This is a genomic window from Streptomyces sp. NPDC025784 (assembly GCF_055558435.1).
Genome location: NZ_JBVHMN010000014.1, coordinates 22,893 through 125,702, shown reverse-complemented (window position 1 = coordinate 125,702; position 102,810 = coordinate 22,893). Strand labels below are relative to the sequence as shown.

Annotated in this window: 89 protein-coding genes; 56 read left to right on the top strand and 33 right to left on the bottom strand. The window is 71.2% G+C overall.

All coding sequences use genetic code 11. From position 1 onward, the window contains the following. Nucleotides 1-276: 276 nt before the first annotated feature. The 4 genes from ACZ4IF_RS28840 (at nucleotide 277) to ACZ4IF_RS28825 (ending at nucleotide 6,890) form a co-directional block, all read left to right on the top strand. Nucleotides 277-1,749, top strand: coding sequence for an ABC transporter permease (locus ACZ4IF_RS28840; protein ID WP_467567941.1), 1,473 nt, complete (start codon nucleotides 277-279; stop codon nucleotides 1,747-1,749). Nucleotides 1,750-1,788: 39 nt separating this feature from the next. Then, nucleotides 1,789-2,472 (top strand): ABC transporter ATP-binding protein, encoded by a 684-nt coding sequence (locus ACZ4IF_RS28835; protein ID WP_467567939.1) that lies wholly within the window; start codon nucleotides 1,789-1,791, stop codon nucleotides 2,470-2,472. A gap of 230 nt (nucleotides 2,473-2,702) precedes the next feature. Continuing rightward, nucleotides 2,703-6,002: a S8 family peptidase gene (locus ACZ4IF_RS28830; protein ID WP_467567936.1), complete on the top strand. Its 3,300-nt coding sequence runs from the start codon at nucleotides 2,703-2,705 to the stop codon at nucleotides 6,000-6,002. A 117-nt stretch (nucleotides 6,003-6,119) separates the two neighbouring features. After that, the gene (locus tag ACZ4IF_RS28825; protein WP_467567934.1) at nucleotides 6,120-6,890 is read left to right on the top strand and encodes a globin domain-containing protein; all 771 of its coding nucleotides are present in this window, start codon (nucleotides 6,120-6,122) and stop codon (nucleotides 6,888-6,890) included. Nucleotides 6,891-7,006: 116 nt separating this feature from the next. Here the strand turns inward: ACZ4IF_RS28825 and ACZ4IF_RS28820 are convergent, their stop codons facing one another. Continuing rightward, nucleotides 7,007-7,921: a helix-turn-helix domain-containing protein gene (locus ACZ4IF_RS28820; protein ID WP_467567932.1), complete on the bottom strand. Its 915-nt coding sequence runs from the start codon at nucleotides 7,919-7,921 to the stop codon at nucleotides 7,007-7,009. Nucleotides 7,922-8,095: 174 nt separating this feature from the next. Between ACZ4IF_RS28820 and ACZ4IF_RS28815 the strand changes: the two genes are divergently transcribed. Next, nucleotides 8,096-9,139 (top strand): NAD(P)-dependent alcohol dehydrogenase, encoded by a 1,044-nt coding sequence (locus ACZ4IF_RS28815; protein WP_467567930.1) that lies wholly within the window; start codon nucleotides 8,096-8,098, stop codon nucleotides 9,137-9,139. A 278-nt stretch (nucleotides 9,140-9,417) separates the two neighbouring features. Here the strand turns inward: ACZ4IF_RS28815 and ACZ4IF_RS28810 are convergent, their stop codons facing one another. From ACZ4IF_RS28810 to ACZ4IF_RS28790, 5 genes are all read right to left on the bottom strand, one after another. Beyond that, entirely contained in the window at nucleotides 9,418-10,593 is a 1,176-nt protein-coding gene (locus ACZ4IF_RS28810) for an RNA polymerase sigma factor (RefSeq protein ID WP_467567928.1), read from the bottom strand. Continuing rightward, complete coding sequence (locus tag ACZ4IF_RS28805; protein ID WP_467568141.1) at nucleotides 10,590-11,009, bottom strand: YciI family protein; 420 nt, start codon at nucleotides 11,007-11,009, stop codon at nucleotides 10,590-10,592. The genes ACZ4IF_RS28810 and ACZ4IF_RS28805 overlap by 4 nt, the downstream gene beginning before the upstream one ends. Nucleotides 11,010-11,159: 150 nt before the next feature. Next, a complete protein-coding gene (locus ACZ4IF_RS28800; RefSeq protein WP_467567926.1) occupies nucleotides 11,160-12,263 on the bottom strand; it encodes an NUDIX hydrolase in 1,104 nt (367 codons plus the stop codon). Nucleotides 12,264-12,406: 143 nt separating this feature from the next. Then, nucleotides 12,407-12,763: a carboxymuconolactone decarboxylase family protein gene (locus ACZ4IF_RS28795; RefSeq protein ID WP_467567924.1), complete on the bottom strand. Its 357-nt coding sequence runs from the start codon at nucleotides 12,761-12,763 to the stop codon at nucleotides 12,407-12,409. A gap of 356 nt (nucleotides 12,764-13,119) precedes the next feature. Continuing rightward, nucleotides 13,120-14,238 carry a hypothetical protein gene (locus ACZ4IF_RS28790; RefSeq protein ID WP_467567922.1) on the bottom strand — a complete coding sequence of 373 codons (1,119 nt, stop codon included), beginning with the start codon at nucleotides 14,236-14,238 and terminating at the stop codon, nucleotides 13,120-13,122. 308 nt (nucleotides 14,239-14,546) lie between these two features. On the opposite strand from ACZ4IF_RS28790, the gene ACZ4IF_RS28785 reads away from it, so the two are divergent. After that, nucleotides 14,547-15,704, top strand: coding sequence for a cystathionine gamma-synthase (locus ACZ4IF_RS28785; protein ID WP_467567920.1), 1,158 nt, complete (start codon nucleotides 14,547-14,549; stop codon nucleotides 15,702-15,704). Nucleotides 15,705-15,708: 4 nt separating this feature from the next. Here the strand turns inward: ACZ4IF_RS28785 and ACZ4IF_RS28780 are convergent, their stop codons facing one another. The 3 genes from ACZ4IF_RS28780 to ACZ4IF_RS28770 all read right to left on the bottom strand — a co-directional run bounded on the left by ACZ4IF_RS28780 (nucleotide 15,709) and on the right by ACZ4IF_RS28770 (nucleotide 17,220). Beyond that, nucleotides 15,709-15,957, bottom strand: coding sequence for a hypothetical protein (locus ACZ4IF_RS28780; RefSeq protein WP_467567918.1), 249 nt, complete (start codon nucleotides 15,955-15,957; stop codon nucleotides 15,709-15,711). After that, a complete protein-coding gene (locus ACZ4IF_RS28775) occupies nucleotides 15,954-16,451 on the bottom strand; it encodes a sigma factor-like helix-turn-helix DNA-binding protein (protein WP_345656411.1) in 498 nt (165 codons plus the stop codon). Before ACZ4IF_RS28775 ends, ACZ4IF_RS28780 begins: the two co-directional genes overlap by 4 nt. A gap of 262 nt (nucleotides 16,452-16,713) precedes the next feature. Next, nucleotides 16,714-17,220 carry a MarR family winged helix-turn-helix transcriptional regulator gene (locus tag ACZ4IF_RS28770; RefSeq protein ID WP_179332545.1) on the bottom strand — a complete coding sequence of 169 codons (507 nt, stop codon included), beginning with the start codon at nucleotides 17,218-17,220 and terminating at the stop codon, nucleotides 16,714-16,716. 164 nt (nucleotides 17,221-17,384) lie between these two features. On the opposite strand from ACZ4IF_RS28770, the gene ilvA reads away from it, so the two are divergent. The 3 genes from ilvA to ACZ4IF_RS28755 all read left to right on the top strand — a co-directional run bounded on the left by ilvA (nucleotide 17,385) and on the right by ACZ4IF_RS28755 (nucleotide 20,689). Next, nucleotides 17,385-18,614, top strand: a complete 1,230-nt coding sequence (gene ilvA / locus ACZ4IF_RS28765) for a threonine ammonia-lyase (protein ID WP_095936331.1) — start codon at nucleotides 17,385-17,387, stop codon at nucleotides 18,612-18,614. 213 nt (nucleotides 18,615-18,827) lie between these two features. Next, nucleotides 18,828-19,835 carry an ATP-binding cassette domain-containing protein gene (locus ACZ4IF_RS28760; protein ID WP_345656413.1) on the top strand — a complete coding sequence of 336 codons (1,008 nt, stop codon included), beginning with the start codon at nucleotides 18,828-18,830 and terminating at the stop codon, nucleotides 19,833-19,835. Then, nucleotides 19,832-20,689, top strand: a complete 858-nt coding sequence (locus ACZ4IF_RS28755) for an ABC transporter permease (RefSeq protein ID WP_345656414.1) — start codon at nucleotides 19,832-19,834, stop codon at nucleotides 20,687-20,689. The genes ACZ4IF_RS28760 and ACZ4IF_RS28755 overlap by 4 nt, the downstream gene beginning before the upstream one ends. Nucleotides 20,690-20,752: 63 nt before the next feature. Here ACZ4IF_RS28755 and greA read toward each other — a convergent pair whose 3' ends face one another. After that, nucleotides 20,753-21,250, bottom strand: a complete 498-nt coding sequence (gene greA, locus ACZ4IF_RS28750; RefSeq protein WP_028803024.1) for a transcription elongation factor GreA — start codon at nucleotides 21,248-21,250, stop codon at nucleotides 20,753-20,755. Nucleotides 21,251-21,462: 212 nt separating this feature from the next. Continuing rightward, entirely contained in the window at nucleotides 21,463-21,864 is a 402-nt protein-coding gene (locus tag ACZ4IF_RS28745; protein ID WP_467567915.1) for a DUF4307 domain-containing protein, read from the bottom strand. Between the two features lie 199 nt (nucleotides 21,865-22,063). Here ACZ4IF_RS28745 and mca point away from each other — a divergent pair, with 199 nt between their 5' ends. Beyond that, nucleotides 22,064-22,924 (top strand): mycothiol conjugate amidase Mca, encoded by an 861-nt coding sequence (mca, locus tag ACZ4IF_RS28740; RefSeq protein WP_359494031.1) that lies wholly within the window; start codon nucleotides 22,064-22,066, stop codon nucleotides 22,922-22,924. Then, entirely contained in the window at nucleotides 22,917-23,174 is a 258-nt protein-coding gene (locus ACZ4IF_RS28735) for a hypothetical protein (protein WP_359493843.1), read from the top strand. The genes mca and ACZ4IF_RS28735 overlap by 8 nt, the downstream gene beginning before the upstream one ends. Nucleotides 23,175-23,315: 141 nt before the next feature. Here the strand turns inward: ACZ4IF_RS28735 and ACZ4IF_RS28730 are convergent, their stop codons facing one another. Next, nucleotides 23,316-26,516 carry a tetratricopeptide repeat protein gene (locus tag ACZ4IF_RS28730; RefSeq protein WP_467567913.1) on the bottom strand — a complete coding sequence of 1,067 codons (3,201 nt, stop codon included), beginning with the start codon at nucleotides 26,514-26,516 and terminating at the stop codon, nucleotides 23,316-23,318. Nucleotides 26,517-26,730: 214 nt separating this feature from the next. Between ACZ4IF_RS28730 and ACZ4IF_RS28725 the strand changes: the two genes are divergently transcribed. The 5 genes from ACZ4IF_RS28725 to ACZ4IF_RS28705 all read left to right on the top strand — a co-directional run bounded on the left by ACZ4IF_RS28725 (nucleotide 26,731) and on the right by ACZ4IF_RS28705 (nucleotide 35,484). Then, on the top strand, nucleotides 26,731-28,764 hold the full coding sequence (locus tag ACZ4IF_RS28725; RefSeq protein ID WP_467567911.1) for a thioredoxin domain-containing protein: 2,034 nt from the start codon (nucleotides 26,731-26,733) through the stop codon (nucleotides 28,762-28,764). A 183-nt stretch (nucleotides 28,765-28,947) separates the two neighbouring features. Next, a complete protein-coding gene (locus tag ACZ4IF_RS28720; protein WP_467567909.1) occupies nucleotides 28,948-30,210 on the top strand; it encodes a glycosyltransferase in 1,263 nt (420 codons plus the stop codon). Further along, nucleotides 30,207-31,865 (top strand): ArnT family glycosyltransferase, encoded by a 1,659-nt coding sequence (locus tag ACZ4IF_RS28715; RefSeq protein WP_467567907.1) that lies wholly within the window; start codon nucleotides 30,207-30,209, stop codon nucleotides 31,863-31,865. The genes ACZ4IF_RS28720 and ACZ4IF_RS28715 overlap by 4 nt, the downstream gene beginning before the upstream one ends. Further along, nucleotides 31,862-33,067 carry a glycosyltransferase gene (locus tag ACZ4IF_RS28710; RefSeq protein ID WP_467567905.1) on the top strand — a complete coding sequence of 402 codons (1,206 nt, stop codon included), beginning with the start codon at nucleotides 31,862-31,864 and terminating at the stop codon, nucleotides 33,065-33,067. The genes ACZ4IF_RS28715 and ACZ4IF_RS28710 overlap by 4 nt, the downstream gene beginning before the upstream one ends. A gap of 17 nt (nucleotides 33,068-33,084) precedes the next feature. Beyond that, nucleotides 33,085-35,484, top strand: a complete 2,400-nt coding sequence (locus ACZ4IF_RS28705; RefSeq protein WP_467568139.1) for a galactose oxidase-like domain-containing protein — start codon at nucleotides 33,085-33,087, stop codon at nucleotides 35,482-35,484. 20 nt (nucleotides 35,485-35,504) lie between these two features. On the opposite strand, the gene ACZ4IF_RS28700 is transcribed toward ACZ4IF_RS28705, so the two are convergent. The 4 genes from ACZ4IF_RS28700 to trhA form a co-directional block, all read right to left on the bottom strand. Continuing rightward, nucleotides 35,505-36,233 (bottom strand): Mut7-C RNAse domain-containing protein, encoded by a 729-nt coding sequence (locus tag ACZ4IF_RS28700; protein ID WP_467567903.1) that lies wholly within the window; start codon nucleotides 36,231-36,233, stop codon nucleotides 35,505-35,507. 12 nt (nucleotides 36,234-36,245) lie between these two features. Then, the gene (locus ACZ4IF_RS28695; RefSeq protein ID WP_467567901.1) at nucleotides 36,246-36,932 is read right to left on the bottom strand and encodes a TetR/AcrR family transcriptional regulator; all 687 of its coding nucleotides are present in this window, start codon (nucleotides 36,930-36,932) and stop codon (nucleotides 36,246-36,248) included. Beyond that, the gene (locus tag ACZ4IF_RS28690; protein ID WP_467567899.1) at nucleotides 36,929-38,497 is read right to left on the bottom strand and encodes an MFS transporter; all 1,569 of its coding nucleotides are present in this window, start codon (nucleotides 38,495-38,497) and stop codon (nucleotides 36,929-36,931) included. Before ACZ4IF_RS28690 ends, ACZ4IF_RS28695 begins: the two co-directional genes overlap by 4 nt. Nucleotides 38,498-38,646: 149 nt before the next feature. Next, on the bottom strand, nucleotides 38,647-39,360 hold the full coding sequence (gene trhA, locus ACZ4IF_RS28685; protein ID WP_467567897.1) for a PAQR family membrane homeostasis protein TrhA: 714 nt from the start codon (nucleotides 39,358-39,360) through the stop codon (nucleotides 38,647-38,649). Nucleotides 39,361-39,818: 458 nt separating this feature from the next. Between trhA and ACZ4IF_RS28680 the strand changes: the two genes are divergently transcribed. From ACZ4IF_RS28680 to ACZ4IF_RS28650, 7 genes are all read left to right on the top strand, one after another. Then, nucleotides 39,819-41,654: a phosphoenolpyruvate carboxykinase (GTP) gene (locus ACZ4IF_RS28680; protein WP_467567895.1), complete on the top strand. Its 1,836-nt coding sequence runs from the start codon at nucleotides 39,819-39,821 to the stop codon at nucleotides 41,652-41,654. Between the two features lie 265 nt (nucleotides 41,655-41,919). Continuing rightward, entirely contained in the window at nucleotides 41,920-42,906 is a 987-nt protein-coding gene (locus tag ACZ4IF_RS28675; protein WP_359493873.1) for a serine/threonine-protein kinase, read from the top strand. Continuing rightward, complete coding sequence (locus ACZ4IF_RS28670; RefSeq protein WP_467567893.1) at nucleotides 42,893-43,357, top strand: hypothetical protein; 465 nt, start codon at nucleotides 42,893-42,895, stop codon at nucleotides 43,355-43,357. The genes ACZ4IF_RS28675 and ACZ4IF_RS28670 overlap by 14 nt, the downstream gene beginning before the upstream one ends. 117 nt (nucleotides 43,358-43,474) lie before the next feature. Next, the gene (locus ACZ4IF_RS28665) at nucleotides 43,475-44,662 is read left to right on the top strand and encodes a hypothetical protein (RefSeq protein ID WP_467567891.1); all 1,188 of its coding nucleotides are present in this window, start codon (nucleotides 43,475-43,477) and stop codon (nucleotides 44,660-44,662) included. A gap of 15 nt (nucleotides 44,663-44,677) precedes the next feature. Then, a complete protein-coding gene (locus ACZ4IF_RS28660; protein ID WP_467567889.1) occupies nucleotides 44,678-45,439 on the top strand; it encodes a vWA domain-containing protein in 762 nt (253 codons plus the stop codon). Between the two features lie 3 nt (nucleotides 45,440-45,442). After that, the gene (locus tag ACZ4IF_RS28655; protein ID WP_467567887.1) at nucleotides 45,443-46,249 is read left to right on the top strand and encodes a PP2C family serine/threonine-protein phosphatase; all 807 of its coding nucleotides are present in this window, start codon (nucleotides 45,443-45,445) and stop codon (nucleotides 46,247-46,249) included. Then, complete coding sequence (locus tag ACZ4IF_RS28650) at nucleotides 46,246-47,418, top strand: hypothetical protein (RefSeq protein ID WP_359493883.1); 1,173 nt, start codon at nucleotides 46,246-46,248, stop codon at nucleotides 47,416-47,418. The genes ACZ4IF_RS28655 and ACZ4IF_RS28650 overlap by 4 nt, the downstream gene beginning before the upstream one ends. Before the next feature lie 91 nt (nucleotides 47,419-47,509). On the opposite strand, the gene ACZ4IF_RS28645 is transcribed toward ACZ4IF_RS28650, so the two are convergent. From ACZ4IF_RS28645 to ACZ4IF_RS28620, 6 genes are all read right to left on the bottom strand, one after another. Next, nucleotides 47,510-48,118 (bottom strand): hypothetical protein, encoded by a 609-nt coding sequence (locus tag ACZ4IF_RS28645; protein WP_467567885.1) that lies wholly within the window; start codon nucleotides 48,116-48,118, stop codon nucleotides 47,510-47,512. After that, nucleotides 48,105-49,640, bottom strand: coding sequence for a substrate-binding and vWA domain-containing protein (locus ACZ4IF_RS28640; protein WP_467567883.1), 1,536 nt, complete (start codon nucleotides 49,638-49,640; stop codon nucleotides 48,105-48,107). Before ACZ4IF_RS28640 ends, ACZ4IF_RS28645 begins: the two co-directional genes overlap by 14 nt. After that, nucleotides 49,637-50,812, bottom strand: a complete 1,176-nt coding sequence (locus ACZ4IF_RS28635; RefSeq protein WP_467567881.1) for a toxic anion resistance protein — start codon at nucleotides 50,810-50,812, stop codon at nucleotides 49,637-49,639. Before ACZ4IF_RS28635 ends, ACZ4IF_RS28640 begins: the two co-directional genes overlap by 4 nt. A 13-nt stretch (nucleotides 50,813-50,825) precedes the next feature. Next, a complete protein-coding gene (locus tag ACZ4IF_RS28630) occupies nucleotides 50,826-51,905 on the bottom strand; it encodes a hypothetical protein (protein WP_467567879.1) in 1,080 nt (359 codons plus the stop codon). A 248-nt stretch (nucleotides 51,906-52,153) separates the two neighbouring features. Continuing rightward, nucleotides 52,154-52,576 carry an SCO4983 family protein gene (locus ACZ4IF_RS28625; RefSeq protein WP_359493896.1) on the bottom strand — a complete coding sequence of 141 codons (423 nt, stop codon included), beginning with the start codon at nucleotides 52,574-52,576 and terminating at the stop codon, nucleotides 52,154-52,156. Nucleotides 52,577-52,679: 103 nt separating this feature from the next. Continuing rightward, a complete protein-coding gene (locus tag ACZ4IF_RS28620; protein WP_467567877.1) occupies nucleotides 52,680-53,891 on the bottom strand; it encodes a pyridoxal phosphate-dependent aminotransferase in 1,212 nt (403 codons plus the stop codon). A gap of 126 nt (nucleotides 53,892-54,017) precedes the next feature. On the opposite strand from ACZ4IF_RS28620, the gene ACZ4IF_RS28615 reads away from it, so the two are divergent. Both ACZ4IF_RS28615 and ACZ4IF_RS28610 read left to right on the top strand, forming a co-directional pair. After that, entirely contained in the window at nucleotides 54,018-54,752 is a 735-nt protein-coding gene (locus ACZ4IF_RS28615; protein WP_467567875.1) for a hypothetical protein, read from the top strand. Nucleotides 54,753-54,909: 157 nt separating this feature from the next. Beyond that, nucleotides 54,910-55,803 carry a S1 family peptidase gene (locus tag ACZ4IF_RS28610; RefSeq protein WP_467567873.1) on the top strand — a complete coding sequence of 298 codons (894 nt, stop codon included), beginning with the start codon at nucleotides 54,910-54,912 and terminating at the stop codon, nucleotides 55,801-55,803. Between the two features lie 18 nt (nucleotides 55,804-55,821). On the opposite strand, the gene ACZ4IF_RS28605 is transcribed toward ACZ4IF_RS28610, so the two are convergent. Together ACZ4IF_RS28605 and ACZ4IF_RS28600 are read right to left on the bottom strand one after the other, a co-directional pair. Then, entirely contained in the window at nucleotides 55,822-57,450 is a 1,629-nt protein-coding gene (locus tag ACZ4IF_RS28605) for an N-acyl-D-amino-acid deacylase family protein (RefSeq protein ID WP_467567871.1), read from the bottom strand. A 9-nt stretch (nucleotides 57,451-57,459) separates the two neighbouring features. Beyond that, nucleotides 57,460-58,737 carry an amino acid deaminase gene (locus tag ACZ4IF_RS28600; RefSeq protein ID WP_467567869.1) on the bottom strand — a complete coding sequence of 426 codons (1,278 nt, stop codon included), beginning with the start codon at nucleotides 58,735-58,737 and terminating at the stop codon, nucleotides 57,460-57,462. Nucleotides 58,738-59,061: 324 nt separating this feature from the next. Here ACZ4IF_RS28600 and ACZ4IF_RS28595 point away from each other — a divergent pair, with 324 nt between their 5' ends. The 5 genes from ACZ4IF_RS28595 to ACZ4IF_RS28575 all read left to right on the top strand — a co-directional run bounded on the left by ACZ4IF_RS28595 (nucleotide 59,062) and on the right by ACZ4IF_RS28575 (nucleotide 63,846). After that, on the top strand, nucleotides 59,062-60,252 hold the full coding sequence (locus ACZ4IF_RS28595; RefSeq protein ID WP_467568137.1) for a sugar kinase: 1,191 nt from the start codon (nucleotides 59,062-59,064) through the stop codon (nucleotides 60,250-60,252). Next, nucleotides 60,249-61,028: an IclR family transcriptional regulator gene (locus tag ACZ4IF_RS28590; protein WP_359493910.1), complete on the top strand. Its 780-nt coding sequence runs from the start codon at nucleotides 60,249-60,251 to the stop codon at nucleotides 61,026-61,028. The genes ACZ4IF_RS28595 and ACZ4IF_RS28590 overlap by 4 nt, the downstream gene beginning before the upstream one ends. After that, entirely contained in the window at nucleotides 61,025-61,435 is a 411-nt protein-coding gene (locus ACZ4IF_RS28585) for a RidA family protein (RefSeq protein WP_345656442.1), read from the top strand. The genes ACZ4IF_RS28590 and ACZ4IF_RS28585 overlap by 4 nt, the downstream gene beginning before the upstream one ends. Nucleotides 61,436-61,559: 124 nt before the next feature. Then, nucleotides 61,560-63,077: a GntP family permease gene (locus tag ACZ4IF_RS28580; RefSeq protein ID WP_467567866.1), complete on the top strand. Its 1,518-nt coding sequence runs from the start codon at nucleotides 61,560-61,562 to the stop codon at nucleotides 63,075-63,077. Nucleotides 63,078-63,141: 64 nt separating this feature from the next. Beyond that, nucleotides 63,142-63,846, top strand: a complete 705-nt coding sequence (locus ACZ4IF_RS28575) for a hypothetical protein (RefSeq protein WP_467567864.1) — start codon at nucleotides 63,142-63,144, stop codon at nucleotides 63,844-63,846. Nucleotides 63,847-63,870: 24 nt separating this feature from the next. On the opposite strand, the gene ACZ4IF_RS28570 is transcribed toward ACZ4IF_RS28575, so the two are convergent. After that, nucleotides 63,871-65,235, bottom strand: coding sequence for a M14 family metallopeptidase (locus tag ACZ4IF_RS28570; protein ID WP_467567862.1), 1,365 nt, complete (start codon nucleotides 65,233-65,235; stop codon nucleotides 63,871-63,873). A gap of 361 nt (nucleotides 65,236-65,596) precedes the next feature. Between ACZ4IF_RS28570 and ACZ4IF_RS28565 the strand changes: the two genes are divergently transcribed. Continuing rightward, on the top strand, nucleotides 65,597-66,928 hold the full coding sequence (locus ACZ4IF_RS28565; RefSeq protein ID WP_467567860.1) for an Nramp family divalent metal transporter: 1,332 nt from the start codon (nucleotides 65,597-65,599) through the stop codon (nucleotides 66,926-66,928). Between the two features lie 13 nt (nucleotides 66,929-66,941). Here ACZ4IF_RS28565 and ACZ4IF_RS28560 read toward each other — a convergent pair whose 3' ends face one another. Together ACZ4IF_RS28560 and ACZ4IF_RS28555 are read right to left on the bottom strand one after the other, a co-directional pair. Then, the gene (locus ACZ4IF_RS28560) at nucleotides 66,942-68,204 is read right to left on the bottom strand and encodes a hypothetical protein (RefSeq protein WP_467567858.1); all 1,263 of its coding nucleotides are present in this window, start codon (nucleotides 68,202-68,204) and stop codon (nucleotides 66,942-66,944) included. A gap of 57 nt (nucleotides 68,205-68,261) precedes the next feature. Beyond that, the gene (locus tag ACZ4IF_RS28555) at nucleotides 68,262-68,777 is read right to left on the bottom strand and encodes a SigE family RNA polymerase sigma factor (protein WP_467567856.1); all 516 of its coding nucleotides are present in this window, start codon (nucleotides 68,775-68,777) and stop codon (nucleotides 68,262-68,264) included. A 193-nt stretch (nucleotides 68,778-68,970) separates the two neighbouring features. Between ACZ4IF_RS28555 and ACZ4IF_RS28550 the strand changes: the two genes are divergently transcribed. Further along, nucleotides 68,971-73,551, top strand: coding sequence for an RHS repeat-associated core domain-containing protein (locus tag ACZ4IF_RS28550; RefSeq protein ID WP_467567854.1), 4,581 nt, complete (start codon nucleotides 68,971-68,973; stop codon nucleotides 73,549-73,551). An 18-nt stretch (nucleotides 73,552-73,569) separates the two neighbouring features. Beyond that, the gene (locus tag ACZ4IF_RS28545) at nucleotides 73,570-73,917 is read left to right on the top strand and encodes a hypothetical protein (RefSeq protein WP_345658841.1); all 348 of its coding nucleotides are present in this window, start codon (nucleotides 73,570-73,572) and stop codon (nucleotides 73,915-73,917) included. Nucleotides 73,918-74,056: 139 nt separating this feature from the next. On the opposite strand, the gene ACZ4IF_RS28540 is transcribed toward ACZ4IF_RS28545, so the two are convergent. Continuing rightward, nucleotides 74,057-75,754, bottom strand: coding sequence for a chitinase (locus ACZ4IF_RS28540; protein WP_467567851.1), 1,698 nt, complete (start codon nucleotides 75,752-75,754; stop codon nucleotides 74,057-74,059). Between the two features lie 393 nt (nucleotides 75,755-76,147). Here ACZ4IF_RS28540 and ACZ4IF_RS28535 point away from each other — a divergent pair, with 393 nt between their 5' ends. From ACZ4IF_RS28535 to ACZ4IF_RS28460, 16 genes are all read left to right on the top strand, one after another. Next, complete coding sequence (locus ACZ4IF_RS28535; protein WP_467567849.1) at nucleotides 76,148-77,029, top strand: hypothetical protein; 882 nt, start codon at nucleotides 76,148-76,150, stop codon at nucleotides 77,027-77,029. Nucleotides 77,030-77,119: 90 nt separating this feature from the next. Next, a complete protein-coding gene (cpaB, locus tag ACZ4IF_RS28530; RefSeq protein ID WP_095936355.1) occupies nucleotides 77,120-77,833 on the top strand; it encodes a Flp pilus assembly protein CpaB in 714 nt (237 codons plus the stop codon). Nucleotides 77,834-77,871: 38 nt separating this feature from the next. Further along, nucleotides 77,872-79,488 carry an AAA family ATPase gene (locus ACZ4IF_RS28525; RefSeq protein ID WP_467567847.1) on the top strand — a complete coding sequence of 539 codons (1,617 nt, stop codon included), beginning with the start codon at nucleotides 77,872-77,874 and terminating at the stop codon, nucleotides 79,486-79,488. Beyond that, nucleotides 79,485-79,850, top strand: a complete 366-nt coding sequence (locus ACZ4IF_RS28520) for a TadE family protein (protein WP_467567845.1) — start codon at nucleotides 79,485-79,487, stop codon at nucleotides 79,848-79,850. Before ACZ4IF_RS28525 ends, ACZ4IF_RS28520 begins: the two co-directional genes overlap by 4 nt. A gap of 18 nt (nucleotides 79,851-79,868) precedes the next feature. Next, the gene (locus tag ACZ4IF_RS28515; protein WP_028803068.1) at nucleotides 79,869-81,209 is read left to right on the top strand and encodes a CpaF family protein; all 1,341 of its coding nucleotides are present in this window, start codon (nucleotides 79,869-79,871) and stop codon (nucleotides 81,207-81,209) included. A 142-nt stretch (nucleotides 81,210-81,351) separates the two neighbouring features. Continuing rightward, entirely contained in the window at nucleotides 81,352-82,293 is a 942-nt protein-coding gene (locus ACZ4IF_RS28510) for a type II secretion system F family protein (RefSeq protein ID WP_467567843.1), read from the top strand. A gap of 13 nt (nucleotides 82,294-82,306) precedes the next feature. Then, complete coding sequence (locus ACZ4IF_RS28505; RefSeq protein WP_467567841.1) at nucleotides 82,307-83,197, top strand: DUF5936 domain-containing protein; 891 nt, start codon at nucleotides 82,307-82,309, stop codon at nucleotides 83,195-83,197. After that, nucleotides 83,197-84,633, top strand: coding sequence for a sensor histidine kinase (locus tag ACZ4IF_RS28500; RefSeq protein ID WP_467567839.1), 1,437 nt, complete (start codon nucleotides 83,197-83,199; stop codon nucleotides 84,631-84,633). The genes ACZ4IF_RS28505 and ACZ4IF_RS28500 overlap by 1 nt, the downstream gene beginning before the upstream one ends. Next, nucleotides 84,626-85,357 (top strand): response regulator, encoded by a 732-nt coding sequence (locus tag ACZ4IF_RS28495; RefSeq protein ID WP_467567837.1) that lies wholly within the window; start codon nucleotides 84,626-84,628, stop codon nucleotides 85,355-85,357. Before ACZ4IF_RS28500 ends, ACZ4IF_RS28495 begins: the two co-directional genes overlap by 8 nt. Nucleotides 85,358-85,474: 117 nt before the next feature. Next, the gene (locus ACZ4IF_RS28490; RefSeq protein ID WP_467568163.1) at nucleotides 85,475-85,705 is read left to right on the top strand and encodes a hypothetical protein; all 231 of its coding nucleotides are present in this window, start codon (nucleotides 85,475-85,477) and stop codon (nucleotides 85,703-85,705) included. Beyond that, on the top strand, nucleotides 85,702-86,310 hold the full coding sequence (locus tag ACZ4IF_RS28485) for a pilus assembly protein TadG-related protein (protein WP_467568135.1): 609 nt from the start codon (nucleotides 85,702-85,704) through the stop codon (nucleotides 86,308-86,310). The genes ACZ4IF_RS28490 and ACZ4IF_RS28485 overlap by 4 nt, the downstream gene beginning before the upstream one ends. 15 nt (nucleotides 86,311-86,325) lie before the next feature. Beyond that, nucleotides 86,326-86,919 (top strand): hypothetical protein, encoded by a 594-nt coding sequence (locus ACZ4IF_RS28480; protein WP_467567835.1) that lies wholly within the window; start codon nucleotides 86,326-86,328, stop codon nucleotides 86,917-86,919. Between the two features lie 2 nt (nucleotides 86,920-86,921). After that, a complete protein-coding gene (locus tag ACZ4IF_RS28475; RefSeq protein ID WP_467567833.1) occupies nucleotides 86,922-87,545 on the top strand; it encodes an OmpA family protein in 624 nt (207 codons plus the stop codon). A 119-nt stretch (nucleotides 87,546-87,664) separates the two neighbouring features. After that, on the top strand, nucleotides 87,665-88,303 hold the full coding sequence (locus tag ACZ4IF_RS28470) for a dihydrofolate reductase family protein (protein ID WP_467567831.1): 639 nt from the start codon (nucleotides 87,665-87,667) through the stop codon (nucleotides 88,301-88,303). A 40-nt stretch (nucleotides 88,304-88,343) separates the two neighbouring features. Next, on the top strand, nucleotides 88,344-89,216 hold the full coding sequence (locus ACZ4IF_RS28465) for an LLM class flavin-dependent oxidoreductase (protein ID WP_467567829.1): 873 nt from the start codon (nucleotides 88,344-88,346) through the stop codon (nucleotides 89,214-89,216). A 60-nt stretch (nucleotides 89,217-89,276) separates the two neighbouring features. Beyond that, nucleotides 89,277-90,047, top strand: coding sequence for a class I SAM-dependent methyltransferase (locus ACZ4IF_RS28460; protein WP_467567827.1), 771 nt, complete (start codon nucleotides 89,277-89,279; stop codon nucleotides 90,045-90,047). A 3-nt stretch (nucleotides 90,048-90,050) separates the two neighbouring features. Here ACZ4IF_RS28460 and ACZ4IF_RS28455 read toward each other — a convergent pair whose 3' ends face one another. After that, on the bottom strand, nucleotides 90,051-91,220 hold the full coding sequence (locus tag ACZ4IF_RS28455; RefSeq protein WP_467567825.1) for a winged helix DNA-binding domain-containing protein: 1,170 nt from the start codon (nucleotides 91,218-91,220) through the stop codon (nucleotides 90,051-90,053). 78 nt (nucleotides 91,221-91,298) lie between these two features. Between ACZ4IF_RS28455 and ACZ4IF_RS28450 the strand changes: the two genes are divergently transcribed. Next, nucleotides 91,299-91,649, top strand: coding sequence for a winged helix-turn-helix transcriptional regulator (locus ACZ4IF_RS28450; RefSeq protein WP_467567823.1), 351 nt, complete (start codon nucleotides 91,299-91,301; stop codon nucleotides 91,647-91,649). Nucleotides 91,650-91,849: 200 nt separating this feature from the next. On the opposite strand, the gene ACZ4IF_RS28445 is transcribed toward ACZ4IF_RS28450, so the two are convergent. Further along, entirely contained in the window at nucleotides 91,850-92,185 is a 336-nt protein-coding gene (locus ACZ4IF_RS28445) for a DUF192 domain-containing protein (protein ID WP_467567821.1), read from the bottom strand. Between the two features lie 388 nt (nucleotides 92,186-92,573). After that, nucleotides 92,574-93,611, bottom strand: coding sequence for an L-glyceraldehyde 3-phosphate reductase (gene mgrA / locus ACZ4IF_RS28440; protein ID WP_467567819.1), 1,038 nt, complete (start codon nucleotides 93,609-93,611; stop codon nucleotides 92,574-92,576). A 177-nt stretch (nucleotides 93,612-93,788) separates the two neighbouring features. Here mgrA and ACZ4IF_RS28435 point away from each other — a divergent pair, with 177 nt between their 5' ends. The 4 genes from ACZ4IF_RS28435 (at nucleotide 93,789) to ACZ4IF_RS28420 (ending at nucleotide 98,935) form a co-directional block, all read left to right on the top strand. Next, nucleotides 93,789-94,562 (top strand): isoprenyl transferase, encoded by a 774-nt coding sequence (locus ACZ4IF_RS28435; RefSeq protein WP_095936373.1) that lies wholly within the window; start codon nucleotides 93,789-93,791, stop codon nucleotides 94,560-94,562. Nucleotides 94,563-94,892: 330 nt separating this feature from the next. Further along, nucleotides 94,893-96,218: a PhoH family protein gene (locus ACZ4IF_RS28430; RefSeq protein ID WP_095936374.1), complete on the top strand. Its 1,326-nt coding sequence runs from the start codon at nucleotides 94,893-94,895 to the stop codon at nucleotides 96,216-96,218. A 398-nt stretch (nucleotides 96,219-96,616) separates the two neighbouring features. Continuing rightward, nucleotides 96,617-97,342 carry an aggregation-promoting factor C-terminal-like domain-containing protein gene (locus tag ACZ4IF_RS28425; protein ID WP_467567817.1) on the top strand — a complete coding sequence of 242 codons (726 nt, stop codon included), beginning with the start codon at nucleotides 96,617-96,619 and terminating at the stop codon, nucleotides 97,340-97,342. 144 nt (nucleotides 97,343-97,486) lie between these two features. Continuing rightward, nucleotides 97,487-98,935, top strand: a complete 1,449-nt coding sequence (locus ACZ4IF_RS28420; RefSeq protein ID WP_467567815.1) for an AI-2E family transporter — start codon at nucleotides 97,487-97,489, stop codon at nucleotides 98,933-98,935. Between the two features lie 200 nt (nucleotides 98,936-99,135). Here ACZ4IF_RS28420 and ACZ4IF_RS28415 read toward each other — a convergent pair whose 3' ends face one another. Next, on the bottom strand, nucleotides 99,136-99,669 hold the full coding sequence (locus ACZ4IF_RS28415) for an alkyl hydroperoxide reductase (RefSeq protein WP_095936377.1): 534 nt from the start codon (nucleotides 99,667-99,669) through the stop codon (nucleotides 99,136-99,138). A gap of 6 nt (nucleotides 99,670-99,675) precedes the next feature. Next, nucleotides 99,676-100,230, bottom strand: a complete 555-nt coding sequence (locus ACZ4IF_RS28410) for a peroxiredoxin (RefSeq protein WP_467567813.1) — start codon at nucleotides 100,228-100,230, stop codon at nucleotides 99,676-99,678. 159 nt (nucleotides 100,231-100,389) lie between these two features. Between ACZ4IF_RS28410 and ACZ4IF_RS28405 the strand changes: the two genes are divergently transcribed. Then, on the top strand, nucleotides 100,390-101,364 hold the full coding sequence (locus tag ACZ4IF_RS28405; RefSeq protein WP_359493980.1) for a LysR substrate-binding domain-containing protein: 975 nt from the start codon (nucleotides 100,390-100,392) through the stop codon (nucleotides 101,362-101,364). A 285-nt stretch (nucleotides 101,365-101,649) separates the two neighbouring features. Continuing rightward, a partial coding sequence (locus ACZ4IF_RS28400) for an ICP22 family protein (RefSeq protein WP_467567811.1) occupies nucleotides 101,650-102,810 on the top strand: 1,161 nt, incomplete at its 3' end.

The window sequence follows — 102,810 nt, the reverse complement described above, 5'->3', positions numbered from 1 at the left end:
CACAACCCCGCCGCCCCGCACACGGCCCTCACCGCGTGCAACCTCACCGGGGCGGGGTGGACGGCCGGCTCGGCGTTGTGCGCGCGCCCCCCCCCCCGGGGGGGGGGCCCCCCCCCGGGGGCCCCCGCCGCCTTCGCGTTCCCCGGGCCGCGCGCCCACCGTCCGCACAGGCTTCCGGGCCGGCGCACAGCTCTTCTCACGGCCCGGCACAGCCTTCTCATCGTTCTCTTATTTCGGCCTTATCCCTTCATCACGCGCCGTACCTACCTTGCGGCCATGTTCTTCACCTACCTGAGGCGCGAACTGCGCCGCCGCAGAAAGGCGGCCCTCGTCGTCGCCTCCGGACTCGCCCTGGGCATCGCCCTGGTCATCGTGGTCAGCTCCGTGTCCTCCGGCATGGAGAAGGCGCAGGGCAAGGTCCTCCAGTCGCTGTACGGACTGGGCACGGACATGACGGTCACCAAGGCGGCGGCGCCCGCGACCGGCTCCAGCCAGCGCCCGCGGTTCAACTTCGACGCCCGGGACAGCGACTCGGACGAGGAGCAGAGCAGCGACCGCGTCATGGTGCAGGGCTTCCAGACCCTGTCCGCCTCGACGGTCTCCAAGGTCGACGCGCAGAAGGGCGTCGCGGACTCCGTCGGCGGCCTGAGCCTGCAAGTCATCCGCATCGACGGACAGTTCACGCGAGGTCAGTTCAAGCAGGACCCGAACTCCGGCGGCAACCGGCAGGGCGGCGGGCCCGGCGCCCAGCAGTCCCCGCAGGGCCGCGTCGAGGGCGGCGGCGCCGACTTCGACGTCAACAACTACTCGGTCTACGGCACCGACGTCACCAAGCCCGCCCTCGGCCCGCTGACCTCCTCGAAGATCACCAGCGGACGCACCTTCAAGACCTCGGAGACCGACGCCAAGGTCGCCGTCGCCGACAAGTCGTACGCCAAGGAGAAGAAGCTCAAGGTCGGCGACACCGTCACCATCAAGAAGGTGAAGTACGAGGTCATCGGCATCGCGACGCCCGACAGCGGTGACGCGGCGGCCAACCTCTACATCCCGCTCGAGCAGGCGCAGACGCTCAGCGACTCCAAGAACAAGGTCACCACGATCTACGTCAAGGCGTCCGACTCGCAGCAGATCGACAGCGTCAAGAGCACCATCCAGAAGAACATCTCCGGCACCACGGTCACCACTTCGGCCGACCTCGCCGACACCGTCTCCGGCTCCCTGTCCACCGCCTCCGACCTGGCCTCGAACGTAGGCAAGTGGCTGTCGATCGCGGTGCTCGTCGCCGCCTTCCTGGTGGCCGGCCTGCTCACCTCCTCGGCCGTCTCCCGCCGCGTGCGCGAGTTCGGCACCCTCAAGGCGCTCGGCTGGAAGTCGGGCCGGGTGACCCGCCAGGTCGTCGGCGAGGCCATCGTCAACGGCCTGGTCGGCGGAGCCCTCGGCATCGCGATCGGCCTCGCCGGCGCGTACGTCGTCACGGAGATCAGCCCCACCCTCCAGGCGGAGCTGGGCGGTTCGAACGGCGGATCCGGCGGCCCCGGTGGCGGCGGTCCGGGCGGCGGCGTGTTCGGCGGCCCCGGCCGGCAGACCGCGAGCAAGGCCCTCGACGTCGCGCTCACCGCGCCCGTCAGCCTGAACACCATCGTCGTCGCGGTCGCCCTCGCCGTCACCGGCGGACTCGTCGCCGGCGCCTTCGGCGGCTGGCGTGCCTCCCGGCTGCGCCCCGCCGACGCCCTGCGCCGCGTCGAATAGCCCGGCCCCCACGTACTCACGTATCCCAGGAGTTGCACCATGTACGAACTCAGAGGCGTCACCAAGCGCTATACGCGGGGCAAGGGAGTCGTCGACGCGCTCGACGGTGTCGATTTGACCATCGGGTCCGGGGACCGGCTCGTCATCCAGGGCCCCACCGGCGGCGGGAAGTCCACCCTCCTCCAGATGCTGGGCGGACTCGACCGTCCCACCTCCGGCAGCGTCGAGCTCGACGGCACGGACATGGCGAAACTGTCCGAGGCCAGGCTCACCCGAGTGCGCAGCGAGAACATCGGTTTCGTCTTCCAGAGTTTCAACCTGATTCCCACGCTCACCGCCCAGGAGAACGTCGAGACCGCTCTCGTCCCTCTCGGCGTGAAGACGAAGGAGCGGCGCGAACGGGCCGCCGCGGCACTGGAGTCGGTGGGCCTCGCCGAGCGCCTCGGCCATCTGCCCGCCGAACTCTCCGGCGGTCAGCAGCAGCGCGTCGCGATCGCCCGCGCCCTGGTCAAGCAGCCCAAGGTACTGCTCGCCGACGAACCCACGGGAAACCTCGACGAGTCCATGCGCGACGAGATCATGGACGTACTGGAAGCCATGTGGAAGGAGTACGGGCTCACTTTCATCATGGTCACCCACGACTCGTCGATCGCGAGGAAGGCCCCGCGACTCGCGACGATCCGCAAGGGCCGGATCACCGTCAAGGAGAACGCGGGGGCATGAAGGAGCACAGGAATCGCGAGGGTATGAAGACGTACAGAAGGGGGAGCGCGGGGGCGTAGCGGAACAACCCCGTCAACTCTTCACCCTCGCCACTGTATTGGCGGACGATCACCCCCCGGGCATACTGCGTGTTCCGGGGGGTGCACGCGCATGTGTACGGGACCTCCCCCGGCCGGATGAACGAGTTCCTCGTCCGGATCACATCTCCAGGGGGAGACTTGCGCAGACAAGTGAAAAGAACGTGCGTCGCGAGCGTCGCCACGGCGGCCGCCGTGGCCCTGACGGCGGGCATGACCAGCCCGGCGTCGGCCGAGGCCGCGCACGCGAGCAGCGCCTCCGCGGCCGCAGGGACCTCCGGGCTCACCGCCCGGCACCACATCACGCTGATCACCGGCGACCGGGTGGCCGTCGACACCGGGGGTCGGGTCGTCGGCTTCGAACGCGCCGAAGGACGCGCCCACATACCCGTGTTCGTCCGCAAGACGGCCGGCCACACCTTCGTCGTGCCGGCCGACGCCCAGCGGCTGATCGCCTCCGGGCGGCTCGACAAGCGACTCTTCGACGTCACCGAACTGAACCGGGCGGCCACCCGCAAGGCCCAGAAGCAGGGCCTGAAGCTGATCGTCGGCTACCGGGGCGCCGCGGCCGCCGCCAGGGCCGACGTCCGGGACGCGGGCACGGTCCGCAGGACCCTCAGGTCACTGAACGCGGACGCGGTCCTCACCCCGCGGCAGGACGCGGCCGAGCTGTGGAACGCGGTCACGGACGACGGCGCGGCCGCCGCGGGCGTCGCGCACGTCTGGCTGGACGGCGTCCGCAAGGCGAGCCTCGACAAGTCCGTGCCCCAGATCGGCGCCCCCAAGGCGTGGGCGGCCGGCTACGACGGCAAGGGCGTCAAGATCGCCGTCCTGGACACCGGAGTCGACGCGGCCCACCCGGACCTCAAGGACCAGGTGATCGCCGCCAAGAACTTCTCCACCTCCGCCGACGCCACCGACCGCTTCGGGCACGGCACGCACGTCGCGTCCATCGCGGCGGGCACCGGCGCGAAGTCGAACGGCAAGTACAAGGGCGTCGCGCCCGGCGCGAAGATCCTCAACGGCAAGGTCCTCAGCGACGACGGCTACGGCGACGACTCCGGCATCCTCGCGGGCATGGAGTGGGCCGCCGACCAGGGCGCGGACATCGTCAACCTCAGCCTGGGCGGAGGTGACACGCCGGAGATCGACCCGCTGGAAGCGGAGGTCAACAAGCTCTCCGAGGAGAAGGGCATCCTCTTCGCCATCGCCGCGGGCAACGACGGCGACTTCGGTGAGCAGACCATCGGCTCCCCGGGCAGCGCGGCCGACGCGCTCACCGTCGGCGCCGTCGACGACAAGGACAAGCTGGCGTCCTTCTCCAGCCGCGGCCCCGGCCTCGACGGCGCGATCAAGCCCGACGTGACCGCACCGGGCGTGGACATCACGGCCGCGGCGGCCCCGGGCAGCGTCATCGCCAAGGAGGTCGGCGAGAGGCCGCCGGGCTATCTGACGATCTCCGGTACGTCGATGGCGACCCCGCACGTCGCGGGCGCCGCCGCGATCCTCAAGCAGGAGCACCCGGACTGGACGTTCGCCGAGCTCAAGGGCGCGCTCACGGGCTCCGCGAAGGGCGGCGCGTACACGCCGTTCCAGCAGGGAACCGGCCGTATCGCCGTCGACCGGGCGATCAAGCAGACCGTCATCGCCGACCCCGGCTCGGTCGCCTTCCCCGTCGCGCAGTGGCCGCACACCGACGACAAGCCGGTGACCCGCAGCATCACCTACCGCAACGTGGGCAGGACCGACGTCACCCTGACCCTCGCGGTGACCGCCACCGGCCCCAAGGGCCGGCCGGCCCCCGCGGGCTTCTTCACGCTCGGCGCGAAGACGGTGAAGGTCCCGGCGGGCGGCAGGGCCTCCGTCGGCATCACGGCCGACACGAAGCTGGGCGGCACCGCCGACGGCGCGTACGGGGCGTACGTGACCGCCACGGGCGGCGGCCAGTCCGTGCGCACCGCCGCCGCCGTGCAGCGCGAGGTGGAGTCCTACGACGTCAAGCTGAAGTACGTGGCGCGGGACGGGGAGAAGCCCACCCACTTCACCGGTCTGACCCCGTACACCGGCGCTGACCGCGACTACGTCACGCAGGGCACCGGTGCCACCGAGACCGTCCGGGTCCCCAAGGGCACCTACACCCTGAACTCCCAGCTGGTGAAGGACCCCGAGAAGCTGGAAGGCGGCCTCGACTGGCTCGTCCAGCCCCGGCTGAGCGTCACCCGGAACGTCTCGGTGACCGTCGACCAGCGGACGGCCACATCCGCCGACATCACCGTGCCGGACGCCGGGGCCGAGCCCGTCTCCGCGGTCGTCTCGTACATGTACGCGCCCTCCGACTTCGGCTTCGGCGTCGGCATGGAGTCCTTCGCGGACCTGCGGGTCGCGCACATCGGCCCGGCGCTCTCCTCGGGCCTGACGCAGAGCTGGTCGGGCGTCTGGACCAAGGGCGACGACACCGAGTACGACATCTTCACCGGCGGCAAGGTGACCAAGCTCCAGGGCGCGCACGTCAAGCACTACAAGGCGGGCGACCTGGCCACCGTGAAGACCGGCATGGGCGCCGCGGCCTCCGGCAAGACGGGTGCCGTCACCGCGTACGGCTATCTGACCGACGACTTCGCCTTCGGCGTCGGGGTCGAGCAGAAGCTGCCCGGCACCCGCACACTGCACGTGTCCACCGGCGACCGCGTGCAGTGGAGCCTCGACTTCGAGCAGTACGGCGGCAAGGACGCCGACGGCTTCCCGCTCGACGAGGCCTTCTACACGCTCGGTGACGCACAGACCTTCGCGGCGGGCAGGAGCTACACGAAGACCTTCAACACCGGCGTCTTCGGCCCGAAGCTCAGCAGTGCGTACGGCGTCTTCCGCGACGGCCGCTACATCAGCGGCTACCTGCCGATGCTCGCCGACGGGCAGTCGCACGCCGGGGCCTCCCTCGTGACCTCGGTCAGGACGACCCTGTACCGCAACGGCACGAAGATCGCCGAGAACGACGACCCGCTCGACGGCAGCGGCCGCTTCAAGGTGCCGGACGCCGACGCGTCCTACCGGCTGACCACCTCCGTCAAGCGCTCCGTGAAGGTGGCCGCGGCCTCCACGCGGATCGACGCCTCCTGGACGTTCCGCTCCAAGAAGGCCGACGGGGTGAAGCTGCCGGTGTCCACGGCCCGCTTCGGCGCGCCCCTCGGCCTGGACAGCCGGGGACCCGCCGGCCGCGAGGTCACCGTCCCGGTCACCGTCCAGGGCGCCGCCGCGGGGTCCAACCTCCGCTCGCTGTCCGTGTACGTCAGCTACGACTACGGCCAGACCTGGACCAAGGTCGACGTCAGGAACGGCAGGATCACCTACAAGAACCCGGCGAAGGGCAAGGGCGTCTCGTTCCACGCCAAGATCGCCGACAAGAAGGGCAACAAGTCCACGATCTCGATCTACAACGCCTACTACGGCAAGTGACCGTGGCGGCGGGTCCCGGGTTCGCCGAGCGCTGACTCGTTTCGCCCAACGCTGACACGCGGCGGCGGCCCGTCGGAAGCAGAGCTTCCGACGGGCCGTCCGTGTTTGTGTGAGGGCATGACCGCTACGACCGTCGAATACATCCGCTACCGCATCCCCGAGGAACAGTCGGCCGAGTTCCTGGCCGCCTACACGCGGGCCGCCGTCCGGCTCGCCGCCGCCCCGCAGTGCGTCGACTACGAACTCGCCCGCTGTGAGGAGGACTTCGAGCACTTCATCCTGAGGATCACCTGGACGTCGACCGAGGACCACATCGAGGGCTTCCGCAATTCGGAGCTCTTCCCCGGCTTCCTCGCCGAGATCCGCCCCTTCATCGGCGACATCGAGGAGATGCGCCACTACAAACCGACGACGGTGCGGGGCGCCGGCGCGTCGGTCCCCACGCTCTACTCCTGGGCGGGCGGCGCCGAAGCCTTCACCCGGCTCACCGAGTCCTTCTACGGCAAGGTGCTCAAGGACGACCTCCTGGCACCCCTGTTCGCGGACCTGGCCCCCGAGCACGCCGTCCACGTGGCGCTCTGGCTCGGCGAGGTCTTCGGCGGCCCGCCGGCGTACTCCGAGACGCAGGGCGGCCACGGGCACATGGTCGCCAAGCACTTCGGCAAGAACATCACGGAGGTGCAGCGCCGCCGCTGGGTGAACCTCCTCCAGGACGCCGCCGACGACGCCGGACTGCCCACCGACGCCGAGTTCCGCTCGGCCTTCCTCGCCTACGTGGAGTGGGGTACACGTCTCGCCGTCTACTTCTCCGGCCCCGACGCGACCCCTCCGGGAGAGCAGCCGGTGCCGAAGTGGACCTGGGGCGCCGCACCGCCGTACCAGCCGTGACGGGGCCGCCGTGCCGGGCGTGACGGTTCCGCCGTGCCGGGCGCGGTGCCCGTCGTGGCGGCCCGCGACGCACGGCACGACGGCGTGACCCGGTGCGCGGGGCGTGCCGGTGGGTCCTACTGCGGTGCGGCCGCCCCCGCACGGGTCGCGTCCGTGCCCCAGGACGCCAGCAGACGCAACGCCTCAGCCGAGGACGAGTCCGGCTCCGCGTGATACGTGATCAGGGCCAGCTCGCCGTCGTCCAGCAGCCGGAAGGACTCGAAGCGCAGCGAGAGCTCGCCCACCAGAGGGTGCCGCAGATGCTTCAGCCCGTGGCTCTTCTCCTTCACGTCGTGCGTCGCCCACAGCCGGCGGAAGTCCTCGCTCTTCACGGAGAGCTCCCCGACCAGCGTGGACAGTCGCTGATCGTCCGGGTGGCAGCCCGCGTCCATGCGCAGCATGCAGACGATGTCGATCGCCTTCTGCTCCCAGTCCACGAACAGGTCCCGGTACTCGGGCTTCAGGAACACCAGACGCGCCCAGTTGCGCTCCTGGGGCGGCATCTCGGACCAGTCGCCGAAGATCGCCGCGGCCATCCGGTTCCAGGCGAGGATGTCGGAGCGCCGCCCGGTGAGATACGCCGGGACGCCGTCCATCGAGTCGAGCAGCTGCCGCAGCGCCGGGCGCACCTGCTGCGGCCGGGCCGCGTGCTTCTTCTTGTGCTGCTTGGGCTTCGCCAGGTGGGTGAGATGCGCGTGCTCGGCAGCCGTCAGCCGCAGCGCCCGCGCGATCGCGTCGAGGACCTCCGCCGACACGTTCCGGCCGTTGCCCTGCTCCAGCCGCGTGTAGTACGCCACGGACACCCCGGCCAGCTGCGCCAGCTCCTCGCGGCGCAGCCCGGGTACGCGGCGGTGCCGTCCGAAGTCCGGCAACCCCACGTCCTCGGGCTTCAGCCGGGCCCGGCGACTGCGCAGGAACTCGCTCAGCTCCGCACGCCGGTCCAGCGACCGGCCCACTTCCCCGGTGGGCTCCTGAGAGGGCTGTTCGCTCATACGTCCAGTATTCACGGTCGTACGCAGAGGATCCTGACCCCGCCAGTAGTAGGACCGCTGGACGTACGCAAAGCCGTGGCCTGGGTGAAGCCCCGCGCCGGAGGCAGTCTGGGATCCGTGCCCGGCCGGAGCCGGCCGGGCACGGACAGACCACTCCTGAGGAGAACTCCCGGCATGACCACTGTTGCTGCCTACGCCGCTCCCGCCGCCAAGGCTCCGCTGGAGCGCACCACCATCGAGCGCCGCGAGGTCGGCGCGTCCGATGTCCTGATCGACATCAAGTTCGCCGGCATCTGCCACTCCGACATCCACCAGGCCCGCGAGGGCTGGGGCGAGGCCATCTTCCCGATGGTGCCCGGTCACGAGATCGCCGGCATCGTCTCCGAGGTCGGCTCCGGCGTCACCAAGTACAAGGTCGGCGACCGTGTGGGCGTCGGCTGCATGGTCGACTCCTGCCGCGAGTGCGACAACTGCAGGGCGGGCCTGGAGCAGTACTGCACCGGCGGCGGAATGACCGGCACGTACAACGCGGTCGGCAAGGACGGAGAGCCCACCTACGGCGGCTACTCCGAGAAGATCGTCGTCGACGAGAACTACGTCGTCCGTATCCCCGACGGCCTGTCGCTGGACGTCGCCGCACCCCTTCTCTGCGCCGGCATCACCACGTACTCCCCGCTCAAGCACTGGAACGCCGGCCCCGGCAAGAAGGTCGCCGTCCTCGGCATGGGCGGCCTCGGCCACATGGGCGTCAAGATCGCCCACGCGCTGGGCGCCGAGGTCACCGTCCTGTCGCAGTCGCTGCGCAAGAAGGACGACGGCCTGAAGCTGGGTGCCGACCACTACTACGCCACCAGCGACCCGAAGACCTTCGAGGAGCTGCGCGGCACGTTCGACGTCATCCTGTCCACGGTCTCGGCTCCGCTGGACCTGGACGCCTACCTGTCCCTCCTCAGGACCGACGGCGCGTTCGTGAACGTCGGTGCTCCCGAGGAGCCGGTCAGGCTCAACCTCTTCTCGGTGATCGGCGGCCGCAAGACCCTCGCGGGCTCCGGCATCGGCGGCATCCGCGAGACCCAGGAGATGCTCGACTTCTGCGCCGAGCACGGCTTCGGCGCCGAGATCGAGCTGATCAGCGCGTCCGAGATCAACGACGCGTACGAGCGGGTGCTGGCGAGCGACGTCCGCTACCGCTTCGTGATCGACACCGCGACGATCTAGTGTCGGCCGGCCTGCGTGCCGGTGAGGGGCGCCCGGGGCCGCACGGCCCGCGGGCGCCCTTCCGCGTCGGAGCCCACGCCGCCCGCGTGCGCCCTTCCGCGTCGGAGCCCACGCCGCCCGCGTGCGCCCTTCCGCGTCGGAGCCCACGCCGCCCGCGTGCGCCCTTCCGCGTCGGTGCCCACGCCGCCCGCGTGGGCACCGACGCACTGCCCGGTGGTGCCGACCGGATCGGCCCGAGGCTGCCGGAGCGGGCGCCGCGGGAGCCTGCGCGTGAGCCGTCAGCGGCTCCGGCGGGAGTTGAGCCGGGCCGCCTGGCGGGTCAGATGGTCGCGCTCGGCGAGATTCGGCGCTTTCCGGGCCGCCTCCGCGTACAGCCGTGCCGCCGTCACCAGGTCGCCGTCGCGCTCGTGGAGGTAGGCCGCCACCGCGGTGCGGCGTGGCATGGGGTTCTTGCCGCTCGAAGAGTTCGGGGTGGAGTCGTCCAGCGCCGCGAGCGCCGCCAGCCCGGCGCGCGGACCGTCGGCCTCGCCGACGGCGACCACGCGGTTGAGCCGGACGACCGGGCTGTCGGTCAGGCGCACGAGCTCGTCGTACCACTCGACGATCTGCACCCAGTCGGTCTCCTCGACGGTGGGCGCGTCGGCGTGCAGCGCGGCGATGGCGGCCTGGGCCTGGAACTCGCCCAGCCGGTCGCGGGCGAGGGCCGCCTGAAGGATCTCGACGCCCTCGGCGATCATCCCGGTGTCCCACCGGCCGCGGTCCTGCTCGGCGAGCGGCACCAGCCCGCCGTCGGCCGCGGTCCGGGCGGCGCGCCGGGCGTGGTGGAGCAGCATCAGGGCGAGCAGCCCCGCCACCTCCGGGTGGTCGATCGACGCCGCGAGCTGCCGGGTGAGCCGGATGGCCTCGGCGGCGAGGTCGACGTCGCCGGAGTAGCCCTCGTTGAAGACCAGGTAGAGGACGCGCAGCACGGTGGAGACGTCCCCGGGCCGGTCGAACCGCACACCGGAGACGGTGCGTTTGGCCCGGCTGATGCGCTGCGCCATGGTCGCCTCGGGCACCAGATAGGCCTGGGCGATCTGGCGGGTGGTCAGCCCGCCGACCGCGCGCAGCGTGAGCGCGACCGCGGACGACGGTGTCAGCGACGGGTGGGCGCACAGGAAGTAGAGCTGGAGCGTGTCGTCCGCCGCGGGCGCGGGACCCGGCGCGGGCTCCTCGTCGACGCGGTCCTCACGCCGGCGCCGGGCCGTGTCGGCGCGGGTGGCGTCGAGGAACTTGCGCCAGGCCACGGTGACCAGCCAGCCCTTCGGATCGCGCGGCGGATCGGAAGGCCAGACGCGGAGCGCCTCGACGAGCGCGTCCTGCACGGCGTCCTCGGCCGCCGCGAAGTCGGCTCCGCGGCGGACGAGGACGGCGAGCACGCTCGGCGTGAGGCTCCGGAGCAGGGCCTCGTTCATCGATGCGGGCACTCCGTGACGGAGGGCTCCGCGGCCAGGAACGGGCGCAGTTCGAGCCACTCGTGGATCGGCTTGCCGCCCGCCCCGGGGGCCGCCGACAGCTCCCCGGCCAGTTCGACGGCCCGCTCGTGGCTGTCGACGTCGATCACCATCCAGCCGGCGATCAGGTCCTTGGTCTCGGCGAACGGTCCGTCGGTGACCGGCGGACGCCCCTCACCGTCGTACCGGACCCACTCTCCCTCGGGGGCGAGCGCCTGACCGCCGACGAACTCGCCGGTCTTCTCGAGCCGGGCCGCGAAGTCGTTCATGTACTGCAGGTGCGCCGAGATCTCCTCCGGCGTCCACTGCTCCATCGGCACGTCGTTGATCGAGGCCGGGGCGCCGCGGTAGTGCTTGAGCAGCAGGTACTTGGCCATGGTGGTCTCCTCGGTGTTCGTGCGGCCCATTGTGGTCGCGTTCACCTCGGGGACGGAGCCGGTCACGCGTTCTCGACATCACCGCCCGACATCCTCTCGGGCCGTTCCGGCGAGACCGGCGGGCGAGCCGCACACGACGTGGCCGGTCCGCTACAGGCGGCGCAGGGCCTGTGCCTCCGCCCGCTCGACGTGCGTACGGCTGTAGGCGTGCACCAGGGAGAGGTGGAAGAGCGCCGGGGCCAGGGGCGCCCAGCGGTGGATGCGGTCGGGCCGCAGCATGTACTTGACCACCGTCGTCGGACGGAAGGGCACGTAGTCGATGGCCTGGTGTTCCCACCGGTCGGCGACGCCCCGGCTCATCCGCGTCCGCAGGTTCTCGCCGGAGAGCTCCCTCAGCTTGGCGTGGAAGTGGGCGCTCCAGTGCCGCTTGTCCGTGTCCAGGACGAAGGCCAGAAGATCGAGCGTGTACTCGTGGGGCTCCAGGGACAGTTCCTCCCGCATGCCGCGACGGGCCGCCGCGTGCAGGTCCGGGGCACTCCTGCCCGAGGAGTCGATGTGCCGTGAAAGGCCCTCGTTGACCGAGGAGTTCCAGACGCCCGGCGCCATGCGGACCCGGTCGCTGCGCCGGCTCACCACCAGCATGTCGTCGGCGGTGACCACCGCGACGTTGACGGCGAAGCTGCACTGGAGGAAGGCCGGGGCCGTCAGCGGCGCGTCGGGATCGAGATGGCGGGAGCGGGGGGTCGTGCCGTCGGGGAGCCGGCGGTCCAGCTGCTGGGCGGCGAGGAAGGTGTAGTAGTCGGTCGGGCGCAGCCTCAGGTGGACCTCGGGCCGCTCGTCCAGGGCGGTACGGGATATGTCGAACGACTCGACGGCGTACCGCGGGCCGTTCCACAGCGGAGTGCGCCCCTCCGTACGCAGCCGCTCGCTCTCCTCGGCGATCTCGTCCCGCCAGCCGGTCATGTCCGGGGGCAGCCGGACCTCGTCCTCCAGCACCTGGACGTAGATCGTCTCGGGTGGCACCGGCGACTCCCCGTCCCCTTCGACGATCAGCGCGGACGTCTGCAGGGGGCCGAGGGAGAACGTCCGCCAGGCCGCTTCCGACTCCTCCCGCCGCCGCATCGTGCGGATCGCGCTCCTCGAGCGCCGGCGCAGCCGGTACCAGGCATCCTGCAACGGCTGCTGGAACAGCACCGCGAACACCATGCCGAGCACGGCACCCACGACGCCGTTGGCAACATCGATTCCGTCCATGCCGCAGACACTATGGATCTTGACGTTGCCAGGAGGCGTCGTGCTCCTTCCGTTATCCCTGCCTTGTCCCTGCCGGTCTTCTTGCCGGTCGTCTCCGCTCTGCCGGTCGTCCGTGCCGGCAGTCCCGGGCGGCCGGCCGTCGTTCAGGAATGGCCGCGGCTCTGGGCCTCGGCCCTGGCGATGGCCTCGGCCTCGCTGTCGGCGAGCGCGATGGCGACGCCGAACGCCTCGGCGATGTGACCCGCGGCCGACATGACGCGTGCCGTGCCCACGACGGGGGCGATGGCTATGAGCACGTCCTGCAACTGCTCGATGGTCAGATCGGCCTTGAGCGCGGGATCGACATGGGCCAGGTACGAGATCGGCGGGGCGTCCATGGCCACCAGCGCGGCGATACGGGTGAGGATCAGGGTCCTCTCGTCCATGCCGCAGCGCTCGATGGAATCGATGGTCATCGCGGCGATCGTGTCGAGAACGGGAGCGTCAGACGCAGTGGCCATGACGGGACCACCTTCCGGTGCCGTGAGGAGCCGCACGCGCCACCCGCGGAACGCGGGATTCCCCTGCGCGTCGGCGGTTAGTCCTCTCAGCGTAAGTGCGCCCCGTGCCGCGCGCGCGTCGGTCCTGCATCGCCTCGCGTCCCGCGCGAAACGGCGGTCTCCGCCGCGGTGCCCGACGCCCCGGCCGTCCGCCGAGCGCCGGATCGACGGCGCCCCGCGCCACGGGCCCGCCGGGCCCCCACGGATCCGCAGGAGGTGCCCCGGCTCCCGGGCCGCGGTGCCATGAGGATCGAACGCGCCCACGGGGGCGACTCGTTCGTCAATGGCTCGGCGTCGGCCAGGCAGGGAGCCGGACGTCAGTGCGGGAGTGTCGCCGGGCTGCCGCCGTTCGCCTCGTAGCCCGCCACCGCGAGAGCGCGGTATATCGCGTAGTCCGAGGCCGGGTCGGCGGTGAGGGTCCAGGGCAGCGCGCCCACGTGGCCGTCCACGTGCAGGAGCTGGTCCATGGCCTCGGCCCAGCGCTCGCTGCGGACCAGGAAGAAGACCAGAAGGTGGCGGACGTGGGCCAGCATCGGGTCGTCGGGGCGGGCGGCGTGCACCGCGAACAGCGCGCCGTGCACCGCCTTGGTCACGACCTCGCTCTGGTAGAAGCTGCGGACCAGGTTCACCTCGGGGAGGTGCTCGAAGACCGCGAAGAGCGGCATCGCGGCGAGGAGCGAGCCCTGCGGGGCGCGCGCCGCGGCGGCCTCCGCGAACGAGTAGGCCACGTCCCGCGAGCCGTGCCACTTCTCGCACCAGTAGTGCAGGGCCGCCAGATGCGCCCCCATGTGGGAGGGCGCGCGGTCCAGGATCTTCAGCCAGAGCTGCTCGAACTCGGGCTGGGGGTAGGACAGTCCGCGGGCCACGGACAGCTCGACGATGTACGGCACCGGGTCGCCGGGGGCGAGCAGCGCGGCCTCGGCGCAGGCGGACCTCGCCTCCTCCATGATGATCCGGAACTCGTCGGTCCCGGGCGTCGACGTGCGCCACGCCTGCTGCACCAGGAACTCCGCGTGCACCGCGGCGCCGCCCGCGTCCTTCGGGGCCTCGGCCCGCCACACGCGCAGCCACTGCCCGCCGGGCGTCTCGCTCACCCCGCCGGGGCGCTGCTGGAGCTCCAGGGACGCGGCGCCCGCGAAGGCCTGCACCCGCTGCCACCGGCGCTCCCCGTCGCTCTCGGTGCCCGCGAGGAGCTGCGAGGCGGCGCGGTAGTCCTGGGTGCGCTGCACGAGGTCGAGCACGTCCAGCAGGTCGTGGTCCGGGCCGGGCATGCGGATGTCCAGCTCCTCCTGCCGCAGGAATCCGTAGTCCGCCGGGTCCGCGGCGTCCGGGTCGCCGGGCGCGACCTGCTGAATTCCGGCGCGCCTGCGCATCAGCACCGGCAGCAGGACCAGGCTGAACATGGCCAGCGCCATCAGGACCCAGAGAATCTCCATGTCACAAGCGAACCAGACCGGTCCGGCAATTGGCCAACCCGGTCCGGTATCGGTCCGGCCGACAGGCTCCGGGCGGTCCGCCGACAGGCTCCGGCCGGTCGGCAGGCAGGCTCCGGGCGGTCGGCAGGCAGGCTCCGGGCGCGATGCGGCCGACCGGTCCGCCCCCGGCCACCCGGTCCGCCCCCGGCGGCTCCGCTCCCGCCCGGACCGACCCCGGTCCCGGATTGGATCCACCCCGACCGCCCCGTGCCGTCGCGTCAGGGGCGTGCGACATCATCGGGCGCCCGGGCGCACTACGCTCGGGACCCATGAGCGACAGGCACATCAGTCAGCATTTCGAGACCCTCGCGATCCACGCGGGCAACACCGCCGATCCCCTCACCGGCGCGGTCGTCCCGCCGATCTACCAGGTCTCGACCTACAAGCAGGACGGCGTCGGCGGGCTGCGCGGCGGTTACGAGTACAGCCGCAGCGCCAACCCCACCAGGACCGCACTGGAAGAGAACCTCGCTGCCCTGGAGGGCGGCCGTCGCGGCCTCGCGTTCGCGTCCGGACTGGCGGCCGAGGACTGCCTGTTGCGTACGCTGCTCAGCCCCGGCGACCACGTGGTCATCCCGAACGACGCGTACGGCGGCACCTTCCGCCTCTTCGCGAAGGTCGTCTCGCGGTGGGGCGTCGAGTGGTCCGTGGCCGACACGAGCGACCCCGACTCGGTGCGCGCCGCCCTCACCCCGAAGACGAAGGCCGTCTGGGTCGAGACGCCCTCCAACCCGCTGCTCGGCATCACCGACATCGCTACGGTCGCGCAGATCGCGCGCGAGGCGGGCGCCCGGCTCGTCGTCGACAACACCTTCGCCACCCCCTACCTCCAGCAGCCGCTGACGCTGGGCGCGGACGTCGTCGTGCACTCCCTGACCAAGTACATGGGCGGTCACTCGGACGTCGTCGGCGGCGCCCTGATCACGAGTGACCAGGAGCTCGGCGAGGAGCTGGCGTACCACCAGAACGCGATGGGCGCGGTGGCCGGCCCCTTCGACTCCTGGCTCGTGCTGCGCGGCACCAAGACGCTGTCCGTGCGCATGGACCGGCACAGCGAGAACGCGGGCAAGATCGCCGAGATGCTCACCCGGCACCCGCGCGTGACCCGCGTCCTGTACCCGGGCCTGCCGGAGCACCCCGGTCACGAGATCGCCGCCAAGCAGATGAAGGCGTTCGGCGGCATGGTGTCCTTTCAGGTCGACGGCGGCGAGGAGGCGGCCGTCGAGGTCTGCAACCGCGCCAGGGTGTTCACGCTGGGCGAGTCCCTCGGCGGCGTCGAGTCCCTGATCGAGCACCCGGGACGCATGACGCACGCGTCGGCGGCCGGTTCGGCGCTGGAGGTCCCCGCCGACCTCGTACGCCTCTCCGTGGGCATCGAGAACGTCGACGACCTGCTCCAGGACCTTCAGCAGGCCCTCGGGCAGTAGCCGTTCACCAGCCGGTCAGCGGTGGGGTCGTCTGCGACGGCGGCTCCACCCACGGGCGGGCCGTCGCCGCCCAGACGGTGAAGGCGACGGCCGCGGCCAACAGCACCAGCCACATCAGGCGCCGGGCCGCCGTCCTGCGGCGGAGCATGCGGCCTCCGCGGCGGACGACGTCGGCGTGCAGGTCGGGCGGAACCGTGGGCGGCGCCTGCTCCAGCATCCGCCGTACGGCCGCCTCCCGCTCGTGCCGGTTCACGACGGCGCCACCTCCACGACGGCCGGTGCCGGGCCTCGCGGCGGGTGCAGCAGCGTCGCCATCGAGCGGGCGCAGATCGTCCGCACCCGTTCCGCCGGCAGCCCGAGCAGGGCCGCCGTCTGTTCCTCGGCGACCCCCTCGTACAGCCGGAGCACCAGGATCAGGCGCTGCTGGGGCGTGAGCCGGGCCAGCACGTGGTCGGGGGAGGGGCGGGGCCGGCCGAAGCTGCCGTACTGGTGCCAGGCCGAACGCGCGAAGCGGACGGCAAGCTGCTGGCGGGCGCAGTCGTACGGGTCCTCGCCGCGCAGCCGGTCCCAGGAGGCGTACGTGTGGGCGAGGGCCTGCACCAGCAGGCGCCGCGCGCGCGGGTTGGCGTTGCGGGGTTCGGCCGTGAGCAGCGTGGCGGCATGCAGCAGCCGCCCTGCCGCGCCCGCGACGAACGCCTCGAACTCGCGGGCCCGGCGGGCGCCTTGGGACGCCTGCCGTTCTCGCACCACGCCTCCCGCCTGAGAGCGCCCCCGGGGGGACGGGGTCCCGGCCGCGTACGGCATGCCGCACCGCGTACGAGGAGGACCCGGTCTCATATGAGGCCAGGCGCCGCCTTCCGGTCAAGAGTCCGGGGCGCACCCACGCGCGCGCGGGCACACCTCGCCCGCGCCGGGCGCCCCCTCCCGGAGGCCGTCCTCCGGCGCGCCGCCACGCGGGTGCGGCGGCGGCGCTCGGGGCCTTTGACACGGCGAAGTGCGCCCGCGGAGGTCAGGAAGTCGGCTGGGACTCCGCGACGGGCCCGCCCTGGGCCGCCTGACGTGCGGAGAGGGCGCCATTGAAGCGCGTGAGGAGCGTGCAGAAGGCCTCGCGCTCCTCCGGCGCCCAGTCGTGGGTCAGTTCGGCCATCAACTGACGCCGGGAGGAGCGCACTTCGTCGAGCCGGGCCTGCCCGCGCGGCGACAGCTGGAGCACCACCGCGCGCCCGTCCTCGGGGTGCGAGGTCCGCTTCACGAGCCCGGTGTCGACGAGCGGGGCCACCTGCCGGGTGACCGTCGAGGAGTCGATGCCCATGCTCGCGGCGAGCGCCTTGACGCCCATCGGGCCTTCCTTGTCCAGGCGGTTGAGCAGCAGGTACGCGGCGCGGTCCATGGAGTTGCGCACCTGCCCCACCCCGCCGAGCCGGGTCTGTTCGGCACGGCGCGCGAACACCGCGACCTCGTGCTGCAGCGTGTCGAGAAGACCGGTGTCACCGACGGTCGTCATGTCCATCGACATTTCAGGTGTTGTGGGCATGGCCGGGGGCTCAATTCATGCGTGGGAGGCTGGGTTGGGGGACAGGGTACGCGGCCGGGGGGCGGGTCGTACCGGCGCTGCGCAAACCAGTCTCGCAGCGTGGTCAAGCAGGGAGCCGACCCGCGTGAACTGCGAGACTGGGGGTCATGAGCTACAGCACGGCTGACTCCTTTCCCAGCGTGACTCTCGACGACGTCCGTGGCGCGCAGAAGATGCTCACGGGCGTGGCGCGGATGACCGCCATGGAGGGCAGCAGGTACCTCACCCAGCTGGTCGGCGCTCCGGTCCACTTCAAGTGCGAGAACCTCCAGCGGACCGGTTCGTTCAAGCTGCGCGGCGCCTACGTGCGGATCGCCGGGCTGCTGCCTGAGGAGCGCGCGGCGGGCGTGGTCGCGGCGAGTGCCGGCAACCACGCGCAGGGCGTCGCACTGGCCTCCTCGCTGCTCGGCGTGCGCGCCACGGTGTTCATGCCCACGGGCGCCCCGCTGCCGAAGGTCGCGGCCACCCGCGACTACGGGGCCGACGTGCGGCTGCACGGCCAGGTGGTGGACGAGACGCTCGCCGCCGCTCAGACGTACGCGGCGGAGACGGGTGCCGTCTTCATCCACCCCTTCGACCACCCGGACGTCATCGCCGGCCAGGGCACGGTCGGGCTGGAGATCCTGGAGCAGTGCCCCGAGGTGCGCACGATCGTCGTCGGCATGGGCGGCGGCGGGCTGGCCGCGGGCGTCGCGCTCGCCGTGAAGACGATCCGCCCGGACGTGCGGATCGTGGGCGTGCAGGCCGAGGGGGCCGCCGCGTACCCGCCGTCGCTGGCGGCGGGGCGCCCGCTGTCGATCGACAACCCGGCGACGATGGCCGACGGCATCAAGGTCGGCCGGCCCGGCGACGTGCCGTTCCGGATCGTCGACGAACTGGTGGACGAGGTCCGCACGGTCTCCGAGAACAACCTGTCGAGCGCGCTCCTGCTGTGCCTGGAGCGAGCCAAGCTGGTCGTGGAGCCGGCCGGCGCGAGCCCGGTCGCCGCGCTGCTGCGGGATCCGCGCAGCTTCGAGGGCCCGGTGGTGGCCCTGCTGTCGGGCGGGAACGTGGACCCGCTGCTGATCCAGCGCATCCTGCGGCACGGCATGGCGGCGAGCGGCCGCTACCTCGCGGTGACGCTGCGGCTGACCGACCGTCCCGGGGCTCTCGCCACACTTCTCGGGGTGTTGTCAGTGGCGGACGCTAACGTCCTCGATGTGAGCCACGTACGGACCGACCCACGGCTCGGGCTCACGGAGGTGGAGGTCGAGCTGCACCTGGAGACGAAGGGGCCCGAGCACTGCGCCGAGGTGAATCTGGCGCTGCGCGAGGCGGGGTACACCGTCATCGACTGAGCCCGGCGAGGCATCGGCCGAGGTCAGGGCCACTGTTCGTCCCACTGTCGGTCCCGGATGGAAAAATCTGTTGAGTGACGCGATACATCGCGTTACGGTGTGCCCCTTGTCGCACGCTCGGCCCGCGGACGAAGACCCCACCGGCCGGGCTTGCCGTACAGGGCAAAAGCAAGACATTTCCGTGAAAATCCCCAACGACGTGGAGAAACTCACATGCCAGGCGCCATCTATGCCGAAGGCCTGGTGAAGACCTTCGGTGACGTAAGGGCTCTGGACGGCGTCGACCTCGATGTCCCGGAGGGCACCGTCCTGGGCCTGCTCGGTCCGAACGGCGCGGGCAAGACCACCGCGGTCCGCTGCCTGACGACCCTGCTGCGCCCCGACAGCGGCAAGGCGGTCGTCGCGGGCGTGGACGTGCTCAAGAACCCCGACGCGGTCCGCCGCAGGGTCGGCCTCTCCGGACAGTTCGCCGCGGTCGACGAATATCTGACCGGCCGCGAGAACCTCCAGATGGTCGGCCAGCTCTACCAGATGAAGGCGAAGGCGGCGAAGGTCCGCGCCGAGGAACTGCTGGAGCAGTTCAACCTCAGCGAGGCCGCCGACCGCACCGCCAAGACGTACTCGGGCGGCATGCGCCGCCGGCTCGACCTGGCGGCCGCCCTCGTCGTCTCCCCGCCGGTGATGTTCATGGACGAGCCGACGACCGGCCTCGACCCGCGCAACCGCCAGCAGCTGTGGGACGTCATCAAGCAGCTGGTCTCCGGGGGCACGACGCTGCTGCTCACCACCCAGTACCTCGAAGAGGCCGACCACCTCGCGCACGACATCTGCGTGGTCGACCATGGCCGTGTCATCGCCCGCGGCACCGCCGACCAGCTCAAGGCGCAGACCGGCGGAGAGCGGGTCGAGGTCGTCGTGCACGACCGCGAGCACATGGCGACCGCCTCCGAGGTGCTGCGGGGCTTCGGCAAGGGCGAGACCACGGTCGAGGAGCACACCCGCAAGCTCACCGTGCCCGTCACCGGCGGCGCGAAGCTCCTCGCGGAGGTCATCCGCGAGCTGGACACCCGCGGCATCGAGATCGACGACATCGGCCTGCGCCGCCCCACCCTCGACGACGTCTTCCTCTCGCTCACGGGCCATGTGGCCGAGGCGAAGGACGAGGACACCCCAGCGGCGGACGGCACGGGCCGTCAGCGCAAGAAGGAGGCCGGCAAGTGAGTGCCGCCAGTGACGCCGTGCAGCTCACGGCACCCTCGAACCCGGTCAGCCAGTCCGTGCGCGACTCGCTGGTCGTCGCCAAGCGCAACCTGATCAGGATGTCCCGGATCCCGGAGATGGTGATCTTCGGGCTGATCCAGCCGATCATGTTCGTGGTGCTGTTCAGCTACGTCTTCGGCGGCTCCATGCAGATCGGCGGCAGCACCAGCCCCACCGACTACCGCAACTTCCTGATGGCGGGCATCTTCGCGCAGACCGTCACCTTCGCCACCGCGGGTGCCGGCGCGGGCATCGCCGACGACATGCACAAGGGCCTGATCGACCGCTTCCGCTCGCTGCCCATGGCGCGCGGCGCGGTGCTGACCGGGCGCACGCTCGCCGACCTCGTCCAGACCGCGCTGACCCTGCTGGTCCTCGCGGTGGTCGCCCTCCTGGTCGGCTGGCGCGTCGGCTCCGACGGCGACACCAACGTCTTCAAGGTGCTGGGCGCCTTCGGCCTCCTGCTCCTGCTGGGGTACGCGTTCACCTGGATCGGCGCGCTCATCGGCCTGTCCGTGCGCACCCCCGAGGCGGCCACCTCCGGCGGACTGATCTGGCTCTTCCCGGTCACCTTCATCTCGAACGCGTTCGTGGACTCCAGCAACATGACGCCCTGGCTGCGCCACATCGCCGACTGGAACCCGTTCAGCGCCACCGTCCAGGCCTGCCGGGTGCTCTTCGCCAACCCGGGGCAGTCCACGTCGGAGGCCTGGCCGATGCAGCACTCGGTCTGGGCCTCGGTGATCTATTCGGTGCTGATCATCGTGCTCTTCCGGACCCTGGCGGTGCGCAAGTACCGGTCCGCCACCGCGTGACACGACATGACGATGCCCCCGGCCGCACGGCCGGGGGCATCGTCGTAGTCGTCGGTCCCGGGCTCAGCCCTGGTACGGCTCGGCCTTGAGGATCTTCACCGAGGCGAGCTTGCCGTTCGGCAGCTCGTACTGGGCGTCCTCGCCGACCTTCTTGCCGTTCACACCGGAGCCCAGCGGGGACTGCGGGGAGTAGGTCTCGATGTCGGAGCTCGCGTACTCGCGCGAGGCCAGCAGGAAGACCAGGGTGTCGTCCTCGTCGCCGTCGAAGGCGATGGTGACGACCATGCCCGGTGCGACCACACCGTCCGCCGCGGGAGCCTCGCCGACCTTGGCGTTCTCCAGGAGCTGGGTCAGCTGGCGCACACGGAGCTCCTGCTTGCCCTGCTCCTCCTTGGCCGCGTGGTACCCGCCGTTCTCGCGCAGGTCGCCCTCCTCGCGCGCGGCCGCGATCTTGGCGGCGATCTCCGTGCGCGCAGGACCAGACAGGTACTCCAGCTCGGCCTTGAGCTGGTTGTACGCCTCCTGGGTCAGCCAGGTGACGTTCTCGCTGGTCTGGGTCACAGGTGCTCCTCGTAGGTACTGGGAATACAAAGCATCGCCCTACCCAGAAGAATGTTCCTTCACGGGTGGGCGAAACCACGAGCCTAACAATTCAGTGGCTCGAAAGGGAGGACATAACGCATCAGAATTACGTCAGTGCAGGTCAGCGGGTATGTGCTGATAGGGGCCGCAGGTGATGTCCGCCCGTGTGGTCCCGCCGCCTGCCGGTCCGCTCAGTCCGCGTGACAGCCGAGCAGCTCCGCCGTGGTGCCACGGGCCGTCGTACGCAGGGTAACCACCTTGTCGACGCGTGACGAGCTCTGGTCGAAGCGGAAGTCCGCCCGGCCCACCTCCCCGCCGTCCTCGGACTGCGAGCGCACCGTGCAGTAGCCGTGGGCGCCCGCGTCCTTGCGCACTTCCAGGTGTACTTCGACGGCGCTGTCCGAGACCGCCTTGAAGGTGATCACTTCCGCGCTGATCTTGCTGCCGCCGACGTAGTAGTACGCGAACCAGCCGATCAGGGCGAGCAGGGCGACGCCCAGAACACCGCCGATGATCTTGAGTTTCCGGTCGGCGCGCTCGTCCGCGGAGCGGCCGTAGCGGCCCTCGGGCAGCTGGGTGCTCGCCGTACTCATGATCGTCCTCTCGGCAGGGCCGGGACCGGGGTCCTGGAAGGGGGCCCGTGGACAGGGCCCTGGAATTATTGGCCCCCCGATTCCGTCACTATAGAAGCCGCCCGAGGCGCTCTCTCACGCCGGGCGCCGACCGCTGAACCACCACTGAGGCGACAGCCGAGCGACTGAGGATTGAGTCTTGACTGACCAGCTGCGACTGATGGCCGTGCACGCCCACCCCGACGACGAGTCGAGCAAGGGCGCGGCGACCATGGCGAAGTACGTGTCCGAGGGGGTGGACGTGCTGGTCGTGACCTGCACGGGCGGCGAGCGCGGCTCCATCCTCAATCCGAAGCTCCAGGGCGACAAGTACATCGAGGAGCACATCCACGAGGTACGCAAGAAGGAGATGGACGAGGCCCGCGAGATCCTCGGCATCAAGCAGGAATGGCTCGGCTTCGTCGACTCGGGCCTTCCCGAGGGCGACCCGCTGCCGCCCCTTCCCGAGGGCTGTTTCGCCCTGGAGGACGTGGACAAGGCGGCCGGTGAGCTGGTCAAGCAGATCCGCTCCTTCCGCCCGCAGGTGATCACCACCTACGACGAGAACGGCGGCTACCCGCACCCCGACCACATCATGACCCACAAGATCTCGATGGTGGCGTTCGAGGGTGCGGCGGACACCGAGAAGTACCCGGAGTCCGAGTACGGCCCGGGTTTCCAGCCGCAGAAGCTGTACTACAACCAGGGCTTCAACCGCCCGCGCACCGAGGCGCTGCACCACGCCATGCTGGACCGCGGCCTGGACTCCCCGTACGGGGAGTGGCTGAAGCGCTGGAGCGAGTTCGAGCGCACGGAGCGCACGCTCACCACGCACATCCCGTGCGCCGAGTTCTTCGAGATCCGTGACAAGGCGCTCATCGCGCACGCCACGCAGATCGACCCCGACGGCGGCTGGTTCAAGGTCCCGATGGAGCTCCAGAAGGAGGTCTGGCCGACCGAGGAGTACGAGCTCGCCAAGTCTCTCGTCGACACCTCCCTCCCCGAGGACGACCTCTTCGCGGGCATCCGCGACAATGCCTGACATGAGCGCAAGCCAGGCACTGACGCACCTCGTCCCCCTCGCCAAGGAGGTCGACGAGAACAAGGTCACCCCCGGCGTCCTCGGCTTCATCGTCTTCGCGGTGATGGCCCTGGCCGTATGGGGGCTGATGAAGTCCATGAACCGTCACATGGGCAAGGTCACCTTCGAGGAGGACCCGGACAAGGACACGGCGGCCCCGGGCAAGGGCGCGGTCGGCTCAGGCGGGAAGGCCTCCCCCGCGAAGGGCTGAGCCGGCCCTCGCGCCGAGCCGGGCTCAGCGCGAACGGTCCGCCAGGGACAGCAGCAGGTGCGCGGACTCCGGCCGCAGATGGTCGGAGTGCGCACCCGCCGGGCCGCTCCCCCGGGTGAACCCACGAACGTCACGACCGCCCTACCGGGCCGACGGCACCGCCACACCCATCACGTCCCGGGCGTGGCGGCCCGGGACCAGGCCCAGGCGCCAGGCCTGCCAGCCGGCGTCCAGGTCGACCCCGCGTTCCAGCAGCAGTCGGTACGCCTCGATGCAGTCGTCCAGCTTTCCGTCGCGGGAGGTGTGGCCGGCTCGGGAGAGCTGGGCGAGTTCCTCCTCGGCGACGGCGGCACCCACCTCGTAGCCCCCGGGGGCCGCGTACGGGAGCAGGGTGCAGCGCAGGAAGCGGGCCCAGTCCCCGCCCCGCCGGTCCCCGTACGAGGTGAAGAGGTCCACCGCCTCGTCGCACAGGGTCAGGGCCTGCTGGGTGCGCGCGTTCCCCGCGTCGACGACCGCGAGCTCCAGGCAGGTCCACGCCTCGCCGTGGGCGACCCCGATGCGCTGGAAGTCGGCGCGCGCGTCGACGAGGAGCTGGCGGGCGAAGCCGGAGTTGCGCAGGGAGCCGGTCTGGGCGGCGCGCTGGTCGCGGGTGACCCGCGCCGAGTGGTGCCGGGCGCACGCGAGCCCGTACACGTCCCGCATACGGGAGAACATCGTCCGGGAGCGCTCCAGCTCGCGGACCGCCTGGTTCAGGTTGCCGGTCTCCTCCAGGGCCTGGCCGAGGTAGTAGACGGTCCAGGCCTCGCCGCGCGCGTCCTCGTTCTCGCGGTGGCGGGACGCGGCCTGGCGCAGACCGTCGACCGCGGAGGACGGGTCGCCCTCGACGAGCCGGGCGCGGGCCAGCTGGGTGAGGGCCCAGGCCTCGCCGCGCGGGTCGCGGGTGCGGCCGTACAGGTCCAGCGCCTCGCGCAGCTCGCGGTCGGCGCGCGGCACGTCGCCCATGCGCAGGCCCAGCTGGCCGAGGTGGAAGTGGGTCCATGCCTCGCCGTGCACGGATTCGCTCTCGCGGTGCAGGACGAGGGCCTGGGTCAGCAGGTCGAGCGCCTGGGCGAGCCGGGAGCGGTCCCGTTCCACCGCGGCGAGCGCGTGCATCGTCCAGGCCCGGTCGGCCGCCAGGTCGGGGGAGGCCTGCAGGTCCATGGCCTCCTGCAGCTTGGCCGCCGCCTCGGTGAGGTTGCCCTGGTGGTGCAGGGTGATGCCGAGGGAGCACAGTGCCCGGGCCGCGCCCGCGTCGTGGTGCGCCTCGAAGTAGAGGTCCACGACGGAGGCCAGCGTCGTGCGCGCCTTGTCCAGTTCGCCCAGCTGGCGGGCGGCGATGCCGGTGCGCCACTGGACCGAACGGACCAGCAGTCCCTGGTCGACGGCCTGGGTCAGCTCGCTGATCTCGCCCAGGCGGTAGAGGTCGCCGCGCAGCAGGCAGTAGTCGCACAGGGCGCCGAGCAGATTGAGCACCGCCGCCTGGTTGACGCCCTCCGCGTGCCGCAGCGCCGCCGTGATGAAGCTCGACTCGTCGTCCAGCCAGCGCAGCGCCGCGTCGAGCGAGGTGAAGCCGTGCGGGCCGAACTGGTCCGCACGGGTGGACGTCTTGCCGTCGACGAGGCGGATCACCGAGTCGGCGAGTTCCGCGTAGTTCACGATCAGGCGTTCCTGGGCCGCCGTGCGCTCGGAGGGCTCCTCCTCGTCCATCAACCGCGCCGCGGCGAAGGAGCGGACCAGGTCGTGCAGGCGGTAGCGGCTGCCGCGCACGTGGTCGATCAGCCCCGCCTGCGAGAGCGCGGTGAGATGGCGGGTCGCCTCCGGTTCGTCCGTCGCCAGCAGGGAGGCCGCCGCGGCGGCGCCCAGGGAGGCGCGGCCCGCCAGGGCCAGCCGGCGCAGCAGCCGGCGGGCCATGTCCGACTGGTCGGTGTAGCGCAGCCACAGCACCCGCTCGACGGGTTCCACCGGGCCGTACGCCTCCAGGTCGGTGGCCAGTCGGCGTGGGGTGCGCGGGCCGAGGCAGGAGCCCGCGATGCGCAGGGCGAGCGGCAGCCCGCCGCACAACTCCCGCACCCGGTCACTGGATTCGGCGTCGTACGGGCCCGAGGTGTCCTGGGCCGCCGCGTTCAGCAGTTCCTCGCCGCCGGCCGCGTCCAGTGCCTCGACGGGGAGCTGGTGCACCCAGGCGGTGAGGTCGGCGGACAGGTCGAGCGGTTTGCGGGAGGTGACCAGGACCAGGCTGTCGGAGCGCTCGGGGATCAGGGTGCGCACCTGTCCGGCGTCGCTGGCGTCGTCCAGCACGATCGTCACGGGCAGGTCCGTCAGATGCTGGTGGTAGAGCTCGCTCAGCCGCCTGACCTGCTGGTCCTGGGAGGCGCGTTCGCGAAAGAGGAGTTGTTCGCGGGGTGCGCCGAGCCGGTTGAGGAGGTGCAGCAGGGCGTCCCGGGTGGTCAGTGGCGGGTCGTCCGGGCTGTCGCCCCGCAGATCCACCACGCACGCGCCGCGGAACTGGTCCCTGAGGTCGTGCGCCGCCCGGACGGCGAGGGCGCTGCGGCCGGAGCCGGGCGCTCCGTGCAGCACGACGACCGTCGGCCGGGTCTCGGTGCTCGCCCGTGCCGCTTGCACCCACTGCGCGATCCGCGACAGCTCCGTCCGCCGACCCGCGAACGGGCCTTCCGGCTTGGGCAGTTGGCCGAAGGACTGCTCCAGGACGTTGCGCCGCCGGGCGGCCGCGCTCTTGTCGGTGCGGCGCAGTTGGGGCGCCCCCTGCTTGGCGCCCGTGGAGGCGCTGAGCACGCGCTGCTGGTCGAGGAAGGGGCGGATGCCCCGGACCTCCAGGGCGGTCAGCCACTGCAGGCGCAGCTGCTCGGCTCCGCCGGGCTGCCCGAGCGCCCCGGCCCGGCGGCTGGCGGCCGGCACGTGCGAGGCGGTCACCTTGAGCACGGTGGCCGCCGCTCCGGCCACGGCGACGGTGGCGCCCGCGCCGACAGCCGTGCCCGCGCCGGTGCCGAACGCCAGGTCCGCGACGACGGCGGCCGCCGCAGCCACGGCCGTGACCAGTAAGGACGTGCCGGCGCGTTCCCGTGCGTAGCGTTGGCCGAACGTCAGCTGTCCTGCCTCGGCCTCGTCGAGTGCGCGTGTGTACGCTCCGTACTCCTCGGTGGCCGTCTGTCCCATGGCGTCGAGGGCGGCCCGTGCCCGCGACAGCAGCACGCCTCCGTCGACGCGCCCGCCCGAGCGCCGCACCTCTTCCTCGACGGCCCGGGCCAACAGCCGCTCGGCTTCCGCCCGATGGCTGTCCCGCATGTCACGTCCCCCTCCGGCAGCAACTCCTTGGCCTACGAGTGTCCTTCGTGCGGGACGTGAAGGACAGAGGACCGTCGATCATTCGCGCAGTGCCCGCCCTGTTCCTCCACGCCGGACAGGCCCCCGGGGCCCGGCGCGGACGCCTCACCCGCGGGGGCGCGCCCGGCACCCGCGTGCTTCTCCGTCGCCCGGGACACCGTGGGAGAGTGGGAGTGTGAACCGACTGGCCCATGAGACGTCCCCGTATCTGCTCCAGCACGCCGACAACCCCGTCGACTGGTGGCCGTGGTCGGCCGAGGCCTTCGACGAGGCCCGCAGACGGAACGTGCCGGTGCTGCTGAGCGTCGGCTACAGCAGCTGTCACTGGTGCCATGTCATGGCGCACGAGTCCTTCGAGGACGACGCCACCGCCGCGTATCTGAACGAGCACTTCGTGAGCGTCAAGGTCGACCGCGAGGAGCGGCCGGACGTCGACGCCGTCTACATGGAGGCCGTGCAGGCCGCGACCGGGCAGGGCGGCTGGCCCATGACCGTGTTCCTCACACCGGACGCCGAGCCGTTCTACTTCGGCACCTACTTCCCGCCCGCGCCCCGCCACGGCATGCCGTCCTTCCCGCAGGTCCTGGAGGGTGTCACCAGCGCCTGGACCGACCGGCGCGACGAGGTCGCCGAGGTCGCGGGGAAGATCGTGCGGGACCTGGCCGGGCGCGAGATGAGCTTCGGCGACGGCCGGGTGCCCGGCGAGGAGGAGCTGGCCGGCGCGCTCCTCGGGCTCACCCGGGACTACGACACGGCGCGCGGCGGATTCGGCGGGGCACCCAAGTTCCCGCCGTCCATGGTGATCGAGTTCCTGTTGCGGCACCACGCGCGGACCGGCTCCGAGGGCGCGCTCCAGATGGCCGTGGACACCTGTGAACGGATGGCGCGCGGTGGCATCTACGACCAGCTGGGCGGGGGGTTCGCCCGGTACTCCGTCGACCGCGAGTGGATCGTGCCGCACTTCGAGAAGATGCTGTACGACAACGCGCTGCTGTGCCGGGTCTACGCCCATCTGTGGCGTGTCACCGGCTCGGAGCTCGCGCGCCGAGTCGCCCTGGAGACTGCGGACTTCATGGTGCGTGAACTGCGCACCGAGGAGGGCGGGTTCGCCTCCGCCCTGGACGCCGACAGCGACGACGGGACGGGCCGCCACGTCGAGGGCGCGTACTACGTGTGGACGCCGGAGCAGCTGCGCGAGGTCCTCGGTGAGGACGCCGAACTCGCCGCCCAGCACTTCGGGGTGACGGAGGAGGGCACCTTCGAGGAGGGTGCCTCCGTGCTGCGGCTGCCCCAGCACGAGGGCTTCGTCGACGCCGACCGGATCGCCTCCGTGCGGCAGCGGCTGTTCGCCGCGCGCGCCGGCCGTCCCGCCCCCGGCCGGGACGACAAGGTGGTCGCCGCGTGGAACGGCCTCGCGGTCGCCGCCCTGGCGGAGACGGGCGCCTACTTCGACCGCCCCGACCTCGTGGACGCCGCGATCGGCGCGGCCGACCTCCTGGTGCGGCTGCACATGGACGACCACGCGCGGCTGGCCCGTACCAGCAAAGACGGTCACGTCGGGGCCAACGCCGGTGTGCTGGAGGACTACGCGGATGTCGCCGAGGGTTTCCTGGCGCTGGCGTCCGTCACCGGGGAGGGGGTCTGGCTGGAGTTCGCGGGCTTCCTGCTCGACCATGTGCTCACGCAGTTCACGGACGCCGAGTCGGGCGCCCTGTTCGACACGGCGGCCGACGCCGAGGAGCTGATCCGCCGGCCGCAGGACCCCACCGACAACGCCACGCCCTCGGGGTGGAGTGCCGCGGCCGGGGCGCTGCTGAGCTATGCCGCGCAGACCGGTGCCGAGCCCCATCGCACCGCCGCCGAGCGGGCGTTGGGAGTGGTGAAGGCGCTGGGGCCGCGCGCGCCGCGCTTCATCGGCTGGGGTCTCGCGGTGGCCGAGGCGCTCCTCGACGGACCGCGGGAGGTCGCGGTCGTGGGACCGGCCGGCGATCCGGCGACCAGGGCGCTGCACCGTACGGCGCTCCTGGGCACGGCGCCGGGAGCCGTCGTCGCCGCGGGGGTGGCGGACAGTGACGAACTACCGTTGCTTTCCGGCCGACTTCTGGTCGACGGACGACCCGCCGCGTACGTCTGCCGTAACTTCGCCTGCGACGTCCCGACGACCGACCCCGGCCGGCTCGGAGCGGCCCTGAGCGGCCCAAAGGTCTGATCCCCAACTCGCCCAAACGTCACCAGTGTTCCGATTGTTCAGTTAGTCGACCGAGTGTGACGAAACACGCTCTTCACCGGAAGATCCCGTGCGCTTCACAGATCCCCCATAGTGTCTGACCGGGACGCGACAGATGTCACTCACTGTCGCGACCGGGGGTTTCAGGGGATCTGGGGGGATCTTTTGCTCACATCTGTCTTCATCGCTGCCATTTCACTGGTGCTCTTCTGGATGGCCGCTTTCACCCTGTGGTGGCAGATGCACGCGTGGCGTACGCCCGAGGTGCTGGCCTCCACCCGCTTCAGCAGCCCGGACGGCGATGAGGGCCTGTCCTTCTCGCTGCTGCTGCCCGCGCGGCACGAGCAGGCCGTGCTGGACCACACCATCCAGCGGCTGCTCGAATCCGGCCACACCGACTTCGAGATCATCGTGATCGTCGGCCACGACGACCCCGAGACCGCCGCGGTGGCCCGCGCCGCCGAGGCGCGCGACCCGCGGGTGCGCGTGGTCGTCGACCACCACGAGAAGAAGAACAAGCCGAAGGCCATGAACACGGCGCTGCCGCACTGCCGGGGCGACGTGGTCGGGGTCTTCGACGCCGAGGACCAGGTCCATCCGGAGCTGCTCGCCCATGTCGACCACGCCTTCCGCACCACGGGCGCGGACGTCGTCCAGGGCGGCGTCCAGCTCATCAACTTCCACTCCAGCTGGTACAGCCTGCGCAACTGCCTGGAGTACTTCTTCTGGTTCCGCTCGCGGCTCCATCTGCACGCGCAGAAAGGATTCATCCCGCTCGGCGGCAACACCGTCTTCGTCCGCACGGACGTCCTGCGGGAGGCCGACGGCTGGGACCCCGACTGCCTCGCCGAGGACTGCGACCTCGGTGTACGCCTCTCCAGCGTCGGCAAGAAGGTCGTCGTCGCCTACGACTCCGACATGGTGACCAAGGAGGAGACCCCGGGCTCGCTGATGTCCCTGCTGAAGCAGCGCACCCGGTGGAACCAGGGCTTCCTCCAGGTCTACCGGAAGAGGGACTGGAAACAGCTCCCCGGCTTCGGGCAGCGGCTGCTCGCCCGCTACACGCTGATGACGCCCTATCTCCAGGCCGTCTCCGGCGTGATCATCCCGCTCAACGTGGCCATCGCGCTCTTCCTCGACGTGCCCGTCGGCATCGCCTTCATCACCTTCCTGCCGGCCGTGACCGCCCTGGTCACGTTCGTCTTCGAACTGGTCGGACTGCACGACTTCGGCAAGCAGTACGGGCTGCAGGTCCGCTTCGTCCACTACCTGAAGCTGATCGTCGGCGGCCCCTTCTACCAGGTGCTGCTGGCGGGCGCCGCCGTACGCGCCGTCTGGCGCGAGCAACGGGGCCGCAACGACTGGGAGCTGACCAGTCATGTCGGCGCGCACCTCACCGAAGCGATCCGAGAGGACGTTCCCGCGTGACCTCCACTCTTCCCGCGGCGACCACACCCACGGTCCCCGCGCAGCGGCCGCCCGCGCCCAAAAGCGTTTCCGGCACCCGCCCGTCCCTGCGCTTTCGCAGCTCACGCCCGGATCTCGTCCTGTGCGGGGTGCTGCTCGCGGCGATCCTCGTCGTCCAGACCTGGAACATCGCCGACTACCCCACCCTCAGCGACGACGAGGGCACCTACCTCGCCCAGGCCTGGGCCGTCCAGCAGGGCAAGGGCCTGGCCCACTACACGTACTGGTACGACCACCCGCCGCTCGGCTGGATCCAGATCGCCCTGCTGACCTGGATCCCCGCGCACCTCAGCCCGTCCTCGATGACCGTCGGCTCGATGCGCACGGCGATGCTGCTGATCAGCGCCGTCAGCGCGGTCCTCGTGTACGTGCTCGCCCGCCGCCTCTCGCTGCCGACGTGGGCGGCCGGCCTCGCGATGGTGCTCTTCGGGCTGTCCCCGCTGTCGGTCGTGCTCCAGCGCGAGATCTTCCTCGACAACATCGCGGTGATGTGGACGCTCCTCGCGTTCTGCCTGGCCGCGTCCCCGAGCCGCCATCTGTGGCACCACTTCGGGGCTGGCATCGCGGCCGCGGCCGCCGTGCTCACCAAGGAGACGATGCTCGTCATCCTGCCCGCGCTGTTCGTCACCATGTGGCGCCACAGCCACCGCGACACCCGCAAGTTCGCGCTCACCGGGGCCGTCACCGCCTGCGCGCTGATCGGCCTCGCGTACCCGCTCTTCGCCCTGCTCAAGGGAGAGTTGTTCCCCGGCTCCGGGCACGTCTCGCTCTGGGACGGCATCACGTACCAGATGAGCCGCCCCGGCTCGGGCTTCGTCCTCGACCCCGGCAGCGGCTCGTACGGAGTGCTGCACTCCTGGCTGTACTACGACCGCGTCCTGCCCCTCGGCGGGCTCGCCGGCGCCCTGCTGCTCCTGGTCACCTGGCGCTGGTCGGTCACCGCGCGCGCCCTCGCCGGACCCGCGCTCACCGTCGCGATCCTCGCCCTGGTGGCGATGCGCCCCAGCGGCTACCTGCCCGCCATGTACGTCATCCAGGCCCTGCCGTTCCTCGCCCTGGTCCTGGCCGGCGGCGCCGCGAGCGTCTCCCACGCGGTACTGCGACGGTGGCGTGGCACCGCCGAGAAGACGTACGTCACCTGGGGACGCCGCGGCCTGGCGGCGGTGCTCGTAGTGGCCGCCGGGGCCTATGTCGTGCCCGACTGGTACGACGGGGACCGCACCGCCGTGACCACCGACGCGAACGCCCCCTACCGGGCCGCGTCCGCCTGGCTGCGGACCGAGGTGAAGGACCCGCGGGACACCCGGGTCCTCGTCGACGACGCCCTCTGGCTCGACCTCGTGCACGAGGGCTACCGGCCCGGCCTCGGCGTCATCTGGTTCTACAAGGCCGACCTCGACCCGGCGGTCACCAGGACGATGCCGCACGGCTGGCGCGACCTCGACTACGTCGTCGCCTCCCCGACGGTCCGGCGCGACGCCGTCGACCTGCCCACCGTCAAGGCCGCCATCGAGCACTCGACACCCGTCGCGACCTTCGGCCGGGGCGAGGACCGCATCGAGATCAGGCACATCAACGACAGCACCACCACGGCGACGTCCGGAGGCAGTCGATGAGCAGCTTCGAGAGCACCGTCCCGGACGAACTGGGGGATCCGGCGGTCCACCCGGCCGAGATCCCCGAGCCGGGCGCCGTCACCATCGTCGTACCGACCTTCAACGAGTCGGCGAACATACGGGAGTTGCTGCACCGCATCACCGAGGCGGTGCCCGCGCGGCTGCCCTGCGAGGTCGTCTTCGTGGACGACTCGACCGACGACACCCCGGGCGTCATCTCCCGGGCGGCGCAGGACTGCCCGTTCCCCGTGACGGTGCTGCACCGCGACGAACCCGTGGGCGGGCTCGGCGGCGCGGTCGTCGAGGGACTGAAGGCGGCCACCTCCGACTGGATCGTCGTCATGGACGGCGACCTCCAGCATCCGCCGTCCCTGGTGCCGGAACTGGTGGCCCGCGGCGAACGCTCCGGCGCGGGGCTCGTCGTCGCCAGCCGGTACATCAAGGGCGGCAGCCGCGCAGGCCTCGCGGGCGGCTACCGCATCGCCGTCTCGCGCGGCGCGACCTGGCTGACCAAGTCGCTCTTCCCGCGCCGGCTGAGCGGCATCAGTGACCCGATGAGCGGCTTCTTCGCGATCCGCCGCAGCGCCGTCACCGCCGACGTCCTCAAGCCGCTCGGCTACAAGATCCTGCTCGAACTCGCCGTCCGCAGCCGCCCGCGACAGGTCACCGAGGTGCCCTTCGTCTTCCAGGACCGGTACGCGGGCGAGTCCAAGTCGACCGCGCAGGAGGGCTTCCGCTTCCTGCGCCACCTCGTCGGACTGCGCACCGCCTCACCCGTCGCCCGCCTGATCGTCTTCGGGCTGATCGGCGCCACCGGCTTCGTGCCGAACCTGCTCGGCCTGTACGCCCTCACCGCCGCCGGAATGCACTACGTACCGGCGGAGATCCTCGCCAACCAGCTCGGGGTCGCCTGGAACTTCCTGCTCATCGAGCACCTGCTGTTCCGTGAGCGGCGCGGGCACCGGCACTGGTGGGACCGTGCCGGCCGGTTCGCGCTGCTCGCCAATGCCGACCTGGTGCTGCGGATCCCGCTGATCGCGCTGTTCGTCGACCGCTTCGGCATGGGCGCGCTCTGTGCCACCGCACTGGCCCTGGTGACGACGTTCGTCCTGCGCTTCGTGGGGACCGAGGCGCTGATCTATCTGCCGCGCCGGCGTGGCACGTCGGCGGGCCGGAGCCGGACAGCAAGGAGAAGCGCGTGAGCAGAACCGGATTCCGGATGCGACCGAGCCGGACCACCTCGCTGCTGGCCGTGGCGGGCCTCGCCGCAGGCCTGCTGCTCGTGGCGCCGCAGCCCGCGTCCGCCGCCAACCTCGTCACGAACCCGGGGTTCGAGACCGACGGCACCGACGGCATGCCCCACTGCTGGGAGAGGTCCGGCTGGGGCGACAACGACTTCACGTTCGCCACCGTCGCCGACTCCCACTCCGGGACCAAGGCCATGAAGGTCACACTGACCCGCCGGGCCGACGGCGACCGCAAGGCGCTGATCACCGAGTCCACCGACTGCGCTCCGGTGGTCGGCGCGGGCAAGCAGTACGACCTGGGGCTCTGGTACAAGACCACCACCCCCGACGCCGCGATCACGCTCTTCCGGCACGACACGACGTCGGGCTGGCAGTACTGGACCGACCTCAAGACCCTGGACATGGCGGCGGACTGGACCCGGGCGACGGTCCGCACCCCCGCGGTCCCGGCCGGCACCGACCGCATCACCTGGGGCGTCTCGGTGTACGGCACGGGTTCGGCGACCACCGACGACTACACGATGGAACAGGTCTCCGACCCGGTCCCGCCCGCCCGGTGCACCGGCACGGCGAAGGAGTGCGCCGACGGCAGGTGGACGGTGCTGCCCACCCGGAACCCGGTGCGGTCCATGCACTCCGTCGTCCTGAAGAACGGCAAGGTGCTGCTGATCGCGGGATCCGGCAACAGCGAGGAGAACTTCGAGGCGGGCACGTTCACCAGCGCGGTCTACGACCCGGCGAACGGCACGTACAAGGTGATCCCCACGCCGAAGGACATGTTCTGCGCCGGGCACGTCCAGCTGTCCGACGGGCGGGTCCTGGTCATGAGCGGCAACAAGGCGTTCCCGGTCGCGGGCGGCCACGGGTACGAGGGCTACAAGGACTCGTACGTCTTCGACCCGGACACCGAGACGTACAGCAGGACCAACGACATGAACGACGGTCACTGGTATCCGTCGGCCACCGAGCTCGGCAACGGCGACATCATCTCCTTCGGCGGACTGCGCGAGGACTCCACCGGCTCGGTGACCGCCGAACGCTGGTCGGCGGCCGAGCAGAAGTGGCTGCCGCTGTGGCAGGTCAACCAGACGTGGTCGTACTGGGGCCTGTACCCGTCGATGATCCTCATGCAGGACGGCCGGCTCTTCTACTCGGGCAGTCACGTCTTCGGCAACGGCACCCCGGGCACGGGCTCCGCGATCTACGACTACGACGCCAACACCACGACCGCCGTCCCGGGGCTCCGGAACAAGGACGAGCGTGACCAGTCCGCGAGCGTGCTGCTGCCCCCGGCCCAGGACCAGAAGGTCCTCACGCTCGGCGGCGGCAACATCGACTCCAACCCGGACGCGGGCCGGCTCACCGACATCATCGACCTCAAGGCCGCCGACCCGGTCTACACCGCCGGCCCGCCGATCCCGCAGGGCACGGTAGACCTGGGCGACGGCAAGGTCGCCCAGACCGGCGACCAGGGCAAGATGTACGTCTCCGCCGTCCTGCTGCCCGACGGGAAGGTCCTGGAGACGGGCGGCGGCCTGCACAACCGCGCCGACCCCGTCTTCGAGGCGTCGATCTTCGATCCGGCGACCTCGGTCTTCGACCCGGTGGCCGCCGACCCGGAGGCCCGCGGCTACCACTCGTCCGCGTTCCTGCTGCCCGACGGCCGGGTGATGGCCACCGGCGACAACCCGGGCAACGGCACCTGGAACCACAACGTGTCCATCTACACCCCGCCCTACCTCCTCAAGGGCACCCGTCCCACGATCACCTCGGTGATCGACAGCGAGTGGGTGTACGGCGACACGCAGCGCATCACCGTCGACCGGCCCATCGCCAAGGCCGAGCTGATCCGCCCGGCCGCGGTGACCCACTCCTCGGACCCCAACCAGCGGTTCGTGGACCTGCCGCTGTCCGTCGACGGCGACAACGTCGACCTGAACGTGACGAGCAATCCCGATCTGGCGCCGCCCGGCTGGTACATGCTCTTCGCCGTCGACGCCGACGGAGTGCCCTCCGTCGCCAGGTGGGTGCACCTCCAGGGACCCTCCGCGCTCGCGGCGGACACCGCCTCGGCGCACGTCCACTCCTTCGCCGACTCCCTGGAGGGCAAGGTCGCCGAGCCCGGCCGGAAGCGGACTTCGCAGAAGGTCGGCACCGCCGTTTCCGGCTGCGACCGCCACTACGGCGGCGTCGGTGTCTGTGTGCCGACGGTCTTCCCGGACGGCGTGCGGAGGACCACGGCCTCCCGCTGCGCCTGGCTGAAGAAGAACGACTACGGGCGGCTGAAGGTCAACGGCCAGGACGATCCGCTGGGGATCGACCCCAGCAGGGACGGACTCGCCTGCGGCACAAGTGATCTGATGAAGCGTTAGATCTCTCGGGAGCCGCCGCCTCAGCGGCTCCCGAACTCCGCCAGGGCGCGCACCACGATGGCCTCCAGACGGTCGTGGTGCGCGCCCTTCCAGTAGGCGCGCCCGCATTCTCCGCACTGCGCGAAGACGTCGTACGACCGCTGGGTGCCGCCCTCCAGCTGGTCCGCGACCTGCTCCTTGGTGGCCTCGACGAGCAGGCCGTTGCACGCGGTGCAGCGCGTCCACGGCCTCAGCTCCGGCGCGAACCGGCCGAGGACGTCACGGAGTTGGTCGTCGGGCCGGGTGCTGTAGACGTAGGCGCCCGCCCACAGCTCACGGCGGCGCAGCAGGCCGCGGTCACGGCTGAGCATGACGCGCCGCTCGGCCGCGGACCGGGCGGCGAGCGCCGGGTCGCCGATGTCCGTGGACTCGTACGCCGTGTCGACGCCCAGCAGCCGCAGCCGGCGGGCGAGCGTGCCGAGGTGGACGTCGAGGAGGAAGCGGAGCGGGGCGCCGGGAACCCGCTGCGGGCGCTCGACCGCCCGCACCCGGACCGATTCGCCGGCCGCCGGGATGTGCGAGAAGGACACCGGTCGCCCGTCCACGACCAGGGCTCCCACCTCGGTCAGCGGGACGCCCAGCGACTCGACGACATGGCCGAGCGTGGAGGATCCGTCGGTGCCCACGGCGGTGGCGCCCGTGCGTCGCGCGTGCGGGACGAACATCCCCAGTTCGGGGGCGAATTCGACGTCGATCTCCGGTCCGTTCACCCCGTCAGCATGTCATGCGGGGTGCCCCTGGGGCCTGGGGGTTCTTGCGCCCGCGGTCTTGCCGGCCGCGCCGCCCAGACCGTGCTCCAGGACGTCCACCGCCCGGTCCACGACCTCGGCGAAGTCCTCGCGATGGCCACCCTCGGCCCAGTACAGGGAGGTCTCCATCAGGCCGCCGATCAGCGACATCGCGAAGACCCGCACCTCCAGACCCTCCGGGTCGAGGCCGGTGCGCTCGCCGATGGCCCCGCACAGCAGTCTGCCGGTGACCGACATGCTCTCCATCATCCGGGAGCGCACGGCGGGCACCTCCACCATCAGCCGGGTGCGCAGCCGGGTCACCTCCGGCCCCTCGTTGTCGCCCAGGGCGATGGCCTTGCGCAGCACGTACCGCAGGGAGTCGAACCACGGCTCGTCCGCGGGGCGCGCGCGGAGCTCCTCTTCGAGCATCGGGTCGTACTCGTCGGTGAGGACGATGTCCTCCTTGGTCGGGAAGTAGCGGAACACCGTGGACGGTGAGACCTCGGCCGCCTCCGCGATCTGTTCGATGGTGGTCGCGTCGTACCCCTGCCGCTGGATCAGCCGGTATGTCGCGTCACGGATCGCGGTCCGGGTCTTCATCTTCTTCCGCTCGCGGAGCCCGGGCCGGGGCCCCGCGGCGGAGGCGGAACTGTGTGCGGTGGCGGCCATGGTGTTCATTGTCCGGCATCGGCCGGTGCCGGGGCCATGCCGGTGTGCGGCTCGGGCGCGGGGCCGGGCGCCGGTTCGGGGTTGCGCAGCAGTGCCGCGGCCGGCAGGGCGGTCAGCAGCGCGGCGACACCGCTGACCAGCAGGACCAGGTCCATGCCGTGGATGTACGCGGCGTCCGCGGAGGCGGCCAGCGCGTGGTCGCCGAGCCGGCCGGCGACCACATGGGCGCCGACCACGGAGTCGCCGGCCGCGTCGGCGGCGGCGGGCGGCAGGGCGGAGGTGTCGAGGCGGTCGGCGTAGGCGCTCGCGAGGAGCGAGCCGAGCAGGGCGATGCCGGTCGCGCTGCCCACCTGGCGCACCGTCATCAGCAGCCCGGAGCCGCTGCCGGCCCGGTCGCGGGGGAGCGCGCCGATGGCGGCGGACATCGCGGGCACCACGGCGAAACCGAAGCCGAGTCCGGCCACGGACAGCCACAGGGCGGTGAAGCCGTAGCCGTCGTCGACGGAGGTGCGGCTGCCGAGGATCGCGGCGAAGGCGAGGACGACGAGACCCGCGCTGATCACGGCGCGTGGCCCGAACCGCGCCAGCACCGGGCCCGCGGCGCGGGACGCGATCAGCAGTCCGCCCATCATCGGCAGCATCCGTACACCCGTGCCGAACGCGTCGTGCCCGAGCACCGCCTGGAGGTACTGCGGCAGCACGAACATCAGGCCCGACAGTACGAACATGACCAGCGTCGCGGCCAGCGTGTTCAGGAGGAAACCGCGCTGGGCGAGCAGGGAGAGATCGAGCATCGGGCGGACACTGCGGCGCTCGCGCAGGACGAGCAGCGCGACCAGGCCGAGCGCGGCGCCGAGCAGGCCGAGGACCAGCGGGTCGCCCCAGCCGCGGTGCGGGGCCTCGATGATCGCGTAGATCAGGATGCTGAGTCCGGCCGCGGTGAGGGCGGTGGACACGGTGTCGACCTCGGGGGAGGAGGGATCGCGGGTCTCGGGGAGCAGGAACAGGCAGGCCGTGATGCCGATGGCCGCCATGGGCACGTTGACCACGAAGACCGAGCCCCACCAGAAGTGGTCGAGCAGCCAGCCGCCGACGATCGGGCCGAGCGGCAGCCCCAGCGCGGAGGCGGCCGAGACCGCGCCGACCGCCTTGGTCTGCTCGTCCGGTCCGAACAGCGAGGGCAGCACGGCCAAGGCGAGCGGCATCACGAGCGCGCCGCCGATCCCCATCAGCGCGCGGGCGACGATCACCCAGGCGACGTCGTCGACGAGGGCGCCCACCAGGGATCCGGCGAGGAAGACGCCGAGGCCGGCGATGAGCATGCGGCGCCGCCCGAAGCGGTCGCCGAGCAGGCCCGCCGGGAGCATCAGCGCGGCGAAGACGACGACGTACGCGTCCGCCGTCCACTGCTGCTCGCCCGTGGAGGCGCCCAGGTCCCGGGCCATCGTCGGCAGTGCCACATTGAGGATCGTCAGGTCGAAACCGAGCACGAGCAGGCTCGCGACCAGGGCCCCGAGGGCCCACCAGCGGCGGGGGTCGCGCCCTGCGGCGCCGTCATCTGTGAGAGTCACCATGAAATGAAAGTAGCTCTCAAAAAGTTGTGTCTGTCAATATGGGTTCAGGGCAGGAGATGGCCCCGGGGCGGTCCGGAAGTCGTGTCCGGGTACGACGAAGGGCCGCGGCTCGAAAGCCGCGGCCCTTCGGTGCAGGGAGGTCTCAGGGGCTATCCGTGCTGGTAGGCCACCAGTGAGATGCCGACGTAGTGCACGACGAACGCCGCGAGGGTGAAGGAGTGGAAGACCTCGTGGAAGCCGAACCAGCGCGGTGACGGGTTCGGCCGCTTGATGCCGTAGATGACCCCGCCCGCGCTGTAGAGCAGGCCGCCGACGATGACGAGGACGAGGACCGCGATCCCGCCCGCGCGCATGAAGTCCGGGAGGAAGAAGACGGCCGCCCAGCCCATGGCGATGTAGCAGGGGGTGTAGAGCCAGCGCGGCGCGCCGACCCAGAACACCCGGAAGACGATGCCGGCGGCCGCGGCGGCCCAGATCCCCCACAGGAGCCACTGCCCCTTGGTGCTCGGCAGCAGCAGCATGGTCAGCGGGGTGTAGGTGCCCGCGATGATCAGGAAGATGTTGGCGTGGTCGAGCCTGCGCAGGACGCCGTCCATGCGGGGGCTCCAGTTCCCCCGGTGGTACAGCGCGCTCACGCCGAACAGCAGGCAGGCCGTCAGGACGTAGATCCCGCAGGCGATACGGCCGCGGGTGGAGTCCGCGAGGGCCGTGAGCACCAGGCCCGAGACGAGGACGGCCGGGAACATGCCGAGGTGCAGCCAGCCGCGCAGTTTGGGCTTGACCGGATGCGACGGGGAGAGCGCATCGGGACCGCGGCCGTCGGCCGGCGAGTCCGTGGGCGCGTCGGGGACGGACGCAGTCATGCGCGCATGGTACCTACGGAACCGTAAGTTACGTATCAGGGCGGCGTGATGGAACGCCGTTAGTGGCCATGCTCTCACGCGAGCGGCCGGAGCGCCCGGGGGGTGCCGCGGGGCGGCCGGCCTCCGGCGCGGTCCGGGTCTCCGGCCGTGTCCGTGCGCGCGTCGCGTGCTCCGCGGGGTGTCCGGGCGGCGGGGAGCGCCGGCCTGGCCCGCGCAGGTGACCCGCCCCGGCCCGCGGGTACCCGGGTGAACCCCGGGTGTGCGGGAGGAAACCTTCGGGCGAGTGGCGATGCTCACTCCGCTCAGGTGTGAGGACCTCTGGACATATGCGCGGATGCGTCGGATGATCAAATGAGTGCGGTCGGCACCGGATGAGCGCCAGAGATCGACAACCGTGAAGCATCCGGGTCGCAGCCCCCACGGGGCACAACAACAAAACCCCTCATTTAGGAGCAATCGTGGCGCGCGACATCGCGGCTCCCACAACCGCCGTCCCCACCAACCACCAGGAACTGATCTCGTGGGTCAACGAGATCGCAGCACTGACCGAGCCGGACAGCGTGGTCTGGTGTGACGGATCCGAGGCCGAGTACGAGCGACTGAGCGAGGAGCTCGTCCGCAAGGGCACCTTCAAGAAGCTCGACCCGATCAAGCGCCCCAACTCGTACTACGCCGCCTCCGACCCGACCGATGTCGCGCGGGTCGAGGACCGGACGTTCATCTGCTCCGAGAAGGAAGCGGACGCGGGCCCGACCAACCACTGGAAGGCCCCCGCCGAGATGCGGGAGATCTTCTCCGGCGAGGGCGGGCAGGGCGGCATCTTCCGCGGCTCGATGAGGGGCCGGACGATGTACGTCGTCCCGTTCTGCATGGGCCCCCTCGGCTCCGACCTCTCCGCGATAGGCGTCGAGATCACCGACTCCGCCTACGTCGCCGTGTCCATGCGCACCATGACCCGCATGGGACAGCCGGTCCTCGACGAACTCGGCTCCGACGGCTTCTTCGTGCGTGCCGTGCACACGCTCGGAGCGCCGCTCGCCGAGGGCGAGGAGGACGTGCCGTGGCCGTGCAACTCCACGAAGTACATCTCCCACTTCCCCGAGACCCGCGAGATCTGGTCGTACGGCTCGGGCTACGGCGGCAACGCGCTGCTCGGCAAGAAGTGCTACGCCCTGCGCATCGCCTCCGTCATGGCGCGCGACGAGGGCTGGCTCGCCGAGCACATGCTCATCCTCAAACTGACCCCGCCGCAGGGCGAGTCCAAGTACGTCGCCGCAGCCTTCCCGAGCGCCTGCGGCAAGACCAACCTCGCCATGCTGGAGCCCACGATCTCCGGCTGGACGGTCGAGACCATCGGCGACGACATCGCCTGGATGCGGTTCGGCGAGGACGGCCGCCTCTACGCGATCAACCCCGAGGCCGGCTTCTTCGGCGTCGCGCCCGGCACCGGTGAGCACACCAACGCCAACGCGATGAAGACGCTGTGGGGCAACTCCGTCTTCACCAACGTCGCGCTGACCGACGACAACGACATCTGGTGGGAGGGCATGACGGAGGAGACTCCGGCCCACCTCACCGACTGGAAGGGCAACGACTGGACGCCTGAGTCCGGCACGCCCGCCGCGCACCCGAACGCCCGCTTCACGGTGCCCGCCTCGCAGTGCCCGATCATCGCGCCCGAGTGGGAGGACCCCAAGGGCGTGCCGATCTCGGCGATCCTCTTCGGCGGCCGCCGGGCCACCGCGGTCCCGCTGGTCACCGAGTCCTTCGACTGGAACCACGGTGTCTTCCTCGGCGCGAACGTCGCCTCCGAGAAGACCGCCGCCGCCGAGGGCAAGGTCGGCGAGCTGCGCCGCGACCCGTTCGCGATGCTGCCGTTCTGCGGCTACAACATGGGCGACTACATGGGCCACTGGGTCGACGTCGCCAAGGACAAGGACCAGTCGAAGCTCCCGAAGATCTACTACGTGAACTGGTTCCGCAAGAACGACGCGGGCAAGTTCGTGTGGCCGGGCTTCGGCGAGAACAGCCGCGTCCTGAAGTGGATCGTGGACCGCCTGGACGGCCGGGCCGAGGGCGTCGAGACGCCGATCGGCATCCTGCCGGCCAAGGGCGCCCTCGACACCAAGGGGCTCGAACTGTCCGAGTCGGACCTCGACTTCCTGCTCACCGTCGACAAGGACGTGTGGCGCGAGGAGGCCGCTCTGGTGCCCGAGCACCTCAACACCTTCGGCGACCACACCCCGAAGGAACTGTGGGACGAGTACCACGCGCTGGTGCAGCGCCTGGGCTGAGTCCCCGTACAGACTCCGCGGCCGGTTTGGATGTGCCCTGACCAGCGATCGTCACGACCGGCCGCGGTGAAGACCACCTCACAAGAGCCGGGGCCCCGCACAACGGTGTGCGGGGCCCCGGCTCTTCCCGTGCTCCCCGCCACCCCCGCCCGTCCCCGGGGCCGTGGCGACCGGTGCGCGGAACGTGCCGGACCGGCTGAAAAAGTCGCATGTTCGCGGGACACTCCTGACATCCTGCAACTAACCCCGAAATGAGGTGAGCGGGGTGCGCACACCGGTCAGCGATCCCATGAAGATCGGGCCCTACCGCATCGTGGGACGGCTCGGTTCCGGCGGGATGGGATGGGTGTATCTCGGACGATCGCCGGCCGGGCGTGAGGTCGCCGTGAAGGTGGTGCGGCCGGAACTGGCGGCCGAGCACGAGTTCCGGGAGCGGTTCGCCCGCGAGGTCGCCGCGGCACGCGTGGTGGGCGGCGCCTACACCGCGGCCGTGGTCGACGCCGACACGGAGGCCGAACTCCCCTGGCTGGCCACGATGTACGTGCCCGGTCCCTCGCTCGCCGAGGCGGTCCGCACCGACGGGCCGCTGCCCGAGCCGCAGGTGCGCCGGCTCGGCGCGGGCCTGGTGGAGGCGCTCCAGGCCATCCACGCCGCCCGCGTCGTGCACCGCGACCTGAAACCGGCGAACGTGCTCCTCGCCTCCGACGGTCCGCGCGTCATCGACTTCGGGATCTCCCGGGTGGACGGCGCTCCCGGCCTCACCCAGGTCGGCGTGGTCGTCGGCACCCCGCCCTTCATGTCGCCGGAACAGATCAAGGGGGCCCCGGTGGGCCCGCCGAGCGACGTGTTCTCCCTCGGCGGCGTCCTGGTGTACGCGCTCACCGGCCGTCCGCCGCACGGCAGCGGCGAGGCGGTGCGCTACCGGGTCGTGCTGGCCGAACCCGAACTCGACGGAGTTCCCGCGGGGATGCGGGAACTGGTCTCCGGGTGCCTGGCCAAGCAGCCGCAGGACCGGCCCGCACTGGACACGCTGCTCGCCGACCTGCTGGAGCAGACCCCGAAACCGGCCTCCTGGCCCCCGCCGACCGTGGCGCACAGCATCAAGGTGCGCACCCATGAACTGGCGAACCGGCGCCGGCAGAGCGTCAGCGAGTCCGTGCCGTCCTGCCTGCTGCTGCACGCGCAGGCGCTGCTCGACGCCGGTCTGACCGACAGGATGGTCGCCGAGGCGGTGGGCCGTGGCGACGCCTGAGTCCTTTCCCGGCCGGGGCCACGACATCCTCGAGATCGGCACGCACTGGCGGCAGTTGGTACAGAACTGGGTGGCCAGGCGGAATTACCACACCGCGACCGACACCGTTTCCGTTTCCATGCAATTCGATCTGAAGGAAACGGGACGGATGGTCACCGTGAGATTCATGACGACCAAACGGCTTCTCGTCGCGTTCGCGACCGACGGTCATTATCTGCGCCAGGATCAACTGGCCGTCGCCGCCGCGGCGGCGAACGCATGGAATACCGAACAGTTGAACCCCATGTTGTCCGTATGGGACGTACGCGGACCACGCCCCTGCCTGGCCGGAGTGTGCGACCTCCCGCTGACCTGCCGCATGACCCAAACGGATTTCGATGCTTTGGCCAGTGATTGGGTGGAACGGGCGCGGCAGATGTTCGCCCGCTGCCATCAGGTATTCAAGTTGTAGAAGTGAAATCCGTCATGTGGCCCGAACCCCTTCCGGACGCCCACCGGTTGGCCCCAATATGGGCGAGTGCCTTTCAAGGTGACGGGGGTGCGCCTTTCAGGCCACGGGGGGTTGCCCATGCGGCGTTCGTTCTGCTCCATCGCGCTTTCCGGAATGCTGCTCGCGGTGGGTCCGGCGGCCGCCGCGGCGGTACCGGGATCGGCGGCCGACGCGTCCTGCGGAAAGGATTTCAGGGAGCGTCTCCAGTGCTGGTCGCGGAACATCCGCGACGGCACCGTACGGGTCACGCTCGACGAACCGGTGCGGTTCGACGGCAGCGCGCAGGAACGCAGGGCCGTCGAGGGCGCCCTGTGGCGCGACCGCGCCGACCTCGTCGTCGAGGTGCCGAACAACCGGCACACCGGAGGCGGCGGCACCGCGCTGCTCCTGCTGGCGAACGCGACCGGCCGGCTCGTCGAGCCGGACGCCACGATCGACCGGCTGCCCGCCGAGGCCGTGAGCGAACTGACGACCCTCCAGGCCTGCCGGCCCAAGAACCCCAAGAACCTGTGCGCCCGGCTCGCCAAGGGCCCGCTGCGGGGTGCCGACCTGATCGCCGAGCACCTGGCGGCCGACCTCTCCGAGCACACGTACGCCATCGCCGGGCCCTCCGGCCCGCCGTTCGGTGGCACGGGCACCCCCTCGGGCACGTCCAGGAACACCGAGAAGGCCGACGGCAAGCAGTCGTCCGGGGCGGGCAAGGGCGCGGACAAGGGTGCGGACAAGGGGTCCGACCAGGCCTCGGACGCCGGCTGGGACACCGCCACCCAGATCCTCGCGGTCCTGTGCGTCCTGCTCGTCGTCCTGCTCGCCGCCCTGCTGTTCCTGATCCGCCGGTCCTCCCGCGCGGTGGGCACCCTGTCCCGCCGTGCCCTCGCCGCACCCGGCGTCGGGGCCGTCCCGCCCACCACGGCACCCACCCGCCGGCGCGACGAGACCACCACCCGCCCGGGCGACGGGACCACCGTCGGCCCGCGCGACGAGACCACCACCCGCCTCAGGGTGACACCGGCCCCCCGGTACGGACGCCGCGTCGGCAACGTGCCCGGCCCCGCCAGGTCGGCCGTGGTCCGCACCGAACTGCACCCGCAGGGCTACGTCGAGATCGACCGTGTCCTCTACCGGGCGGTGTGGGCGGAGCCCGGCCGGCCGCCGCCCGCCCCCGGCGGGCTGGTCGACGTCACCGACGCGCGAGAACGGGACTCCGACGTCCTGTACGCGTTCCCGCCGGCCACCGGACGGCACGCCAACGGCACGAGGACCTGAGACCGGGAGACACAGATGCACAGCGAGTACCCGCCCACGTTGCCGGCGGAGTATGCCGACATCGAGTTCGAGAACAACGCGCAGCGGCTGCCGCTCGTGCTCTGCCTCGACACGTCGAGCTCCATGGCCGGACAGCCCATCCAGACGCTCAACAACGCGCTCATGGAGTGGACCCGGGAACTGCACGACGACGTCAGCCTCAGCTACAGCGTGGAGGTCGCCGTGGTCACCTTCGGCGGCCAGGGCGTCGCCGCCTGGCGCGGTCCCCAACTCCTCGCCCCCCGCGCCCCGGTGAGTCCCTTCGTGCCCGCGCACACCTTCCAGCCGCCGCAGCTCACCGCCGCCGGGGTGACCCTGATGACGGAGGCGCTGGAGCTGTCGATGCACATCGTCGCGGCCCGCAAGGCCGAGCTGCGGGCCTCCGGCCTCCAGTACTACCGGCCGCAGATCTGCCTGGTCACCGACGGGCTGCCGACCGACGGCACGGGGCATCTCACCGACTCCTGGCACCGGTTGATCCCCGTCCTCGCCGACGAGCAGCGCGCCCGCCGCTTCCGGCTGTACGCGATAGGCGTCGGCGGCATCACCGACATGGGAGAGCAGGTGCTCCGGGCCTTCGCGCCGAAGTTCAACGCCCGGCTCCAGGGATTCCCCTTCCGCGAGCTGCTCCAGATGATGTCCGCCAGCGCGAACGCCGAACAGAAGGGCGCGGGCGACGAGGTCTTCGAGAAGATCTTCAGCCAGTTCAAGACGCAGCGCCCGGCCTGGGAATCCTGACCGATGGCCACCGTCGACGAGCGGGAGACGCCGTGGCGGATCCACGGCATGAGCGTCGAGGGCTACCGCCACCGCCGCCAGGGACTGCCCTGCCAGGACGCCTGCGCCTTCGCCGTGTCGCCGTCGGTGGCGGTCCTCGCGGTCGCGGACGGCGCCGGCAGCAGGCCGCGCTCCGGGGAGGGGTCTCGGCTCGCGGTGGAGCTGGCCGCGGAGCACTTCGCGCGGCGGGCCGCCGCGGCGGCGGACTGCCACCCCGGCGAGGCCGTCCACGAACTGCTGGAGGACGCCTTCCACGACGTCAGCAAGGTGTTCCTGGACCGGACCGGGGCCGAGGCCGCGGACTTCGCCACCACCCTCACCGTCGTGGTGCTGACGCAGGGCTGGCTGGGTCATCTCACCGTGGGCGACGGCTTCGTCGTGCTGCGGGCGGGCGCGGAGGACGGCGAGCGGCAGTTCCATCTGCTGCCGCAGGCGATGGCGGTGAGCGAGTACAGCAACGAGACGGTGTTCCTCACCTCGCCGGACGCGGCCCGCTGGGTGCACACCGACTGCGTGTCCGACGAGGGGATCGACGGGGTGCTGCTGTCCACCGACGGACTCGTACAGGCCGCGCTGAACCGCGCGGGCGGCGGCACGCCGTCCCCGAACGTCTCGTTCGTCGACGCCGTGTTCCGCTCCCTCGACGCCCCCGGCCCGGTCACCGACAGCGCCCACGAGGGCCTGGCGACCCTGCTGAGGTCGGACCGCCTGACCGCCCTGAACGCCGACGACAAGACACTGCTGCGAGCCGTGCTCAAGGCGCGGCCATGAGCGGGCTCACGGTGTTCCTCGACGGGAAGCCGGTCACCCTCGCGGAACTGCCGCTGAAGGGTGGCGGCCAGGCCGCCGTGTTCCCGGTCGTCGGCGACGACGGCATCGTGGTGAAGCTCTACCGGGAGCCGCCCGGCCTGGAGCAGGAGCGGCGGCTGATGCGGATGCTGACCATGTCCCCGCTGGCCGCCCGTCCCACCGACCGCTCCCAGCCGCCCGAACTGGCCTGGCCCACCGCGCTCGCCCGGGGCCCGCAGGGGGAGTTCCTCGGCTACGCCATGCGCCGCTTCGGCGAACCCGATCACGTGCAGGTCATCGGCCTGTTCACCCGCGCCCAGCGCCTCAAGCTGTTCCCCGACCGGGCCGACTGGCGCTTCCTGCTCGGCGTCGCCTGGAACCTCGCCTTCATGACCGCCCGCATGCACTACGACAACCTCGTCATCGGCGACTTCTCCAGCAGCAACGTGGTCGTCGACGCCAACGGCTTCGTCACCTTCCTGGACTGCGACTCGATCGCCTTCAACGACCCGGTGAACGGGGAGCTCTTCCCCTGCCTGATGCACACCACCGACTACTCGTCCCCCGAGCGGCAGGCAGGCGGCCCCGCCACCCGCGCCACCGACGACTTCGCCCTCGCCGTCCTCGTCTACCAGCTGCTGACGGCAGGCAACCACCCCTTCGGGGGCGTCCCGCACGACAGCGCCTCCGAGTCCACCGTCAAGGACAACATCGCCGCCAGCTGCTCCTACGTCGTACGCCCGGAGCGCGTGGTCATCCCGCGCGGCACCATCGACCCGTCCGTGCTGCCCCCCGAACTGCTCACCCTGGCCCGCGCCGCCTTCGGCCCCGGCGTGCACGCGCCCGCCGCACGCCCTCCGGCGGAGGCGTGGCTGCGCGCGCTGGACAAGGAGCGGTCCCTGGTGCGGGTCTGCCCGAGCCGCCCGTTGCACACCTTCGGCTCCCATCTCACGTCCTGTCCGTGGTGCACCCGGGCGGCGACCACCGGGCACGACGTGTTCAACGGGCCGGCGCCGGTGTCCGTACCCGTGCCGGACCCGCGGCGGGGACAGGACCCGGGTGACCCGGACGGACCGTGGCCCGCGGCCCTCAAGGTCGCCGTGCTGATCGCGGTGCTGGTGGTCCTGGTGATCATCGGGCTCCTGAGCTGACGGCACCCGGGCACGCCCGTACGGCGCCCACGGCACGCCCGTACGGCGCCGCGGCGGGACCGGTGCCGTGCCCGCCGCACGCGGCGTGACGTCACTGGGCGCGGCCCCGGTCCTCCAGATAGCGCGTGTGCGACTCCTGCCGGCGTGCCTCGACCTCCCGCAGCGTCGTCGCGAGCCGGTCCGACTCCTCGTGCAGCAGGGTGAGCTGGCGCTCCAGATGGCGTTCCGGCGGTTCGGTGCCCGGTGCCAGCCGGGTCCACCACCTCGTCCGTACGAAGGTGTCGACGGCCTCGGGGATGTCCTGCCGTACCGCCCGGGACAGCATGTGCACGCCCTCCGGGTCCTGGGCGAGGACCTCGGCGACCCAGCCGGGGTCCAGCAGCGCCGCGAGGAGTCCGGTCAGCTCGGTGAGCCGTCCCGCCGCGGCCGGCGGCAGCTCGACGCCGTCCAGATACTCGCGCAGCGTCCCGAAGTCCCCGCGCAGTGCCTCCAGTTGGGCGGACGGATCGGGGAAGTCCGGGAGGGCGGGGCGCTCGGGCGGGGTGATCAGCGCGCCCGCGCCGTACAGGCCCGCGACGACGAAGGGCCAGTACGGGCCCGCGAGTCCGGTGAAGGTCAGCGCCAGGCCGAGGAGCCCGCACGCGCTGCCGGCGAGGTTCTTGCGGGATTCGAGGAAGCGGACGAGCCTACTGGTAGCCACGGATCTCCTCGAAGGCGCCGTCGAGCGAGCCCTTGCGGGCGTCGAAGAGACGGCCGCCCGTCAGGTCGGCGATGTGCTGGAGCTCGCTCCGGTCGGAGTCGCCGAACAGGATGGGGAAGACCGGGATCTCGCGTCGCCCCGCGGGGAGCCGGCGGTAGAAGCCGTCGAACTCCCGGGGGCCCGCGCCCGTCGTGTTCTCGCCGTCCGTCATCAGCACGATCGACGTGAACGTGTCGCCGTCGGACCCGAGATGTCCGTACGCCTTCTCCAGCGACGTGTAGATCGCGGTGTCGCCGTCGGCGGTGAGCCCGCGGGTGTCCTCGCGGATGCCGTCGAGCCCGGTCTCCGGGTCCTCGGGCCGGACCACGTGCGTGCGGACGCTCTTGACCTTCGAGCCGAACGGCATCAGCGTCACCTCCTCGCGGTCGCGGAAGTCGCCCGTCAGATCGGTCAGCGCCTTCTTCAGCCGGCCGAGCCGGTCGCCGCCCATCGAGCCGGAGGTGTCGAGGACGTAGACGGTCCGCGACGGCCGGCGGAGCTTGTTCTCGTACGAGTCGAGGAGGCGGTCGGCGACGGAACGGCTTCCGGGGAAAGGGAGTTCACGCCGCCTGCTCGTGTCGAGCCCGGGCGCCGGGGGCACCGAGGCGACGACCGGACGGCGGTGCGTACGCCGGGTGATCTCCCGCTGGACGGCCGGGGTGCGCAGGGCCTCGGCGAGGCGGCGCACGGTCTCGCGGGTGTCCGCCGAGCCGGTGGCGAGCGAGGAGAGGGGGTAGTCGGCGGTGACCACGCCGTCGCGCGGCCGGATCACCGTCAGTCCCTTCACCCCCGCCAGCACCGACTCGTAGTTGAACAGCGCGTCCACGGTGCCGCGCCGCCGGTACGCGGTGGCCAGCCAGCCCGAGGAACCCGACGTCAGCTGCTGTCCCGCGAAGAACTCCCGCAGCCGCGGGGTCGCCTTCCGCACGTCCGCGTCCGTGAGCGCCGACTGCGCGCCGGACAGGCCCGAGGCCACCGAGATCAGCGTGGAGAAGCCGGAGTTGGAACGCGCGGGGTCGGTCATCCCGTACGTCAGCTTCCCGTCCGCCACGGCCTTCTCGACCTGGGACCAGGTGACGTCGTCCGGATTCCAGCCCAGCGCGGTCATGGTGGCCGGCTTCACCCCGATGGCCACCGGGCTCGACATGACGGGCGTCTCCGAGACCACCCGGCGCGCCGCGTCCGGACGCAGCCGCAGATAGTCGTTCGACGACAGCCACAGCGCGTCGTACGACCGGGCCGCCCCGCCCTTCGCCAGCAGGTCGACGGCGGCGAGCGTGCCCAGGTAGGTCGGCTTCACCGTGATGCCGGTGTCCTCGTGGATCCGGTCGAGGACCGGCTTCATGTCGCCGAGTTCGCTGGAGGCGAGGATCCGCAGGGTGCCGGGCTCGGGTGTCCCGCCGCCGGACTTCTCGTCCTCGGGTGCCGTGCACGCCGCGACCGCGAGGAGGGCCACGACGGCGCACGCCGCGCGTCGTCTCATCCGAGCCCGCCTTCCAGCGCGCCCCGCGACCGGCTGCGCTCCAGATAGGCGCCGGCGTGCTGGAGCTCGGCCGTCAGGGAGTCGACCGTCGCGGCCATCGACTCCGTCGCCTGGACCTTGTACGTGTCGATCGCGTCGAGCGTGCGGTAGATCTGCTGGAAGGCGCTGCGCAGGGTCTCCGCGCCGACGGCGGGGTCGGCGGCGATCCGCTGGATCTCGCCGCTCTGGGTGGCGAGCATCTCGGCGTTGCCGCGGATGAGGTCCTCGGTGGTGCCGCGCAGGGCGTTGACCTGGTCGACGACCTTGCGCTGGTCGTCCAGGGCGGAGGCCAGCATCACGGAGATGCGCAGGGCGGAGACGGTGGTGGTGGCCGCGCGGTCGACGCCCTTGATCAGCTCGTCGTTGTTGCGCCGCACCACGTCCATGGCGAGGTAGCCCTGGGCGCACACGGCGAGCTGGGTGAGCAGGTCCTGGTGCTTCTGGCGCACCGGGAACAGCACGTCGGAGCGGAGGCTGTCGGCCTGCGCCGGGTCCGTGGTCCCGACGCCCGCGATGTGCTCCTCGACGGCCGTGTCCAGGGCCTGGGTGAGGACGACGTACTCCTGGAGCTGACCCATCGTCTCCCACAGGCGGACCCGCTCGGTCTGCAACGCCGCGTTGTCCCGGCGCAGTTCGTCCTGGCCGCCGCGCAGCGAGCCGACGATCTTGTTCAGGGTGCCCTGTGCGGAGGCGTACTTGGCGACGTGGTCGCGCAGCCTGTCGCCGCCGGGGAGCCGAGAGAGCAACTTCCTCCCCTTGCTCGCGGGCAGGTCCCGCGGGTCCAGGTCCTCGACCACGCGCCGGAGTTCGACGAGGGATCCGGCGACATGGGACTGGGCGTCCTCGCCCTTGCCGGGCAGGCTGCGCAGCGTGCGCTCCAGCATGCGGTTGGACTGTGCGGCGGCGCCCCGCATCTCCCCGGCGCCCAGACCCGTGATCTCGCCGACCTTTCCGGCGAACTCGGGGGAGCGGGCGTCGAGGCCCGCGAGTCCGCCGACGTACTCGGCGGCGCGGCGCGCCATCTCGTCCCGCACGGACGGTTCGACGGGGACGAGCCCGCCGGCCCTCTCGCGGGGCACGGCCGAGACGGCCTCCGGCGGTGTGAGAGTGAACTCGTGTTCTGTGCTGGTCACTTGGTGCTTCCCCCTAGTTCCCGGCCCGGCGCGCCATCTCGTGCAGCACCTTGGAGGCGGGCACGGGCGCCTGCCGGACGCCGGTCAGCTTCTGATTGAGGTACGAGGTGCGGCCCGCGGTCGCCGCGGTGAACTCGGCGGTCGCGCCCTGCGGCCGGAACCCGTGCCGGACGGCGAGTCTGCGCAGCGTCGGGTCGGTGCTGAGGAGTTCACCGAGCGCGCGGCCGGCATCGGTGAGCGGGACCACCGTGTGGTCGCTGTTGGCCGTGGTGTCCGGGTACAGGACGGTGAGGTCGCCCGCGTCCCGTCCGCCGTCCTCGCCGAGCAGCGCGGCGACCTGGGACTCGTAGACGAGGACGAGCGGATTGCCCGCGCCGCTGATGAAGTCCCGGAACGCCGCGTCCGTGCTGGACTGCTGGGCGCCCTGCACGCTGATGAGCTTGCGCATCAGGGGCGCGGTGCGCTCTACGTCGGCGGTGGAGGCCGCTACGCGTCCCTTGTCGGCCACGTAGGAGGCGGCGGCGAGGTAGAGGGCACCGGAGTTGGAGGTGGCCGGGTCGGTGGTGGCGATGTAGAGCGTGCCGGTCAGCTCACCGTGTGCCGCGGCGCCCTTGAGCTGCTGCCAGGTCCGGTCGTGCCGGGCCGCGTCGAGACAGGCCCCCATCTTGAGGGTGCCGGTGTTCCTGTCGAGGGTGGCGAGTCCGTTGGCGGCGAGGACCTGTGCCGCGCTGCGGTGCGCCACGACGACGACCGGCGAGTAGAAGGGCCTCGGCAGCGGCTGCCGCGCGTGGTACTTGCCGGCGAGCTCGTCGGCCGGTGCCTGGCTGGACGGAAACGCGAAGTCGTACCCCTTGAGGTCGAGCCCTTCCATGGCCCAGGATCCGGACGTCTCCGTCTTCACGGTGTAGCCCTTGGCGGCCAGGGCCTTCACCACGTCGGGATCGGCGAAGAACTCCGCCTTCTCCGATCCGATCACTCCTCGCACGGTCTTCGTTGCCGTGCCCTTGTCCTGACCTTCGCGGCCTGCGACGACGGCTGCTGCCACTCCGCCGATCAACAGCACCGCCAGGACGATTCCTGCGATACGTCTCACGCCTGGAGCGTGCGCCTCGGAACCCAACGTTCCCGGTCTCGGCGGGTGAACAGGGGGTGACCACCGGGTCCCGGTACGCAACCGGACGGGGCGCCTCCTGCCGGCGTGCACGGCGCACCCCACCACCCTGTCTCACCCGTCCGGATGGCCGTGCGCTCCGGACCGCGGGGTGCGGGACATATGGCGCCCGGTCCGCGCGTCGCTGCGGGTGCACGCGGACCGGGGCCGTCAAGGGGGAGCCCGGAGGCTCAGTGGGGCGCGAGCTCGCGGGGCTCGGCGACCGGGGCATGGGCGTCCATGCGCTCGGCGGCGAGGATCGCCGCCGCGGTGTCGGCGCGGGACGCCGCGACGACGAGGGCGCGTCCGGCGAGCGCGTGCGCCCGCTGGTGGAGCGCCACCAGATGCGGTTCGTGCAGGGCGGCGGCCACCGCGGCACGCACCGGTGTCGCTCCGCCCCGCAGCCGCGCCACCTGCGCGGTGAGCCGCTCGGCGGCCGCGTCCAGGTCGGCGCAGGGCGCGAGAGCGCGGATCTCGTCCGTGACCGCGAGCAGCGCCGCGAGGTGACCGGCGAGCTGGATGTCCAGCTCCTCCTCGCGCGACCGGTGGGGGAAGTCCGAGGAAGTGGTGCCGGCCATCGTGTGGACCGACTTGGTGCGGATCGGTTCGTACATGGGATGGCCTCCTGTGCTCTGACAGGAAACCATCCTAGCTTGGATTTCGTCTAAAGTTGAGCCGAGTCGCAGATTTGTGCACAGTGCGCACACAGCGTGAGCGTCAGTGCTGCGTGTAGCCGTCCAGGAACTTCCCGATCCGCGTCACCGCGTCCGTCAGATCGGCGACCGCCGGCAGGGTGACCACCCGGAAGTGGTCCGCCTCGGGCCAGTTGAAGCCCGTCCCCTGCACGACCATGATCTTCTCCCGGCGCAGCAGGTCGAGGACCATCTGCCGGTCGTCCTTGATCTTGAAGACCTTGGGGTCCAGGCGCGGGAAGAGATACAGCGCGCCCTTCGGCTTGACGCACGTCACGCCCGGGATCTGCGTCAGCAGCTCGTAGGCGACGTCCCGTTGCTCCATCAGCCGGCCGCCGGGCAGTACCAGGTCGTTGATCGTCTGCCGTCCGCTCAGCGCGGCCACCACTCCGTGCTGGCCCGGCATGTTCGCGCACAGGCGCATGTTCGCGAGGATCGTCAGCCCCTCGATGTACGACTCGGCGTGCGCGCGCGGCCCGGAGACCGACATCCAGCCCACCCGGTAGCCCGCCACCCGGTACGCCTTCGACATGCCGTTGAAGGTGAGGGTGAGCAGGTCGGGGGCCACCGCCGCCGTCGCCGTGTGCGTCGCCTCGTCGTAGAGGATCTTGTCGTAGATCTCGTCGGAACAGACCAGCAGATTGTGCCGCCGGGCGATGTCGGTGAGCCCCCGGATCATCGCCTCGTCGTAGACCGCACCCGTCGGGTTGTTCGGGTTGATGATGACGATCGCCTTGGTGCGGTCGGTGACCTTCCGCTCCACGTCGGCGAGGTCGGGCATCCAGTCGGACTGCTCGTCGCAGCGGTAGTGCACCGCGGTACCGCCGGACAGGGACACGGCCGCCGTCCACAGCGGATAGTCCGGGGCGGGCACCAGGACCTCGTCGCCGTCGTCCAGCAGGGCCTGCATCGCCATCACGATCAGCTCGGAGACGCCGTTGCCGATGAAGACGTGCTCGACGTCCGTCTCGATGCCCAGCGTCTGGTTGTGCATGACGACGGCCCGGCGCGCGGCGAGCAGGCCCTTGGCGTCGCCGTACCCGTGCGCGGAGGAGACGTTGCGGAGGATGTCCTCCAGGATCTCCGGCGGGCACTCGAACCCGAAGGCGGCCGGGTTGCCCGTGTTGAGCTTGAGGATGCGGTGACCGGCTGCTTCCAGCCGCATCGCCTCCTCAAGAACCGGACCCCGGATCTCGTAGCAGACGTTGGCGAGCTTCGTGGACTGGATCACCTGCATGTCCGTGAGCTTACGGCCGCGTAACGCATGGTGGGGGGTGTTTTCCACCACGTGAGACGTGCCGGTTCCGTCGCTTTCGTCCCCGGGCTGGGCCCGGACCCCTTGCGGTCTCTACAATCCGCCCCCATGTCCTGGCAGCCCGGCGACCCCGAGAACCAGCCGAAGGTGTACCTCCCGCAGAGCGACGGCGAGGGCTCCCCGGCCTATGACACCTACGCCGACCCGGCCGAGGCGCACGGCTGGCAGGAGGGATACGACGGCGTCGGCGACACGGCCGCCGGTGACGCCGCCGACGGGTCGCCGGCCCCCGCGGACAGTGACACCGGACAGGAGCGGGACGCGGTGCGGGACCCGGCCGACGACGACCCCGCACCGGCGTGGGACGCGGCGTGGAACCCGGCCGCCGGCGACGCGGCGGGCCGCCGCGACCGGCTGCACCGCCGCCGTCGCACCCGGCTGGTCCGCCGGCTCGCCGTGGGCGCCGGAGCCGTGTGCGTCGTCGTCCTCGGGGCGGCGCTCTCGGGAGCCTTCGACTCGGCACCGTCCGGGAGCCCGGCGCCCGCGGGGCGCGGCGCGGGCGACGGCGCCGGTGACGACTCCGAGGTCCCGGCCGTCCCGTCCGCGGGTGCGGGGGGCCGCGTCACGGACGGCGCGACCGCGAGCGGAACGCCCGGCGGGTCCGCCTCCGCGACCCGGGACGCCACGCCTTCCGCGACGGCTACGGCCTCGCCCTCGTCGTCCGGCGCTCCGAAGGTCACCGCGTCCCCGAGCCCCACGGCCACCGGAACGTCCTCGTCGGGCCCCGGCAACTCCAACGGCCGCCCCGGTCACGGCCAGGGTGCCACCAAGCGGCCCAAGTAGCCCTGCGGCTCTCCCGCCGGCGCATACCCGGAAGCCGAAACGCGGCCGGAAACAACTTCTTGTCGCCCCACCCCTCGCGCATCACAATGCGCATGACAAAACAGAAGGGTGACCGGAAAACCTTCGGTCGCCCCAAGTCGCAAGAGGGGACCCCCACATGAGAAAGCCTCTCGTCGCCGCGCTCTTCGCCCTGGTGATCGCCGGGGCAGGTGCGGCACCCGCGGTCGCGGCGCCCGCACCCGAGCGCGCCGGGCAATCACCGGTCCAGGAGCAGGCGTCGGCCGGGAAGGCGTCGCCCGACCGGGCGCCCGCCGTTCAGGCCGTGGACTTCGCCGGCACCGTCTCGCTCAGCAACTGCTCCGGCTCCGTCGTCCGGATGCCCGGTTCCGAGGACGACGACCCCGCGCTCGTGCTCTCCAACGGCCACTGCCTGGAGACCGGCTTCCCGGAGCCCGGCGAGGTCATCGTCGACCAGGCCTCCAGCCGGTCGTTCGGCCTGCTCAACTCCGCGGGCACCAGGGTCGCGACGCTGCGCGCCGGCAAGGTCGCGTACTCCACGATGACCGACACGGACGTCACGATCTATCAGCTCACCCGCACCTACGCGCAGATCAAGAGCTCGTACGGCATCAGCGCGCTGACGCTGAGCGACACGCATCCGGTCGCCGGCACGGCCATCAAGGTCGTCTCCGGCTACTGGAAGCGCATCTACAGCTGCAACATCGACGGGTTCGTGTACCGCCTCAAGGAGGGCGACTGGACCTGGAAGGACTCGGTCCGCTACACCTCCGCCTGCAACACCATCGGGGGCACGTCCGGTTCACCCGTCGTAGACAACTCCACCGGCAAGGTCGTCGCCGTCAACAACACCGGCAACGAGGACGGCGGGCGCTGCACCGTCAACAACCCCTGCGAGGTCGACGCCAACGGCACCGTGACGGTCCGCCAGGGCATCAACTACGCCGAGGAGACCTACCAGATCGTCCCGTGCTTCGGGCTCGACAACAAGCTGGACCTGAGCCGCTCCGGCTGCACCCTGCCCAAGCCCTGACCGCTGCGCGGCGGGTGGTCATCCGGTCGGCTCGCGGCGGACCGCCCGCCCCGCCAGCACATCCGTCCTGCGCCCGTCCGCGATCACGAAACGGCCGTCGACGAGGACGTACGGGATACCGGTCGGCAGCGTGCGCGGGGCCTCGAAGGTGGAACCCGCGGCGACCGTGGCCGGGTCGAAGAGGACCAGGTCGGCGCGGTTGCCCTCGCGGACGATCCCGCGGTCGGGCAGCCGCAGCCGGGCGGCCGGGCGGCCGGTGAGATGGGCGACGCACTCCTCCAGGGACAGCACGCCCAACTCCCGCACGTACCGGCCCAGGTAGTGCGGGAAGGTGCCGTAGGCCCGCGGGTGCGGCTTGTCGCCCCGCAGGATGCCGTCCGAGCCGCCCGTGTGCACGGGGTGGCGCATGATCGCCCGGACGTTCTCCTCGTGGCCGACGTGCTGGAGGATCGTCGGGCCGAGCCGGTCCTCGACCAGCAGACGGCGGGCGGTGTGCCAGGGAGTCTCGCCGCGTTCGTCCGCTGACTGCCGGATCGTGCGGCCGACATAGGAGGCGAGGCCGGGGTCGCTCATGCCGGAGATCTCGATGGTGTCCCACTCGATGGGGACGCCGTGGCAGCCGTCCGCGCCGACGACCTCCATGTGGTGCCGGATCCGCTCGGCGGTCGCGTCGTCCCGCAGCCGGGCGAGGACCGCCTCCGGGCCGCCCTCGCTCGCCCAGCTGGGCAGCATCGCCACGAGCGTGGTGCAGCCCGGGGTGTAGGGATAGGTGTCCAGGCTGATGTCCGCGCCGTCGGCCAGCGCCTCGTCCAGCAGAGCCAGCAGTTGCGGGGCCCGCCCCTTGTTGACGCCGAAGTTCATGGTGGCGTGGGCGAGGTGCAGCGGGCAGCCGGCCTCGCGGGTGAGGGCGACCATCTCCTCGTACGCCTCCAGGGCGCCCGCTCCGTACGAGCGGTGGTGCGGGCAGTAGTAGCCGCCGTGCGCGGCCACCACCCGGCACAGTTCCGTCAGTTCGGAGTCCTTGGCGTACATCCCGGGCGTGTACGTCAGCCCGGACGACATGCCGACGGCGCCCTCCCGCAGGCCGTCGGCCACCAGCCGGCGCATCCGGTCCAGCTCCGCGGGCGTCGCCTCGCGGTCCTCCCAGCCGACCGCGAGCATGCGCACGGTGCCCTGCGGGATCAGGTACGCGGCGTTGACCGCGATGCCCTCGCCGTCGAAGCCGTGGTCGAGCCGGTCCAGGTACTCGCCGACCGACCGCCAGGTGAAGTCGATGTCGTCGCCGTGGCCGTTCCAGCCGGTGATCGCCCTGCGGACCTCGGCGAGCGTGCGGTCGTCCACCGGCGCGTACGACAGGCCGTCCTGGCCGATGACCTCCAGGGTCACCCCCTGCGCGACCTTCGCGCTGTGGTCCGGGTCGCGCAGCAGCGCCAGGTCGCTGTGCGCGTGCATGTCGATGAAACCGGGGGCGAGGACCAGGCCCTCGGCGTCCAGTTCCCGGCACGCGGTGGGGCGCTGGCAGCCCGCCGCCGCGGCCTCCTTCACGATCGAGACGATCCGGCCGCCGTCGACGACCACGTCGGCGCGGTACGAGGGCGCACCGGTGCCGTCGACGACGTCCGCGTCACGGATGACGAGATCCAGCACGGCGGCCTCCTAGAAGAACGTGCGGACGTAGTCGACGACCGTGCCGTCCTGCTCCACCACAGGAATCAGCTCCCACTTGTCGAAGGACGTGCAGGGGTGGGACAGCCCCATGCCGATCCAGTCGCCGACCCGCAGCTCCGCCCCGGGGGAGGTGCGCAGCCACGCGTGCTGGTCGGAGAGCCCGGTCACCTCGACGCCACTCGCCGGGTGCTCGACGCCGTCGCGCCGTACCACCTGCGCCTCGGGCAGATCCAGGTCGTACGCCGCGTCCCGCTTGCCCGCGTTGGCGAAGGCCTGGTCGGTGCTGGGCCGGGAGACCACCTGGGCCCACAGCCGGAAGGCGGGGTGCAGCGCGCCCTCTTCCGGGACGCGGGCGAAGGGGGTCAGCTTGCGGTAGTGGCCGTCGTCGTGGGAGACGTACGCGCCGGACCGCAGCAGCTTCAGGACCGGCCGGGAGAGCGCGGGGATCTCCGCGAAGACGTCGGCGACCGCGTCGAACCAGGCGCTGCCGCCCGCGCTGACGACGATCTCCTCCAGACCCGTGAACCGGCCCGCCTTGTCGAAGTCCGCCGCCAGCGCGGTGAGCCGGCGCAGCCAGGCGTGCACACGCTCCGGGTCCGCCTGCGGCACCTCGCCCTCGTAACCCGCCACGCCCACCAGTCGCAGCGTCGTCGTCGCGGCCACCGCGTCGGCGACCGTCGCGCACTCGGCCTCCGTACGGACGCCGGTGCGGGCGCCCTCGCCCGCGGCGAGCTCCACGACCACGTCCACGGGGCGGGCGGTGCCGGCCAGCGCCGCGTCCATCAGCTCCACACCGCGCACGGAGTCCACGTAGCAGATGAAGCGGAAGTCCTCGTCCCGGGCGAGCTCGGCGGCGATCCAGCGCAGCGCCGCGTGGTCGACGAGCTCGTTCGCCAGGAAGATCCGGTCGATCCCGAACCGCCGTGCGACGCGCACCTGGTGGGGGACCGCGAGCGTGATGCCCCATGCGCCGTGCTCGATCTGCTGCCAGAACAGCTGCGGGGCCATCGATGTCTTGCCGTGCGGCGCGAAGGCGAGGCCGTGCCGGGTGGCGTACGTCTCCATCAGGGCGAGGTTGTGCTCGAGCCGCTCGGCGGAGAGCGCGAGGACCGGGGTGGTGAAGCCGTCCGTGAACAGGTTGCGGCGCTGGGCGGCGAGCTCGCCGACGGTCAGTCCGTCGGCGTCCGGCGGGAGGCCCTTGAAGCGGTGGTCGACACGGTCCGCCGTGAGAGCGGCGAGCTGTGCTGCGGCGGTGTCGGCGCCCATGGGGCCTCCTTGATGAGGTGTGGTGCCCGCGCTCCGCTGGTGCGTTGCGCGATGTGCAACGGTCATTGCGTATGTCGCTTACTGCTGTCTAACATCCCAGCCAACGCAGGGTCAACGGTGCCGTTGGCCGCGAGGTCCTGCCGTCGAACCCCCGCCGCCCGCTCGAAGGGCGGAGGGAGCGCGACGGCCGGCCCTGGAGTGTCCACCACACCGTGCCCGCGAGAGCAAGGAGCCTCAGCCATCGTGACCCCCGACGGACCCGTTGACACCGCGCCCCACGACGCCGCCGCCGGCCCCGTCGACGTGGTCGCCCTCGGCGAGTCCATGGTCACCTTCCTGCCCTCCCGGCCGGGCCGCCTCGCCGACGTCCCGTCCTTCGAGCGGGGCATCGGGGGCGCCGAGTCCAACGTGGCGTGCGTGCTCGCCTGCGCCGGGCACACCGCGCGCTGGGTCGGCCGGGTCGGCGCGGACGGGTTCGGCGACCACCTCGTGGAGACCATCGCCGCGTACGGCGTCGACACCTCCGCCGTGCGGCGCGACCCCGAGCGCCCGACCGGCATCTACTTCCGCACCGCGGGCGACCGGGCGACCGACGCCCACGAAGTCGCCTACTACCGGGCCGGGTCCGCCGCCTCCGCGATGGCCGCCGACACCCTGGACCTCGACGCCGTCCGCGCCGGCCGCGTCCTGCATCTGTCCGGCATCACCGCCGCGCTGTCCGAGGACTGCCTCAACCTGATGCGCGAACTCACCGCGCCTCGGCCCGGCCGTCCGCTCGTCTCCTTCGACGTCAACCACCGTCCTGGACTGTGGCGTGACGTCGCGGGCCCGCGGGTCCTGCTCGACCTGGCCCGCGGCGCCGACATCGTCTTCGTCGGCGAGGACGAGGCGCGGGAGGCCTGGGGACTGCACGGGGCGCGCGCCGTCCGCGACGCCCTGCCCGAGCCCGGCGTCCTGGTCGTCAAGCAGGGCGAGGCGGGGGCGACGGTGTTCGAGAAGAACGTCACCGACCGGGGCGAGGCGCTCGGGGGCGTCGATGGAGACGGGAGGGACGAAGGGGGCGAAGAGCGCGAAGGGGAAGGCCTCGGCGGTCGGGGCGAGGCGCGCGTCGGCGTCGGTGGAACCGGCGAAACGGACGCCCCCGGCGGCCGGGGGCGGGGCGTCGCCGACACCGGGCGCGCCGCCGATACCGCCACCTTCGTGCCCGCCCTGCACGTCGACGTCGTCGCCGCCGTCGGCGCCGGCGACGCCTTCGCCGCCGGCTTCCTCTCCGCCACCCTGCGCGGACTGCCTGTCCGCGACCGGCTCCGGCACGGCCACCTCATGGCCGCCGCCGCGCTCACCGTCCCCGGAGACCTCGCCACGCCACCGTCCCGCGACCACGCCGACCGCCTGGCAGCTCTCGACGACGACGCGTGGGGGAGACTTCGACTCGGCCCCGGCTGGACGAAAACCATCGGCCACGCCGCCGATCGAACCGTCGATCGGGCCGAGGAGGAGGTACGCACGCCATGAGTCAGACCGTCGACCGCGCGCTCAGTATTCTGCCGCTGCTCGCCGAGGGCCCCGCCGACCTCGGCCAGGTCGCCGACCGGCTCGGTGTGCACAAGTCCACCGCGCTGCGGCTGCTGCGCACCCTGCACGAGCACGGACTCGTCTACCGCCAGTCCGACCAGCGCTACCGGCTCGGTGCCCGTCTCTTCGCCCTCGCCCAGGAGGCCGTGGAGAACCTCGACGTGCGCGAGATCGCCCACCCCCACCTCGTACGCCTCAACGAGCAGTGCGGACACACCGTCCACCTCGCCGTCTACGAGGAGAACGAGGTCCTCTACATCGACAAGGTGGAGAGCCGCTACCCCGTGCGCATGTACTCGCGCATCGGCAAGCCCGTCGCCATCACCGTCGCCGCGGTCGCCAAACTGCTGCTCGCCGACCTCCCCGAGGCCGAGCGGCGCGCTCTCGCCGACAAGCTCGACTACCCCCTGTACACGGCCCGTTCGACCCCCAACGCGCCCGCCTTCCTCAAGGAGCTGGCGACGGTGCGCGAACAGGGCTGGGCCACCGACCTCGGTGGCCACGAGGAGTCCATCAACTGCGTCGCCGCCCCCATCCGCGGCGCGGACGGACGCGTCGCCGCCGCCATGTCGGTCTCCGCGCCCAATGTCGTCGTCACCGCCGACGAACTCCTCGCCCTGCTCCCGCTGGTGCGCCGTACCGCCGACGCCATCAGCCGCGACTACTCGGGCAGGACCCCCACGAAGGAAGCCCCCCAAGAAATGAGCACGGAATGACGGACAAGATCGCCCTCACGCCGAAGACGCACACCACCCCGCCCGCGAAGTTCTCGCACGGTGTGAAGAAGGGCAACATCCTCCAGGTCGCCGGCCAGGTCGGCTTCCTGCCCGCCGAGGAGGGCAAGCCCCCGACGCCCGCCGGCCCGACTCTGCGCGAGCAGACCCTCCAGACCCTCGCCAACGTCAAGGCGATCCTCGAAGAGGGCGGCGCGAGCTGGGACGACGCGATGATGATCCGCGTCTACCTCACGGACGTCGGCCACTTCGCCGAGATGAACGAGATCTACAACCAGTACTTCGAGGAGCAGGGCCTCACCGCGCCCCCCGCCGCCCGCACCACCGTCTACGTCGGACTGCCGGCCGGACTCCTCGTCGAGATCGACGTGCTCGCCGTCCTCGGCTGACACGCACCCTCGCACCACCCGCACGCCGTCACGGCGCGGCGCCCCACACCCGTCATCCCCGGGGCGCCGTGCCGCGATTCCCCCTGCCCGAAAGCACCATGCACTTACGAAACAGAGGCCCTCCATGGCGTCCCCCCTGTCCCTCTGGTCCTCGGTGCCGTCGCATCCGCTCGCGGCGCCGGCTCCAGCCACTCCTGAGACACCACCCCACACCGGCGGTCTGCTCCTCCTCGTCGACGGCACCGCCGGGCTGCTCACCGTCGCCGCCCTCGGCATCGCCCTGCTGCTGTTCCTCATCATCAAGGCCAGGCTCCAGCCGTTCGTGGCCCTGCTCGCCGTCTCCATAGCCGTCGGCCTGGCCTCGGGACTGCCGGTCACCGAACTCTTCGGCACGGTCCAGCGGTCGACGGCCGTCTCCGTCATCGAGTCCGGCATGGGCGGCATCCTCGGCCATGTCGCGATCATCATCGGCCTGGGCACCATGCTCGGCGCCATCCTCGAAGTCAGCGGCGGCGCGGAGGTGTTGGCGTCCCGGCTGCTCAATCTCTTCGGCGAGAAGCGCGCACCGCTCGCCATGGGCCTGACCGGCCTCATCTTCGGCATCCCGGTCTTCTTCGACGTCGGCATCTTCGTCCTCGCGCCGATCGTGTACGCCGCCGCCAAGCGCTCCGGCAAGTCCATCCTGCTCTACTGCCTGCCGCTGCTCGCCGGCCTGTCCATGACCCACGCGTTCCTGCCCCCGCACCCCGGCCCGGTGGCCGCGGCCGGTCTGCTGCACGTCCAGCTCGGCTGGGTCATCCTCATGGGCATCGTCTGCGGCGTCCCCGCCGTCCTGGCCGCCTGGGTGTACTCCGCCTGGATCGGTAGGCGCCTGTTCGTCCCCGTGCCGCAGGACATGGTCGAGGCCGCGGCGGAGGCCAAGCAGGCGGTCGTCGAGGAGCAGCGCGCGTCGGGAGTGGAGCCCCAGGAGAAGCCGGTGCCGCTCGGTACGGTCCTCGGCATCATCGGTACGCCGCTGGTGCTGATCCTCGCGGCCACCTTCTCGTCGATCGCCCTGGACCCGTCCACCGTCCGCTCGGTCATCGAGTTCTTCGGCAGCCCGTTCGTGGCCCTCACGATCGCCCTGCTCCTCGCGTACTACCTGCTCGGCATCCGCCGCGGCTGGTCCCGCAAGTCCCTGGAGACGGTGTCCACCTCGTCGCTGAAGCCGGTCGGCAACATCCTGCTCGTGGTCGGCGCGGGCGGCATCTTCGGAGCCGTGCTGAAGGCGAGCGGCGTCGCCCAGGCGCTCTCCGACACCTTCAACGACGTCGGCCTCCCGGTGATCGTCCTGTCCTACCTGATCTCCGTGGTCCTGCGGGTGGCCCAGGGTTCGGCGACGGTCGCCATCGTCACGACCGCGGGCATCGTGGCCCCGCTGCTGACGGAGGGTCATCACTCCCAGGCCTTCGTCGCCCTGGTCATCATGGCGATCTCGGCGGGCTCCATCTTCGCCTCGCACGTCAACGACGGCGGGTTCTGGATGGTCGCCAAGTACTTCGGCATCAGTGAGCGCGACACGCTGAAGACGTGGACCGTGCTGGAGAGCGTGCTGTCCGTGGCGGGCTTCGCCGTGGCCGCCGCGGTCAGCCTGGTCGTGTAGGCGTCTGATAACGAAGTCGGGGCTGGCTGTGTGCGACACAGGATCGTCGACCATACTGCCCGCTGTGGAGCAGCGCATAGGTTCGAGCAGCCAGCCCCTGGGCGCCGGATTCGACCCGGCCTTCGTCCCCGGACTCACCTCGCCCGCGGACGCGGAGCCCGAGGACGCGGTGTCCGGCACCGCGGCCGAGGACCCCGCGGCCGACGACGGCGGGGTCGGGGAGACCTCGCCGAAGGCGGCGGAGTCCGGTGAGTCCGACGTCGAGGACGCCGAGAAGGCGGCCTCCGACGCGACGGACGACGCGGACGACGCGGACCGCACGGACGGCGAGGAGACCACGGAGGCCGGCCCACGGAAGGCGGCGGCCGACGCCTTTGCCGACGACGCGGACGACGAAGCGGAAGGCGACGGCGACAGGGCCGAGGCGGACGCGGACGACGCGGCCGACCCCGACGGTCCCGTCTTCGAGGCCTCCGACCGCCGCGCCTCGATCACGGCCGACCACCGCGGCGTACGGCTGCGCCTGGACGACCAGGAGGCGGAGTTCCGCTGGGACGAGATCGGGGCCGTCGAGACGGAGTCCCCGCGCTTCGGCAAGCGGTTCACCGTCACCGTCCACACGCCTGACCGCCGCTGGTACCCGATCGAGATCGAGGCGACGGCCAGGTCGCGCTTCAAGGAGTGGGAGTCGCGGCTCGACGAGGTCCTGGACGCCTACTTCGAGGACGGCGAGGACGCCGCGGAGGACGCCGAGGGCGACGCCGCATGACGGGCGCGGGGCACCGCGCCCCGGCTAGCTGCAGTACTGGTCGGCCTTCCCGATCGACCGGTACATGCAGTCGGCGTTCTCCAGGAGTTGCAGCACCGCGTCACGGTTGCGTGCCGTCTCCCGCTCGATGACCTCGTCGGGCGGGTAGAAGCCGCCGCCTCCGGATGACGGGTACATCTCGAAGGTGTAGCTGAAGATCTTCTGGGCGCCCCACAGGTAGTCGTCGATCGAGCCGTCCGTGATGTAGAGGTCGCTGGACTGCTCGGGCGTGTAGCCGTTGCTGGCGGCCATCTTCTCGCCGACGGTCCTGAAGGCGTTGTAGTCGTCGGCCGTCATCCCGGTGGTGGTGTTCGAGTACGTGTACCCGAACGGCCACAGCACCAGCTCGCTGTACGTGTGGAAGTCGATCCCGGCGGTGATCTGCTGCTTGCCGCCGACGACCCGGCCGCGGACGAAGTCGGCGACGACCTTCACCTCGGGTGCCGACTCGGCGGACGCCCCGCGGTAGGTCTCGGACGACTTCGACCCCGAGGAGCCGCCGCAGCAGCCCCACTTGTAGTTCCAGTTGCGGTTCAGGTCGGTGCCGACGTACGAACTGCCGCTGTTGGGCTGGCGGTTCTTGCGCCACGAGCGGTAGGAGCCGGTCGCGATGTCGTACTCGCCGCCGTCGGGGTTGAGGTCGGGGACGATCCAGATCTCACGGCTGTTCACCATGTCGGTGACACGGGAGTCGGAGCCGTAGCCCGCGCCGAGTTCGCGGAGCAGGTACAGCGCCATCTCGACGGTCAGGTGCTCGCGGGCGTGCTGGTGGAAGGTGAAGAGGACCTCGGGCTCGTTCTCGTCGGTGGCCACGTTGTCGCTGACCTTGATGGCGACGATGTCCCGGCCCTGGTAGGACTTGCCGATCACCCGCTTGCTCATGATGTTCGGGTACGCGGCGAGGCGCTGGTCGATCTCCGTGTTCATCTCGGCGTAGTTGTGGTACTTCGAGTCCGCCGACGGGAAGTCGAAGAGCCGGACGTCACCGGCGCCGCCCGACCGGTCCGGCGCCGAGCCCGGAGGCGAGACGTCGTAGCCGAGCGCGCGCAATTTCCTGATCTGGTCCGCGCGGCCCGAGACGACGACGGTCTCCTCGTCGGCCTCGTCCACGGTGACACCGGTCCGCTGGATGGCCGTGCGGGTCACCGGTGTGGTGCGCTGATGGATCTCGTACTGGCGGACGTCGTCGGCGGAGGGGGCGTGGGCTCTCGCTCCGTTCGCGGTGGCGTCGGTGACGGTGGCGGTGAGGGGGGCCGCGAGGGCGAAGGCCGCGAGGACGGCGAGGGCGGCGGTGCGCCGGCCGCCTCTCCTCGACCCGGTCGCGCCGCTGCCGCGTATGCGAAGTCGCATGAAGTCTCCTTGTGTCTCCAGGAATTCCGGGATCTCCGGAATGTGGGGAGTGGAGCGGGGGGTGGTTCATGGCGACGTGCCTGGTGCGGGTGCGGCGCTCATGGTGCGACCGTGGCATGAGCAGGTCAAGCGATGACAAAGTGACGATGGCGGGAATCGGCCGAAATTCAGCCCGGTGGCGTACGCGGCCCGCACCGGGCGCGGCGCCGTGCCCGGTGTGCGGACGTGCGCGTGCGCCAGGTCCGGGCGTGGCCCGGGCGCCCGCCCCGGCCGGGGGTCGTGTGCCCGATGGGTGCACATCGCGTGGCGATCGGCGTACGCGCCCTTGTGTCACCACCGTGCTTTACGCTTTCTTGACCGCATGACGGAGACCACCGGGAAGTCCGAGAAGCCGGCGTCGGGGGAGACCGACTCCCGCCCCCGCAAGTCCAGTTGGAAGTACATCGGGCCCGGGATCGTCGTCGCCGCGACCGGTGTCGGCGCCGGCGACCTCGTCGCCACCCTCATCGCGGGCAGCAACTTCGGCTACACGCTGCTGTGGGCCGCCGTCATCGGCTGCCTGGTCAAGATCTCCCTGGCCGAGGCGGCGGGCCGCTGGCATCTGTCCACCGGCCGCACGCTCTTCGACGGCTGGGCGAGCCTCGGCCGCTGGACGACGTACTTCTTCGTCGTCTACGCGGTCGTCTGGGGCTTCGTCTACGGCGCGGCGGCGATGTCGTCCAGCGCGCTGCCGCTGCAGGCACTGTTCCCCGGCGTCTTCCCGGACGACTGGTCCATCAAGCCGTGGGCCGTCCTGTGCGGGCTCGTCGGCCTGGTCTTCGTCTGGTTCAACCGGTACGAGGTCTTCGAGAAGGTCATGACGGTGCTGGTCGGCGTGATGTTCGTCGTCACCGTCTACCTCGCGGTCCGGGTCACACCGAACCTCGGCGACGCCCTCGCGGGACTCCTCCCCGTGCTGCCCGACGAGAAGGACTCGGTCCTCAACACGCTCGGGCTGATCGGCGGGGTCGGCGGCACGATCACCCTGGCCGCGTACGGCTACTGGGTCAATGCCAAGGGCTGGACGAACACGGGCTGGATGAAGGTGATGCGCCTCGACAACCGGGTCGCCTACATCACCACCGGCATCTTCGTCGTCGCGATGCTCTTCGTCGGCGCGGAGCTGCTGCACTCGGCGAACGTGGCCATCGCCAGTGGCGACCAGGGGCTGATCCAGCTCGGCGACATCCTGGAGGAGGAGTACGGCACGGCGACCGCGAAGTTCTTCCTCATCGGCTTCTTCGCGACCTCCTTCACCTCGCTCATCGGCGTCTGGCACGGCGTGAGCCTGATGTTCGCGGACTTCGTGGCGCGCTACCGGACCCGGGAGCAGGTCACGGGCGAGGAGGTCGCGGCCGGCGGGCGCGAGAAGTCCTGGCCCTTCCGCGCCTATCTGCTCTGGCTGACCTTCCCTCCGATCGTGCTCCTCTTCCAGGGCCAACCCTTCCGGCTCGTCATCCTGTACGGAGTCCTGGGCGCGGCCTTCCTCCCCTTCCTCGCCCTCACCCTGATCTGGCTCCTGAACTCCTCCCGCACGCCCCGCGAATGGCGCAACGGCCCGCTGAGCAACGCCATGCTGGCGATCGCCGGGCTGCTCTTCCTGGTCCTGTGCGTCAAGCAGATCTGGGACCAGCCCTGGTCGGACCTCTTCTGAGGGGCCGTGCGGGTCACTTGAGCAGCTCGTGCCACTTCGGGCTGAGGGCGATCGTCCGCAGCTCCTTCATGGTCAGCGCGGGGGTGGCGCGGGTCGCCGCGCTCTCCTGGTTCCCCGCGTTGAACGCACTGACGACCACACGCGTGCCGTCGACCCTGATCGTGTCGGCGGTCCACATCACGACGCCCGCGCCGCCCTTCTCACCCGGCTGCTTGCGCGTGGCGACCTTCGTGCCGTCGGGCAGGGTCTCGGCGTCGGAGCCGAAGAGCTGACCCTCGACGTCGGACATGTCGGCCTGCACATTGATCTGGACGAGGCTCTTGCCCTTGCCGTCGTCGACGATCACATACGCGTACTCGCTCTCCTGGCCGCCCTTCGCTTTCACCGCGACGCCCTTGGGCAGGAGGGAGACGAGAGCGGACGAGATCGCCTTGCCGTCGGCCGAGGGCCGCGGGGCCGTCGACGGAGCGGACTCCTTCCCCTTGTCCTTCTTCGGGATGGCGTCGACGGCGGTGCGCCACGCCGCGGCCGTGATGACCTTCTTCAACTGCGCAGGCGACAAAGGCGGGTTGGCCCTGCTGACGGGAGCGTCCTTCTCGGCGGGCGCGTTCCACTCGGACACGCTGACCTGCTGGCCCTTCGGGGTGACGAGCTGCGCATACCAGTGCTTCGTGTCCACGCGGCGGTCCGGGTACTCGTACCCCTGGAAGATCATGAGGGCGGAGCCGTCGGCCAGCGTGCTCGTCGTGCAGGCGTCGTAGGACACCAGGTTCCTGTCCGGGCACGTGGTCGACTCCCGGGCCGCCCCGCTCCCCGGTTCGATGCGGCCCATTCCGACCTCGACGGCTGCCTTTCCGTCACCGTCGTCGTACACGAGATGGGCGGTCGGGCCGAGGGGGTGGCTGGTGGAGCGCGCCTGCTCTTCGCTGAACCTGCCCGACGGGAGCAGCCCTTCGAGCGTCCGGAGCAGTTCGGCTCCCGACACCTCGCGTGTCTGACTGCCCGTCCGCACCTTCGAAGGGCTCGCGGCCGACTGCTGCGGAGGCCCGGCGTCCGGCCCCGGCACCAGCAGAGCCCCGCCCACCCCCACGAGGGCGAGCCCGGCCACGCTTCCGGTGATCGCGATCCGACGCCGCAGTCGCAGCCTGCGGCCGCGCGTCTGCCCGGCGGCGGCCAGAGCCAGCCGGTCGGTCTCGAAGGTGTCGCCCGCGTGGCGCAGCGCCTCGCCGAGCCGTTCCTCGAAGGGGTCCTCGACGGGGGAGTTCTCGGCATGCATGGGGAACCACCGTTTCTTGAAGAGAAGTGAGCGAAGGAGGAGCGAGGTACAAGGCGGTCAGGGCGTCGCGTGCTCGTTGAGGCTGTCGCCCAGTAGCGCCCGCAGCTTGGCCAGCGCGCGGACGCAGCGGGTGCGCACGGCGGCCGAGCTGGTGTGCATCGCGTCGGCGGTCTCCTCGATGCTGCGGTCCTCCCAGTAGCGCAGGACGACCACGGCCCGGTCCTTCGAGGGCAGTCGGCGCAGCGCCTCGACCAGAGTCAGCCGCAGGGTCGTGTCACCGTCGGCGGTGCCCGGATCCGCTACATCCGGAATCACGTCGGTGGCGCGCTCCCCGCTGCTGTGCAGCCGCCGGTGGGCGAGGAACGTACGCGTCAGGACGGTCTGCGCGTACGCTGCCGGGTTCTCGCTCCGGGACACCCGCCCCCAGCTGACGTACATCCGGCCGAGCGCCTCCTGCACGAGGTCCTCGGCGAGATGCGTGTCGCCGCCGGTGAGCAGACACGCCGACCGGTACAGATGTCCCGCGCGGGCCGCCGCGAACTGCGCGTAGTCGTCCGCACGGACCTGCCTCATGCGCTTTCCCCCCGGTCGCTGCCCCCGTCATCACTTCTTCGATGCGGTGGACCCCCGGAAATGTTTCACCCCGCTCGCCGCGTCCGCCAATCGCTGCTGCGGACCTGCTGTCCCTCCACGCCGGACAGGAACATCCAGTAACTTCACTGGTGCGTACGAGAGTTACTGCGGCAAACGTGACGGGGGTTGCGGCGTGGCGGGGAATCGGCCGGGGGACTGGCATGTCCTGGGTCTGGAGAAGGACCCGACGCCGGGTGATCCGGACCGGGTGCGTCATCTGGCGAAGAGTTTGCTGGACTTCGCGGACGATGTCGGGGAGGCGTTGCGGTCGGTCAAGGGGATGGCGGACGAGGACGCTGTTCTGAAGTGGGCGGGGAAGTCGGCGAAGGCGTTCGGGGACGAGTTCTCGGGTGTGCCGAAGCAGTTGAAGAAGTTGAAGAAGTCGTACGAGATGGCCGGGGATGCGCTGGCCGTGTACTGGCCGGTGCTGGAGCGTGCGCAGGCCCTGGCGGACAAGGCTCTGGCGAAGGGTCGTGAGGCGCAGTCCGACCTGTCCTCGGCCAAGTCGCGTCTGTCGTCGGCGGATTCGTGGGTGACGCGGGCGAACAAGGAAGCGGACAAGTACAAGGACGATCCGACCGGCAGTAAGGACAAGGAGAAGCCGGACGAGGCGAAGGTGCGTGCGGCGACGCGGGATGCGCAGCATGCGAAGTCGGCGCAGACGTCGGCGCAGTCCGATGTGACGAGCGCGAACGGTGCGTTGGACGCGGCGAAGAAGATGGCCGAGGATGCGCGGAAGATGCGTGAGGAGGCCGCGCGTACGGCGAAGACGAAGATCGATGAGGCGTCGGACGCGGGGATCCACAACCGTAAGTGGTGGGAGGAGGTCGGGGACTGGTTCTCCGACAACTGGGACACCATCGTGGCGGTGTGCAAGGTGGTCGTGGCGGTGGTCGGGATCATCGCGATGATCATTGGTGGTCCGATCCTGGGTGCGATCGTGCTGATCGCCGCCCTGGTGGTGCTCGCGGACACGCTCAACAAATACGCGAAGGGCCAGGCCTCCTTGTGGGACGTGGCGTTCGCGGCGCTGGACTGCATACCCGGGGGCAAGGGGATCACCACTCTCGGCGGACTGGCGAAGGGGCTGAAGGCCTTCGGCAAGACCGGCCTGAAAGGCATGGCCCTCGGGCTCAAGGGACTTGCAAAGGGCGCCCGTTCGGGCGCGCGGCAGATGAAGACGCTCTTCACCCGCGGTGACCCGATCGACGTGGCGACCGGCCAGATGGTCATGTCGGCCCGGGACGTGCTCCTGCCGGGAATCCTGCCGCTCGCCGTGGAACGCCACCACCGCACCGGTGCCCGCTCGGGCCGCTGGTTCGGGCCCAGCTGGATCTCCACCCTCGATCAGCGTCTGCTGCTCGACGCCGACGGGGTGCGGTTCGTCGCCGACGACGGGATGGTGCTGATCTATCCCGTGCCCGAGCCCGGTCTGGACGTCCTGCCGGTCGAGGGCCCCCGCTGGCCGCTGGAGTGGACCGACGGCCCGGACGGCCGTATGACCGTCCGGCAGCCCCAGACGGGCCGCAGCCTGCACTTCCGGGCCCAGCCCGGCTCCACCGGCGCCGAACTCCTCCTCGACGCGGTCACCGACCGGCACGACAACACGCTGCGCATCTCCTACACCCCCGACGGCGCACCCGAGACGATCACCCACCACGGCGGCTACCGCGTCGGAGTGACGGCCGAGGCGGGCCGAGTCACCGCCATGAACCTCCTCAGCGCCCCCGGGCAGCCGGTCCTGGTGCGCTACGCGTACGACGAGCGCGGCAACCTCTCCGAGGTTCACGACTCCTCGGGGCTTCCCCTGAGGTTCTCCTACGACGACCGGCGTCGTGTCACCCGCTGGGAGGACCGCAATGGCACTTGGTACGGCTACACGTACGACCGGCAGGGGCGATGCGTCCACGCGGGCGGCACGGACGGCATCCTCGACTACGACTACGCGTACGACGAGAACGCCCAGACCACCACCGTACGGAACTCGCTGGGCCACTCCACGCTCTACACCTTCAGCGACACCCTTCAGCTCCTGACCGAGACCGACCCGCTCGGCCACACGACCACCCGCACCTGGGACCGGTACGACCGGCTGCGGACGATCACGGATCCGCTGGGCCGCACCACCCGGTACCGATACGACGAGCACGGCCGGAACACCGTGGTCGAGTATCCCGAGGGCACCACCGCGACGCTCGCCCACGACGGTCTCGGCCTGCCGGTGCACGCCACCGACCCGGACGGGGCACAGGCCTTCCACACGTACGGGGAGCACGGCGATCTGGTGGCGACCACCGACCCGGGCGGCGCCGTCACCCGGCACCGGTACGACGATCACGGCGGTCTCGTCGAGACCGTCGACGCCCTGGGCGGCGTGCGGCGCGTCGAGCGCGACGGGGCCGGTCTGCCGCGCCGGGTCACGGACACGGCCGGCGCGGTGTCGTCCTGCGTCCGTGACGCCTTCGGCCGCATCGTCGAGAGCACCGACCCCGTCGGCGGCGTCTCGCGCTTCGGCTGGACCCCCGAGGGGCGGCTGGCCTGGCGCACGAAGCCGAGCGGGGCCACGGAGCACTGGCGCTACGACGGCGAGGGCAACCTCCTGGAGCATCGTGACGCGGCGGGCGGCTCCACGCGCTGGACCTACGGCCCCTTCGACCTCGTCAGGACGCGGACGACCCCGGACGGCTCGGTCCTGACGTTCGCCTACGACAGCGAACTCAGGCTGCTGAGCGTGGCGAACGCCGGCGGCGCGGTGTGGTCGTACGGATACGACCCGGTGGGCAACACGGTGACCGAGGAGGACTTCAACGGCCGCCGGATCACCTACCGCCACGACGCGGCACGACAGCTCGTCGAGCGGAGCGAGGGACCGGACCACACGGTCCACTACGAGCGGGACACCGCGGGCAACGTCGTCACGCGGCGCAGCGCCGACGAGACGGCCGTCTTCTCCTACACCCCGGCCGGACGCATGATCCGTGTGGCCAACGCGCACGCGGAGGTGGAGTTCGCCTACGACGCCGCAGGCCAGCTGATCGCGGAGACCTGCAACGGACGCACCGTGTCCAGCAGCTACGACGAGCTGGGGCGGCGCACGCGGCGGACCACCCCCGAGGGCGTCGTCAGCCGCTGGGAGTACGACCCGGGACACCGTCCCGCGGCTCTGCACATCGGCCCGCAGTCCCTGCGCTTCGCCTACGACGCGGCGGGCCGCGAGACGGGCCGTGACCTCGGCGCGTCCCGGGTGCTCTCCCAGAGCTGGGACGAGGACTTCCGGCTGACGGAGCAGACGCTGGTCGCCGCCGCGGACCGGCGTGTGCAGGAGAGACGCCGCTACACGTACCGGCCCGACGGGATACCCACCGGCGTCGACGCCTGGGCGGACGGGGCCCGCCGCTACGCACTCGATTCCGCGGGACGTGTCACCGGCGTCGACGCGGCGGGATGGACGGAGCGGTACGCGTACGACGCGGCCGGGAACATGAGCGAGGCCACGGCGGGCAATCCCGGCGAGGACGCGGTCGCCGCCGGCACACGGCTGCGACGCTCCGGCCGGATCAGCTACACGTACGACGCGTACGGGCGGGTCGTGCGCAGGACCGTGCGGCTGCTGTCCGGGGGGAGCCGGACGTGGAGCTACACCTGGGACACGCTCGGCCGGCTGCTGACCGCGGGCACACCCGAGGGCACCACCTGGCGGTACGCCTACGACCCGCTGGGGCGCCGGATCTCCAAGCGGCTCGTCGACGACAGCGGGCGGACGCGGAGCGAGACGGTCTTCGTCTGGGACCGCGACAGCCTCGCCGAACAGACACAACGGGCGGCCCCCGACTCCGCCCGGCACGTGACGACGTGGGAGTTCTCGCCCGCGCCGGTCCCGCGCCCCCTCGCGCAGGTCGACAGGATCGAACCGGCAGACCTGTCGCAGGACGAGGTCGACGTGCGGTTCCGTGCCATCGTGACCGATCTGGCCGGAGCGCCGAGCGAACTGGTCGACGCCCAGGGGCGGGTGACCTGGCGGCGCCGGGCCACGGTCTGGGGCGCCGGACAGCCCACGGCCGGCGACGACATCGACTGCCCGGTCAGATTCCCGGGCCAGTACAACGACCCCGAGACCGGGCTCGACTACAACCGGCACCGCTACTACGACTCGGCGACAGGGCGCTATCTGACCCCCGACCCCCTGGGACTCGACCCGGCGCCCAACGACTACGCGTACACGGACAACCCGCTCGTGTGGAGCGACCCGCTGGGACTCGCCCCCTGCGGCCCGGCGATCATCAACCACTACCGTGGCGCCTCGCAGCGCGTGCCGGGCGGACAGCTCGGTCCGGCGGTGAGCGTCCGACAGTTGCGGATGGCGCTCGGCCGGCGGGGGATGTCCGTCGAGCACTACGACATCGTGCACGTCCCCCAGATCGACGGGCCCCTGGGTCCGGCCTTCGGGAACAGTCCGCACACCGCGGACGGCTTCCCCATGCTGGGGCCGCGCGGACGTCCCGTGATCGAGATCTCGGACCTCGGCCTGCGCAGCATGGACGAGGCGGTCAGTACAGTCTTCCACGAGACCATGCACCACCATCAGCAGGCGGCTCGTCGGGGGATGCAGGACGCCCACAACGACAGGGCGTACATCACGACGCCCGGCGACGAGGAAATGGCGGAGCTGTACGGGCAGCAGATGCTCGAACGGTTCCGCGCCCGAGGCGGCTGAGTGAACGAGGAAGCAGGCATGCGAGAGTTCGACGCGGACCAGGTCAGGGAACTGGTGGCGGGCCCGAAGTTCTACGAGGACCAGTCGGAGCGGGTCTGTCCCGCCTGCGGCCACTGCGCGGTGCGCACCTACGTGTACCGCAGCCACATCCGCGTGCGCCCCTCACTGATCAGCTACATGTGGTGCGCCAATTGCCGGCGCTTCAAGGGGTGGACCGGACCCGACCTGGGGACCTTCGACTTCACCGACCCGATGGAGAAGCTGTCGACGGACGAACGTGCCGCCATGGCGAAGGACTTCGGCGGCTTCTTCCGGAACCTGGACAGGTTGTGGGACTCCGGCGAACTGCCCCAGCGGTTCTCGTGAGGCGCGGCGCCGCCGCTCGTGGGGCCGTCGCGGCCCGGCAGGGGCGGTAGGGGCCGCGCGCGGGCCGTCGCCCCCGGACGCGGTCCGGCCCCGGCTGTGGCGCAGCCGGGGCCGGACCTTCGTCCTGCTGACGGGGAGGTCAGCCGAGCGCGTGCACGTGCGGTCCCACCGCGTTCGACCAGGCGTTGCCCGCCGACGCGTCCCAGTTCGTCGACCAGGTCATCGCGCCGCGCAGAGCCGGGTACGTCCTGGAGGGCTTGAAGGAGCCGCAGTTGGTGCCCTTGGCCAGGCAGTCGAGGGCGTTGTTCACGATCGTCGGGGAGACGTAGCCGCTGCCCGCGCCGCTGGTGGAGGCGGGGAGGCCGAGACCCACCTGCGACGGGGCGAGGCCTCCCTCCAGCTGGATGCAGGCGAGGGCCGTCAGGAAGTCGACCGAGCCCTGCGAGTACACCTTGCCGTCGCAGCCGAGCATCGAGCCGCTGTTGTAGTACTGCATGTTGACGACGGTGAGGATGTCCTTGATGTTCAGGGCCGTCTGGAAGTAGGAGTTCGACGTGGACTGCATGTCGATCGTCTGCGGGGCCATCGTGATGACGAGGGACGAGCCCGCCTTCGAGGACAGGGAGCGCAGCGCCTGCGTCATGTAGGTCGCGTTGAGGCCGTTCTCCAGGTCGATGTCGACGCCGTCGAAGCCGTACGTCTGCATCAGGGAGTAGACGGAGTTGGCGAAGTTCGTCGCGGACGTGGAGTCGCTCACCGACACGGTGCCGTTCTGGCCGCCGATGGAGATGATGACCTTCTTGCCCGCGGCCTGCTTGGCCTTGATGTCCGCCTTGAACTGGTCGACGGTGTAGCCGCCGAGCCCGGCCGAGTCGAGGCTGAAGCTCACCGCGCCCGGCGTACCGGTCGCGTCGGCGAAGGCCACGGCGATGATGTCGTACTGCGACTGGACGTCGGAGATCTTCTGGACCTTGGCGCCGTTGTTGAAGTTCTGCCAGTAGCCCGTCACCGCGTGTGCCGGTACGGCGCCGCCACCGCCGCCGCCCGAGGAGGCGTTCGTGGTGCCGGTGACGGCCGACGACTTGACCGACTCACCGGCCGAGTTCGTGGCGGTGACCTGGAAGGAGTACGAGGTGGAGGCGGCGAGTCCGGAGACGGTCGCGGAGGTGCCCGTCACCGACTGGACCTTCGTGGCGCCCTGGTAGACGTTGTAGCCCGTGGCCCCGGAGACCGTGTTCCAGGCGAGCGAGACGGACGAGGACGTCGTGGACGAGACGGCCAGGCCGCCGGGTGCCGCGGGGACGGTCGGGGCCGGGTCGCCGCCACCGCCGCCGTCGGGTCCGAACACCGACAGGTCGTCCGCGTAGTACGCGGCCTGTCCGTACCAGCCGTGCGTGTAGACGGTCACCGAGGTCGTCGACGAACCGGTGGTGAACGTCGTCGTCAGCTGCTTCCAGGACGAGGAGTCGGGTGTCCACGTCGACACGTCGGTGGTCCCCGTGCCGGTCGCGCCGAGGTAGGTGTAGCCGCCCTGGACCCACGCGCTCAGCGTGTAGGTCGAGTTGGGCTTGACCGCGACGGTCTGGGTGCACTTGGCGTTGTCCTGCCCGGCGGGCGTGGCCTTCAGGGCCGCCGAGCCGCCGTGCACCGGCGAGGAGACGGTCGTGCCGCTGCCCGCGGAGCACGTCCAGTTGCCGAGGCCCGACTCGTAGCCGCCGTTCTTGGCGTTGTTGATGTCGGCGGCCGCGGCGTCGGTGGCCAGGCCGGTGAGGGTGAGGGCAGACGCGGCGAGCGCGGCGGAGAGGAGCCCCGCCCAGACGCGTCTGCGTCCGGGCATGCCTGATACGCGGTCCACTGGGACCTCCGTGAGGGGAAGGGGGGAAGAAGGGGAGGCGTACGGGGAGGTGCGGAACGGTGGCCACCGTTGGGAGTACAAGTTGGTCCAGACCAATTCGGTTGTCAAGACCTCCGGAGTCCGCGAACTCTTCAACGGGTCTGCCGGAGGGCGGAGTTGTGGCATATTCGGATCACTCTCCGTTGATCGCGCCCCCACCTTCGGTGAGTTGATCTCGCGAAGTCGGTGTTGAGCGTGGCATGCCGTGGATATGGTGCTGATGCAAGAGGACGTCACAGTGACGATCTGTGGCCATCTGTGACGTTCCATGGCGATAAAGGGGCGATCTGAGGCGGTGGTTGACCACCCCGCCGCAGCGAACGGGGTGTGTGCAGCGTGCCGACCGCGATAGCCGTCACCAGTCCCGACCTGGTGCTTCCGCCGCACGACCGGCAGACCCCGCCCGCGGTCGTCCATCCGCTCGACACCCTCGAAAGCTCCCTCACCGCACTGCACGCCCTCGTCGAGCAGCACGGATACGTCATCGCGCTGCACTCGTCCTCCGCCGAGGACTCCGTCGTCCAGCGGCTGCACACCGCACGCTCCGTCCTGGAGAGCGACCGCGTCGCGCTGCTCGGCCTCGACCTTCCGCCGCTCGGACTCGCGTTGCTGGCCCAGCAGTTGAGACAGCTCTCGGTCTGCGACTTCAGCCCCGGAGTGCTCGCCTCCGCGGCCCGCCTGCTCGCGCACTACATCTACGCCGGAGCCCTGCTCGGCTCGGTCGCCAAGCTCGACCGGGTCCCGGTGTCGCTGAAGTCGCACGCCAAGTCCTGGGTCCCGGGCGCCCAGTTCGCCGTACTGGCCAACCCGCGGCCCGAACTGGTGAGGATCGGTCAGGGGGAGCTCCCCGGGCCCGAGTTCGGCACCCGGATGCACGTCGCCGTCGGCCAGCCGCCCTCCGACTGGGTCACCGCGACCCTCGCGCCCGGCTGGCGCGTGCAGAGCGTCGCGACCGTCCCGCTGCCGCAGGAATCGGCCCGCTGGTGGGGCACGTCACGGCTCACCGAGTTCGCCGCCGGACTGTACGACGTCTCCGTGCTCTACCAGCTCGTCTCGTCGGTCCGGCGCGACGAGTGCCACTGGTGCGGCCTCGAACTCATCGGTGACCGCTGCGGGTTCTGCGCCGCACCCCTGCCGCCACCGCCCGCACAGGAGCTTCCGGCCACCGCCGTCCGGGCAGCATCCTCCGTACGCGCCCTGCCCCGGGGTGCCACCTAGGCACACGCGTACCAGCACGACCGATCGACCCCGCCGTCCCCCGCAGATCGAGGTTGTCCGGATCATGCTCCATCACCGAGGTGAGATGTAGTGAACTCGCGCCAGCGCCGCGGCGTCATCCTGCTGGTCCTCTCGGCCCTGTGCGCCCTCGGCGCCTTCGCCGGAGTGCTCTCGGTGATCCGCGACGTGAACTCCAAGGTCGGACCGGAGGTGGCGGCGTACCGCCTCAAGGGCGACATCGCGCCCTACAAGGAGCTGACGGCCGACCAGTTCCAGAAGATCTCCATGCCCGAGCGCTGGCTGTCGTCCACCGCCGTCACCAGCCTCTCCCAGATCCGCGGCAAGATCGCGGTGACCCGGCTGGAGAAGGGCTCGCTGCTCCAGACCGACATGATCGTGGACCGGCCCGCGCTCGACGCCGGCCAGCAGGAGATCGCCATCATGATCGACGCGTCGACCGGGGTCGCCGGCAAGATCAACCCCGGCTCGCGGGTCAACATCTACGCCACCTTCAAGGCCGAGAACGACAAGGGCACCGACCAGTCCAAGGTCATCGTCGAGAACGCCCGCGTCATCGACGTCGGCAAGCTCACCGCCCTCGACCCCGGCCAGTCCAGCTCCGACCGCCGCAACAGCGCCAACCAGGCCGTCCCGATCACCTTCGCGCTCGACACGGCCGACGCCCAACGCGTGGCGTACGCCGAGTCGTTCGCGGAACACGTACGTCTCGCCCTGGTCGCCGGCGGCTCCGACGCGTCCGTCGCGCCCGGCGACCGCACGTACACCCTCAACGAGGACAAGTAGGAGGCGCGCATGAGGACCGTCCCCGGGGGGCTTCGCCGATGACCATCCGCATCCTCCCCGCCGTCGGCGACATCGACTCGGCCCGGGCGCTCACCACCCTGCTCAGCCAGCTCGCCGACGCCGAACCGGCCCCTCCCGTCCCCGACTCCACGGCCCTCCTCGACAGCCTCGCCCGCCTCGCCGGGGAGTCCCTCGACGAGCTGCCCGAAGTGGTGCTGGTCCACGAACGCATCGGCCCCGTCCCGGCGCTGGAGCTGATCCGCGACCTGGTGATGCGCTTCCCGGCCGTCGGCGTCGTCCTCATCACCGCCGACAACAGCACCGCCGTGCTCACCGCCGCCATGGACTCCGGCGCCCGCGGCATCATCGGCCTGCCCCTCGGCTACGACGCCCTCGCCGAACGCGTCCAGGCGGCCGCCACCTGGTCCGCCGGCATGCGCCGCCACCTGCACAGCGGAACCCCCGAGCTGTACACCGGCCCCGGCGGCGCCGTCCTCACGGTGACCGGGGCCAAGGGCGGCGTCGGCGCCACCGTCACGGCCGTCCAGCTCGCCCTGGCGGCGCGCGCGTCCGGCCGCACCGTCGCCCTGCTCGACCTGGACCTCCAGTCCGGCGACGTGGCGTCCTACCTGGACGTGCAGTTCCGCAGGTCGGTGGCAGACCTGGCGGGCATCAGCGACATCAGCCACCGCGTCCTCCAGGACGCCGTGTACACCCACGACAGCGGCATCGGCCTGCTGCTGGCACCCGCGGAGGGCGAACGCGGCGAAGAGGTCACCGACCGGGTCACCCGCCAGGTCCTCGGCACCCTGCGCTCCCGCCACGATGTGGTGGTCGTCGACTGCGGCTCCCAGATGAACGCCGCCACCGCGGCGGCCGTGGAGATGGCCGACCAGGCGCTGCTCCTCGTCACCCCCGACGTCGTCGCCGTGCGGGCCGCCAAGCGCATGGTCCGCATGTGGGACCGCCTGCAGATCCGCAAGGCCGAGGAGACCACCACGGTCGTCAACCGGCACACCCGCGCCACGGAGATCCAGCCCTCCCTCGTCGAACGCGTCACCGGCACCAGGGTCGCCCGGACCGCGGTCCCCGCCGCCTTCAAGGAACTCCAGTCCGTCGTCGACGCCGGCCGGCTCCAGGACCTCGACAGCCGCTCCACCGTGAAGCAGGCCCTGTGGACGCTCGCCGGCGAGCTGGGCCTGGTCGCCGCGCAGGAAGGCGGGGGAGGAGGCCGGCGCCGCAGGGCGCCCGCGGACCGCGGCGCACTGACACTGCGGCGCCGGGGCGGCGACCGGGGCGCGGTCACCCTCGAATTCGCCGGGATGTTCCCGCTGCTGCTCGTCGTCATGACGATCCTGTGGCAGTGCGTGCTGTACGGCTACTCGTACTCCCTGGCCGGGAACGCCGCCGACGAGGCGGCCCGCGCGGCGACAGCGGCGTACGCGGTCGACGGGGACTACGCGGGCGCCTGCGGCGCGGCGGGCGGCAAGCATCTGCCCGGCGCCTGGAAGGACGCCGACATCGCCTGCACCCCCGCGGGCCCCGTCATGAAGGCCGACGTCGAGGTCGACGTGCCGCTGTTCTTCCCGGGCTTCGACGCGGGCTGGCACGTGAGCGGCAGCGCGGGCGCGGCACTGGAGGGGGACGACGGATGAGCCCGCCCGCAGCGCGCCGCCGCTGGGACGACCGGGGCGTGTCCATCCTGGAGTTCACCGGGTTCCTGCCCATCCTGCTCCTCATCGGCATGGCCGCCATCCAGCTCGGCCTCGTCGGCTACGGCGTCAACCAGGCCGGCTCGGGAGCACGCGCCGCCGCCCGGGCCGCCTCGCAGCACGACGGGGACGGAGTGGCCGCGGGGAACGCCGCCGTCAGCGGATGGCTGGACCCCGCCGTGCCCCAGCCGGCCAAGGGCGCCGACACCACGACCGCCACCGTCACCGTCCACGTCCCCTCCGTCATCCCCTTCCTCGACGGCTGGGACGTGACCCGTCACGCCACCATGCCCACCGACGACTGACCGGGAGGAGCCGCACCCATGAGCCTGCGATCCCGCATCGCCGCCCCCGACGAGAGGGGACCGGGGCGTGAGGACGGACACCTCGTCGCCGTCTACCGCGCCAAGCTCCTCGAAGAGATCGACCTCGCCGAGATGTCGAGCCTCGCGGCGGCCGAGCGCCGGGTACGCCTGGAACGCGTACTGGGCCACATCATCAGCCGTGAGGGCCCGGTGCTCTCCTCCGCCGAACGCTCCCAGCTGATCCGTCGCGTGGTGGACGAGGCCCTCGGACTCGGCGTCCTCGAACCACTGCTCGCCGACGCGTCGATCACCGAGATCATGGTCAACGGACCGGACTCGATCTTCGTGGAGCGCGCCGGCCGCGTCGAGCAGCTCCCCCTGCGCTTCGCCTCCGACGAACAGCTCATGCAGACCATCGAACGCATCGTCTCCACGGTCAACCGGCGCGTGGACGAGTCGAACCCGATGGTCGACGCCCGCCTCCCCACCGGCGAACGCGTCAACGTCATCATCCCGCCGCTCGCCCTCACCGGCCCGACCCTCACGATCCGCCGCTTCCCGCGCGCCTACACCCTCCCCGAGCTCATCGGGCTGGGTTCGCTCGACGAACAGATGCTCATGCTGCTCGCGGCCTTCGTGCGGGCCCGCTTCAACGTCATCGTCAGCGGCGGCACGGGCAGCGGGAAGACCACCCTGCTGAACGCCCTCTCCGGGCTCATCCCCTCGCACGAGCGCATCATCACCATCGAGGACTCGGCCGAGCTCCAGCTCCAGCAGGAGCACGTCATCCGCCTGGAATCCCGCCCCCCGAACGTGGAGGGCAAGGGTCAGATCACCATCCGCGACCTGGTCCGCAACTCCCTGCGCATGCGCCCCGACCGCATCATCGTCGGCGAGGTCCGCGGCGGCGAGACCCTCGACATGCTCCAGGCCATGTCCACGGGCCACGACGGATCGCTCGCCACCGTCCACGCCAACTCGGCCGAGGACGCCCTCATGCGCCTGCAGACCCTCGGCTCGATGTCCGAGGTGCAGATCCCCTTCGAGGCCCTGAAGGACCAGATCAACTCCGCCGTCGACGTCGTCGTCCAGCTCACCCGGCACGCCGACGGCTCCCGCAAGGTCACCGAGATCGCCCTGCTCGTCTCCCACGGCCGCGAACAGTTCCGCGTCACACCCGTGACCCGCTTCGTGCCGCGCCCCGCCGGACCCGACCGCGTCGTCCACGGTCACTTCGAACACCTCCCCCTGCCGCGCGTCGTCGCGGAGAAGCTGTACGTCGCCAACGAGCCGCTGCCGCCCGCCTTCGGCGTCACCGAGGCCATCGACGTCCTCAACACCAGGCAGGCCATCGGATGACGTCCACGACCGGGAAGCATCGGGCAGGCCGCCGGATGACGTCCACGACCGGGAAGCACCGGGCAGGCCGCCGGACGCCGTCCACGACCGGGAAGCACCCGGCAGGCCGCCGGACGCCGCCCACGACCGAGAGGAGCGAGTCGTGAACAACCCCGCCCTCCTCGCCCTCGGCGCGACCGTGCTGTGCGGCACCCTCGCCGTCGCGGGCGCCCACACGTACGCCTCCGGCCGCGCCCAGCGCCAGGCACTCGTCGACCGTCTCTCCGGCGGCGGCCCGCTGCGCACCGCGGCGGGCCGGGTACGCCGCTTCGCGGGCATCGACCGCCGGCTGCGCCGCACCCGCCTCGGCCGCACGATCCACCTGCGGCTGTCCGCGACCGGACTCGACCTGACGGCTGGGGAGTTCTTCACCTACGTCACCGCCGTCGTCGTCGCGCTGTGGCTGATCGCGGCCGCCACCCTCGCTCCCTTCTTCGGCCCGATCGCCGCGCTCGTGAGCGTCTGGAGCGCCGCCATCTTCCTCAACTGGCAGCGTCAGAAACGCATCGAGGCCTTCATCAACCAACTGCCGGACGTGGCCCGCCTGCTGGCGAACGCGACCGCCGCCGGACTCGCCCTGCGCACCGCCCTCGCCATGGCGGCCGAGGAGCTGGAGGCCCCCGCCGGGGAGGAACTCGCCCACGTCGCCGACCAGCTGGCGCTGGGCAGGACCGTCGACGACGCCCTCGCCGAGCTCTCCGAACGCCTCCCCTCCCGCGAGCTGATCGTCCTCGTCACCACCCTCGTCCTCGCCAACAAGGCGGGCGGATCGGTCGTCAGCTCCCTGCGCAACCTCACCCAGACCCTGGAGGACCGCAAGGAGACCCGCCGCGAGGTCCGCACCATGCTCTCCGAGGTGAACGCGACCGCCTTCACCGTCCCGTTCCTCGGCGTCGGCTCACTGGTGCTGATCAACTCGTCGAACGAGGGAGCCCTCGCCCGCGTCACCGGCTCCCCGCTCGGCCAAGGACTCGTCCTGCTCGCCCTCGGCCTCTACACCGTCGGCTTCTTCGTCATCCGCCGCCTCGGCAAGATCGAAGTGTGAGGGAGGGATCACCATGCTGCCGCTGCTGCTCGCCGTCCTGATGAGTGTGGCCGTCGCGGGCGTCCTCCTGGGCATCCGCATGATCCGCGCCGACGCCAGACTCCCCAGCGACCTTTCCCTCGCCCTGGAGGTCGGCGCGAGCCGCGTCTCCAAGGCCGACTCGGCCGTCGACCGCCTCGGCATGCGCTTCGCGCCCGCGGTGCTGCGCCTGATGGGCCCCCGCCGCGTCGACGCCAAGCGCCGCCGCATCGACATGGCGGGCAACCCCGGCGGCATGACCCTCAACCGCTACGCGGCCCGCCGCGCCGTCTACGGCATCTTCGGCGTCGTCCTCGCCCTCGTCTTCCTCTCCAACGGACAGCTCCTCTTCGCCGCGCTGGCCCTCGCCTTCGGCCTGCTGGCCGCCGACGCCCTCATCTGGCAGGCCGTCCGCGAACGCAAGGAGGTCATCGACCGCACCCTGCCCGACTTCCTCGACGTCCTCGCCGTCGTGGTCTCCGCCGGCCTCGGCTTCCGCCAGGCCCTCGACCGCGTCGCCGAGAAGTACGAGGGCCCGTGGGCGGACGAACTGCGCATCACCCTGCGCCAGATGGACATGGGCGTCAGCCGCCGTCAGGCATTCGACGAATTGCGCAGGCGCAACTCCTCCGAACAGGTGTCCCAGTTCGTCTCCGCCCTCCAGCAGGGTGAGGAACTCGGCTCCCCGATCGCCGAGACCCTCATCCAGCTCGCCACGGACATGCGCCGCACCGACGCCCAGAACGCCCGGCGCCGCGCCGCCAAGACCATCCCCAAGGCGACCATGGTGACCCTCGTCTTCATGCTCCCCGCGACGATGATCCTCATCGCGACCGGCATGTTCCTCGGGTCGGGCACCGACTTCGGCTCGATCCTGGGCCGCTGATGAACGGCCTCCGCGCCCGTGCGGGCGTCCACCCCCCGGCCCACGGCCCCCGGCCCCGTACGGGCCTCGCCGGGCGACGGATCCTCCGCACGGCCACCGGCCTCCGCCGCCTCGCCGACCGCCTCCGCCCCGGCTGGCCCAAGGGCGGCGGCGCCGGGTACCTGGCGGACGACGCACCGCCCCCCGGCAGCGTCCGCCTCCAGCTCAACGCACTCCAGGCCCTGTGCCGCCAGGCCTTCGCCGTACGGCTGGCCGCCATCGCCATCGGTGCCCCCTTCGCCATGACGAACGCGGCCGACGGTCTGCCGCGCCACGCGGTCCTCGCCGCCGCTGTCCTCGGCGTCATGGGTTCGTACGCCATGCTCAGGGACTGGGAGCGCTTCGGCCCCCGGCTGCTGGCCCACCCCACCCTGATGGCCGTCGACCTGACCTTCGGAGCGGTACTCCTGCTCACCGCGTCGCCCGCCTCACCGCTCGCGTACGCGACCGTCTGCACCCCCCTCCTGTCGGGCCTGCTCTACGGCTGGCGCGGCAGCGGCGTCTTCACCGGACTCCAGCTGATCGTCCTCCTCACCGTCTTCCGGGCCTGGGAACACCGCCCCGGAGCGGGGGCCAACACCCTCCTCATCGCCGGCTTCTGCATCGGCGCCGGCATCATCGGCGTCACCCTGCGCAACCTGATGTTCCGGTTCGGCACCGCCAGCCAGGCACTGGCCGAGGCCACCTCGCGGCTCGCCGTCGCGGAGGCGGTGGAGTCCGAACGGGCCCGCCTCGCCCGGGAGATGCACGACTCGGTCGCCAAGACCCTGCACGGCCTCGCACTCGCGGCGGAGGCACTGGCCGGGTCCGCGGACTCCGGCGACCCCGCCACGCTCAAGCGCCAGGCGGCCACGGTGGCCGACGCGGCACGCCTCGCGGCCGGCGAGTCCCGGGCCCTGCTCTGCGACCTGCGCCGTCACACCGACCTGACCGCCCCGCCCGACACGGACCTCCTCCACGAACTCCGTACCCGCACGGCAGACTTCCAGGCCCGCACGCACCTCGCCACCGACCTGCGGCACCGCGGTGGCCCTCCCGTCCTGCCCAGCACCACCGCCCGGCACGCCCTGGCGATCGTGTCCGAAGCCCTGGAGAACGTGCACCGCCACGCCCACGCCACCCGTGCGACCGTCGAACTCGACGTCTCCGAGCACGAGTTCGTGCTCCGGATACGGGACGACGGATCCGGCCTGCCGCCCGGAGCGACCCTCGACGACCTCGCCGACCTGACGAGAACCGGCCACTTCGGTCTGCTCGGCATGACGGAACGGGCCGCCACCCTCGGCGCTCGCCTCCTCCTGCGCCGGCCCGTGCAGGGAGGCACCGAGATCCACCTGACGCTCCCGCTCCCCGCAGCCGCCCCCCACATCCCCCGACAGGAGGCCGCTCATGCCTGACCAGGCACTCTCCGGCCCGCCCCTGCGCGTACTCGTGGCCGACGACAACCCGGTCGTCCGGGCGGGACTCACCGCCCTGCTGGGCGGCCACCCCGACATCGAGGTCGTCGCCGCGGCGGCGGACGGCGACGAGGCCCTCGAATCCGCCGCCCGCCTCCACCCGGACGTCGTCCTCCTCGACGTCCGCATGCCCGGCACGGACGGCCTCACGGCCCTGCCCCGGCTGTCCCGGCTCGCCCCCGTGATGATGCTGACCTACAGCCGCGAACCCGAGGTGGTGGCCGAAGCGCTGCGCCGCGGCGCCTCCGGATACCTCGTCCACGGCGAGTTCACCGCCGCCGAACTCATCGCCGCGGTACGGGATGTGCGGGCGGGGCGGCCCACTGGCTCGGTTTCGCCCGGCGTTTCGCACGAACCGAACGAAATCTCTTCGCATCTGCAATCAGTTGTGGCACAGTCGTCGAAGGCTCGACTCGCACACGCGGCGGGGCTGCACCGCCGCGCCCCCGGCCAGGCCGATTTCGGCCTGAGTTCAAGGGAGGTGGAGGTCATGGATCTCATCGCGTCCGGCATGAACAACCAGCAGATCGCCGCCGCCTGCTTCATCAGCGAGAAGACCGTCAAGAATCACATCAACCGCATCTTCGCAAAGCTGCACGCTTCCTCGCGCAGCGAAGCGATCGCCCAGTGGCTGGGCACGACGCGCGAGGGGTGGATCCGATGACGCCGCCTCTCGCCCCGCGCCGGGGAAGTTGGGCCCCTGGACCCACTCGCAGTAGGCGCTCTCTCACGTACGGTGCACGGGTCGTTGGTTGTGGCGTCGGGTGGGAGGGCAGGGGCCGTGGTGACGAAGGACTGGAAGCTCAGGGCGACGGTTCGAGTGGAAGCCTGGGCGAGCACGGTCTCCGACCGGATGCGCGGCCGGAAGCGGGACGCCGGGGCCGGGTTCGTGGAGTACGCGGGCCTGATGATCATCATTGCGGGGATCTTCACGTTGATCGACAGCCTCGGTCTGGACGGTCTGATCTCGACGGCGATCCTCAACGCGGTCCAGGACGTCATCGGCGGCTGACAGGCGCACATTTACTGAGCGACCGAGGGCAGACTCTCCCGATCTACATCTGGCTGACGGGGATTCTGCTCTTCGCCGCGCTCGCCTTCTTCGCGTTCGCCCAGGCAGCGTCCGCCCGGAATGGAGCTCAATCCGCGGCGGACGCTGCGGCGTTGGCGGCGGCGCAGGACGCCCGGGACGAGTTGATCGACCACCTGAAGGATGCCATCGGCCAGGACGACGACTGGCTGGACTGGCTGGACGGCGGTCAGGACCTCCCCGATACGGGTGCGGCGGCCGCGGCCCAGCAGCTGGCCGCGGAGAACGACTCGACGCTCCAGGGCGTCCAGCCCGTCACGAAGAACGGCTATCCCGGGTATCAGGCCGACATCCAGACGAACTACACCGTCGGCGACTCGATCATTCCCGGCACGGAGGACAAGCGGGCCACGGCCCACGCCGTCGCCGTCATCAAGCCGCGCTGCGATTTCGATCCGGACGCGGATCCCGAGAAACCCGTCGAACTGACCTGTGACGGGGAGATCGTGAACATAGATCCCGGGGACTTCGATCCGGACGACCTCCCGGACGCGTCCGTGCTGTTCTCCGTGCGACTGGCCGAGTGAGAGGAAGCCGTACTGATGGACTTTCGGCACACCATGAAGGGCCGCAGTGCGTTGAGCGCAGTGGCGATCACGACTGGGCTGCTCCTCACGGTGGCCGGCTGCGGTGGAGGCGGTGACGGCGGGAACGACAAGGGCGCCTCGCCCTCGGCGGCCGGCTCGAAGAGCAGCGACGGGGGCAGGACGCAATCACAGGCGCCGCAGGCGGATCAGGTGCTTGCCGAAGTCAAGGGTGAGAACGGACTGACCCTCACGGTCACCTCGGCCGAACGGGACAGCGGTGGGTTCGTCACCGTCGAGGGGACGGTGACCAATAACACGGACAACACCTGGATCGCGGCGAACTGGCGCGGCGAGGAGCGGGAGTTGGCGAAGAACGGCTCGTCCATCGCGGGTGCAGCCCTGATCGACCAGAAGGGCAAGAAGAAGTACTTCATCCTCAGGGACACGTCTGGCCGCTGCCTGTGCACGCAGTTCACCGGCGGCGTCCGCCAGGGCTCGACCGCTCAGTGGTTCGCCCAGTTCCCCGCCCCACCCGCCGACACCACGAAGGTCGACTTCCAGGTCGGCGCCATGCCTCCCGCGCCTATCGAGATCTCCGAGGGCGAGTAACCATGGCCCCCACCCCCCGTGCCCCGCACGTCCTCACGGCACTCGCCGTTCTGGCCACATTGGTGCTCACCGGTGGACCGGCCCATGCGGACGACGACGACCCCAGCGCCCCACCCGGCAGCGTCACCACCTCCCCGCCCCCCGAGGTGGACGCCAACAGCCCCGGGCTGAAGCTCGCCGACGGCGCCACGCTCGCGCCCGCGAAGGTGCTGGACATCAAGTCCGTCGTGGAGGACCTCGGCGGGGAGGAGCGCCGGGAGGACACGAACGAGGACGTGTCGTTCGCGCTCCAGGCGGAGGTGCTCTTCCCCAAGGACAGTTCGAAGCTGAACCCGGAGGCCCGGTCCCGGATCCAGGCGATCGCGGACGAGATCAAGGCCCAGAAGGCGACGACCGTACGGGTCTTCGGCTTCACCGACAACCTCGGTTCCTACGCGCACGGGCTGACCCTGTCGAAGAAGCGTGCCGAGGCCGTCCACGACGTCCTGGCCGCGGATCTCGGTTCGACGGACATCACCTTCGAGGTGCGGGGCTACAGCGAGGACTACCCGATCGCCGACAACACCTCGGAGCAGGGCCGCAGGAAGAACCGTCGTGTGGAGGTGACGTTCCCGCGGGGCGGCTGAGGCGCGGCAGGCGGCGGCGCCGCGCCGTCGGGGTGCCGTAGAGCCCGGGACGGCTGCGGGGGAGTGACAATGAGGCGCCCCAGAACCCCGATGTCCGCCCTCGGTGAGGTGACGACCCCGTGCCAAAGATCATCCTGATGATGTCGGTGTCCCTCGACGGATTCTTCGAAGGGCCGGACCGCGAGATCGACTGGCATCTGGTCGACGAGGAACTGCACGCGCACTTCAACGAGGAGATCGGGCGCATGGGCGCCCTGTTGAGCGGGCGCGTGACGTACGAGCTGATGGCCGCGTTCTGGCCGACGGCCGACAAGGACCCCGACAGCCCGCCCACGATGGTGGAGTTCGCCCGGATCTGGCGGAACATCCCCAAGGTCGTGTTCTCGCGGACGCTGGAGCGGGCCGAATGGCACACCACGATCGTGCCGGAGGTCGTGCCCGAGAGCATCCGGGAGCTGAAGGAGCGGTCGCTGGGCGACCTGGGGCTCGGCGGGGCCGAGCTGGCCGCCGAGTTCATGCGGCACGGCCTCGTCGACGAGTTCCGGGTGTACGTGCACCCGGTGCTGCTCGGCCGGGGCAGACGCCTCTTCTCGGAGGCGGACACGATGACCCGGCTCCGGCTCGTCGAGTCACGGCCCTTCGGCAACGGGGTCGTACTGCTGCGGTACGAGCGCGCCGACGCGGACACCGCGGGCAGCGGGACCGGGACCGAAGCCGGGATCAAGGGTGCCGAGGCCGGCGACATCGGCGAGGCGTAATGCGGTTGTCCGTGACACCCGCCCTCGGTAGGAAGGCCGTATGACTGGACTCGGTGCCGTGTTCCGGCCCCAACTGCCTCCCGAGCGGCTCCGCTCCCTCGCGCGACTGGCGGACTCCGAGGGCCTCGAAGAACTGTGGCTGTGGGAGGACTGCTTCCTGGAGGGCGGCATCTCCGCAGCTTCGGCGGCGCTCGCCTGGACGGAACGGCTGCGGGTGGGGGTGGGCCTGCTGCCCGTCCCGCTGCGGAACGTCGCGGTCACCGCGATGGAGGCCGCCACACTGCACCGCCTGTTCCCCGGGCGCGCGGTGCTCGGCGTGGGGCATGGCGTGCAGGACTGGATGGGGCAGGTCGGCGCGCGGGCCGAGTCGCCCGTGACCCTGCTGCGTGAGCACCTCCAGGCGCTGCGCGCGCTGCTGCGGGGCGAGCGGGTGACCACGGACGGACGGTACGTGAAGCTGGACGGCGTCGCGCTGGACTGGCCGCCCGTGGAGGTGCCCGAGGTGTTCACGGGCGCCACCGGCCCGCGCACGCTCCGGCTCGCGGGCGAGGCAGCCGACGGCACCATCCTCACCGCCTCCACCACCCCCGAAGGCGTACGCCGTGCCCGCCGCCTCATCGACGAGGGCCGGCGGGCGGCGGGCCGCGCGGGACAGCACCCGGTGGTCGTCTACCTCCTCACCGCCACCGGGCCGGGCGCCGCGGCCCGGCTGCGCGCCGAGATCGAGGCCGACGGCGAGAACCCGGTGCCGGACCACGGAGCCGCGGGGGACGCGGAGGCCGTCGCCGAGGCCGTGCGGCGCCTCGCGGACGCGGGCGCCGACACCGTGGTCCTCCAGCCCACCGCCGACGAGCCCGACCCCGAGGGCTTCATCCGCTTCGCCGCGCGCGAGGTACGCCCCCTCGTCCGCTGAGGGAGCCCGGCCGGGGAAAATGCGTCGCTCCGGCATGCGGCCGCTGGGAGGATGCCCGCCATGGACAACAGCAGCCGCGCCTTCGAGGACCTGGTCGCCGAGGCCGCGGCCGTCTCCGTCGACGGCTGGGACTTCTCCTGGTTCGAGGGCCGGGCCACGGAGGAGCGGCCCTCGTGGGGGTACGCGAAGGCGATGGGGGAGCGACTGGCCGGCGCGACGGCCGCGCTGGACATCCAGACCGGCGGCGGTGAAGTCCTGGACTCCGCGCCGCAGTTGCCGCCGCTCATGGTGGCGACCGAGGGCTGGCCGCCGAACGTCGCCCGGGCCACCGCCCTGCTGCACCCGCGCGGCGCGGTGGTCGTCGCCTCCCCGGAGGAGGCGCCGCTCCCGTTCGCGGCCGAGGCGTTCGACCTGGTCACCAGCCGTCATCCCGTGGACACGTACTGGGCGGAGATCGCCCGGGTCCTGCGTCCCGGCGGCAGCTACTTCTCCCAGCAGATCGGCCCCGCGAGCGCCGTGGAACTCGTCGAGTACTTCCTCGGACCGCAGCCGGAGGAGCGGAAGAACGCCCGTGACCCGGAGCGTGCCCGGGCCGCCGCCGAGGCCGCCGGGCTCGATGTGGTGGACCTGCGGGCGGAGCGGCTGCGCATCGAGTTCTTCGACATCGGGGCCGTCGTCCACTTCCTGCGCAAGGTGATCTGGATGGTCCCGGGCTTCACCGTCGACGCGTACCGGCCCCTGCTGCGCTCGCTGCACGAACGGATCGAGACGCAGGGCCCGTTCGTCACCCACAGCGCCCGCTTCCTGATCGAGGCGCGCAAGCCGGCGTAGGGGTCAGGCGTGCGGTCCCGCGGTCACCGTTCCGACCACCAGTTCCGGCGTCGCCTCCAGGACCTCGCCGATCCGCTCCACGCGCGCGGCGAGCTCCCGCTCGGCGGCGGCCGTCAGCCGTCCCAGCGGCTCGACGGTGACCGTGGTGCGCCGGCCCCGGCGCCGCTGGTGCCAGACGCCCGCGACTACGCCGTCGACGAGCAGGACGGGATGGTTGCCGGCCTGGCCGCCCGCCAGGGCGCGTCGGTACGCCGCCCCGGGGAACAGCACCTCGCGCGGCTGGACCGCGATGCCGTACGCGTCGAAGTACGGCAGCAGTCGCACCCCGCGCACCGGCTCCTGCGGGAATTCCGTGTCGCCCGCCACGACCCATGCAGGGCCGTCCAGGAAGTCGACCTCCTCGATCTCCCCGCTCGCGGCCAGCGAGGCGAACAGCTCGCCGGACCAACCCCGCGGCGCGGCAGCCCATCTGGCGAAGTGCGCCGGGGTCGCGGGTCCGTACGCGGTCAGATAGCGCTGGACGAGCCGGGCGATCCCCTGCGCGCGAGCGGCCGTCTCGTCCGTGTCGAGCGGCGTGAAGTGCGGCGGCCTGGTGTACGTGACCTTGCGGCCCCTGTTCGGGCCGAGGCACAGCGCGCCCCGCTGGCCCGCCCGGTGCATCACCTGCCGCCAGCGCGGCCACATCCCCTGGAAGGCGGGCATCACGAGGTCGCCGGCCCAGGGTCCGGTGCGCCGTACGACCTCCTCGCTCAGCTCGTCGACGGTGAGACAGGTGCCGTCGAGGGCGTCGCCGATCGCCGCGACGACCTCGTCCGCCTGCGCCGCGGTCAGCCGGACACCGGGGGCGGACGCGCTCGGGCCGGTGGGGATCGCGGTCAACGCGGCCGTCCAGAGGGGAAGTTCCGCGGCCGGCAGCAGATGCAGGGTGCCGCGCGGACCGAACGTCTTCACCAGCGACCGGTCCTCCCACAGCGCCGTGCGCACGTCCGCCCGTGTCACCCCGTCCGCGCGCACGCCGACGGACATCTCCGCCGCCGACAGGATCTGCGCGTGTGCGCCGAGCATCGCGCCGACCACGTCCGCGAGCGGTGTCCCGGCCGTCGCGGGAACGGCCAGGAACTGCCGCTCCATACGCCGCGCGCTCGCCTCGTCCCATGTGATCCTCAAGGTCATGCGGACGACGTTAGGCGGGAAAGAGGCCAGATTCTGTCCGCTTCCGCCGAAGACGGCGCATCCGCCGAGGAGTTGACCATGTCGAAGGGCAAGGGCCCCTACACCTGCGGTCTCGATGCCGCCGTGGACGTCGTGGGGGGCAAGTGGAAGCCGATGATCCTGTGGGCGCTGCACGTCGGCGGGATCCTCCGCTTCGGAGAGCTGCGCCGCCACGTCCAGGGGGTCAGCGAGAAGGTGCTGAGCCAGCAGCTGCGCGAACTGGAGGCCGACGGGATCGTGCACCGGGAGGTCCCGCCCCGAGTCGAGTACTCACTGACCGAGCTGGGGGAGATGCTCAACACCGCGCTGCTGCCGCTGGGGGAATGGGGTGATCGACACATGGGTGAGCTGATTGACCGAAAACATCCCCATGCGGCATCTGGTGCGTGAGATGAGCGTCCATATGTCGGATGCCCCGAGCAGTGACACAGAACCGGCACAGGGTTTCCACATCGTTATCGAGGGTGGCTCGCTTCGGATGTTCGCCTCACGTAAGTTCAGACCAAGGTAATTCGCGTGAGCAAAGCTGCGCGTGTGGCACCGCGCAGAGGAGGGGGCTGCGCGGTGCTGCCTGCATTCCTGACGCACGGTCAGGGGTGCCGCACCGTGACCCGCGCCCCGGGCCGTACGCCCCACCGTTCCATCGCCCCGGCCTCCGCCTCCAGGACGTGCCGGGCCCGTGGCCGGGGCAGCCCCACGCGGCCCGGAGGCATCGTGCGCACCGTGAGGACCCGGGAGTCGCGGTCCAGGTAGGCGACGTCGATCGCGAACCGCATCCCGAACGTGTGCACCGAGCTCGCCGGACTCAACAGCAGTGCGCCCTCGATCCCGTCGCGACCGAGCAGTCCCCGGCGCCGGGCGCGGGCGGACAGGGCGAGCTCCAGCGGCACCGGCCCGGTCGTCCGCTCCGTCGTGAAGGTGGCCATGGGTGCGAAGCTAGCGGCCGCGTCAAGCGCCCGGGCGGAACGTCCGTCACCCGCGTGGAGTACGTCGCGGCGGGTCGGCGCGGCCGGGGGTATGTCCATCGGATCTTCCCGGATTCTTCGCGAATCCCTTGGAATCAGTTGCGATTCGGCCATGATCACACCCTGAATCGGAGATTCCGCCCCCACCGTGGCGTCGCCGGACGGTTTCGGAGAGTAGTTGTGGCACGCCGATGCACGCAGCATCACTTACGAAGGGTTATGGTGGAAACCCCCCCTCGGGCCGGTCCGTCTCCCCCCCACGGACCGGCCCGTTTTTCATGCCCGCGGCCGGCGGCCCGGCGGGCGCCCCCCGTGCGCCCCCGCCGCCGTACGCGCGGGCGGCGGTGACTCAGCGCCGACCGGCCCAGATGTTCGTCCCCGGCGTCGACACCGCGAACGTGTCGATCTCCTTCAACTCCTCGTCCGTCAGCTTCGGACCGGCCAGCGCCGCCACGTTCTCCTCCAGCTGGGCCACGCTGGACGCGCCGATGAGGGCCGAGGTCATCCGCTCGTCGCGCAGCACCCAGGTGAGCGCGAGCTGGGCGAGGGACTGGCCGCGGCGGGCCGCGATGTCGTTCAGCCCGTTCAGCCGGCGGACCACCTCGTCGCTGAGGAGGTTCGGGTCCAGCGACTTGCCCTGCGTGGCGCGCGAGCCCTCCGGGATGCCCTTGAGGTACTTGCCCGTCAGCAGGCCCTGCGCCAGCGGCACGAAGGAGATGCAGCCCATGCCGGCGTCCTCCAGCGTGTCGAGCAGGCCGTCGTCCTCGGTCCAGCGGTTGATCATCGAGTACGAGGGCTGGTGGATGAGCGGGCGGACGCCCATCCCGGTGAGGATGCGGGCCGCTTCGGCGGTCTGCTCGGCGGTGTACGACGACACGCCCACGTACAGCGCCTTGCCCTGCTGCACGGCGGACGCGAGCGCGCCCATCGTCTCCTCCAGCGGGGTGTCCGGATCGAAGCGGTGCGAGTAGAAGATGTCGACGTACTCCACGCCCATCCGCTTCAGCGAGGCGTCCAGGGACGACAGCAGGTACTTGCGCGAACCCCACTCGCCGTACGGCCCGGGGTGCATGAGGTAGCCCGCCTTGGTGGAGATGACCAGCTCGTCACGGTACGGCGCGAAGTCCTGGCGGAGCAGCTTGCCGAAGTTGAGCTCGGCGGAACCGGGCGGCGGACCGTAGTTGTTGGCGAGGTCGAAGTGGGTGACGCCCAGGTCGAACGCGCGGCGCAGGATCGCGCGCTGGGAATCGAGCGCACGGTCGTCGCCGAAGTTGTGCCACAGGCCCAGCGAGACGGCGGGCAGCTTGAGGCCGCTGTGCCCCGTACGGCGGTATTCCATCGAGTCGTACCGCTCCGTTGCGGCGCGGTACGCAGACATGTCGTTCATGCATACGAAACTACGACAGGTCGACGGCACCCCGGGTGACGGCCCGGCCGGGCGCCCGGGGGTGCTCCCCGGGCAGACGTGCTCCGGGGGTAGGCTTCGCCGACGGGGACCGCCATATGGACAGGGCTTGCGCTCAGCCGCGCACCTGTCACTTCCACACGGAGGGGCTGACAACACGTGAACCTGCGCGAAAACCTGCGCCGTCTGCTGGTCAGGTTCTATGCACGCAGGGTGGAAGGCCACCTCGACCACGACCAGGTGCCCAAGCACATCGGCGTCATCATGGACGGCAACCGGCGCTGGGCCAAGGCGGCGGGTTCCACGACCGCGCAGGGGCACCGGGCCGGAGCGGACAAGATCGAGGAGTTCCTCGGCTGGTGCTCCGAGACCGACGTCGGGGTCGTCACCCTGTGGCTGCTGTCCACGGACAACTTCGACCGTCCGCAGGAGGAGCTCGTCCCGCTGCTCGGCATCATCGAGGGCGTCGTCCGCACCCTCGCCGCCGACGGCCGCTGGCGCGTGCACCACGTGGGCACGCTCGACCTGCTGCCCCCGCAGATGCAGACGGTCCTCAAGGAGGCCGAGGAGTCCACCGCGCACGTCGACGGGATACTCGTCAACGTCGCCATCGGGTACGGCGGCCGCCAGGAGATCGCCGACGCCGTGCGCTCGATGATCCTCGACGCCGCCGACAAGGGCACCTCGATGGAGGACCTCGCCGACGCCGTCGACGTCGACGCCATCGGCAAGCACCTCTACACCGGGGCCCAGCCGGATCCGGACCTGGTCATCCGCACGAGCGGCGAGCAGCGGCTGTCCGGATTCATGCTCTGGCAGACCGCCCACTCCGAGTACTACTTCTGCGAAGTTTTCTGGCCGGCCTTCCGCAAGGTCGACTTCCTGCGTGCCCTGCGTGACTACGCGGCCCGTCACCGGCGGTACGGCGGCTGATCGGGGCCGGTCCCCCGGCGGGTGGAGGACGTCCCGGACCGCGGGACGGGACGCACGTCATCTGGAGTTAACGAACGCGCCGTCATATGCCGTGGCATGGCGTGGCTCGTTAAAGGGCATAAGCCTTCCAGGTCGATGCCCGAACCACGGGTGTCGTATCTCAGCGGACGGCACGGGGCCGTCCGCCCGGGAGGCCCTTTGCACCAGCCCGACCGTGCGGTCAGTACGGACGAAGTGGAGGGCCGGTTTTCGGCCCGCGCATCGGTGCCCGAGACCGGTCCAGATCTCCTTCGTCGCTCCCCGACCTCATCCGAGGGGGTACGTCCTTCCGTGGTGACCAGCACAAAGCGCCACAAGCCAGACCGGCGCACCTATGTTCTCGACACCAGCGTCCTGCTGGCCGACCCCAACGCCCTGAGCCGCTTCGACGAGCACGAGGTCGTGCTCCCGATCGTCGTGGTCACGGAGCTGGAGGCCAAGAGGCACCATCCCGAACTCGGCTACTTCGCCCGGCAGGCCCTCCGCCTGCTCGACGAGTTCCGGGTACGGCACGGCCGCCTCGACTCCCCCATCCCGATCGGGGACCTCGGCGGGACCGTACGCGTCGAGCTCAACCACTCGGACCCCAGCGTCCTGCCCAGCGGGTACCGCCTGGGGGACAACGACTCCCGCATCCTCGCGGTCGCCCGCAACCTGCAGGCCGAGGGGTACGACGTCACCGTCGTCTCGAAGGACCTGCCGCTCAGGATCAAGGCGTCCTCCGTCGGTCTCCTCGCCGAGGAGTACCGCGCGGAACTCGCCATCACGGGTTCCTCCGGCTGGACCGGAATGTCCGAACTGACCCTGTCCGGCGAGCAGGTGGACATCCTCTTCGAGGAAGGCCACGCGTACGTGCCGGAAGCGGCCGACCTGCCCGTCCACACGGGCCTGACGATCCAGTCGGAGCGCGGCAAGGCCCTCGGCCGTGTCACCTCCGAGGGCAACGTCCGGCTGGTGCGCGGCGATCGGGAGGCCTTCGGCATCAAGGGCCGCAGTGCCGAGCAGCGCATCGCGCTCGACCTGCTGCTCGACCCCGAGGTGGGGATCGTGTCCATGGGCGGCCGGGCCGGCACCGGCAAGTCCGCGCTCGCGCTCTGCGCGGGCCTGGAGGCCGTCCTGGAGCGGCGCCAGCACCAGAAGGTGATGGTCTTCCGCCCGCTGTACGCGGTCGGCGGGCAGGAGCTCGGCTATCTGCCCGGCTCCGAGTCCGAGAAGATGGGCCCCTGGGCGCAGGCGGTCTTCGACACGCTCTCCGCGGTCACCAGCCGCGAGGTCATCGAAGAGGTCACGGCGCGCGGCATGCTGGAGGTCCTGCCGCTCACCCACATCCGGGGCCGCTCCCTCCACGACGCCTTCGTGATCGTGGACGAGGCGCAGTCACTGGAACGGAACGTCCTGCTGACCGTGCTGTCACGGATCGGGGCGAATTCCCGGGTTGTTCTCACCCATGACGTGGCACAAAGGGACAATCTGCGTGTCGGCCGGTACGACGGAGTCGTCGCCGTCGTGGAGAAATTGAAGGGGCATCCGCTCTTCGCGCATGTCACCCTCAATCGGTCCGAGAGGTCCCAGATTGCTGCCCTTGTGACCGAAATGCTGGAGGACGGGCAGATCTGACCCCACCTGTTCAAAGGGTGGTGGATGCACGGTAGTTGGCGCCGTCCGGCAAAGGCGAAGAGCCTAGCCGGGCGGCGTCTTGGCGTGTGCTCGTTTCCGAAAAACTTCTGGGGCAAACAAGGTGTGAGCTTTCACACGCAACACAGAATTGCCTTGCGGCGTCCGGTTACGGCAGAGTCTCACTCCTGTCAGGCCCCGCATACGACACACCTGTACCCCCAGCGGTACGGCACAACAGGAACCTCAGAACTCCATAGAGCCGTCGTATGCCGCCCGCGCACCACGCGGCGCTCCCCTCGCGGGAGTTGCCCACCGGGCCCGTGCCTCCCGTGACCCCGCAGTTGGGAGGCCAGCGCCAAGGGGCACGATTGCGTCCGCGAGGGTCACCTAAGCGGGCGATGCTGGAAGGAAACCGTGTGAGCCGGATTTCGGTCCGGGGATTCGCAGTGGCCTCGGCCACCGCGGTCACCGCTGTCGGAAGCGTCGTCGGAGTTGCCTCGGGCAGCACCGCCCAGCCCTCGAACGACGCCGAGGCGACGGCAAGCGACTCGACCCTCCTCGCGGACATACCCGCGGGCCAGCAGGCCCAGGTGCAGACCGCATCGCTGACGCAGCAGGCCGACGCCCAGGCGATCGCCGCCGACGCGAGCGCCAAGAAGGACGCCGAGGAGGCTGCCCGCAAGCAGGCCGCCGAGGACGCCGTCGCGAAGCAGAAGGCAGCGGAGAAGGCGGAGCAGGCGGAGAAGGAAGCCAAGGAGCGCAAGGCGGCGCAGGAGGCGGCCAGCCGCTCCGCGACGCGTGACGCCTCCAGCTTCTCCGTCCAGAGCTCGTACACCGTTGCGCAGATCCAGGCGATGGCACGCCAGATGGTGCCGTCCGGCCAGTTCCAGTGCTTCAGCAACATCGTGGACCACGAGTCCAGCTGGAACTACAAGGCGGTCAACGCCTCCTCCGGCGCCTACGGTCTCTTCCAGGCACTGCCCGGCTCCAAGATGTCGTCGGTCGGCTCCGACTGGCAGACGAACCCGGCCACCCAGATCAAGTGGGGCCTCAACTACATGGACAGCCGCTACGGCAGCCCCTGTGAGGCCTGGTCGTTCTGGCAGGCGAACCACTGGTACTGAGCACCGGGCCGCACGTCGGCCGCTCGATCGCTCAACCTTGCGAAGCCCCTCCCCGTCCTAGGGGGAGGGGCTTCGGCCATGTACGGTCGGAGCCGATGACTCCAGGGGGGAGTGGTGGGGCGCAACGGGGGAAGAGGACGGATCATGTCGCGAGTGCCAGGGTGGCTCGGCCGGCTGGGCGCCGGACTGTCCGAGCTGGGGGAGCGGTTGGACGAACGCCGCGCCGAAGTGGAGAAGGAGTCCCAGGGCTCCCTGCCCACGGAGGACGGAGCGGAAGTCCCGCATGTGAGAAGAGCCCCCGAGGACGCGCGGCCCGGATCCGGGAGCTCCCGGTCCGCGGCCGGCGACGACCCGGTGACCGCCCCTGAGGACCACCGCCCCGCCGACGGCGCCGGGCACACCCCCACCGACGGCGACACCGCCGCACCCGCGCCGGTCGCGTACGGTCCCATGACGGCCGGACGGCCCGACCCGGCGCTGGCCGTGCCGTGGGGGGTGCGTGTCGCGGCCGAGGCCGGCTGGCGGCTGCTGGTGCTCGCGGGCACCGTGTGGGTGCTGATGCGGGTCATCAGCGCCGTACAGCTCGTGGTCCTGGCCTTCGTGGCGGCGCTGCTCATCACCGCGCTGCTCCAGCCGACCGTGGCCCGCCTCAAGCGCGTCGGGGTGCCGCGCGGCCTGGCCACCGCGCTCACCGCGATCCTCGGCTTCGTCATCATGGGACTGGTCGGCTGGTTCGTGGTCTGGCAGGTCCAGGAGAACATCGACAACCTCTCCGACCAGATCCAGGACGGCATCGACGAGTTGCGCAAGTGGCTCCTCAACAGTCCGTTCCATGTGACGGACAAGCAGATCAACGAGATCGCGAAGAACCTGCGCGAAGCGGTCGGCGCGAACACCGACCAGATCACCTCGGCGGGCCTCGAAGGCGTGACCGTCATCGTCGAGGCCCTCACCGGCATCCTCCTGACGATGTTCTCGACCCTCTTCCTCCTCTACGACGGCAAGCGCATCTGGCAGTGGACGCTCAAGCTCGTTCCGGCCGCCGCCCGCCCCGGCGTCGCGGGAGCGGGTCCGCGGGCGTGGCGCACCCTGACGGCGTACGTCCGCGGCACGGTGATCGTCGCGCTGATCGACGCCACCTTCATCGGCCTCGGCATCTACTTCCTCGACGTGCCGATGGCTGTGCCGCTCGCCGTGTTCATCTTCCTCGGCGCGTTCATCCCGCTCGTGGGCGCGGTGATCTCCGGTGCGCTGGCGGTCGTCGTGGCGCTGGTGACGCAGGGCGTCTTCACCGCGGTCATGACGCTGGTCGTCGTGCTCGCCGTGCAGCAGATCGAGGGGCACATCCTCCAGCCGTTCATCCTCGGCCGCGCGGTACGGGTGCATCCGCTGGCCGTGGTGCTGTCCGTGGCCGCGGGCGGCATGGTCGCCGGGATCGGCGGAGCGGTGGTCGCGGTGCCGCTCGTCGCGGTCACCAACACCGTGGTGATGTACCTGCGTTCGTACGCCCAGGAGGCGTCCCGCCGCCATGCCCCGGAGCCGCGGGGCGCCACCGCGGTGGACGCGGCCTCCGCGGGTTCCCCGACGCCGTAGCGCCGTCGGCCCAGCGCCTGGTGGCTGCGGTGCGGGTGATGTGAGCCCGTCCGGCGATCGAGGACGAGGCCGTCAGGCCGATACGGGGGTCTCGGGGCGGAGCCACCAGGGACAAGGGACGGGTAGGGGCGGCGGGGGGCGAAAACACCTCGCCCCGTCCACCGGGGACGGTGGACGGGGCGAAGGGGGAACCCGGGGGATCAGCCGGCGAGGACCGCCTCGGCGTCCAGCGTCGTGGCGACGGCCTGAACCACCGCAGCGATCTTGAACGCTTCCTGGATCGTCTCCCGGTCGACACCGGCCTTGCGGAGCACCTGCTCGTGCGAGTCGAGGCACTGCCCGCAGCCGTTCACGGCGGACACGGCGAGCGACCAGAGCTCGAAGTCGACCTTCTCGACACCGGGGTTGCCGATGACGTTCATCCGCAGCCCGGCCCGCAGCGTCCCGTACTCCGGGTCGGAGAGCAGATGCCGCGTCCGGTAGAAGACGTTGTTCATCGCCATGACGGCGGCCGCGGCCTTGGCGGCCGTGTACGCCTCCGGCGACAGCTGGGCCTTCGCCTCCGGCTCCAGCTCACGCAGCACCCGCGGGGACCGCGACGCGATGGCGCAGGCGAGCACGGTGCCCCACAGCTGCTGCTGCGGAAGGTCGCTGTTGCCGATGACCGAGCCCAGGTTCAGGCGCAGGTCCTTGGCGTAGTCCGGCAGGGCGGACTTCAGTTCGTCGAGGGCCATGAAAGGTCACTCACCGGCCAGCAGCGCGACCGGGTCGAGGGTGCTCTCGCCCTTGGTCCAGTTGCACGGGCACAGCTCGTCGGTCTGCAGGGCGTCCAGGACCCGCAGGACCTCCTTGGGGTTACGGCCGACGGAACCGGCGGTCACCATGGAGAACTGGATCTCGTTGTTCTGGTCGACGATGAACACGGCACGCTTGGCGAAGCCGTCCTCGCCCTCGATGCCGAGGTCACGCATGAGCTCGTGCTTCGAGTCGGCCATCATCGGGAAGGGCAGGTCGCGCAGGTCGTCGTGGTCCTTGCGCCAGGCGTGGTGCACGAACTCGGAGTCGCCGGAGAAACCGAGGACCTGGGCGTCACGGTCGGCGAACTCGTCGTTCAGCTTGCCGAAGGCCGCGATCTCGGTCGGGCACACGAAGGTGAAGTCCTTGGGCCACGCAAAGACGATCTTCCACTGGCCCTCGTAGGTCTTGTGGTTGATCTGCTCGAACTCCTTGCCCTGCTCCAGCGAGACACAGGCGGTCAGGTCGAACTCGGGGAACTTGTCACCGACAGTGAGCACGTGCTCTCCTTGCAGCGAGGAAAAACCCCTTTTGAGGGCGTTTCCCATGGGTTGGACGAAGCTGATGTTGACACAGGCTGCATTGATTGCGGAAATAGCTACACTCGGTCAGGTTGATCGGCAACGGTTATCAGTGACTACGAGTGAAGAGGTACGGGCATGGCGAGCCCCATCGGCAAGGCGGGCCCCAAGGGGAACGGGCGCCGCCAGCCCAGTCTCGCCCAGCTGCGCGCCTTCGCCGCCGTGGCCGAGCACCTGCACTTCCGTGATGCCGCCGCCGCGATCGGCATGAGCCAGCCCGCCCTGTCCGGCGCGGTCTCCGTGCTGGAGGAGACCCTCGGCGTGACGCTGCTGGAGCGTACGACGCGCAAGGTGCTCCTCTCGCCCGCCGGAGAGCGCCTCGCCGTACGGGCGAAGGCCGTGCTCGACGAGGTCGGGGCGCTGCTGGAGGAGGCGGAGGCGGTGCGGGCGCCGTTCACCGGGGCCCTGCGTCTCGGCGTCATCCCCACCGTCGCGCCCTACCTCCTGCCCACCGTCCTCAGGCTCGTCCACGACCGCTACCCCGACCTCGACCTCCAGGTCCACGAGGAGCAGACCTCGAGCCTGCTGGAGGGACTCGCGGTCGGCCGGCTCGACCTGCTGCTGCTCGCCGTGCCGCTCGGGGTGCCCGGAGTGGTCGAACTCCCGCTGTTCGACGAGGACTTCGTACTGGTCACCCCGCTGGACCACTGGCTGGGCGGCAGGGAGGGCATCCCCCGCGAAGCGCTGCGCGAACTCAACCTCCTGCTGCTCGACGAGGGCCACTGCCTGCGCGACCAGGCCCTCGACATCTGCCGTGAGGCGGGCCGCGCCGACGCTCCCGTCACCACCACCGCCGCCGGACTCTCCACGCTCGTCCAGCTCGTCGCCGGCGGCCTCGGTGTGACGCTGCTGCCGCGCACCGCCGTCAAGGTCGAGACGACCCGCAGCAACCAGCTGCTCACCGGATACTTCGCCGATCCGGCGCCGACCCGTCGGATCGCCCTCGCCATGCGGGCGGGCGCCGCACGGGGCACGGAGTACGAGGAACTCGCGGCGGCCCTGCGCGAGGCGCTGTGTCCGCTGCCCGTCCGGGTGCTGGGCGCGGGCGCCTGACGGCGGTGCAGAGTCGGTCAACCGGACGACCGATGAAGGCTATTGAGGGACGGGATATTTCAACTTCCGTCAGGTAGTGCGACTCTCGCTGAGATATGCCCCCGGACTGATACACATTCCACTTCAGCGTGATGCATCAGGCATCTGTGCGAAGTTCGAGAAGTGCCGGAATCTCCAAGGGGAGTGATGTCGGGCATTCGGGATTCCCTTGGCCGGGTCGGATTCGACCTGCTGTCGCACGCCCTCACCGAGTGCCAGGACTCGCGGGCGACGGGGAGACTGCGGGTGTCCGGCAGACCCGGGGGTGCCTTCCATCTCCGGGACGGACTCGTCGTCGCGGTCGAGAGCCCCGGCGCACCGGGGCCGGAGGCCAGGCTGCTGCGGACCGGGCGCGTCAGCGGCGAGCAGTGGGCGGAGCTGCTCCGGGAGAGCGAGGGCACGCGCTGGCCGCAGGACGGGCTGATCGCCCACGGGTACGCGGGGGCCGCGCAGCTCAGGGTCGTCTGTGTGATGGCCACGCAGGACGCGGCCTTCGCGGTCGTCGCCGGACGGGTGGACGGCTGCGCCCCGCTCGACGCCGCCGAGCCGCTCGCCCCGATCGCCGTGGGGGAACCGCCCGGACGGCTGCTCCAGGAGGCGACACGGAAACTGGCCGCCGTCGCCGCCCTGCCGTGCCCCGTGCGGCCGGAGCGCGAACGGCCCGTGCCCACCACGGCCGCCGACGGTGCCGACGCCCTTCTCCCCGAGCTCCAGCGGGAGTTGCTGGCCCACTCCGACGGGCGGCGGACCGCACGTGACATCGCCTTCGCGACCGGCCTCGGTGTCTACACCGTCACCGTCGCGATGGCCCGCATGCTCGGCGACGGCCTGCTGGAGCTCGCCGGGGACTCCGGGGCCGTCGCCCCGATCAGCATTCCGGTCACCGGACCGATAGCCGCCCGGACACCGCCGGCCACCGGCACGCCGGGCCACCGTCCGCCGCAGGAGGAGACACCCGGGCGCACCTACGCCGAGCGGACCGGCGCCGACGAGCCCGCCGACGCGGACGGCACGCGCGCCGAGCCCGCCGACGTGGCGCCGGGCGGTGATGAGTCCGGCGGCGCGGATCCCGGCGACGCCGGGCCCTTGGACGGTGGTCCCGCGGAGGGTGGCTCCGCCGAGGCCGAGCCCGCGGGAGCCGAACGGCCGGAGGCCGGGCGCGGTGGTGAGGACCCCGCCGACGCCGATCGGTCCGACGCCGGGAGTACCGGCGCCGGGTCCGTCGGCGCCGGGCGCTCCCGAGAGGGGAGCGCGCTTCCCGGGCCCGGGGGCGCCGAGCGGTCCGAGGCCGGCAGCGGGGGAGGCGAGCCCGTCGGCGCCGGGCGCTCCCGAGAGGGGAGCGCGCTTCCCGGGCCCGGGGGCGCCGAGCGGTCCGAGGCCGGCAGCGGGGGAGGCGAGCCCGTCGGT

Coding starts and splice junctions, on each gene's coding strand:
- ACZ4IF_RS28710 (WP_467567905.1), top strand. CDS start 31,862: ATGAGCAGCTTCGAGAGCACCGTCCCGGACGAACTGGGGGATCCGGCG.
- ACZ4IF_RS28475 (WP_467567833.1), top strand. CDS start 86,922: ATGGCCCCCACCCCCCGTGCCCCGCACGTCCTCACGGCACTCGCCGTT.
- ACZ4IF_RS28665 (WP_467567891.1), top strand. CDS start 43,475: ATGCGGCGTTCGTTCTGCTCCATCGCGCTTTCCGGAATGCTGCTCGCG.
- ACZ4IF_RS28450 (WP_467567823.1), top strand. CDS start 91,299: ATGTCGAAGGGCAAGGGCCCCTACACCTGCGGTCTCGATGCCGCCGTG.
- ACZ4IF_RS28745 (WP_467567915.1), bottom strand. CDS start 21,864: ATGAGTACGGCGAGCACCCAGCTGCCCGAGGGCCGCTACGGCCGCTCC.
- ACZ4IF_RS28405 (WP_359493980.1), top strand. CDS start 100,390: ATGGCGAGCCCCATCGGCAAGGCGGGCCCCAAGGGGAACGGGCGCCGC.
- ACZ4IF_RS28555 (WP_467567856.1), bottom strand. CDS start 68,777: ATGAGGCAGGTCCGTGCGGACGACTACGCGCAGTTCGCGGCGGCCCGC.
- ACZ4IF_RS28580 (WP_467567866.1), top strand. CDS start 61,560: ATGGCGTCCCCCCTGTCCCTCTGGTCCTCGGTGCCGTCGCATCCGCTC.
- ACZ4IF_RS28770 (WP_179332545.1), bottom strand. CDS start 17,220: ATGTCGATGGACATGACGACCGTCGGTGACACCGGTCTTCTCGACACG.
- ACZ4IF_RS28660 (WP_467567889.1), top strand. CDS start 44,678: ATGCACAGCGAGTACCCGCCCACGTTGCCGGCGGAGTATGCCGACATC.
- trhA (WP_467567897.1), bottom strand. CDS start 39,360: ATGACTGCGTCCGTCCCCGACGCGCCCACGGACTCGCCGGCCGACGGC.
- ACZ4IF_RS28795 (WP_467567924.1), bottom strand. CDS start 12,763: ATGGCCACTGCGTCTGACGCTCCCGTTCTCGACACGATCGCCGCGATG.
- ACZ4IF_RS28825 (WP_467567934.1), top strand. CDS start 6,120: ATGACCGCTACGACCGTCGAATACATCCGCTACCGCATCCCCGAGGAA.
- ACZ4IF_RS28650 (WP_359493883.1), top strand. CDS start 46,246: ATGAGCGGGCTCACGGTGTTCCTCGACGGGAAGCCGGTCACCCTCGCG.
- ACZ4IF_RS28465 (WP_467567829.1), top strand. CDS start 88,344: ATGACTGGACTCGGTGCCGTGTTCCGGCCCCAACTGCCTCCCGAGCGG.
- ACZ4IF_RS28570 (WP_467567862.1), bottom strand. CDS start 65,235: ATGCGACTTCGCATACGCGGCAGCGGCGCGACCGGGTCGAGGAGAGGC.
- ACZ4IF_RS28415 (WP_095936377.1), bottom strand. CDS start 99,669: ATGGCCCTCGACGAACTGAAGTCCGCCCTGCCGGACTACGCCAAGGAC.
- ACZ4IF_RS28615 (WP_467567875.1), top strand. CDS start 54,018: ATGTCCTGGCAGCCCGGCGACCCCGAGAACCAGCCGAAGGTGTACCTC.
- ACZ4IF_RS28730 (WP_467567913.1), bottom strand. CDS start 26,516: ATGCGGGACAGCCATCGGGCGGAAGCCGAGCGGCTGTTGGCCCGGGCC.
- ACZ4IF_RS28800 (WP_467567926.1), bottom strand. CDS start 12,263: ATGGACGGAATCGATGTTGCCAACGGCGTCGTGGGTGCCGTGCTCGGC.
- ACZ4IF_RS28705 (WP_467568139.1), top strand. CDS start 33,085: ATGCGACCGAGCCGGACCACCTCGCTGCTGGCCGTGGCGGGCCTCGCC.
- ACZ4IF_RS28640 (WP_467567883.1), bottom strand. CDS start 49,640: ATGAGACGACGCGCGGCGTGCGCCGTCGTGGCCCTCCTCGCGGTCGCG.
- ACZ4IF_RS28505 (WP_467567841.1), top strand. CDS start 82,307: ATGCTGCCGCTGCTGCTCGCCGTCCTGATGAGTGTGGCCGTCGCGGGC.
- ACZ4IF_RS28760 (WP_345656413.1), top strand. CDS start 18,828: ATGCCAGGCGCCATCTATGCCGAAGGCCTGGTGAAGACCTTCGGTGAC.
- ACZ4IF_RS28785 (WP_467567920.1), top strand. CDS start 14,547: ATGAGCGACAGGCACATCAGTCAGCATTTCGAGACCCTCGCGATCCAC.
- mgrA (WP_467567819.1), bottom strand. CDS start 93,611: ATGAACGACATGTCTGCGTACCGCGCCGCAACGGAGCGGTACGACTCG.
- ACZ4IF_RS28455 (WP_467567825.1), bottom strand. CDS start 91,220: ATGACCTTGAGGATCACATGGGACGAGGCGAGCGCGCGGCGTATGGAG.
- ACZ4IF_RS28625 (WP_359493896.1), bottom strand. CDS start 52,576: ATGTACGAACCGATCCGCACCAAGTCGGTCCACACGATGGCCGGCACC.
- ACZ4IF_RS28525 (WP_467567847.1), top strand. CDS start 77,872: ATGACCATCCGCATCCTCCCCGCCGTCGGCGACATCGACTCGGCCCGG.
- ACZ4IF_RS28590 (WP_359493910.1), top strand. CDS start 60,249: ATGAGTCAGACCGTCGACCGCGCGCTCAGTATTCTGCCGCTGCTCGCC.
- ACZ4IF_RS28425 (WP_467567817.1), top strand. CDS start 96,617: ATGCTGGAAGGAAACCGTGTGAGCCGGATTTCGGTCCGGGGATTCGCA.
- ACZ4IF_RS28460 (WP_467567827.1), top strand. CDS start 89,277: ATGGACAACAGCAGCCGCGCCTTCGAGGACCTGGTCGCCGAGGCCGCG.
- ACZ4IF_RS28620 (WP_467567877.1), bottom strand. CDS start 53,891: ATGCAGGTGATCCAGTCCACGAAGCTCGCCAACGTCTGCTACGAGATC.
- ACZ4IF_RS28500 (WP_467567839.1), top strand. CDS start 83,197: ATGAACGGCCTCCGCGCCCGTGCGGGCGTCCACCCCCCGGCCCACGGC.
- ACZ4IF_RS28545 (WP_345658841.1), top strand. CDS start 73,570: ATGCGAGAGTTCGACGCGGACCAGGTCAGGGAACTGGTGGCGGGCCCG.
- ilvA (WP_095936331.1), top strand. CDS start 17,385: ATGAGCTACAGCACGGCTGACTCCTTTCCCAGCGTGACTCTCGACGAC.
- ACZ4IF_RS28690 (WP_467567899.1), bottom strand. CDS start 38,497: ATGGTGACTCTCACAGATGACGGCGCCGCAGGGCGCGACCCCCGCCGC.
- ACZ4IF_RS28565 (WP_467567860.1), top strand. CDS start 65,597: ATGACGGAGACCACCGGGAAGTCCGAGAAGCCGGCGTCGGGGGAGACC.
- ACZ4IF_RS28540 (WP_467567851.1), bottom strand. CDS start 75,754: ATGCCCGGACGCAGACGCGTCTGGGCGGGGCTCCTCTCCGCCGCGCTC.
- ACZ4IF_RS28820 (WP_467567932.1), bottom strand. CDS start 7,921: ATGAGCGAACAGCCCTCTCAGGAGCCCACCGGGGAAGTGGGCCGGTCG.
- ACZ4IF_RS28840 (WP_467567941.1), top strand. CDS start 277: ATGTTCTTCACCTACCTGAGGCGCGAACTGCGCCGCCGCAGAAAGGCG.
- ACZ4IF_RS28835 (WP_467567939.1), top strand. CDS start 1,789: ATGTACGAACTCAGAGGCGTCACCAAGCGCTATACGCGGGGCAAGGGA.
- ACZ4IF_RS28810 (WP_467567928.1), bottom strand. CDS start 10,593: ATGAACGAGGCCCTGCTCCGGAGCCTCACGCCGAGCGTGCTCGCCGTC.
- ACZ4IF_RS28480 (WP_467567835.1), top strand. CDS start 86,326: ATGGACTTTCGGCACACCATGAAGGGCCGCAGTGCGTTGAGCGCAGTG.
- ACZ4IF_RS28595 (WP_467568137.1), top strand. CDS start 59,062: ATGGTCACCTTCCTGCCCTCCCGGCCGGGCCGCCTCGCCGACGTCCCG.
- ACZ4IF_RS28600 (WP_467567869.1), bottom strand. CDS start 58,737: ATGGGCGCCGACACCGCCGCAGCACAGCTCGCCGCTCTCACGGCGGAC.
- ACZ4IF_RS28815 (WP_467567930.1), top strand. CDS start 8,096: ATGACCACTGTTGCTGCCTACGCCGCTCCCGCCGCCAAGGCTCCGCTG.
- ACZ4IF_RS28790 (WP_467567922.1), bottom strand. CDS start 14,238: ATGGAGATTCTCTGGGTCCTGATGGCGCTGGCCATGTTCAGCCTGGTC.
- mca (WP_359494031.1), top strand. CDS start 22,064: ATGGCCGTGCACGCCCACCCCGACGACGAGTCGAGCAAGGGCGCGGCG.
- ACZ4IF_RS28610 (WP_467567873.1), top strand. CDS start 54,910: ATGAGAAAGCCTCTCGTCGCCGCGCTCTTCGCCCTGGTGATCGCCGGG.
- ACZ4IF_RS28735 (WP_359493843.1), top strand. CDS start 22,917: ATGCCTGACATGAGCGCAAGCCAGGCACTGACGCACCTCGTCCCCCTC.
- ACZ4IF_RS28695 (WP_467567901.1), bottom strand. CDS start 36,932: ATGAACACCATGGCCGCCACCGCACACAGTTCCGCCTCCGCCGCGGGG.
- ACZ4IF_RS28420 (WP_467567815.1), top strand. CDS start 97,487: ATGTCGCGAGTGCCAGGGTGGCTCGGCCGGCTGGGCGCCGGACTGTCC.
- ACZ4IF_RS28805 (WP_467568141.1), bottom strand. CDS start 11,009: ATGGCCAAGTACCTGCTGCTCAAGCACTACCGCGGCGCCCCGGCCTCG.
- ACZ4IF_RS28655 (WP_467567887.1), top strand. CDS start 45,443: ATGGCCACCGTCGACGAGCGGGAGACGCCGTGGCGGATCCACGGCATG.
- ACZ4IF_RS28495 (WP_467567837.1), top strand. CDS start 84,626: ATGCCTGACCAGGCACTCTCCGGCCCGCCCCTGCGCGTACTCGTGGCC.
- ACZ4IF_RS28560 (WP_467567858.1), bottom strand. CDS start 68,204: ATGCATGCCGAGAACTCCCCCGTCGAGGACCCCTTCGAGGAACGGCTC.
- ACZ4IF_RS28445 (WP_467567821.1), bottom strand. CDS start 92,185: ATGGCCACCTTCACGACGGAGCGGACGACCGGGCCGGTGCCGCTGGAG.
- ACZ4IF_RS28515 (WP_028803068.1), top strand. CDS start 79,869: ATGAGCCTGCGATCCCGCATCGCCGCCCCCGACGAGAGGGGACCGGGG.
- ACZ4IF_RS28520 (WP_467567845.1), top strand. CDS start 79,485: ATGAGCCCGCCCGCAGCGCGCCGCCGCTGGGACGACCGGGGCGTGTCC.
- ACZ4IF_RS28585 (WP_345656442.1), top strand. CDS start 61,025: ATGACGGACAAGATCGCCCTCACGCCGAAGACGCACACCACCCCGCCC.